The 112,293-nt window shown below is 45.0% G+C and carries 140 protein-coding genes, 5 tRNA genes and 15 pseudogenes (1 of these 160 cut by a window edge); 53 read left to right on the top strand and 107 right to left on the bottom strand.

What is annotated here, in order from left to right:
* The 19 genes and pseudogenes from RS881_RS01215 to RS881_RS01145 form a co-directional block, all read right to left on the bottom strand.
* Positions 1-563: the 5' portion of a hypothetical protein gene (locus RS881_RS01215; RefSeq protein ID WP_315819409.1), read on the bottom strand. 52 nt of this gene lie to the left of the window's left edge; the window shows 563 of its 615 coding nt (coding positions 1-563); its start codon is at positions 561-563; its stop codon lies beyond the left edge, outside the window.
* 161 nt (positions 564-724) lie between these two features.
* Positions 725-1,252: a relaxase/mobilization nuclease domain-containing protein gene (locus RS881_RS58855; protein ID WP_350340365.1), complete on the bottom strand. Its 528-nt coding sequence runs from the start codon at positions 1,250-1,252 to the stop codon at positions 725-727.
* Positions 1,147-1,635 (bottom strand): relaxase/mobilization nuclease domain-containing protein, encoded by a 489-nt coding sequence (locus RS881_RS01205; protein WP_315819407.1) that lies wholly within the window; start codon positions 1,633-1,635, stop codon positions 1,147-1,149. Before RS881_RS01205 ends, RS881_RS58855 begins: the two co-directional genes overlap by 106 nt.
* A complete protein-coding gene (locus tag RS881_RS01200) occupies positions 1,632-2,033 on the bottom strand; it encodes a plasmid mobilization protein (RefSeq protein WP_315819406.1) in 402 nt (133 codons plus the stop codon). The genes RS881_RS01205 and RS881_RS01200 overlap by 4 nt, the downstream gene beginning before the upstream one ends.
* A 477-nt stretch (positions 2,034-2,510) precedes the next feature.
* Complete coding sequence (locus RS881_RS01195; RefSeq protein ID WP_315819405.1) at positions 2,511-2,792, bottom strand: hypothetical protein; 282 nt, start codon at positions 2,790-2,792, stop codon at positions 2,511-2,513.
* Between the two features lie 57 nt (positions 2,793-2,849).
* Positions 2,850-3,689, bottom strand: coding sequence for a DUF8464 domain-containing protein (locus RS881_RS01190; RefSeq protein ID WP_315819404.1), 840 nt, complete (start codon positions 3,687-3,689; stop codon positions 2,850-2,852).
* Positions 3,686-3,841, bottom strand: a complete 156-nt coding sequence (locus RS881_RS01185) for a hypothetical protein (RefSeq protein WP_315819403.1) — start codon at positions 3,839-3,841, stop codon at positions 3,686-3,688. The genes RS881_RS01190 and RS881_RS01185 overlap by 4 nt, the downstream gene beginning before the upstream one ends.
* Positions 3,838-4,140, bottom strand: coding sequence for a helix-turn-helix domain-containing protein (locus RS881_RS01180; RefSeq protein WP_315819402.1), 303 nt, complete (start codon positions 4,138-4,140; stop codon positions 3,838-3,840). The genes RS881_RS01185 and RS881_RS01180 overlap by 4 nt, the downstream gene beginning before the upstream one ends.
* Before the next feature lie 522 nt (positions 4,141-4,662).
* Complete coding sequence (locus tag RS881_RS01175) at positions 4,663-5,547, bottom strand: hypothetical protein (protein ID WP_315819401.1); 885 nt, start codon at positions 5,545-5,547, stop codon at positions 4,663-4,665.
* A gap of 425 nt (positions 5,548-5,972) precedes the next feature.
* Positions 5,973-6,338, bottom strand: a complete 366-nt coding sequence (locus RS881_RS01170; protein ID WP_315819400.1) for a hypothetical protein — start codon at positions 6,336-6,338, stop codon at positions 5,973-5,975.
* A 669-nt stretch (positions 6,339-7,007) separates the two neighbouring features.
* Positions 7,008-7,325 (bottom strand): group II intron maturase-specific domain-containing protein, encoded by a 318-nt coding sequence (locus RS881_RS58850; protein ID WP_350340074.1) that lies wholly within the window; start codon positions 7,323-7,325, stop codon positions 7,008-7,010.
* Positions 7,326-7,330: 5 nt separating this feature from the next.
* Positions 7,331-7,594 (bottom strand): reverse transcriptase domain-containing protein, encoded by a 264-nt coding sequence (locus RS881_RS58845; RefSeq protein ID WP_350340073.1) that lies wholly within the window; start codon positions 7,592-7,594, stop codon positions 7,331-7,333.
* A complete protein-coding gene (locus RS881_RS01165) occupies positions 7,587-8,117 on the bottom strand; it encodes a hypothetical protein (RefSeq protein WP_315819399.1) in 531 nt (176 codons plus the stop codon). The genes RS881_RS58845 and RS881_RS01165 overlap by 8 nt, the downstream gene beginning before the upstream one ends.
* Complete coding sequence (locus RS881_RS58840; protein WP_350340072.1) at positions 8,003-8,554, bottom strand: recombinase family protein; 552 nt, start codon at positions 8,552-8,554, stop codon at positions 8,003-8,005. The genes RS881_RS01165 and RS881_RS58840 overlap by 115 nt, the downstream gene beginning before the upstream one ends.
* Positions 8,544-9,236, bottom strand: a complete 693-nt coding sequence (locus tag RS881_RS01160; RefSeq protein ID WP_315819398.1) for a recombinase family protein — start codon at positions 9,234-9,236, stop codon at positions 8,544-8,546. The genes RS881_RS58840 and RS881_RS01160 overlap by 11 nt, the downstream gene beginning before the upstream one ends.
* Positions 9,237-9,253: 17 nt before the next feature.
* The gene (locus tag RS881_RS01155) at positions 9,254-10,531 is read right to left on the bottom strand and encodes a group II intron reverse transcriptase/maturase (protein WP_315819397.1); all 1,278 of its coding nucleotides are present in this window, start codon (positions 10,529-10,531) and stop codon (positions 9,254-9,256) included.
* A gap of 671 nt (positions 10,532-11,202) precedes the next feature.
* A pseudogene (locus tag RS881_RS61455) lies at positions 11,203-11,649 on the bottom strand (DUF6934 family protein).
* A gap of 10 nt (positions 11,650-11,659) precedes the next feature.
* The gene (locus RS881_RS01150) at positions 11,660-12,082 is read right to left on the bottom strand and encodes a tyrosine-type recombinase/integrase (RefSeq protein ID WP_315824987.1); all 423 of its coding nucleotides are present in this window, start codon (positions 12,080-12,082) and stop codon (positions 11,660-11,662) included.
* Between the two features lie 199 nt (positions 12,083-12,281).
* A complete protein-coding gene (locus tag RS881_RS01145; RefSeq protein ID WP_315819396.1) occupies positions 12,282-13,004 on the bottom strand; it encodes a phage integrase SAM-like domain-containing protein in 723 nt (240 codons plus the stop codon).
* 474 nt (positions 13,005-13,478) lie between these two features.
* Here RS881_RS01145 and RS881_RS01135 point away from each other — a divergent pair.
* A pseudogene (locus RS881_RS01135) lies at positions 13,479-14,637 on the top strand (cysteine desulfurase family protein).
* A gap of 16 nt (positions 14,638-14,653) precedes the next feature.
* Here RS881_RS01135 and RS881_RS01130 read toward each other — a convergent pair.
* The 22 genes from RS881_RS01130 to RS881_RS01030 form a co-directional block, all read right to left on the bottom strand.
* Positions 14,654-15,013 (bottom strand): hypothetical protein, encoded by a 360-nt coding sequence (locus RS881_RS01130; RefSeq protein WP_315819393.1) that lies wholly within the window; start codon positions 15,011-15,013, stop codon positions 14,654-14,656.
* A gap of 448 nt (positions 15,014-15,461) precedes the next feature.
* Positions 15,462-15,809, bottom strand: coding sequence for a ParB N-terminal domain-containing protein (locus tag RS881_RS01125; RefSeq protein WP_315819392.1), 348 nt, complete (start codon positions 15,807-15,809; stop codon positions 15,462-15,464).
* Complete coding sequence (locus RS881_RS01120; protein WP_315819391.1) at positions 15,802-16,275, bottom strand: hypothetical protein; 474 nt, start codon at positions 16,273-16,275, stop codon at positions 15,802-15,804. Before RS881_RS01120 ends, RS881_RS01125 begins: the two co-directional genes overlap by 8 nt.
* Positions 16,263-17,621 (bottom strand): RelA/SpoT-related domain-containing protein, encoded by a 1,359-nt coding sequence (locus RS881_RS01115; protein WP_315819390.1) that lies wholly within the window; start codon positions 17,619-17,621, stop codon positions 16,263-16,265. Before RS881_RS01115 ends, RS881_RS01120 begins: the two co-directional genes overlap by 13 nt.
* A gap of 209 nt (positions 17,622-17,830) precedes the next feature.
* Positions 17,831-18,895, bottom strand: a complete 1,065-nt coding sequence (locus RS881_RS01110; RefSeq protein ID WP_315819389.1) for an ATP-binding protein — start codon at positions 18,893-18,895, stop codon at positions 17,831-17,833.
* Positions 18,896-19,070: 175 nt separating this feature from the next.
* Complete coding sequence (locus tag RS881_RS62515; RefSeq protein ID WP_527250374.1) at positions 19,071-19,295, bottom strand: DNA phosphorothioation-associated 4-like protein; 225 nt, start codon at positions 19,293-19,295, stop codon at positions 19,071-19,073.
* 125 nt (positions 19,296-19,420) lie between these two features.
* Positions 19,421-20,197: a hypothetical protein gene (locus tag RS881_RS01105; protein WP_315819388.1), complete on the bottom strand. Its 777-nt coding sequence runs from the start codon at positions 20,195-20,197 to the stop codon at positions 19,421-19,423.
* 59 nt (positions 20,198-20,256) lie between these two features.
* The gene (locus RS881_RS01100; RefSeq protein WP_315819387.1) at positions 20,257-20,412 is read right to left on the bottom strand and encodes a hypothetical protein; all 156 of its coding nucleotides are present in this window, start codon (positions 20,410-20,412) and stop codon (positions 20,257-20,259) included.
* A 33-nt stretch (positions 20,413-20,445) separates the two neighbouring features.
* Positions 20,446-20,961, bottom strand: coding sequence for a hypothetical protein (locus RS881_RS01095; protein WP_315819386.1), 516 nt, complete (start codon positions 20,959-20,961; stop codon positions 20,446-20,448).
* 73 nt (positions 20,962-21,034) lie between these two features.
* A complete protein-coding gene (locus RS881_RS01090; RefSeq protein WP_315819385.1) occupies positions 21,035-21,313 on the bottom strand; it encodes an AAA family ATPase in 279 nt (92 codons plus the stop codon).
* Positions 21,314-21,323: 10 nt separating this feature from the next.
* On the bottom strand, positions 21,324-21,518 hold the full coding sequence (locus RS881_RS01085) for a hypothetical protein (RefSeq protein ID WP_315819384.1): 195 nt from the start codon (positions 21,516-21,518) through the stop codon (positions 21,324-21,326).
* A 4-nt stretch (positions 21,519-21,522) separates the two neighbouring features.
* Positions 21,523-21,765 carry a hypothetical protein gene (locus RS881_RS01080; protein ID WP_315819383.1) on the bottom strand — a complete coding sequence of 81 codons (243 nt, stop codon included), beginning with the start codon at positions 21,763-21,765 and terminating at the stop codon, positions 21,523-21,525.
* 29 nt (positions 21,766-21,794) lie between these two features.
* The gene (locus tag RS881_RS01075) at positions 21,795-22,898 is read right to left on the bottom strand and encodes a DEAD/DEAH box helicase (RefSeq protein WP_315819382.1); all 1,104 of its coding nucleotides are present in this window, start codon (positions 22,896-22,898) and stop codon (positions 21,795-21,797) included.
* A complete protein-coding gene (locus RS881_RS01070; protein ID WP_315819381.1) occupies positions 22,865-23,425 on the bottom strand; it encodes a phospholipase D-like domain-containing protein in 561 nt (186 codons plus the stop codon). The genes RS881_RS01075 and RS881_RS01070 overlap by 34 nt, the downstream gene beginning before the upstream one ends.
* A gap of 240 nt (positions 23,426-23,665) precedes the next feature.
* Positions 23,666-23,914: a winged helix-turn-helix domain-containing protein gene (locus RS881_RS01065; RefSeq protein WP_315819380.1), complete on the bottom strand. Its 249-nt coding sequence runs from the start codon at positions 23,912-23,914 to the stop codon at positions 23,666-23,668.
* Entirely contained in the window at positions 23,914-24,309 is a 396-nt protein-coding gene (locus RS881_RS01060; protein WP_315819379.1) for a DndE family protein, read from the bottom strand. The genes RS881_RS01065 and RS881_RS01060 overlap by 1 nt, the downstream gene beginning before the upstream one ends.
* The gene (locus RS881_RS01055) at positions 24,293-24,604 is read right to left on the bottom strand and encodes a hypothetical protein (protein ID WP_315819378.1); all 312 of its coding nucleotides are present in this window, start codon (positions 24,602-24,604) and stop codon (positions 24,293-24,295) included. The genes RS881_RS01060 and RS881_RS01055 overlap by 17 nt, the downstream gene beginning before the upstream one ends.
* Complete coding sequence (locus RS881_RS01050) at positions 24,601-25,170, bottom strand: hypothetical protein (protein ID WP_315819377.1); 570 nt, start codon at positions 25,168-25,170, stop codon at positions 24,601-24,603. The genes RS881_RS01055 and RS881_RS01050 overlap by 4 nt, the downstream gene beginning before the upstream one ends.
* Before the next feature lie 82 nt (positions 25,171-25,252).
* Complete coding sequence (locus RS881_RS01045; protein ID WP_315819376.1) at positions 25,253-25,672, bottom strand: hypothetical protein; 420 nt, start codon at positions 25,670-25,672, stop codon at positions 25,253-25,255.
* A gap of 90 nt (positions 25,673-25,762) precedes the next feature.
* Complete coding sequence (locus RS881_RS01040; RefSeq protein WP_315819375.1) at positions 25,763-26,446, bottom strand: AAA family ATPase; 684 nt, start codon at positions 26,444-26,446, stop codon at positions 25,763-25,765.
* Entirely contained in the window at positions 26,446-27,759 is a 1,314-nt protein-coding gene (dndC, locus tag RS881_RS01035; RefSeq protein ID WP_315819374.1) for a DNA phosphorothioation system sulfurtransferase DndC, read from the bottom strand. Before dndC ends, RS881_RS01040 begins: the two co-directional genes overlap by 1 nt.
* 179 nt (positions 27,760-27,938) lie before the next feature.
* A complete protein-coding gene (locus RS881_RS01030; RefSeq protein ID WP_315819373.1) occupies positions 27,939-28,313 on the bottom strand; it encodes a helix-turn-helix domain-containing protein in 375 nt (124 codons plus the stop codon).
* A gap of 375 nt (positions 28,314-28,688) precedes the next feature.
* On the opposite strand from RS881_RS01030, the gene RS881_RS01025 reads away from it, so the two are divergent.
* Genes RS881_RS01025 through RS881_RS01010 form a run of 4 tightly spaced genes read left to right on the top strand, consistent with a single transcriptional unit; the run spans position 28,689 to position 30,584 of the window.
* A complete protein-coding gene (locus tag RS881_RS01025) occupies positions 28,689-29,150 on the top strand; it encodes an RNA polymerase sigma factor (RefSeq protein WP_315819372.1) in 462 nt (153 codons plus the stop codon).
* Positions 29,147-29,491, top strand: a complete 345-nt coding sequence (locus tag RS881_RS01020; protein WP_315819371.1) for a hypothetical protein — start codon at positions 29,147-29,149, stop codon at positions 29,489-29,491. The genes RS881_RS01025 and RS881_RS01020 overlap by 4 nt, the downstream gene beginning before the upstream one ends.
* A complete protein-coding gene (locus RS881_RS01015; RefSeq protein ID WP_315819370.1) occupies positions 29,488-29,793 on the top strand; it encodes a hypothetical protein in 306 nt (101 codons plus the stop codon). The genes RS881_RS01020 and RS881_RS01015 overlap by 4 nt, the downstream gene beginning before the upstream one ends.
* Positions 29,790-30,584: a hypothetical protein gene (locus tag RS881_RS01010; protein ID WP_315819369.1), complete on the top strand. Its 795-nt coding sequence runs from the start codon at positions 29,790-29,792 to the stop codon at positions 30,582-30,584. Before RS881_RS01015 ends, RS881_RS01010 begins: the two co-directional genes overlap by 4 nt.
* A gap of 146 nt (positions 30,585-30,730) precedes the next feature.
* Here RS881_RS01010 and RS881_RS01005 read toward each other — a convergent pair whose 3' ends face one another.
* From RS881_RS01005 to RS881_RS00930, 17 genes and pseudogenes are all read right to left on the bottom strand, one after another.
* A complete protein-coding gene (locus RS881_RS01005) occupies positions 30,731-31,012 on the bottom strand; it encodes a hypothetical protein (RefSeq protein WP_315819368.1) in 282 nt (93 codons plus the stop codon).
* Complete coding sequence (locus tag RS881_RS01000) at positions 30,994-31,326, bottom strand: hypothetical protein (protein WP_315819367.1); 333 nt, start codon at positions 31,324-31,326, stop codon at positions 30,994-30,996. Before RS881_RS01000 ends, RS881_RS01005 begins: the two co-directional genes overlap by 19 nt.
* A gap of 38 nt (positions 31,327-31,364) precedes the next feature.
* The gene (locus RS881_RS00995; protein ID WP_315819366.1) at positions 31,365-31,772 is read right to left on the bottom strand and encodes a hypothetical protein; all 408 of its coding nucleotides are present in this window, start codon (positions 31,770-31,772) and stop codon (positions 31,365-31,367) included.
* Complete coding sequence (locus RS881_RS00990) at positions 31,757-32,326, bottom strand: relaxase/mobilization nuclease domain-containing protein (RefSeq protein WP_315819365.1); 570 nt, start codon at positions 32,324-32,326, stop codon at positions 31,757-31,759. Before RS881_RS00990 ends, RS881_RS00995 begins: the two co-directional genes overlap by 16 nt.
* Positions 32,316-32,606 (bottom strand): annotated as a pseudogene (locus RS881_RS00985) (plasmid mobilization protein); the annotation flags it as partial. The gene RS881_RS00990 and the pseudogene RS881_RS00985, both read right to left, overlap by 11 nt.
* A gap of 259 nt (positions 32,607-32,865) precedes the next feature.
* Positions 32,866-33,009, bottom strand: a complete 144-nt coding sequence (locus RS881_RS00980) for a hypothetical protein (RefSeq protein WP_315819363.1) — start codon at positions 33,007-33,009, stop codon at positions 32,866-32,868.
* A gap of 23 nt (positions 33,010-33,032) precedes the next feature.
* Positions 33,033-33,173 (bottom strand): hypothetical protein, encoded by a 141-nt coding sequence (locus RS881_RS00975; RefSeq protein ID WP_315819362.1) that lies wholly within the window; start codon positions 33,171-33,173, stop codon positions 33,033-33,035.
* A 198-nt stretch (positions 33,174-33,371) separates the two neighbouring features.
* Complete coding sequence (locus tag RS881_RS00970; RefSeq protein WP_315819361.1) at positions 33,372-33,701, bottom strand: toprim domain-containing protein; 330 nt, start codon at positions 33,699-33,701, stop codon at positions 33,372-33,374.
* 65 nt (positions 33,702-33,766) lie between these two features.
* Positions 33,767-34,228 (bottom strand): CHC2 zinc finger domain-containing protein, encoded by a 462-nt coding sequence (locus RS881_RS00965; RefSeq protein ID WP_315819360.1) that lies wholly within the window; start codon positions 34,226-34,228, stop codon positions 33,767-33,769.
* Entirely contained in the window at positions 34,221-34,526 is a 306-nt protein-coding gene (locus tag RS881_RS00960; protein ID WP_315819359.1) for a helix-turn-helix domain-containing protein, read from the bottom strand. Before RS881_RS00960 ends, RS881_RS00965 begins: the two co-directional genes overlap by 8 nt.
* A 146-nt stretch (positions 34,527-34,672) precedes the next feature.
* The gene (locus RS881_RS00955; RefSeq protein WP_315819358.1) at positions 34,673-35,164 is read right to left on the bottom strand and encodes a hypothetical protein; all 492 of its coding nucleotides are present in this window, start codon (positions 35,162-35,164) and stop codon (positions 34,673-34,675) included.
* A 652-nt stretch (positions 35,165-35,816) separates the two neighbouring features.
* Positions 35,817-36,602 (bottom strand): nucleotidyl transferase AbiEii/AbiGii toxin family protein, encoded by a 786-nt coding sequence (locus RS881_RS00950; RefSeq protein WP_315819357.1) that lies wholly within the window; start codon positions 36,600-36,602, stop codon positions 35,817-35,819.
* Positions 36,592-36,681, bottom strand: coding sequence for a hypothetical protein (locus RS881_RS58835; RefSeq protein ID WP_350340071.1), 90 nt, complete (start codon positions 36,679-36,681; stop codon positions 36,592-36,594). The genes RS881_RS00950 and RS881_RS58835 overlap by 11 nt, the downstream gene beginning before the upstream one ends.
* Positions 36,656-37,003 (bottom strand): type IV toxin-antitoxin system AbiEi family antitoxin, encoded by a 348-nt coding sequence (locus RS881_RS00945; protein ID WP_315819356.1) that lies wholly within the window; start codon positions 37,001-37,003, stop codon positions 36,656-36,658. Before RS881_RS00945 ends, RS881_RS58835 begins: the two co-directional genes overlap by 26 nt.
* An 80-nt stretch (positions 37,004-37,083) precedes the next feature.
* Positions 37,084-37,632: a hypothetical protein gene (locus tag RS881_RS00940; protein WP_315819355.1), complete on the bottom strand. Its 549-nt coding sequence runs from the start codon at positions 37,630-37,632 to the stop codon at positions 37,084-37,086.
* An 87-nt stretch (positions 37,633-37,719) separates the two neighbouring features.
* Positions 37,720-38,898: a tyrosine-type recombinase/integrase gene (locus RS881_RS00935; protein ID WP_315819354.1), complete on the bottom strand. Its 1,179-nt coding sequence runs from the start codon at positions 38,896-38,898 to the stop codon at positions 37,720-37,722.
* Between the two features lie 674 nt (positions 38,899-39,572).
* Positions 39,573-40,740, bottom strand: a pseudogene (locus RS881_RS00930) (IS110 family RNA-guided transposase).
* Positions 40,741-41,141: 401 nt separating this feature from the next.
* Between RS881_RS00930 and RS881_RS00925 the strand changes: the two are divergent.
* On the top strand, positions 41,142-41,399 hold the full coding sequence (locus RS881_RS00925; RefSeq protein ID WP_315819353.1) for a DUF4172 domain-containing protein: 258 nt from the start codon (positions 41,142-41,144) through the stop codon (positions 41,397-41,399).
* Positions 41,396-41,950 carry a Fic family protein gene (locus RS881_RS00920; RefSeq protein WP_315819352.1) on the top strand — a complete coding sequence of 185 codons (555 nt, stop codon included), beginning with the start codon at positions 41,396-41,398 and terminating at the stop codon, positions 41,948-41,950. Before RS881_RS00925 ends, RS881_RS00920 begins: the two co-directional genes overlap by 4 nt.
* Before the next feature lie 721 nt (positions 41,951-42,671).
* Here RS881_RS00920 and RS881_RS00915 read toward each other — a convergent pair.
* Positions 42,672-43,019: a hypothetical protein gene (locus tag RS881_RS00915; RefSeq protein WP_315819351.1), complete on the bottom strand. Its 348-nt coding sequence runs from the start codon at positions 43,017-43,019 to the stop codon at positions 42,672-42,674.
* A gap of 553 nt (positions 43,020-43,572) precedes the next feature.
* Here RS881_RS00915 and RS881_RS00910 point away from each other — a divergent pair.
* Positions 43,573-44,927 (top strand): annotated as a pseudogene (locus RS881_RS00910) (PQQ-dependent sugar dehydrogenase).
* Positions 44,928-45,005: 78 nt separating this feature from the next.
* Here the strand turns inward: RS881_RS00910 and RS881_RS61450 are convergent.
* Positions 45,006-45,215: an SRPBCC domain-containing protein gene (locus RS881_RS61450; RefSeq protein WP_425476339.1), complete on the bottom strand. Its 210-nt coding sequence runs from the start codon at positions 45,213-45,215 to the stop codon at positions 45,006-45,008.
* Positions 45,212-45,451 carry an SRPBCC domain-containing protein gene (locus tag RS881_RS61445; protein ID WP_425476338.1) on the bottom strand — a complete coding sequence of 80 codons (240 nt, stop codon included), beginning with the start codon at positions 45,449-45,451 and terminating at the stop codon, positions 45,212-45,214. Before RS881_RS61445 ends, RS881_RS61450 begins: the two co-directional genes overlap by 4 nt.
* A 229-nt stretch (positions 45,452-45,680) precedes the next feature.
* On the opposite strand from RS881_RS61445, the gene RS881_RS00900 reads away from it, so the two are divergent.
* On the top strand, positions 45,681-47,378 hold the full coding sequence (locus RS881_RS00900; protein ID WP_315819350.1) for a right-handed parallel beta-helix repeat-containing protein: 1,698 nt from the start codon (positions 45,681-45,683) through the stop codon (positions 47,376-47,378).
* 29 nt (positions 47,379-47,407) lie between these two features.
* Here RS881_RS00900 and RS881_RS00895 read toward each other — a convergent pair whose 3' ends face one another.
* The 15 genes and pseudogenes from RS881_RS00895 to RS881_RS62500 form a co-directional block, all read right to left on the bottom strand.
* Positions 47,408-47,899 (bottom strand): SRPBCC family protein, encoded by a 492-nt coding sequence (locus RS881_RS00895; RefSeq protein ID WP_315819349.1) that lies wholly within the window; start codon positions 47,897-47,899, stop codon positions 47,408-47,410.
* Positions 47,900-48,070: 171 nt separating this feature from the next.
* The gene (locus RS881_RS00890) at positions 48,071-49,129 is read right to left on the bottom strand and encodes a starch-binding protein (protein ID WP_315819348.1); all 1,059 of its coding nucleotides are present in this window, start codon (positions 49,127-49,129) and stop codon (positions 48,071-48,073) included.
* Between the two features lie 12 nt (positions 49,130-49,141).
* Positions 49,142-49,327, bottom strand: a pseudogene (locus RS881_RS58830) (Ig-like domain-containing protein); the annotation flags it as partial.
* 919 nt (positions 49,328-50,246) lie between these two features.
* Positions 50,247-50,543: pseudogene (locus RS881_RS58825) on the bottom strand (alpha-amylase family glycosyl hydrolase); the annotation flags it as partial.
* A 186-nt stretch (positions 50,544-50,729) separates the two neighbouring features.
* A complete protein-coding gene (locus RS881_RS00880; protein ID WP_315819346.1) occupies positions 50,730-52,094 on the bottom strand; it encodes an alpha-amylase family glycosyl hydrolase in 1,365 nt (454 codons plus the stop codon).
* A 32-nt stretch (positions 52,095-52,126) separates the two neighbouring features.
* Entirely contained in the window at positions 52,127-52,852 is a 726-nt protein-coding gene (locus tag RS881_RS00875) for a cadherin repeat domain-containing protein (protein WP_315819345.1), read from the bottom strand.
* The gene (locus tag RS881_RS00870; RefSeq protein WP_484557651.1) at positions 52,831-53,136 is read right to left on the bottom strand and encodes a SusE domain-containing protein; all 306 of its coding nucleotides are present in this window, start codon (positions 53,134-53,136) and stop codon (positions 52,831-52,833) included. Before RS881_RS00870 ends, RS881_RS00875 begins: the two co-directional genes overlap by 22 nt.
* 234 nt (positions 53,137-53,370) lie before the next feature.
* Positions 53,371-54,213 (bottom strand): RagB/SusD family nutrient uptake outer membrane protein, encoded by an 843-nt coding sequence (locus tag RS881_RS00865; RefSeq protein WP_315819343.1) that lies wholly within the window; start codon positions 54,211-54,213, stop codon positions 53,371-53,373.
* A gap of 116 nt (positions 54,214-54,329) precedes the next feature.
* A complete protein-coding gene (locus RS881_RS00860) occupies positions 54,330-54,986 on the bottom strand; it encodes a RagB/SusD family nutrient uptake outer membrane protein (protein WP_315819342.1) in 657 nt (218 codons plus the stop codon).
* A gap of 58 nt (positions 54,987-55,044) precedes the next feature.
* Positions 55,045-57,171: pseudogene (locus RS881_RS00855) on the bottom strand (SusC/RagA family TonB-linked outer membrane protein); the annotation flags it as partial.
* Positions 57,123-57,452, bottom strand: a complete 330-nt coding sequence (locus RS881_RS00850; protein WP_315819341.1) for a TonB-dependent receptor plug domain-containing protein — start codon at positions 57,450-57,452, stop codon at positions 57,123-57,125. The pseudogene RS881_RS00855 and the gene RS881_RS00850, both read right to left, overlap by 49 nt.
* On the bottom strand, positions 57,449-57,946 hold the full coding sequence (locus RS881_RS00845) for a carboxypeptidase-like regulatory domain-containing protein (protein WP_315819340.1): 498 nt from the start codon (positions 57,944-57,946) through the stop codon (positions 57,449-57,451). The genes RS881_RS00850 and RS881_RS00845 overlap by 4 nt, the downstream gene beginning before the upstream one ends.
* A gap of 462 nt (positions 57,947-58,408) precedes the next feature.
* The gene (locus RS881_RS62510) at positions 58,409-59,014 is read right to left on the bottom strand and encodes a DUF6377 domain-containing protein (RefSeq protein WP_315819339.1); all 606 of its coding nucleotides are present in this window, start codon (positions 59,012-59,014) and stop codon (positions 58,409-58,411) included.
* Positions 58,984-59,972, bottom strand: a pseudogene (locus RS881_RS62505) (SusR-related protein). The gene RS881_RS62510 and the pseudogene RS881_RS62505 overlap by 31 nt, the downstream one beginning before the upstream one ends.
* Before the next feature lie 686 nt (positions 59,973-60,658).
* Complete coding sequence (locus RS881_RS62500; RefSeq protein WP_527250454.1) at positions 60,659-60,733, bottom strand: hypothetical protein; 75 nt, start codon at positions 60,731-60,733, stop codon at positions 60,659-60,661.
* Positions 60,734-61,325: 592 nt separating this feature from the next.
* Here RS881_RS62500 and RS881_RS00820 point away from each other — a divergent pair.
* Positions 61,326-61,652, top strand: coding sequence for a type 1 glutamine amidotransferase family protein (locus RS881_RS00820; RefSeq protein WP_315819335.1), 327 nt, complete (start codon positions 61,326-61,328; stop codon positions 61,650-61,652).
* 79 nt (positions 61,653-61,731) lie between these two features.
* Entirely contained in the window at positions 61,732-62,304 is a 573-nt protein-coding gene (locus tag RS881_RS00815) for a GlxA family transcriptional regulator (RefSeq protein ID WP_315819334.1), read from the top strand.
* 1,056 nt (positions 62,305-63,360) lie between these two features.
* Here RS881_RS00815 and RS881_RS00810 read toward each other — a convergent pair.
* The 6 genes from RS881_RS00810 to RS881_RS00785 all read right to left on the bottom strand — a co-directional run bounded on the left by RS881_RS00810 (position 63,361) and on the right by RS881_RS00785 (position 66,947).
* On the bottom strand, positions 63,361-63,510 hold the full coding sequence (locus tag RS881_RS00810) for a hypothetical protein (protein ID WP_315819333.1): 150 nt from the start codon (positions 63,508-63,510) through the stop codon (positions 63,361-63,363).
* A gap of 103 nt (positions 63,511-63,613) precedes the next feature.
* Complete coding sequence (locus RS881_RS00805; protein ID WP_315819332.1) at positions 63,614-64,330, bottom strand: ABC transporter permease; 717 nt, start codon at positions 64,328-64,330, stop codon at positions 63,614-63,616.
* Complete coding sequence (locus tag RS881_RS00800) at positions 64,330-64,854, bottom strand: hypothetical protein (RefSeq protein WP_315819331.1); 525 nt, start codon at positions 64,852-64,854, stop codon at positions 64,330-64,332. The genes RS881_RS00805 and RS881_RS00800 overlap by 1 nt, the downstream gene beginning before the upstream one ends.
* Positions 64,855-64,859: 5 nt before the next feature.
* Positions 64,860-65,654, bottom strand: a complete 795-nt coding sequence (locus RS881_RS00795; RefSeq protein ID WP_315819330.1) for an FtsX-like permease family protein — start codon at positions 65,652-65,654, stop codon at positions 64,860-64,862.
* Positions 65,655-65,716: 62 nt separating this feature from the next.
* Positions 65,717-66,169, bottom strand: a complete 453-nt coding sequence (locus tag RS881_RS00790) for an ABC transporter permease (RefSeq protein ID WP_315819329.1) — start codon at positions 66,167-66,169, stop codon at positions 65,717-65,719.
* Positions 66,170-66,266: 97 nt separating this feature from the next.
* Positions 66,267-66,947 carry an ABC transporter ATP-binding protein gene (locus RS881_RS00785; protein WP_315819328.1) on the bottom strand — a complete coding sequence of 227 codons (681 nt, stop codon included), beginning with the start codon at positions 66,945-66,947 and terminating at the stop codon, positions 66,267-66,269.
* A gap of 202 nt (positions 66,948-67,149) precedes the next feature.
* Between RS881_RS00785 and RS881_RS00780 the strand changes: the two genes are divergently transcribed.
* Together RS881_RS00780 and RS881_RS00775 are read left to right on the top strand one after the other, a co-directional pair.
* Complete coding sequence (locus RS881_RS00780; protein ID WP_315819327.1) at positions 67,150-67,323, top strand: hypothetical protein; 174 nt, start codon at positions 67,150-67,152, stop codon at positions 67,321-67,323.
* Positions 67,324-67,480: 157 nt separating this feature from the next.
* A complete protein-coding gene (locus RS881_RS00775; RefSeq protein ID WP_315819326.1) occupies positions 67,481-67,837 on the top strand; it encodes a GDSL-type esterase/lipase family protein in 357 nt (118 codons plus the stop codon).
* A gap of 235 nt (positions 67,838-68,072) precedes the next feature.
* Here the strand turns inward: RS881_RS00775 and RS881_RS00770 are convergent, their stop codons facing one another.
* Both RS881_RS00770 and RS881_RS00765 read right to left on the bottom strand, forming a co-directional pair.
* Positions 68,073-68,510 carry an SRPBCC family protein gene (locus tag RS881_RS00770; protein ID WP_315819325.1) on the bottom strand — a complete coding sequence of 146 codons (438 nt, stop codon included), beginning with the start codon at positions 68,508-68,510 and terminating at the stop codon, positions 68,073-68,075.
* A gap of 86 nt (positions 68,511-68,596) precedes the next feature.
* Positions 68,597-69,634, bottom strand: coding sequence for an SRPBCC domain-containing protein (locus tag RS881_RS00765; protein ID WP_315819324.1), 1,038 nt, complete (start codon positions 69,632-69,634; stop codon positions 68,597-68,599).
* A gap of 469 nt (positions 69,635-70,103) precedes the next feature.
* On the opposite strand from RS881_RS00765, the gene RS881_RS00760 reads away from it, so the two are divergent.
* The 8 genes from RS881_RS00760 (at position 70,104) to RS881_RS00725 (ending at position 76,396) form a co-directional block, all read left to right on the top strand.
* Positions 70,104-71,498, top strand: coding sequence for a DUF3375 domain-containing protein (locus tag RS881_RS00760; RefSeq protein ID WP_425476415.1), 1,395 nt, complete (start codon positions 70,104-70,106; stop codon positions 71,496-71,498).
* Between the two features lie 32 nt (positions 71,499-71,530).
* Entirely contained in the window at positions 71,531-72,076 is a 546-nt protein-coding gene (locus tag RS881_RS00755) for a DUF4194 domain-containing protein (RefSeq protein ID WP_315819322.1), read from the top strand.
* Positions 72,060-73,136 carry an ATP-binding protein gene (locus RS881_RS00750; protein ID WP_315819321.1) on the top strand — a complete coding sequence of 359 codons (1,077 nt, stop codon included), beginning with the start codon at positions 72,060-72,062 and terminating at the stop codon, positions 73,134-73,136. The genes RS881_RS00755 and RS881_RS00750 overlap by 17 nt, the downstream gene beginning before the upstream one ends.
* Positions 73,121-73,441: a hypothetical protein gene (locus RS881_RS00745; RefSeq protein ID WP_315819320.1), complete on the top strand. Its 321-nt coding sequence runs from the start codon at positions 73,121-73,123 to the stop codon at positions 73,439-73,441. Before RS881_RS00750 ends, RS881_RS00745 begins: the two co-directional genes overlap by 16 nt.
* Positions 73,442-73,517: 76 nt before the next feature.
* The gene (locus tag RS881_RS00740) at positions 73,518-73,997 is read left to right on the top strand and encodes a hypothetical protein (protein WP_315819319.1); all 480 of its coding nucleotides are present in this window, start codon (positions 73,518-73,520) and stop codon (positions 73,995-73,997) included.
* Between the two features lie 65 nt (positions 73,998-74,062).
* Positions 74,063-75,484 (top strand): SbcC/MukB-like Walker B domain-containing protein, encoded by a 1,422-nt coding sequence (locus tag RS881_RS00735; protein ID WP_315819318.1) that lies wholly within the window; start codon positions 74,063-74,065, stop codon positions 75,482-75,484.
* Positions 75,485-75,629: 145 nt separating this feature from the next.
* The gene (locus RS881_RS00730) at positions 75,630-75,887 is read left to right on the top strand and encodes a hypothetical protein (protein ID WP_315819317.1); all 258 of its coding nucleotides are present in this window, start codon (positions 75,630-75,632) and stop codon (positions 75,885-75,887) included.
* Positions 75,875-76,396 carry a DUF3108 domain-containing protein gene (locus tag RS881_RS00725; RefSeq protein WP_315819316.1) on the top strand — a complete coding sequence of 174 codons (522 nt, stop codon included), beginning with the start codon at positions 75,875-75,877 and terminating at the stop codon, positions 76,394-76,396. The genes RS881_RS00730 and RS881_RS00725 overlap by 13 nt, the downstream gene beginning before the upstream one ends.
* Positions 76,397-76,404: 8 nt before the next feature.
* Here RS881_RS00725 and RS881_RS00720 read toward each other — a convergent pair whose 3' ends face one another.
* From RS881_RS00720 to RS881_RS00710, 3 genes are read right to left on the bottom strand one after another with little or no spacing between them, the layout of a single operon-like run.
* Positions 76,405-76,545 carry a hypothetical protein gene (locus RS881_RS00720; protein ID WP_315819315.1) on the bottom strand — a complete coding sequence of 47 codons (141 nt, stop codon included), beginning with the start codon at positions 76,543-76,545 and terminating at the stop codon, positions 76,405-76,407.
* Positions 76,542-77,537, bottom strand: a complete 996-nt coding sequence (locus RS881_RS00715) for a DNA recombination protein RmuC (RefSeq protein ID WP_315819314.1) — start codon at positions 77,535-77,537, stop codon at positions 76,542-76,544. Before RS881_RS00715 ends, RS881_RS00720 begins: the two co-directional genes overlap by 4 nt.
* Before the next feature lie 8 nt (positions 77,538-77,545).
* Positions 77,546-77,809 (bottom strand): hypothetical protein, encoded by a 264-nt coding sequence (locus RS881_RS00710; protein ID WP_315819313.1) that lies wholly within the window; start codon positions 77,807-77,809, stop codon positions 77,546-77,548.
* Positions 77,810-78,341: 532 nt separating this feature from the next.
* Here RS881_RS00710 and RS881_RS00705 point away from each other — a divergent pair.
* The 5 genes from RS881_RS00705 to RS881_RS00685 all read left to right on the top strand — a co-directional run bounded on the left by RS881_RS00705 (position 78,342) and on the right by RS881_RS00685 (position 78,872).
* Positions 78,342-78,414, top strand: a tRNA-Leu gene (locus RS881_RS00705).
* A 73-nt stretch (positions 78,415-78,487) separates the two neighbouring features.
* Positions 78,488-78,561 (top strand) — tRNA-Leu (locus tag RS881_RS00700).
* Positions 78,562-78,566: 5 nt separating this feature from the next.
* Positions 78,567-78,642 (top strand) — tRNA-Cys (locus RS881_RS00695).
* A gap of 4 nt (positions 78,643-78,646) precedes the next feature.
* Positions 78,647-78,732, top strand: a tRNA-Ser gene (locus RS881_RS00690).
* A gap of 46 nt (positions 78,733-78,778) precedes the next feature.
* Positions 78,779-78,872 (top strand) — tRNA-Ser (locus RS881_RS00685).
* 131 nt (positions 78,873-79,003) lie between these two features.
* Here the strand turns inward: RS881_RS00685 and RS881_RS00680 are convergent.
* Both RS881_RS00680 and RS881_RS00675 read right to left on the bottom strand, forming a co-directional pair.
* On the bottom strand, positions 79,004-79,435 hold the full coding sequence (locus RS881_RS00680; protein ID WP_315819312.1) for an arginase family protein: 432 nt from the start codon (positions 79,433-79,435) through the stop codon (positions 79,004-79,006).
* Positions 79,338-79,814, bottom strand: a complete 477-nt coding sequence (locus tag RS881_RS00675; protein ID WP_315819311.1) for an arginase family protein — start codon at positions 79,812-79,814, stop codon at positions 79,338-79,340. The genes RS881_RS00680 and RS881_RS00675 overlap by 98 nt, the downstream gene beginning before the upstream one ends.
* A gap of 236 nt (positions 79,815-80,050) precedes the next feature.
* On the opposite strand from RS881_RS00675, the gene RS881_RS00670 reads away from it, so the two are divergent.
* A complete protein-coding gene (locus RS881_RS00670) occupies positions 80,051-80,554 on the top strand; it encodes a PQQ-binding-like beta-propeller repeat protein (RefSeq protein WP_315819310.1) in 504 nt (167 codons plus the stop codon).
* Positions 80,512-81,243 carry a BamB-related PQQ repeat family beta-propellar protein gene (locus RS881_RS00665; RefSeq protein ID WP_315819309.1) on the top strand — a complete coding sequence of 244 codons (732 nt, stop codon included), beginning with the start codon at positions 80,512-80,514 and terminating at the stop codon, positions 81,241-81,243. The genes RS881_RS00670 and RS881_RS00665 overlap by 43 nt, the downstream gene beginning before the upstream one ends.
* Here RS881_RS00665 and RS881_RS00660 read toward each other — a convergent pair.
* On the bottom strand, positions 81,236-81,721 hold the full coding sequence (locus tag RS881_RS00660) for an RNase H family protein (protein WP_315819308.1): 486 nt from the start codon (positions 81,719-81,721) through the stop codon (positions 81,236-81,238). The two genes, RS881_RS00665 and RS881_RS00660, sit on opposite strands and share 8 nt — an antisense overlap.
* Before the next feature lie 376 nt (positions 81,722-82,097).
* On the bottom strand, positions 82,098-82,592 hold the full coding sequence (locus RS881_RS00655; protein WP_315819307.1) for a DUF6934 family protein: 495 nt from the start codon (positions 82,590-82,592) through the stop codon (positions 82,098-82,100).
* 125 nt (positions 82,593-82,717) lie between these two features.
* Between RS881_RS00655 and RS881_RS00650 the strand changes: the two genes are divergently transcribed.
* From RS881_RS00650 to RS881_RS00590, 11 genes and pseudogenes are all read left to right on the top strand, one after another.
* The gene (locus tag RS881_RS00650; protein WP_315819306.1) at positions 82,718-83,734 is read left to right on the top strand and encodes an SWIM zinc finger family protein; all 1,017 of its coding nucleotides are present in this window, start codon (positions 82,718-82,720) and stop codon (positions 83,732-83,734) included.
* Positions 83,673-84,020: a hypothetical protein gene (locus tag RS881_RS00645; protein WP_315819305.1), complete on the top strand. Its 348-nt coding sequence runs from the start codon at positions 83,673-83,675 to the stop codon at positions 84,018-84,020. Before RS881_RS00650 ends, RS881_RS00645 begins: the two co-directional genes overlap by 62 nt.
* A gap of 6 nt (positions 84,021-84,026) precedes the next feature.
* Positions 84,027-84,224, top strand: a complete 198-nt coding sequence (locus tag RS881_RS00640) for a hypothetical protein (protein WP_315819304.1) — start codon at positions 84,027-84,029, stop codon at positions 84,222-84,224.
* Positions 84,205-84,588, top strand: coding sequence for a DUF5691 domain-containing protein (locus RS881_RS62185; RefSeq protein ID WP_484557613.1), 384 nt, complete (start codon positions 84,205-84,207; stop codon positions 84,586-84,588). The genes RS881_RS00640 and RS881_RS62185 overlap by 20 nt, the downstream gene beginning before the upstream one ends.
* Positions 84,477-85,362 (top strand): annotated as a pseudogene (locus RS881_RS58815) (DUF5691 domain-containing protein). Before RS881_RS62185 ends, RS881_RS58815 begins: the two are co-directional and overlap by 112 nt.
* 156 nt (positions 85,363-85,518) lie before the next feature.
* A pseudogene (locus RS881_RS62495) lies at positions 85,519-86,105 on the top strand (AAA family ATPase); the annotation flags it as partial.
* Between the two features lie 144 nt (positions 86,106-86,249).
* The gene (locus RS881_RS62490; protein WP_527250453.1) at positions 86,250-86,594 is read left to right on the top strand and encodes a hypothetical protein; all 345 of its coding nucleotides are present in this window, start codon (positions 86,250-86,252) and stop codon (positions 86,592-86,594) included.
* Positions 86,595-86,755: 161 nt separating this feature from the next.
* Positions 86,756-87,243 (top strand): annotated as a pseudogene (locus tag RS881_RS00605) (DUF5682 family protein).
* Positions 87,158-88,153, top strand: a pseudogene (locus RS881_RS00600) (DUF5682 family protein); the annotation flags it as partial. The pseudogenes RS881_RS00605 and RS881_RS00600, both read left to right, overlap by 86 nt.
* A 37-nt stretch (positions 88,154-88,190) precedes the next feature.
* Entirely contained in the window at positions 88,191-89,048 is an 858-nt protein-coding gene (locus tag RS881_RS00595) for a DUF5682 family protein (RefSeq protein ID WP_315819296.1), read from the top strand.
* On the top strand, positions 89,045-90,184 hold the full coding sequence (locus RS881_RS00590) for a VWA domain-containing protein (protein WP_315819295.1): 1,140 nt from the start codon (positions 89,045-89,047) through the stop codon (positions 90,182-90,184). The genes RS881_RS00595 and RS881_RS00590 overlap by 4 nt, the downstream gene beginning before the upstream one ends.
* A 271-nt stretch (positions 90,185-90,455) precedes the next feature.
* Here RS881_RS00590 and RS881_RS00585 read toward each other — a convergent pair whose 3' ends face one another.
* The 8 genes and pseudogenes from RS881_RS00585 to RS881_RS00550 all read right to left on the bottom strand — a co-directional run bounded on the left by RS881_RS00585 (position 90,456) and on the right by RS881_RS00550 (position 96,411).
* A complete protein-coding gene (locus RS881_RS00585; protein WP_315819294.1) occupies positions 90,456-90,737 on the bottom strand; it encodes a hypothetical protein in 282 nt (93 codons plus the stop codon).
* Positions 90,734-91,006: a hypothetical protein gene (locus tag RS881_RS00580; RefSeq protein ID WP_315819293.1), complete on the bottom strand. Its 273-nt coding sequence runs from the start codon at positions 91,004-91,006 to the stop codon at positions 90,734-90,736. Before RS881_RS00580 ends, RS881_RS00585 begins: the two co-directional genes overlap by 4 nt.
* A gap of 229 nt (positions 91,007-91,235) precedes the next feature.
* On the bottom strand, positions 91,236-91,607 hold the full coding sequence (locus RS881_RS00575) for a hypothetical protein (RefSeq protein ID WP_315819292.1): 372 nt from the start codon (positions 91,605-91,607) through the stop codon (positions 91,236-91,238).
* 726 nt (positions 91,608-92,333) lie between these two features.
* Complete coding sequence (locus tag RS881_RS00570) at positions 92,334-92,918, bottom strand: hypothetical protein (RefSeq protein ID WP_315819291.1); 585 nt, start codon at positions 92,916-92,918, stop codon at positions 92,334-92,336.
* On the bottom strand, positions 92,915-93,391 hold the full coding sequence (locus RS881_RS00565) for a DNA polymerase beta superfamily protein (RefSeq protein WP_315819290.1): 477 nt from the start codon (positions 93,389-93,391) through the stop codon (positions 92,915-92,917). Before RS881_RS00565 ends, RS881_RS00570 begins: the two co-directional genes overlap by 4 nt.
* Positions 93,381-93,671 (bottom strand): DNA polymerase beta superfamily protein, encoded by a 291-nt coding sequence (locus tag RS881_RS00560; RefSeq protein WP_315824986.1) that lies wholly within the window; start codon positions 93,669-93,671, stop codon positions 93,381-93,383. The genes RS881_RS00565 and RS881_RS00560 overlap by 11 nt, the downstream gene beginning before the upstream one ends.
* Positions 93,623-94,140: pseudogene (locus RS881_RS00555) on the bottom strand (nucleotidyltransferase domain-containing protein). The gene RS881_RS00560 and the pseudogene RS881_RS00555 overlap by 49 nt, the downstream one beginning before the upstream one ends.
* A 48-nt stretch (positions 94,141-94,188) precedes the next feature.
* A complete protein-coding gene (locus tag RS881_RS00550; protein ID WP_315819288.1) occupies positions 94,189-96,411 on the bottom strand; it encodes a TerD family protein in 2,223 nt (740 codons plus the stop codon).
* A 283-nt stretch (positions 96,412-96,694) separates the two neighbouring features.
* Here RS881_RS00550 and RS881_RS00545 point away from each other — a divergent pair, with 283 nt between their 5' ends.
* The gene (locus tag RS881_RS00545; RefSeq protein WP_315819287.1) at positions 96,695-96,997 is read left to right on the top strand and encodes a hypothetical protein; all 303 of its coding nucleotides are present in this window, start codon (positions 96,695-96,697) and stop codon (positions 96,995-96,997) included.
* On the top strand, positions 96,994-97,704 hold the full coding sequence (locus RS881_RS00540) for a helix-turn-helix transcriptional regulator (protein WP_315824985.1): 711 nt from the start codon (positions 96,994-96,996) through the stop codon (positions 97,702-97,704). Before RS881_RS00545 ends, RS881_RS00540 begins: the two co-directional genes overlap by 4 nt.
* 165 nt (positions 97,705-97,869) lie before the next feature.
* Here the strand turns inward: RS881_RS00540 and RS881_RS00535 are convergent, their stop codons facing one another.
* Together RS881_RS00535 and RS881_RS00530 are read right to left on the bottom strand one after the other, a co-directional pair.
* Positions 97,870-98,283, bottom strand: coding sequence for a hypothetical protein (locus tag RS881_RS00535; protein ID WP_315819286.1), 414 nt, complete (start codon positions 98,281-98,283; stop codon positions 97,870-97,872).
* Positions 98,284-98,372: 89 nt separating this feature from the next.
* A complete protein-coding gene (locus RS881_RS00530) occupies positions 98,373-98,654 on the bottom strand; it encodes a DUF3127 domain-containing protein (protein WP_315819285.1) in 282 nt (93 codons plus the stop codon).
* Positions 98,655-98,771: 117 nt separating this feature from the next.
* Here RS881_RS00530 and RS881_RS00525 point away from each other — a divergent pair, with 117 nt between their 5' ends.
* A complete protein-coding gene (locus RS881_RS00525; protein ID WP_315819284.1) occupies positions 98,772-98,948 on the top strand; it encodes a hypothetical protein in 177 nt (58 codons plus the stop codon).
* A 112-nt stretch (positions 98,949-99,060) separates the two neighbouring features.
* On the opposite strand, the gene RS881_RS00520 is transcribed toward RS881_RS00525, so the two are convergent.
* From RS881_RS00520 to RS881_RS58805, 3 genes are all read right to left on the bottom strand, one after another.
* Positions 99,061-99,207, bottom strand: a complete 147-nt coding sequence (locus tag RS881_RS00520) for a hypothetical protein (RefSeq protein WP_315819283.1) — start codon at positions 99,205-99,207, stop codon at positions 99,061-99,063.
* Between the two features lie 744 nt (positions 99,208-99,951).
* Positions 99,952-100,329 carry a peptidylprolyl isomerase gene (locus RS881_RS00515; RefSeq protein WP_350340070.1) on the bottom strand — a complete coding sequence of 126 codons (378 nt, stop codon included), beginning with the start codon at positions 100,327-100,329 and terminating at the stop codon, positions 99,952-99,954.
* Positions 100,323-100,532 (bottom strand): peptidylprolyl isomerase, encoded by a 210-nt coding sequence (locus tag RS881_RS58805; RefSeq protein WP_350340069.1) that lies wholly within the window; start codon positions 100,530-100,532, stop codon positions 100,323-100,325. The genes RS881_RS00515 and RS881_RS58805 overlap by 7 nt, the downstream gene beginning before the upstream one ends.
* Before the next feature lie 133 nt (positions 100,533-100,665).
* On the opposite strand from RS881_RS58805, the gene RS881_RS00510 reads away from it, so the two are divergent.
* Together RS881_RS00510 and RS881_RS00505 are read left to right on the top strand one after the other, a co-directional pair.
* Positions 100,666-101,442, top strand: a complete 777-nt coding sequence (locus RS881_RS00510; RefSeq protein WP_315819282.1) for a L,D-transpeptidase scaffold domain-containing protein — start codon at positions 100,666-100,668, stop codon at positions 101,440-101,442.
* A 4-nt stretch (positions 101,443-101,446) separates the two neighbouring features.
* On the top strand, positions 101,447-102,256 hold the full coding sequence (locus RS881_RS00505) for a L,D-transpeptidase family protein (protein WP_315819281.1): 810 nt from the start codon (positions 101,447-101,449) through the stop codon (positions 102,254-102,256).
* 54 nt (positions 102,257-102,310) lie between these two features.
* Here RS881_RS00505 and RS881_RS00500 read toward each other — a convergent pair whose 3' ends face one another.
* Positions 102,311-103,081 carry a murein L,D-transpeptidase catalytic domain family protein gene (locus RS881_RS00500; RefSeq protein WP_315819280.1) on the bottom strand — a complete coding sequence of 257 codons (771 nt, stop codon included), beginning with the start codon at positions 103,079-103,081 and terminating at the stop codon, positions 102,311-102,313.
* A gap of 775 nt (positions 103,082-103,856) precedes the next feature.
* On the opposite strand from RS881_RS00500, the gene RS881_RS00495 reads away from it, so the two are divergent.
* The 8 genes and pseudogenes from RS881_RS00495 to RS881_RS00460 all read left to right on the top strand — a co-directional run bounded on the left by RS881_RS00495 (position 103,857) and on the right by RS881_RS00460 (position 110,040).
* Positions 103,857-104,441: a patatin-like phospholipase family protein gene (locus tag RS881_RS00495; RefSeq protein WP_315819279.1), complete on the top strand. Its 585-nt coding sequence runs from the start codon at positions 103,857-103,859 to the stop codon at positions 104,439-104,441.
* Entirely contained in the window at positions 104,429-105,043 is a 615-nt protein-coding gene (locus RS881_RS00490; protein WP_315819278.1) for a hypothetical protein, read from the top strand. Before RS881_RS00495 ends, RS881_RS00490 begins: the two co-directional genes overlap by 13 nt.
* Positions 105,040-105,558, top strand: coding sequence for a gluzincin family metallopeptidase (locus RS881_RS00485; RefSeq protein WP_315819277.1), 519 nt, complete (start codon positions 105,040-105,042; stop codon positions 105,556-105,558). Before RS881_RS00490 ends, RS881_RS00485 begins: the two co-directional genes overlap by 4 nt.
* Complete coding sequence (locus tag RS881_RS00480) at positions 105,513-106,535, top strand: gluzincin family metallopeptidase (protein WP_315819276.1); 1,023 nt, start codon at positions 105,513-105,515, stop codon at positions 106,533-106,535. Before RS881_RS00485 ends, RS881_RS00480 begins: the two co-directional genes overlap by 46 nt.
* A gap of 296 nt (positions 106,536-106,831) precedes the next feature.
* Positions 106,832-107,227: a hypothetical protein gene (locus RS881_RS00475; RefSeq protein WP_315819275.1), complete on the top strand. Its 396-nt coding sequence runs from the start codon at positions 106,832-106,834 to the stop codon at positions 107,225-107,227.
* Complete coding sequence (locus RS881_RS00470) at positions 107,224-107,385, top strand: hypothetical protein (RefSeq protein ID WP_315819274.1); 162 nt, start codon at positions 107,224-107,226, stop codon at positions 107,383-107,385. The genes RS881_RS00475 and RS881_RS00470 overlap by 4 nt, the downstream gene beginning before the upstream one ends.
* Positions 107,386-107,569: 184 nt before the next feature.
* On the top strand, positions 107,570-108,820 hold the full coding sequence (locus tag RS881_RS00465; protein ID WP_315819273.1) for a hypothetical protein: 1,251 nt from the start codon (positions 107,570-107,572) through the stop codon (positions 108,818-108,820).
* 152 nt (positions 108,821-108,972) lie between these two features.
* Positions 108,973-110,040, top strand: a pseudogene (locus RS881_RS00460) (DUF4421 family protein).
* A 78-nt stretch (positions 110,041-110,118) separates the two neighbouring features.
* On the opposite strand, the gene RS881_RS00455 reads toward RS881_RS00460, so the two are convergent.
* Together RS881_RS00455 and RS881_RS00450 are read right to left on the bottom strand one after the other, a co-directional pair.
* Positions 110,119-110,472, bottom strand: coding sequence for a hypothetical protein (locus tag RS881_RS00455; protein WP_315819272.1), 354 nt, complete (start codon positions 110,470-110,472; stop codon positions 110,119-110,121).
* Between the two features lie 339 nt (positions 110,473-110,811).
* Entirely contained in the window at positions 110,812-111,411 is a 600-nt protein-coding gene (locus tag RS881_RS00450) for a hypothetical protein (protein ID WP_315819271.1), read from the bottom strand.
* A 253-nt stretch (positions 111,412-111,664) separates the two neighbouring features.
* On the opposite strand from RS881_RS00450, the gene RS881_RS00445 reads away from it, so the two are divergent.
* Positions 111,665-112,261: a transposase gene (locus RS881_RS00445; RefSeq protein ID WP_315819270.1), complete on the top strand. Its 597-nt coding sequence runs from the start codon at positions 111,665-111,667 to the stop codon at positions 112,259-112,261.
* The last annotated feature ends 32 nt before the right edge of the window (positions 112,262-112,293 follow it).

The following is a 112,293-nucleotide window of genomic DNA, read 5'->3' as shown; positions in this document are numbered from 1 at the left end:
TCAGGCACAAAGGCCCCTGCATGTTTGGCCGCATGGACCAGGATAGAATCCATTTCTTGCCGAAGTTCCTTACCCGAATTGTTGTACAGGTTCTGCCAGCCCTTGATGACGGGATCTTTTTCAAGCCGGAGTATTTCCAGGGAGGTTTGGTTGTTCTGCCAATTTACACAATACTGATACAGGTACATAATCCCGATCACAACCGCTAGCCACATTAGCCACCGCCCGAAAACAATCTTATAAAACAGTTTCGCATCCTGGGGAGGGAACAGCAGGATTTCAACCTTTCGCACAATGCTTTGGGGCTTCTGGGAGATCGCGTGGATCATCTTATATATACCACGGTTGACCTCAGCCTTTAACGGCGCCAGGTCCACTGCCGGCACTTCCACCTTAAGCGCCGCCACACGTTCTTTGAAAGTGGCTACTTCCTGGTGTAGCTGCCCAACCTTACCAGCCATATTATTCAACACACCTGAAATGATTTCCTGTTGCTCGATGACCTGGGATATCAGCAATTCCAGGTTCTCAATCTTGCTTTGTTCTTGATTATTTGTACTCATAGTTTTACGTTTTTAGTAGTTATTAAGGACGTGGTTTCTTTATCTTCTTTTTTTCTGGATTAGTCGGAATTCCGGATCGATGGATTGGGAACCATGTACCGGCTCAAACAGACCCTGAAGGAGATTGCCTATCGAAATAGACAGCTCCTCTATTTCCTGGCTTACCTTGTATGCTGACGAAGATTTGTACTTGTGTTCCGCCCTTGCCTTGGCAAGAAGTTGTTGAGTAGCGGTGATTGGTCTTGGCATTGGGGGCTCGGCGACAGCCTGTTTTTGCAGCCGTTCCAGTTCGGCCACCTTTTCGAATAACCGGGTATTGAGAGCAAGGGCTTTCTCGATGGTCGCCAGGGAGAACCCGACTTCACTACCTTTTGTCCTAACTTTCTTATCATCGATGAAGGTGATCCCCGGCCTTTCAATACCTGATAGCCGAGGTCTTTCATCCCCTGCTCAAAACCCTGGTAGGTGGAATGGCGAGAGAGGGTTTGGGCGATGTCTACCCGCAATTTTTCTTTTCGGGAATCATGTCTCTGCTGCTGTCGCTGTTCCTGGGTCTGGAACTGCCGGGGACTTTGCACTTCTCTCAAGCGGTATTCCTGTTCCATCCGCCGGCAGAACTCGGCCGTTCTACGGAAGTTGTTTCTGTCGCTGGCAACCTTGCCGTCAAAGCCAACCCTGTTGGCAACAATATGTATATGTTGTTCAGGGTGTTATTGTGCAGGATCACTATGTATTGGTTATCCTGGAAGTTGAATTCACGAGCTAACTTCTGGGCGATGTCTACCCATTGTTCTTTTGAAAGGCTATCACCGGGAGCCAGGCGCAGGGAAAAGTGAAAGACTGGATTTTCTACCCGGTCGTTTTGCTTAGCGACCCGCATGCATTCTTTTGAAAGTTGCGCGGCATTACCGTAGCACCTATTATAATACAGCACCTCCGCCCTGTCTTTATGCTGCAGCCCGTCCTCCTTCATCATCCGTTCCTTCTCCTCCTCGGACAACTCTCGTTTGTCGTTCAGATTGTAGCTGATACAACCGTAGAACCCTTTTCCTACTTTGGAGCGGCCGATCATTGCAGGTAATCTTGAAGTTGTTTGACGATCTTCCAAAGACCCTCGGCGAGGTCACGGACCTTGTTGCGGTCTTCGGAAGTGAACACTTGTGCCCTGGTATGCCAGTATCTTACCAGTTGGTTCAGGTTATTGCCGATGGGACCCAGGTGGCCGTTTAGTTCCAATAGCACACTTTGCGGTACCCTCAACTGTTTGGTTGCCGGACTGTCAACCTGTCTATTCATGGCAATTGTTACCAGGAACTTTGAGACGGAATACCCTAATGCATTCGCTTTCCCTTGTATTACCTGCTTTTCATAGACTGAGCATTTGATGGTGATGATCTTCGTTTTTCGCTTTCGGCTGTCTTTCTTTGGTCGACCGCCCTTGCCTTTATCGGCCTGTTTTTGTGGTTCCATGTCTTTGAATTTTTGAATGCGATAGCATGAGAAAAAATCGTCCCCGAATGCGCCAGCATGAGGGGCCAGCAGTTTTGGTATTACCAAAACATAGCTGGCTACTCCAGCTTCGAAAAACGCTCCTATCACAAGGCAGGAAACCTGCTACTGGCAACGAAGTCTGTACACCGCCTACGCGGCCCGTATTATACCGCTTGTCTTAAGGGCTAAGCGGTAGCACACCGGCGATAAGATCGCGGTACCTGTGGTGCGCTTAGGCTACCACGCGTTATGGTATTGCTGGTGTTTGGAAGGGCCTGCCGTGCAGGATTTCAGGTGGCATTGCAGGCAGCACGTACCCCAAATATAGAGCGGACTTTCTGGCAGCGTGGCAATTTTGCCAGGGGTGAACTTTCGGTTATCCGTTGGTATCGCTGTTAAACAATTTGTGTGTTAACCCATTTCTGCGCAGGCTGTCTTTGAACTCAACCCAGATCCTTATCTGAAAATCTGCCAATTCAAAAGGTCTTCTTCGGTTAAACCGTAGGGATTGAACACGGTCGTACGGGTCTTCTTGGGTGGTGCTTTCGCCGGTGCTTCGGCTCCCTCTGCAGGAATTTCTTTTGCTTTGACTTCTACCTGCTGTTCGGTGAAGGAAAGAATATTGGGTGTGCCTCCTTCACCGATCTGAAAGGATTTGTTGATGGCCAGGCTGTTTCCGAAAAGTTTGATCTCTTTACCTTTCAGGAAAAGCAGCGAACGTCTTTTGATGTCTGCCATAATCTTGTTTTTTATTGGTGATAAATTTGTCCGGCTATGTTTTTTGTGCCGGGAGGTTTACAAATGTTGCCTGCGAGAGTGGCCGTTTTGTTGGCGGGCCTGGTCGATCTGCAGGGCGATCTTTCGGGCATGGGCGAGCGACTGGCTTTCCTGGTGCAGGTGAATAAGCCAGTGGTTCAGGTCTTTGTACCCTTGATAAATTGTACTTCGGCCCTTGTAGAGGAGGCTACTATTTAATAATTGCTGTGTACGTTTCCGGCCTGCATCGTCCTGATCGAGGTACAGGTTTACCTGCCGGTGGCGTTCCATCAGTGGTTTACTGGTTTCAACGAAGGAGAGAGAGTTTAAGACCAGGTAATTGATCTCGGAATGTTGCCAGATCAGGTTGAGGGTTTGGTAGGATAGGAAACTAAAGAATCCCTCAAAAACGGCGACTTCCTTCGCTTGGTGGTCAAAGAAAGTGGTCGCTTTGGGCGACCAACTTCCTTTGAAATAGGGATTTCTAAGTTCATAGCCTCCCTGGTCGTTTGGAAATCCGATAGCGTAATACTGCCGGTCTCCCCGTTCGTACCTCACTTCTTGGCAAAACTGCCGGACGAGGTCAAGTGACACGCATCGCTCGTCCACGTACCGCAGGAGCGCGGCGGCCGACAGGGGCAGGGCCGACACCACTCGGATCTTTTTCTTTTCACCGGCCACCGCGCTTGCTGCTTGCGTAGGCTGGCCGGGGAAAAGTCGGTCGCCGGACTGGGAAATGCGGGGAACTTGCTGGTGAAGAGAAAGATAGTTTTCCAGCCGGACCACGGCCTGGTTAAAGGTTTCACTGAAGGACATCATGCAGAAATCGATAATCGTTCCTCCTTTTCCCGTTCCATGGTCGAACCAGAGGTTTTTCACCCGATCAACTTTAAAGGAGGGGTATTTTCTTCCCTACCGGGAGCAAAATACCAGGCATCATTACCGCTCAACCTTACCGGATTGATCGCATGGGAGGCCATAAACTCCGTCTGCTCGATCGCCTTGACCTTTTGCCAAAGTTCCTTTTTCATAGTCCTGGATTTTTGAAGGGGTTTTTGGACTTCTGTTTCACGTATTCCAGCACCTCGGAATACAGGAAGTAAACCCGGCCACCTTGTTTGTGGAATGGTAGACCCTTATTCATCCAGTCATGAAGGGTTACGAGGGAAACCCGGAATTTTCCAGCGATCTCCTTTCGGGACAAGAGTTTCTCGGGTTCGTCGTCGGTTGGCTCGGCACTTTTCAGCGTGTTGTTCTCTAGGTATTCCTTCAGTGCCTCCCTGATCCACCGCCTGAAGTCGTTTTCATTTGGAATAAAGAAAGTGTCCATAAAAAAAGTTTTATAGACACAAATCTGGATTAGCGGAATACAAAAACAATGAGGGATTAATCAGGTACGGCGTACCATTAGATTAAACTCGACTAAAGTCGATTATAGATAGCAAATAGAACTTATACCCAGGAGTACATGATCAATTTTGAATATCGGATACACTCAATTGGAAGATCATTGATTGAGATTGGCGCGTTAACCAGCCAAAATTCAAACTGGCTGACCTTAAAAGGGGGTGGGATATGAGGTCAATCTCCCTAAACGAGCTAAAACTGTTGCGCCCGGCCCTGCAGGTTTCACTAGCGGGTGTTTATCCCATAAACCTATATCGGTCATACCGAAGGGTATTAAAAAGATACGGTAAATGGTCCGTCGCCACTTCTGCGGATGATAGAGGCAGAGAAGCAGCCCTCAGCGCTATTAGTGGTGCCGCGATCATGCTCGGCAGGCTTGCCCTTGCCTGTACTCGCATGGCAGAAAATAATAGGCTAACGGCTGGTATTATCCTAGATGTTCAATTCAAATGGCAGCTCGGCGTGCAACCTGGACACGTTCGGAAATAAACTGGGCCATTTGCTTAGGAGTGAAGCTTTGAACATTGATGTACCCATCGGTCGGCAATATTCCTTTAACAGGCTTATCGTCAACCTTAAAATACATGATTCGGTCATATTCCTTGTTGAAATGGAGCGCCTGAATTGCCCTAAATTCCAGTCCACACCACTTTTTAATATCATAGTGCCCCGATAAAAATACCACCAGCAACCTTGCTCTGTTACCATAGAGGTCTAAAAGAAGTTGATCTAGGGCGGGTCGGGCCAAAGCAGACTGGTAATCGAAGTCATAGAAAATCTTACCAGCGGGTAGTATCTTCTTTAACTCGGACAAAACGTCCTCTACTAAAGTCCGTGATTCACCAGGAAAAGAAAAGGCAACTTCAAAAATACCCTTAACAACGTCCATCGTATCTACTGGGCCATGACCAACCGGGACCTTGATCCCAAGCGCCTCCATCTCCTCACGCAAATCGACATCCTTTACAGCCCAATGGGATCTGTTAAATTCATACCGTTGAATATCCAAGGCCGACTGAAGATCTTTGAGTTGGTTCTCATCAATCCAAGGGTGTAGTTGATGAATTTCATAGTCCAGCAAGATCTCTTTGGATCGTACCCTCACCTTAGTCAACCACCCGAATAATGGTGGCTGCTTCAAAAAGGATTCAAATGCAAAAATGCAGGGTATTGACTTGAGTTCGTCAATTGATTTGGCGGAAAAGTCTCCTAACCGGGAGACGATCGATGCGTCAGTATATTCCTTCGTAGTAACGCACCTCTCCCTTTCAATGGTAAAGGTCTTACCATTCCAGGCATCATCTTGCGCCGTGATGATCAAGTTGTACATGGCAATGCAACGGTTGTTTAGTTTTGATGAGTAGTTTTTGTCTATTCAGCTTGCTGAATAGACAAAGTTATGGATAAGGGTAATATACCCAAATCACTTTTAACCACCACCCACCACCGCTTTCTCGTGAAATTAGCGAAGACGCATATCCATTTTTGCACAGGACTATGTATCACGAATTGAAATCATGATTATTGAAAGTCACAATACATCTGATGATAGGCGAAGAAGCCAAAAGCTATCGAACCTTCAATTACATTAACTAATATCGTCCTCACCATAAAAAAATTCTCTCAATGCAATTTCAAGCTTTTTCAGTCTTCTATCGCCAGTTTTGGTTGCAGCCTCTGTTTCTGTTACAAGCTTGTTAACCGTGTTAAATCTCCGAAGCTGCTGATCCTCAAAATGAAGTCGCAAAATAGAGGTCACATCTGTTTGGGAAAACTGAGTAAAAGCTTCACGCCAACTTTACCTTTCCCTTGAACGCTTCTTAGCTCCCGTAAAGTAAACAATAGTTGAATGAAAGATTCGATGTGAGTAGTGTTGGTGATTTTTATCTTTCCCACCAGATAGTCTTCCTGCAACACCTTGATCGTAGCCGTCAATTGATTCTTAACCTCCTCTATTTGAACTGCGGTTAGTGGACCTGTAGAGTCAACAAGAGTGGTAGCAGGTGACACGCTAACTGCAGGAGTAATAGAGAGCTTATCTAAAGCAACCCGTTCATTGTTAACCCAATCCAGGGCAGCCTGCAGCCTTTTGGCTCTCTCATAACCATTCTTCAGATTCAAGCGGGCGTTCAGCTCCGTTTTCAAGAAGGTCAGAAAAGCGCCTTTATCGGAATACTCGTTATAGTGAAATCTAAGGTATTTAGTTCCTTCCGGCGGGCTGAACTCGTATAGCTGGTTGAACGCCTCATTGTAATAAAGTGCAGCAAACGGCTCCTTATCGAAATACAGATAGAAGTCTTCTTCATAGCCACCAATCTTATATTGAAAGTAAGGTGTGAATCCCGACCTTTTGCGAAAACCAAGGTCGCCGAGGATATTACGAAGCAGGTTTTTGCGGAAGAAAATCTTTTTAAGCTCATGACACTTCAGGTTTAAATTTTATGTCATCAGCCATAAGTAATATAAGTAAAATTTCGGAAACACTTTCACAGTATTGCCTACCTACCTAAGAATAAAGTTAGCCAGGCTAAAGTAAACAGGACTTATTTTAGTTCAACTTCATCTCTTTAATGCTTTTTTAACAGAATCTAAAGAGATAACCGTTCGCGCTCGGCCAAGACAGGTACTACGGTGTCAATCGAGTAGGAAGTAGGGGATTATTTCCCCTACTGTCCTCTCACACCACCGTACGTACCGTTCGGTATACGGCGGTTCCTTAATTTAGTTGTTGAGCCACCAGATAAGAGTCCGTCAGCATTGTATACCCAGCTGCCCTCAGACGTTCGTTAGTTAGGGTCGTTGACAACACCCAACTGTTCGCCAGATGCCAGTAACCTTTACGCGAGTTCGCGTATTCTCGGCCTTGGCCTTGTTGACGCCTAATCTCACAAGATTCGCCATTCTGGTCTTGATCTGTTTCCATTGTTTCCACACAACCATCCTGATTCTCCTGCGATACCATTCGTCAGCTTTTAGCATCAGTTTGCGCATATCTGCCAGCCGGAAGTAATTCACCCATCCAACTATAAATTGTTTGAGTGCTTCCTTCCTTCTCGCATTTCCCCAGCCGTTACTTCTTGAAGTTAACTCCCTGATCCGACTACGCATCTTTCCTATACTCTTTGGGTGGATTCGCAGGCGGCCTTCACCTTTATTTGATAAAAGGAGTGGCCAAGGAACTTAACTCCTGTGATGGAGGCAACGGTACTCTTCTCAACGTTTACTTTCAGATACAGTCTTTGCTCAATGTACCTTATGATGCTTCCCATTGTCCGACTTGCTCCTCGTTTGCTTTTGCATAAAATGAGTAGATCGTCTGCATAGCGAACAAAGCAGTGGCCCCGGGTCTCCAGTTCCCTGTCCAACTCATTAAGCATGATATTGCTCAATAGCGGGCTCAACACTCCGCTTACACAATTGGTAACTTTTATTATTTTGCTCATTTTGGGCCTCTTTTAGGGGTATGGAGTGCCTGATATCTATGATATCATCCCCTACTATAACCTCCTTTACAAGCAGCCTTAAAATCTTCTTTTTCTCTTTTATGTCCAGTTGATTAACATTTAGACCTAACTGACTGGTAAAACTCCCTGCATCCAATAATTGAAGTCGCTGATCCAGTGCGAGCTCATGATTTTTTAAGTTCTCTAGCTCTTTCTCAGTCATATTTATCCGCTTCTGCAACTCAGGCATTCTTTTTCTTAACTGCACTATAGTAATAAGGCCTTCCTGATATGCATCTAACAATTTATCCATTGATTGAGATAATTTTGTTTTCTGCTTTTCTATTGCAACCTTTTGCTGTACCACGGGACTTGCCTTCCTGGTTTCTTCAACTCTTTTTCTACTTCTCTTTGGATAAGCATAGGTTCTTCCAGCAACTGCACTATTTGCTGCCATACAATGCTGTCCAGGTAATCCTGCCTTAGGGGTTTACAATTACACTTTCTCACTCCTTCGAAGCGATAAGGATCGGAACCAAAACAACGGTAATAATAAATCCTATTCTTTGCCGAGGTTTCCGTATACGTCCTGTACAATGAATAACCACATTCGCTACACACCATCATTCCTTGTAGTAAGGTTTCCACTTTCGTGTTCCTCTGGGAATGAAGCTTATTGGTCTTTAATCTTTCCTGAGCAATATCAAAAGTCTCCTGGCTGACTATTGCCGGCACAGGGATCTCTATCCATTCTTCTCTGGGCTTTTCTCTGTTACAACCATTCTGTACTACATATCCACCTTTTGCCCTTAAAGGCTTGGTTATTCTTTGACGCTCTGCATGTTCAGTCTTTCCGTAACATGCTTTACCACAGTAGGCAGGATTACGCAGCATTGCCCAGATTACTGATCGTTCCCATTTTCCTATATTTTTTTCTTGTCGGTATCTTTTCTGCAGTAAACTTTTTGGCAACAGCACCTATGCCACAAAAGTCTTCCGCATACATACGGAACATCTCTTTTACAACTAAAGCTTCCTGCTCATTTATTTCATAGCATGCTGCCACATCATCTGTCTTCTTAATATAATTATAGCCATACGGAGCGCCACATAATACACTCACTACTCCCGACTTTGCTTTAAAACGTTTACCTCGGCGTGACCGCTCTTTAATAATGGCCCGCTCATATTCAGAGATCATTCCCTGGAACTGTAACAACAATGCTTCTTCGGGCGTGTCTGCTTTCGGTGAGTTAATAAATAATACTTCTGTACCGCAAGATGCAAATTCATCCAGTAAAACGACTTGGTATGCATAATTTCGGCTTAACCGGTCAGGGCTATAAATTAATACTGCCTGTATCTGACCCTCAGCGCTCAAATCCCTTACTTTTTCAAGCCCAGGACGAACCAGTATGGCACCACTGTACCCTTCGTCTCTAAATATGTATTCTTCCGGAATCAGGTAACCCTGCTCTTGTGCAAAATGCAACAACTCATCCACCTGACTGCCGATAGTCTTATTTTCCTTCTGCTGACCCGAGGACACTCTCGTATAAATCGCTCCTGTTTTCATATACTGACATTTTTCTATTAATTGAGTAGAAACTTGTTCAGTGAAAACAACTGGCCTGTTGGAGGGAATGAGGAGATGATATACCTGCGAGAGCTTTTGCTCCCACAACCTGTCATAGGTAAATGATATCTTAACTTGTTTCTCCTTTTTGGGCATGATCCGACTTTGCTAAAAATTCTTCCAGCGCAGTATGGACCACCTTGCTGATCGATAACCCTCTGGATCCCGATAGCTTCTTTATCCGCCTGATCAGTGTAGGTGGCAACTTGACGGTAAACACGACAGAACTTTCCGGTATCGACATCTTTTCGTTGATTTCCCTGGCTAATTGGATATAACGATAGGCCTGGATTTGAGATACCCCATACTTCTGCATCAACCGCTCTACAATCTGCGGCTGAGGTTTGCCCTTTTGCAGCAGAGCAAAAGCCTGGTTGATGCGTTTGGCTAATTCCGAATTCTGTGATCTTTCCATTTATCATAAATGTACTACTTTTTATGGTATTATAAAAATTTACCCCTTTTAACCGATGCCCGCCTGGAAAACTCAATGTTTGTGGGTGTGTACGTAAAGCTAGTGGGCCGCCCTGGGGTACGCCAGTTACCGTAGTTTCAAACTTATTAGCTGTAATCACTCCCGCCTGAAGATATCTGTGGATCAGGGATATCACCCGTCCATCTTTGATTGTTCCGCATAACACCTCAACCAGTTTACTTTGATTGACTGTATCGAAGAACTTCTCCAGATCAAGGTCCACGGCATAGTTGTAGCCCTCCGTAATATAACGCTGGCATTGTCGTAGAGCCTGATGGGCGCTGCGTTTAGGTCTGAACCCGTAACTGTGTGATGAAAACTGTTTCTCGTAAACCGGTGACAGCACTTGTGTAATTGCCTGTTGTATCACCCGGTCAACAACGGTCGGGATGCCAAGCTGTCTTTGCCTGCCATCTTCTTTGGGTATCAATACCCGACGTACTGGATTGGGCCGGTAAGTTCCCGCCAGTATGGATGTTATCAGCGCTTCCTTTTGTTCAATGAGATAGTCCTTCAAAGACCCGACTTCCATCTCGTCTACGCCCCCGGCTCCTTTGTTTTGTATCACCCTTTTATAGGCTGCATTCAGGTTCGCTGGTGACAGGATTTGTTCTAACATTCCATACCCTGTTTGCTCAACACTTGTAAGGTTGTTTTCAGTTATCCACATGGAAGTCTGCACTCCTACATAGTCTTCGGATGCTGTCCTGTTTTTCTGTAGGAAGTTATCTTGCGATATTTTCTGCTTTCTACCTTTCATGCGGTAACATTCATTTACTACTTACTTCTTAAGGTTTGACCCTTCTGCGCAAGAGTCGTTCTGCCATACTATGGTCTCGGCTGACTTCTCACAGCAAATCTTATTTCAACCGCGTTTCTTACGCCGTTTCCACGCGTCTGTGAGATCTCCCATGGTAAGACGATAAACCTTCGCTCCATATACCCGCACTATTTACAGCGCTGCGTCCGTGTAATCTTAGGACTTCGCTTTGTCATGCAAGCTCATCCACACAGCGTCTGCCTCATAATGTTCGTGTTCCTCGGGCCGGAACTTTGCCGCCAGCTTCCTTCAGATTCCACCTCGCGATGGACACCCTTGCTCTTGGCTAATGGTTGGCGATTACATACCCCCATAACGGACTTACACCGTCAAGTTTATCGCCATGCATGGCGCACATGAAAAAGCCCGCAGTCGTTAAGGCTGCGGGCTACATATTTCAATAATAGGACTACTCCTTACCTTTTTGTAACACTTTTCGGCAGGCCGTGCTTCTTAAAGAAGCGGTCAGCCTCTTCCAATTTCTTTAAAAAAAACGGCTCCTTACTATAGTCCCGCATGTGCTTAACTATAGTGATACCATTGGAGAGGTTATTATCATTTTTCTTATTGGTTACTCGGGCCATAATACGTCTTTTTTGTACTAATCAAATTTACGGCTTTTGTTTATTATAGACAAGGAATCCATTATAGTTAGTATTTGGCTTAAACGGCTCCCAATCATTATTGATAAAGCCCTCTACTATATATAACTTGGATAGTTCAGGCCAGTGTCTGTTTATCCCGCCTTGGTAAAGTCGCGTTCTGGCTGCCGTACTTCCACGAGCACGTACGAAAGCTCCAGGATAATGTGTCAAAAATTCTGTGACGGTAAAGGCTACAGTGGCAACCACCTTGTCGCGATCATTATTGTTGCTTCTTGCTAAATCATTGATTTTTTTGGCTCATTTCATCCCAATCACCGAAGGCAATGTTGTAAATTCAAGTTGGTAATCCTGGAAATACACCACCTTCTTGACGGTACCCTGTGGGCCTTCGCTTAAAAATTCAAAACTGCGAAACTGATCTGTCGCAGTGACCGGATATCTTTCAAGGTTCATGCGGCAGTATTTATTTTATGGATGAAATATTGGGTTGAACAGTATCGACCACCTTTTTAAATGGCATCAACTTTTGGGCGAATTCCCTTTTTGCCTCTTTCTCAAAGCTATCCAGATAGTTTTGCGTCGTTTTCATATCGGTATGGCCCAGCGCTTCCTGTATATACTCGGTGCTGGCCCCGGATCTTTTCATGATCGTAGAGAAGGTATGTCTGGCCACATAAGTAGTGACCTTCTTCTCAATACCAAGGCTAAGCCTGATCTTCAGCATCCAGTCGTTTATCGACCTCACAAACAATTCACTCAACTCGTACCTCCGCATTGGCGTTAAGCCAGGAGAAAGGACTGGGAAAATGTAGTTTGTGGGTGATTTGTCTGGATTTCCCCAACGATCTATGACTTGTTTGAGGTCGTCGGAAAGATAGACGGTGATCTGTCTTGGGTCAGATCGATTGGTCTTGCTGGTCTTGGCTCTTTCAAAAACCAGGTAATCCCCTGAATATCCCGGTATTTTAGCAGGACAATATCCTGGGCATTGATGCCATTTGCCAGGTAGGAGAAAAACCAGAAATCCTTAGCCCAATGTTCCTGCTTGCATTTGGGAACGTAGTTATACAGGGATTCTACATCCCTTATCGTAAGGGACTTTTAATATTTCTGCTTGTGGGAGGCTGATACCGACGACGTCCGAAGGGGTAGCATTTCTCCTTCCTGATAATACCTTTTTCTATTGCTTCGTTAAAAAGTGTACGCAGTTGTCGTACATTGATCCCCACAGTAGTTTTGGAGTAGTCCTTTTCAAGCATCCATTTTTCGTACTGTACGAGGTAGGATACGGTTACATCCGTGAATCGCATATTACCCCTGAAGCGGGCGAAAGAATAATAAGAGGTTTGGTAGGATACAGCCGTCCTGATCCTATGCTCCTGCAGGAGTTGGTCGATATAGACCAATGTGGCCGATAATATCGTATTGGGTGCTGGCTCTTTTTCTTTAAATATGGGAAACCTGTGCTCGTACAGCGTGCGATCAAAGAGGTATTCAGCGGGCAAAATGGATTTCTGAATGGTTTTGCGTTGAAGAAAAAAGGGATGATTTAGGATGTAATCTTTTTGAAATTCTTCGAAAGTAAACGGGTCGAGCTTTTTGGCGACCTGACCGGCCTCGTACTCGATGTCTTTTAGTTTTCCCCTTATTTCGAGTAACTTGCCGCCTCCACGCGGGTTGGCCAATTTCTTATAATCTTCCTCAGAAAGATCAAAGATTGTCTGGTACTCCTGGGGCTTTCGATCATAGGTTACTCGGACCTTGATCGGGTAGGTACCTGTTCTTTGCTTAATGCGCCTAGTGTCCAAAAAGACATTTACTGTGACTAACATAGACCGAAAATTTTGCAGGTTAATGATTCCCTGCCTCAGAAATTTTCAAACAATTTTCAAACAAACGCCTGCCAAACCGGCATAAATTGCGTTCAAGTAAAATTATCGAAATCTATGTATTTGTCTGAAATATAAACAGTTAAGATAAAATCAGTAAGCCCTAGTTAGCCCAAATTAAGCCAAAATGGCGGCTGTTAATCAGAGGGTCGCTGGTTCAAGTCCAGCAGGGGAGCTTGGTAATCAATCATTTAAGAGGTCGCGCAAGCGGCCTTTTTCGTTTTTTGCCAACAATTTGCCAACGCAGGGTTGGTGGAGGATGTAAAAAGCTGAATACGTACTAAAGTTAAGTATTTAATACGATTGATTAGGATAGGAATGGAGTATTAGTAGCTTCCTGTTAAATTTGTAGTACCATTTTAACGTATTATAGAACCAGAGTAAATTGTAGGCATGAATGAAAATCTAATATACTTGGATAATAATGCCACTACTAAAATTGATCCTCGCGTTTTAGAGGCCATGATGCCCTTTCTCACTAACGAATATGGAAATGCTGCCAGTAATCACAACTTTGGTGTTTCTATCAATCGAAAAGTCAAGGAGGCCAGGGCTAGTATCGCCGAGCTAATTGGATGTGATGATAATGAAGTGGTATTTACTTCTGGTGCGACTGAGGCAATCAATTTGGCAATTAAAGGAGTCGCTGAAAGCTATAGCGAGAAAGGGAAGCACATTGTAACAGTTTCTTCTGAGCACCCAGCGGTACTAGATACTTGTAAACATTTGGAGAAAAAAAGGCTATGAAGTAAGCTATTTGCCTGTTGGGAATGATGGAATATTGGATCTCAATGTAGTAAAGCAAAGTATAAGGCAAGATACTATTCTGGTAAGTGTAATGTTAGTAAACAATGAAACCGGTGTAATTCAATCTATAAAAGACATAGCCAAAATGGTTCATGATAAAGGCGCACTATTTATGACAGATGCAACTCAGGCTATAGGCAAAATATCTGTACAAGTAGATGAAATGGGAATTGATCTGATGAGTTTTTCAGGACATAAATTTTATGGGCCTAAGGGAATAGGTGTCTTATATGTAAGAAGTAAGCGACCCAACAAGGTGAAGTTAACACCTATTTTACACGGTGGTGGACATGAAAACGGTTTTAGAAGTGGGACCTCGAACGTACCAGGGATAATAGGGATCGGGAAAGCTGCTGAATTTGCCAATAAGGAAATGAAGATGAATATTGAAAATGTGAGGCAACTACGCGACTACCTCGAATGCAAGCTAATGAAGATTGGTAATACTTTTATAAATGGAAATAAGCAAAAACGCATTTATAATGTAAGCAATATTTGTTTTAAAGGGGTCGATGCTGACGCAATGATTATTGATCTGCAACGAATAATAGTTTCTAATGGATCTGCCTGTTCTTCTACCCGGGTAGAACCTTCACATGTATTAATGGCCATGGGGTTAAGCCCAACTGACTGCTATTCATCTCTTCGACTAAGTTTGGGGAAGTTTAATACGCAACCCGAAATAGATATCACAGTAGAATCAATTAAAGAAATCGCTTTAAGCTTGAGGCTGATGAATACATGACTTGATTTATATTTATTTATTCCTGCGGGACAGGTAAATTGTTTTGTATCATTTGTCTAATTTTACCAAAACCAGATTCAGAATTGAAACCAGAAAACGGGCCTCCATTTCGCCAGTCATCAATTTTCACTTTGCTTTCAAACATTATTTTCTGTATTTCTTGAAAAGCATTATCATTAATTCCCGATTGCTTTACTTTATCACCAATGATCGGGTTAATTGATTTTATTCCTATTCCCTTTTGTATGTAATAATCCTTATCGTAAAATACTTTAACAACTTCACCTTCATCGTTTTTGACTATATCTCCTTTAAATGCCCTCTCCCATTTAATCTTTACTATTTGATTCCAAACTTTGTATAAGAAATCGCCCACTTCCTTTGCTCCATTATTACAATATTCAATTAAATCATCTCCATCTAGTAATACCCCATTCTTTGTGTATAACTGCTCACTAATGTATTTGTCAATAACACTGCTAATAGATTCACAGAAGATGCTAACCCCAATAATACCTAGTGTAACTTCCGAGTGTATATCAAATTTTATTGCGTTTAGCCAAACATTATCTTCTCCCGCACTTTTTAAATAGTAAGCAGTTTTAATAGCGATATGTCTGTTGATCTCATTTTCTCGAATTCGCTTTTCCTTTATCTGATAGTCATGCTTAGCTAGCTCAGCTAAATCAGTGTTTATTCGCTTGCCTTTTGAATTGATATCTGTAAATACATCTAATTCTATCGAACGTTCATTTGCTTTAGATATAAGAATAATAATATTCAGTAAAAACTTGAAAGGTCAGCTTTTTCCTTAACAGCTTCCTTTAAACCATATATGCGATGTTGACCATCAACAATTCTAAAATTCTTTTTGAAGTTTCAATATTAATGTAATCTCGCCCGTCTTGGTCTGTTTCTACTAGTGGTTGAATAGTATTTTCGTCTACACCCAATATGATAGACGTTGGCAATCTAAAATTTTGGTCATAGAGAGCATCCCTTTTTATTTTATTGTAGTGAATCTTGTTTGGCTTTCTTTGGTAACCATCAGGATCAATGCCATATATTAACACATGACTGATTGCGTCCACCACTTCAAAAGGTAGAACTAAACTAATATATGATAAGCCATTTTGTCGATAACGTATAATTGGATATTTCTTGTTACTCATCTATTTTCATTTTTCTGACGATTTCTAAAATTTCGGATGAAATAATATATATCTTTCTATCAAGATTGTTTCGACTGTCTTTTACCAGATCTCTTACTTTGAATAAACCATCTTCTATCTTTTTTGTTTCTAACACAGGCTTTAAATATTCTTCAATGCTTCCATTAAACATACTTATTTGAAAACAAGATTTCAATTCTTCTAAATTTGATTTAATATCATCCTCTTCAGTAGACATCGAACCCAATCTATTTGTCACCTCTTTTATTTGTTGGTGCTTAAATGTTGAAAGGAAGAGTTCGGGAGATGTAGAGTATGTTAATAGATTTTTTAGGTATATTAAAAAAGCTTCGGGAGGATCTTTTAATGCTTTCGAAATAAATTCTGAAAATAATGAGAGGAACTCATTAAGATACTCCTCATAATTTGCTTGTAATATTTCAGTTTTCCCAATTAGTTTTTCCAATTTAGATAAAGGGTTTCTATTAGTAATAAATCGAAATTAGAGTTTCTAATTTTAATATATGAGTTGGTAAAAGTTGATGCGCCCGCCCATTCTAAATGATTATATCCTATACTATCCAGTCTTACTTCTCCTACTCCGAGTTTATCTCTAAAATATTTTAGATAGTGTGCAATTTCTTTCAATCTGTATGGAGTTTCGAACTTTTCTTTAAGAAGTACCGAAATTTCATGCTCTAGTTCTTCCTGAAATTTCAAGTGTTCCGCATTTTCAATATAATTTGACCCCGACTCTCTTAAATCATACAGTAAATACTCAATTCTATCAAGAAGCTCACCAACATTATTCATGGTAACCTGTACTGTGTCTTTAATAGGAGAGATACTATAATCCTTATAAAATAAAGTATGATCCAGCTCACCCCAGGCTTCATCTATTTTACTTTTTATTTGTAATTCGAAACCAAAAATTCCTTGAAATATGCCTTTAATTCTATAAATATCCAACCCATTTTTCATTTTTTGGGGTTGGCCTTTCAAGTCTTTAAATTTAATTTGCTTCTCCTGAAAGAAATCCCCGCTATTTTCAAGCAATTCATATACGTTTACGCAATCTTTCTTTAATTCAGTAACAATTCTCAATCCAATAATATCATCTAAGTTTTGAATATCCGTTATTATTTCCCCTTTTTTTAGGTTAAGGTTCTCCTCATTTTGAATCAAATCATATTTATTAGTGAGGGTCAAGCCGATGTTTTTTCGTATTAATTTCTCATAAAAATTATCGGTAGCTTTAATTCGACTTTTTACATGGTAGTATTTTGCTGCATATACAGAGTTGTTCTTTTGTAAAGCATACTCTTGCCCTTTATTATCCAACAACGCAATAAATATTCCCTCTAGTTTCGCCCTTGGCTCTTTAAGACTATCATATATAGTATCATTGTAAATTATAGATAATGCTTTATACCTTGAAATATTTTCACTAATAATATCTGACATCTCTTTAGGCATTTTTGATATTTTACTGTTATCAAAAGGATTAATCCTTTTAAAAGAAAGGTTAAACATTTTCGCAAGAACATATTCCACCGTTTTTCTAAAATTTATTAGGTCATCATCCGTTATAGTAACTGTGGCTCTTTTATGTACCAATTCACATCTGAGCTTGTAGTAGTATTCTATTTTCTTCCAGTGTTTTATGGTGAGGGGAATTGTGTTTTTTACTTCATTATGAACATCCGTACGATTTTTCATAATATTTTCTAATCGTGCGGCACTATAACTTATTCCCGAATCATTAACTAAATACTCTTTAAAAGCAATTTCAAGCATGCTATCTAAAGTCAATAGACTTATTCGGTTTTTTGATTGAGTTTTAACTTGCATATTTCGTCAACAGCAATTACTGTTTCATATAAACCGATTACCCAAGGCTTGTCATGAGCAATTGCCCGGTTATTAACTTTGATAACGTCGGCATATTTTTTTGCTCGGTCTTGGAATTGGTGGAAGATACAATCGTGATTGGGATGAAATGTTTGCGACAACCTCAGATTTTATTTCTCCTTTCTCATATTGAAATATATTTTCCTCCCACCCCCCGCTGTACTCCATTTTTTTGACAATACAGAGTAGTGCGTAAGAACCCGGTCAATATGCTCCTGAATTTCCTTAAAGGTTGGATGTTTGGGGTTTATTTCTGATTTACTACTATTCCAAGGCATAAGTTGCGCAGGGCCACTTATTTTGATTATAACTCTAGCCAAAGAGACAGAAGGATGTGGGTTGCCAATCTTCAAAGGTCTATAGCCAACTTCTGCTCCTTTATATGCTCTAGTAATTAAGCGGTCATTACAATAAAAGTAGGCACCATACTCTCCACCAGATGGTTCTCCGGACTTCGTCAGCCCACCTAATATTTCGAGCTTTATCATGCCACTGGAATCAAAAGAAATATCTCCAGTAAAGCTCTTAGGTTCGAAATTTGGAGGGAAAGACCATTTATCAAAAGTAATAGGCTCAATACGAGTACCATTAACTTTAAGTTCAAAGTTACCCTTATTTAGGAATAGCGCATAAGTCGCACCAAGATGAGTTCTCAATTCTTCTTCAAGCTCTACCTTTATTAGATCTCTCAGTTTGACTAATTCAATCTTTGTGCTATTTTCTTGAATGTCGTCCACAATATATACAGGAAGGTCCCATGTGTTATCGTCTTTTATCCAAGCATCGTTTATTTCAACTAAAAGTGTATTCTCTCTTTTATGGCGGGTGTAAATTTTTATATCTTCTGCTAACGCTACTACTGCTCGCTTTGATCCTACTCCAAAAATTCCAATAGTTGGGTCTTCAGCAATATTTCTGCTATGTCCTGGACTAACTATTAAATTGATTTCTGACTCTTTAACTCCACCACTATTGTCGGAAACTTGGATAAGTTGCCTTTGGTAGTCCAAGTCTACTAAAACAGTGAGTTTATTTCTTTTCCTATCGTACGTCCAGTTATCGATGGCGTTATCTATGAGTTCACATAATGCTGCTTTAAGGTGATAATCTGCTATGATGGAAAGATAAATTCTTTTCGATGGCAGAGCTTCAATATCTTTATGCAGTCTTTTCATAACTATTGAATAATCAATTCTATTAGATTATTCAATGGCCTTCCCGGAATATTAATCACTTCGTCTACTACGAAATGTATTCCGCCATTAGCATACCCTTGAACAACATCTAACACTTTTCTTTCATCGGTGAGAATGGAAAGGTTTAGCTCTTTCTGGTAAGCTAAGGCAGACATCACAGGAATATCTGTTTTTCATCGAAAACATCCGAGTTAAAGATATCTTTTGACGACTGCAATGGCTCATATGAATTGTTTTTAGCTCCCAAGCAGGCCGCCAGCATGAACAAATCCTTCATAGTCTGAAAAGGAAAATGGTCGGAGTTATCCGAGCCTCGTTTTACTAGCTTTTCATATATGTCGTGCTTATCTTTATCAATATATACCCTCAGATTCTTCATACAAGTTAGTTAATGGTTTGTATAGTAGTGTGCCGTACTTTTTTCATCAAAATTCATTTCATATAAGTGACTGGCGTATTTGGTTAGATTATTCCGGGTGGTATTGTTCCACTCCACATCTGGAATCAAGAATAAGATTGTTTGCTGTGCCAGTTCGGGGAGCCGTTTGAGATAGCCTCGTGAACCTTTGGGTCTAAACGACTAAACGGCATATCAATTACCAGAGGCGGGTGTTTCTTTGAAACCCTAGATATTGCTGTAATAAATGCAAGGCTCAGGCATTGCGATTGCCCCATTGATAATCGTTGTAAGGCGCGGTTGCCGTTAGAGTCCAACACTTCTAAGGAATAATCCTGACTAAGGGCTACTTTATAACCCGACGAAGAAAGCACGAATTTTTTAAATTCTTCAATAGTCAACTGCTCCACTGCCTGCCTGCTTTGTTCAGCGAATGAATCGTACAAGTCATTTAATTGGTCGGCCGCTTTCTTGGCTAATTCGCTCCGTAAATGTAGGGCTCCGGCCTCTTCCTGCTTTTTCCCCAACTCCTTCCGTTGTTCATCAAGGTCCTTTAGTTTTTTCTCGGATGTAGTTAATTGTTCTTGTTTGGTAGTAAATTCTGCCACGAGTTGTTTGTCTTCTTCATCACGCTTTTTGCGAAGGCCTACAAGTTTATTTACATCTTCAATGGGGAGCTCGCCCAATTGCTTGTCAATTTCCTGTCGTTGATAGATCAAGCTTCTTTCTTCCTTTTCCAGGTCAGCCATGGTATTATCATCTTCTTCCACATTTTTCTTCGCTTCTTTGATCAGGTCTTCTGCCTGCTTTAGCGAATGATATAGATCTATCAACTGATCCTCTTCATTGGATCGGCTTTTTTCTTGCTCCAGCCGCTTTTTCAATGTTTCATAAACCGGGTCTCCATCTTGTGCAAGAAAACATGTTCCGCAAATGCATTCTTCTAAATGGAACAGGTCATTAAAAAAGTTTCGCGGATATGTTTGGGTATTTCCCCTTTTTGCTCTTTTTCATGCAACAAATCCCGCAATTGCTTCAGACTGTTCATGGTAATGCCTAAAGAAGCTTTCGCTGCCTTCTCTCGCAAGCGATTCTTCACTTCTTTTGAAGTTGCTCATTCTGTTGAAGCTCTTTAGTGATATGATTCCTTTTTTTCTTGTAAGGCCCTTGTTTCTGGCAAATCTTTGAGCTTATCATCAATCAGCTCTAGCTGATCTTTAATAGCTTGCCTTTCTTTCTTAATATCGGTAATACGACTTTTAACAGTATTCTGATGTTTTAGCTCATCGTTATATTGCTCTTCCACTTGTACCAATTCGCCAATAGCAGATTTTGCCGCCCGTTTACCAAACTCTATGGCTGTATCAGTTAAATGTTCGGCCGCATTTCGGATAATTTCCAAATCCACTACCCGATAAATGGCGGCCTGCACTTCCTGGCTGTTACCGGGTTTAGCCAGGTTATGAATCCGGTCGCCATCGAAAAGGAAGTAGGATTTTACATTGTTGGGAAGAATTTCGTCCAAAAATGTACGTGTATATGGAATTTCTACATGATCACCTCCATGCTGGATTTCACGCAGATGTGTAGAGCGATCAACTAGCTCTGGTTTTATACTACCATCTTTATCTCTTGAAGGTTTTACCACAATGGTTTGAGTAATATAAAATTCGCTAGGTCCATTGCTTTTTCATTCTCACTTTCGTGCTCAAAATACAGGGTTACGGACATCTGGACACGCTCTCCTTTTTCACGGCTTCTTGCAATGCTGTTTCATTCACGTAATCCGAAATACCCCGTTCTTTATTGATTCTCACGTCTTTTTCATACTCTTCCCCATACAAAGCCCAGTTAATGGCATCAAACAATGAAGTTTTTCCATGACCGGTGCCTCCTATGAAGATTACCAAGGGCTTACCCTGATGTGTATCAAGATATATAGGATGCTGCTTACCGTAATATGAAGCGAAGTTTTCTATTTCAATTCTTTGAATCTTCATCGAGTGATCATTACTTGGTTTTACTTTCAATAGTACGGGCTACTCCATCAATAATGTCCCTGATTTTCTGTCGAGGGAAATTAATCCGTTCGGCTGAACGGTAGCTAATCTCCACTTTAAATACCCCGTTGAGAATTTCCTTAATATTGGGGTCTTTTACTTGGTTGAGCATTTCCTGCAAACGCCCGATGTTTTTATTTTTCATGGGTTTAATCTTTCGTTATATCAAGCAAATCCAGTTGATCAGCCATCGTAAAAAGTTCGTTCATGGAATCAAATTTGTTGGTGGCCATTTCTGAAAACTCCTGCACCCTTTTGTATTCTTTTACAAAGGCGCTTTTCACTGCATAGAATATGTTGCTTTTTCTTCCTTCTTCAATAAACTTTTTTGGGGGAATAGAAATCAGGTCATATATTAAGGCATGCTCCTTACTGGGATATTTACGAAGCACGCGCCCCTGCGCTGCACAAATTCTCTTGATTACTGGAGCTTGCCAGAAAAAAAGGCTACGCGTGTGGGAGGAACATCCACCCCTTCATCCAGGCATTTCATGGCAATAAGCGATTGGATTTTTTGTTGGGAAAACTCTTTTAATAATTTCTTCCGTTCAGCCCGGCTTTGCCTGGAGGTGAATTCGTGCACTTTAAGTCTCAGTTCTTTTCCAAGTAATTGTTTTACCTCGTCAAATATCTGATCACCTACATAAAATAGACTATACTCTAAGGGTAAGGTTTCTATATTTTGCCTTATCCAATTAAGCTTATTAATGGAATTGTTTTGAATACGAGCTCTTTTGATTGAAAGTTTTTCCAACCTGTCACGGCTTAATGCATCCGTTTTTCCAACTAAACATATAATCTGATTTGTCAACAGGCAATATTCTTCAAACTCTTCATTTGTTAACTCAACGGGTATGGCATGGTAATAATAAGGGGTAAGAAATACGCCAATAGCTTTTTCAATTGGGAAACTAAAAACCACGGAATCAAAATAATCAAACAAAGCTTTTGTTCCTTCTTCATCTCCATGCCGCTCAGGTGTGGCACTTAAGCCTAATCTATATTTGCAGTTTTGTGGTAATAATTTGCGAATTGTATAAGCCCCGGCATAATGTACCTCGTCTATAATCAATAGAGTTTCTTCCAAGCAGGGGGCAATAATACTCTGAAATGATTTAGAAGTAAAAGAGGCATTGGTAGTAATTAATATAACCCGGTCAATTTTTCCTCGGTTGAATAATTGTGCTTGTCGGGCAGTATCTTCTTCCCATAAAGCCTTTGATTCCCCTACTAATATGCTGTCCAACGAAAATTTTTCAGCCTCATCCTGCCATTGCTCTGCAAGGTGAATAAATGGGCAAGAAATTATTACAAATAAGCGTTCCCTTTCCCTTAACAACTCCCATATAGCTGATAGGGCAGTATATGTTTTTCCTGTGCCCGTAGCCATTTCAAAAATTCCACAGTAATCGTTTTCCTTCCAGTTTTTAATTGCTTCTTCCTGGTATTCACGTAAAGAAGGTAAATCTTCTGCTTGCTTAACCTTTAAGGTTACCGGCTGTAAGCGTATAGAAAGCTGCTCCACCTTTTAAGGTAGGATTTAGGTAGATCATAGCTATTTATTTCATCTCTAACCAATTCCAATTCCTCGTCAACCAATTCCTTGACATGTTCAACAGGGAAGCTTTCTTGAATGACGGTTTTTACCTTTTCTATCGGTATAATTTCTACTACATCTGAAAAGCCTGTCCACGTTTTATGAAATAAGTGCTCAAAATACTTTATACGACCCGTGCCAATATCATTGTTTTGCCAAGAAAAATCGCAGGAGATAGCTTCTACATTGTTAAACAAAGCATTGGCAGAGAAATTAACCGATCCCGTAAAGGCAACTGTCTCATTGGAAATATCTTTAAATAACCCAAATTTTTGGTGGACAATGCCCACTTTGTTTTTTTTTGGTACACTAGCTTTTATTTCCAATTTTTTAGTGGCTATTAGCCAGGAAAGGCATTTGAAAAAATGTTTATCCTTTTGGGAAAGCACATTTTTTAGTTCAACAATATTATTGATGATCGTTTGTTCAATTAGTTTGTGTGGAGCTGTTTCCAAACCTTCCTCAATAGCCTTTTATCTTCCTCTTGGAGCACATTATTGATAATTATACGCATTTTACCTCCTCGCTTGATAAAAAGGCAAAACCAATGGATAATGCTCGGAAGCCGCTAGAACTAAAATAGCCTAAGCCTAGATCCAGGGTATTACTGTTTATCAACGCATCAAGAAAAACTCAGAGGGTTCGTTTTCGCCGGTAGCATAGACAGGTTTAAAGTCGACTTCTCTTAACATAAGTTATAATTTTCTTAATCCATATGTCCCGTCTACCATACGGGTGAAATATTTGATGGAAGAACCAACTTTTAACTCAAGATTATCGCAATGTCTCCTGAGTTGGTTGCGTACTACGTGTTCGGGATTGGAAGATTTAAAAGCATACAGGTTAGATTGAACTATCTTTTCATGAATTTCTTTAATGTCAAGCATTTTGTTCTCGCGTTTTAGCACTTCAATAATAGCTTCAGTAATAGTTTTGGTAGGCATCAGGCTAAATGTTTAAGTCCTTTTTCAATTGCATTTATTAAAAATTCATCGCCGGTAAGGGTGCTCTTTTTTGCCACCTCCTGGTCAATTAATTCTAAACCATCATCAATATGCATTTTCACATAACGGGCAATATCTTTATCTGTTTTATATAAGTTATAATGAACACAAATCAACGCCACATAAAAGTCTGTATACTCTCCAAACAATACTTTAGTGCTATACTCTTTCCCTTGCGCATCTTGGATGGTTGTTAAATCCATTTTACGATCACGAGCCAGGGAATAAGCAAAAGCAATTCGAGCAATAACATTCTCTGCTCCTAGGTTAAGTCTCCGGGTGAGCTGTGTTACAACCTCTTTGTTGTATTTTGATGTTTTAATGCTGGTAAACATATTCGTAGATTTTGCGATAGTTGCTGAAAAGTTCTTCAGGCAACACCTCGGTAAATTTAGAATGATATTGGTCTACATGGATGATTAAGTAAGTACAGCCCACACGCGGCAAAAGCCATTTGTATTCCTCTTCATTCAACTCCTTTTCTAATAACGGAAATAAAATCACCTGCCCTGAAACGTTGGGATAAAAATCTATGATTATATTTCGCGCATGTTCCTTATCGAATTTTTGAAGCGGGCTATCAATAAAGACGGGAAAACGAATGTTGGATTCATCTACCAAAGCTTTCAATATAGCTGTAGCATAAAGCTGTTGTTCCCTTTGGATAAACTGTCTTTATTGATTACTCGGTTTTTCCGGTCATACAACTCAATATCAATCAAATCCCCATTGATAATTACTTCTACTTTGCCCACAAAGGTGGATTTGTGCATAAGGCGGTTGAGTTCACGCAGGATGTTTTTCTCCAGAGATGCCTTCTTTCTTATTTTAAGTGTTTGAATAAAGTCATCCAATTCAGCAATCAATCTTTCTGCCAGCTCATCTTTTGCTTTGTTAATCCCTTCAACATTTACTTTTTTAGTTAACTCTGAAACCTGGCTAGACAGATTAGTTGTTTCAGTGTGCAGACTTAGACGCTTGGCTTTTAGCTCAACTAAATCATGTTCCAGCGTTTTAATTTCTATATCCAACAGCGTTTTATCATTACGGATGGCTTTAATTACCGGATCGTTTTCTTTTGATTCAGCATCCTGCAACCTTCTTGAAACAATATTGTAAGCACTTTGCTGCTTTTTTAAATCAGCAATTAGCTGGCGAAAATTCTTACTATATGCATTTTGCAGATTCTCAAACACCGCAAGCAATTTGTTATGCTGATCCGTAGAGAAATTGAAAAGAGGCTTAAAGTTTTTACTCTGTCAGGAATGAGGGCGTTTTTTATAATGGCCAACAACTTTTCTTCTTTTTGGGCATTAAGTGCAAATTCTCTTCTGCTTTTTCTATGGCCTTTTTAATTACCGAGACTCGTTTGTTTAGAAAAGCATCTGACACGTCTTTTTTGCTGTTTTCTTCTTCGGCTTCCAATTGCTGAACAGCATCCCGTAATTTATTACCCGCAATAGCAAATGGAGCCAGCTCCATCATTTCTTTTAAGCGGTTCTTAATACGTGCTCCATCTTCGCTTAAATGCTCCCGCATTTGCTTGAAATCCTTTAACTCTTCAAGCGTAATGGCCGTACCTTCCCGTATCAATTGCTCCTGAAGTCTGTCGGAAGCAAGTTTCTTTAATACTAGTTCTTCTTCCTTCTCCTTAATCATCTCATCACTGTGGGATATTAATTTCTTATTTTGATCCAACTGCTTCCTGAGTTTGTCCAGCTTTTGCTTATCACCAGTCTCTGCTGTTTTTTTTTCTTAACCGCAAGCGCAGATTCTCCAGGTTGTCTTTTAAATCCAGATACTTTTTAATACCCAAAACTTCTGCATAGGCCAGGCTAAGATTTCTTTTTCCTCAATTGACCGTATTTCAGCAAGGGAAACGATTTTCTCCGCATCAAAAAAGAAAAACTTAGCAATCTCTTTAGGTAAAATGAAATCATTGATAAAGATTTCATGTCCAACTTCCTTGGTCAGCTCATTGGCCCGTCCATCAATGAGGATCTCTACCGTTTCTTCCTTTAAATAAACGTTGTATGTTCGAGTAATTTGTACATATTCGCACGGTATAGAGGGGATAAAGATTTTAGTAAGCCGTATAGAAACACTGAATGAATTAAGGTCAGTTATTTTTCGATTAATCTCATTTTTTTCAATGGCAGTGGCCTGTACTAACGATTTTAAAAGATGCTCCATATCTTCTTCGCTCTCCAACGCGGTGACACGATTCATGATTTTATCGCAGAATCTTTTATATCCGCCTGATTCGTATATTTCTTTACGATAGCGTTCATCTACATCAGCCATTAGCTTTCCGTACAAGCACCAAACAAGCGAGGTTAGCAAAGAAGTCTTTCCGTATCCATTGTTCCCAGAAACAACAGAAACATTCAGGTCGTGATTAACGGAAAGGTTAATTTCGTTGATACCTTTATATACTCGGAAATTATTCAATATCACTTTTTCTATAAACATTATGCGTGTTGATTTTTAAGATAATGCTCTAGGTGATTTTCTATATCGTTCTGTAACCCGTAATTATTCACCAGAATGAATTTCGATTTTTGCAATTCAAGTAACTCTGTAATTAATTTAAAATCGCCATTTTGTTTGCAGGATTCAATTAAAATGTCCTTTTCAAAAATGGCTTGATCGCTAAAGTCAGAACCCTTTAAATCTGTCTGATATACTTTATTGTAAATATCCGCTACGCTCAGGTTAAAAATGGAATCGCGATGCCAGGTTACTTGTATGGCTACCAATTCCTGATAGTTAATAAGCGTGGTTTCAGGTTCCTGTTCCAATATTTCTTTTTGGGCTCGTAATAACATCTCCAGCATATAAGCCCTCTTCTCTGGCTTATATGGACCAAGAATACCCTCTCCTTCCGTTCCGTCTCTTCTTCTTGCTTCACGCCATTCAGGATCGTTTCGGTGATTTACCAAAATGTCCCGGAACTCAATAAGCGGTTCCATCCATACTTCACCATTTGTAATTAGTGCCTCCATAGATTTATCTCGCTTTACCACGGTACAAACCCAGCAACCAAAACGACTATTACCACAAGATGGTGTAGTGTCATCAATTACGAGTGGACAATCACCTCCATTCGCATTCCTATATAGGGCATTTAATTGTTTATTGTCAGCTCCCCAGGGAGAAACTACTTGGTTTAAGTATTTCCATACTTCGGGTGTTTCTACATCTTTAATAGGAGCAAACACATTTGCGTTGGGGAGTACATGTTTTCTCAAACGCTCACCTGAGATATGACTTTTATTTTTTTCAATGCTCTTGGCTCTGGTAGAACTTTCGTCACTACGCGTACCTAGCAGAATAATAGCCTCTCCCACTTCGCTAATTTTGCGTTTAATAAAATCGGTTGTAGGATTAATTTTTAATCGCTCTGTACACCATCTGAAAGCATTGTTTGGGGCGGGGTAACCTTTACCAAGCAGATTTACCCAAAAGGTGTCTTCCAGCTTTGGAGTAGTTCTAACGACAAAGATCGGCATTGATTGCTCCATGGCCGCCCTTTCAATTTTATCAAGTACTTTATCTGTGTATTGAATAATTTTAGGGTTTTCTACAAGCGTATTGTTACATACAACATAAACCGGCCTTGTTCTAAGTAGTTCTGGTATCCCTTTCAAAGCATACCATGCTAATTGAAGCAGCATAGTAGAATCCTTTCCACCACTAAAACCGACAATCCATGGTATCTTGCCATCTTCAGCAAAATACTGATCTGCTATTTCTTCCTGTATCCACTTTACATCTAATGCCATATAGAATATTTTTATCTCGAAAGGTATTCTTAATCATTTATTTACAAACTTCATAAACGTTTGGGTACTATTTTCTAAAATAAGAATTAGTTCCTATATTTCCCTAATAACTTTGATTTAGGAATCTCAGTGTTAGAACGTACGAGTAAGAGGTAGCAACACGCTTGTTAATTTTGGAATCAACCTTTCCATTTCCCTGTCCGCTTTCCTTTTTCTGCAACAATAGCGAGTTCTTTCATAAGTATCTTCTTCTCATCTAACCCAATTTCCTTAGTAGAAATAAATAAATCTTTCAAATCACGATTTATAGTCAATGCAATTCTTAAGAATGTTGAAAGCGGCGGCTGAATAGTATTTGTAGCCCATTTTGAAACTGTTGCCGGCTCATAGCCTAGGGTTTTAGCAAGATCTTTATTAGACACACGTTCTTCCTTTAATACAGCAGCAAGCCTGTTGATAATTAATTGTTCTGATTTCTTTTTAGGCTTCATTAATTTACTCATCAGGTAAACAAATTGTTCTTGTAGCCCACAATTTAAAAACTTATAAATCATTGATTTTTAATTCGAATTGCTTCTGAAAGAAAATAAATTGTTATTGTATAACAATTATGTAATATTGTATAGCTATTCTCAAATTTTAATAAATAAAATTAATGGAGATATGACATAAGAGTTAATAAAAATATTAAAAGCGTATTTGCTTTGATTCTCGTGCTGAAAACTGCGACCTTTTCAACAATCCGAGAGTAAGGTAAATCGCTCACGTTTTCCTTTATATCTTTAAAGGCAAAGGCGTGGGCGTTCTTATTCGGGTTCGGGGTGTCGCAGCCCTTCAGCACGGTAAGGACTAACCCACGTCTTCCTTTTGCGTTGGGCAGCTTCGGTCCTTACCAAGCCTTTTCTATCACTTCTCAAGCTGCCGACGCCATGAGCTACTACATTACGGCTAATACTCCAGAGAATAATACATACTTCCTACTCTTCAAGAAAGGCGAAGAGTCAGGGCTCAACTATGTGTATGAGCACCTTTACAAGCCGGTGCTGTGTTATGCGAATCGCATTACAGGTGATGAATTCGCCAACCATACCATCGTCCAGGAAGCATTCCTCCGCGCCTGGCAGTTCCGGGAACGGATGACAAGTATGCTACATCTATTTCGCTTTATTCGTCTGTGTACCCGTTGGGGCTGCTACGACTACTTTCGGCAACCGGTAAATCGGTTTTACCGCCAACTTATCCACCCGGAATACCTGGAAGATTTTAAGGGAGCAGCTTATGATCCAGAGATCGAAAATGAACAAGCAGCTTTTTCCGCTATGGAGTTGGAACGCATCAATCTCGTAAAGATGCCATTCCCTATTTACCCGGCAACCAGCAAACGATCATGACGCTGTATTTCCGGTACGGACTTAGCCTCAAAGAAATTGCTAGCCGCTTCGCTGCACCCTATCAGCATATCAGCCAGGAAGTGCAGGAAAGCATCAGCTCCTTAAAGAATATGATCCTACGAATCAAAATGCAAGAACCAGACAGCCAGGTTGCTTCAGACAGTTCACCTCCTGCCCAATGGAAGCACCTATTAAGTGATCAGCAGATCAAAATCTCCCAGTTAAGACTGGAACAACAATACAGCTTTGACAGAATTGCCCAGGAATTGAATATTCCCATGTGGCAAGCCCTAAAAGAATACGTTTCAGCCCATGAAATCCTCAAAAGTGCCAAGCGATGAAAGAAAGGAAAGTGGCTCTTACACGGAAAATTCAACTGTTGATCCATACGGAAGATCCTGCGGTAAAGCGGCAAACACGGGAAACCTTCTGGAAATGGCAGCGCATGTGCCACCGGGCGGCCAATTATATCTATACACATCAGTTTATCCAGGAGCAGATAAAGGACCTGTTTTATTTCACGGATGAGGTGCGGGTAAGGCTGGCCAATATTCAAAAGATAAGGACGGCATTCTTACCACGTCACAACTCAACACCACTTATCAATTACTCAGCAGGCATTTCAAAGGAGAGATGCCCATGAGTATCCTGGGTTGCCTTAATAAAATACTGGTGTACAGCTTCAGCAAGGAACGGGACAGGTTATGGAAAGGAGAGCGATCATTACGGAGTTTCCGGCGGGATATTCCCATACCGATAGCCGCCCATGATCTGCGGCAGATAAAACTGGAAGGAGGAGGAAAGTTTTATACCTGCCAGGTCTTTGGCCATACCTTCCGCCTATATTTCGGGCGGAAAGGCGGTGACAAGCGTGCTATATGGGAAGCCGCCCTGCGGGAAGAGTATAAGCTGTGCACCAGTTCTATCCAAGTCAAGGAACATAAGATCTTCCTGCTGGCCACCTTTGAGGTTTCCAAAGAAGATCATGCCCTTCAACCGGAGATAGTGGCCGAAGCCACGCTGTCTATCGAAATCCCGATCCGGGTAAAGATCGGGCGGCGCAGTTATTCCATTGGCACGAAAGAAGATTTCCTGTACCGGCGGCTGGCTATCCAGCAAGCGCTGCACCGGTGCCAGCAGTCGGCAACTTATAACCGGTCAAAGAACGGCTTAACCCGGAAGCTGCAAAACCTGGAGAACTTCCGAGGAGCAGAAAAGCGTTATGTGAATTATAAGCTGCACGTATACAGCCATCGGCTGATCAACCTGTGCATCAAACACCGGGTGGCCACTTTACTGCTTACCGGGCAACAGCATAAGGAAACGGCAGCTAAGGAGGAAGAGTTTCTATTGCGGAACTGGAGTTATTATAGCCTGAAGGATAAAATTGCCTACAAAGCCAACAAAGCGGGGATTGCGCTGGTAGTGGAATAGTGGCGTAGGAAAAATATTATTGAGGGTGCTTGTACACCCGCAGCGTGAGGCCATGGTGCACTCACGGAGTATCATTGTAAACAAAGTTTACGAATGGTGCATACAATGCGTGGGTTCTCTTATTAATAGAGGAGCCTTTTAAAGAATTACTGTTTGGCCTTTTGGCGTAGCTGTCGGGCCTCTGTTTCTTTGCGGATTGCTTCATCCAGCATTTCCAGGCTGCGCTGTTTTTCTTTTTCGGCTGTAAGCACGCTGTCCCGGAAAAAGTCCGGCCGTGCTTGTTGCAAGCTGTCTGCATAATGAAGCAGGCGGCTCACCTGGCTATTATCGAGAAGTTGCAAGTAGCGGTATTTGGTATCATTGTCCCGGAAGTTGTCCAGCCGGGAGGCGGTGGTATACCAGCCGGTAATTACAAGGCACAATACCACAAAAGCCCGGCTGTTGCCCAGGCAATTTTAGGGAAATGATGGTAGTGCTTTTGCTCCTGTGGCCGCGAAAGGGTGGTTATGGTTTCCTGCAATGTTCCGCGCAGAAGTTGGCTTTCTTTTGCCTGTCCGGGCAATTGGACCAACAGCTTATTCATTATGCCGTCACTTTGGGTGAGCTGGTTGAGTGTCGCTTTCCAATCGGTCAACTGGTGAAGTGTTTCCTGCAAGGCGCCAATTTGGTCATCGTGCTGCTGAAGTTTTTTCGTATGGTCGTCGCTGATCTCTGTAATGGTAGTTAGAAGATTTTCATTCATGGTTCAACTTTTTAGCGGTTAAAAAATGGAACGCTTTGTTACCGTATCCTTTTACGCTTTTTCTTTTTCCGGGCTTCACGCAGCAATTCAGGAGAAATACCCTGGGGTACATATTCAGGTTTGAGTAATTCATCCAGGATACCAGCAGCCGAATGCAGTGCTTTATTGCCCAGTTCTTCGGCCAGTTGACCAGCGAGGTTGTTGGATTCCTGTGAAATCGTGCGCCCAGGTTGTTGGTGGTTGACAGTTGTGGATGCTTGGGTAAGTACCTGCCGCTGGCTTTGAGCCAGTGACTTCTCCAGGTTGCCTAAAGAGAATTTCCGGTCCACCTTACTGCCTTTGAAAACATCTTTGCCCAGTTGAAAACTGATGCCCTGGCGCTCCTGGGTTTGACCTTTGTACTTGTACAGCACCCCGATGCCGTATGTTTTCAGTCGGGCTTCCAATTCTTCCAGGTTCCGGCATTGGGGAGTGTTTCCATAATGGCCGTGTAGATTTTATACCGGTTCGCTTCCGACTGGTCGAGGGCTTCCAGGTGGGTAAGCGCCAGGTTTTTCTTTTCAGCTACAATGAGCCCGTGCTTTAAAGTTAGTTTCTGGGCAACCTTTTTTCCTCTTAACCCGATATAATTGTCTTTGATGCTCCGGGCTTCATTATTCACCATATTGGCAATGAGGTGAACATGAAGATGGGCCTTGTCCGTATGTTTGGTGATGGCAAACTGGGTATTGGTGATGCCGATTTCCTGCAGGTACTCTTTGGCGATTGCTATGATCCTGGTATCGTCCGGCTTTTCATGGGGATGAAAACTGAGTACCGCATGGAAGCAAGCCTGCTTTTTAGTGGGACGTTGTGCCGCCTGGGCGATAAAATCCTCCGCCATCAATTTGTAATTGTAGCCCCGTACCCCTTCGGTTGCCAACACATCTGCTCCCTGCTTATTACACATATACCGGCAGGCGTGGTAAAAACTATGTCCATCAAAAGCTTTACTTATCATTCCTCAATAGTTTTAAAAGTTCATCCACTTGCTCCCGTAGCGTTTCTATATGTGCAGCCGTTTTGAATATACCCGCCTGTTTGAACTCTTTCACCAACTGGTTCAGGTTATTGGCCATGCCTACCAGCTTACGGATAAAGTCTCTTTCTTCCGGGGTAAGCCGGGCTTTAATGAGTACGTTTTCTGCCGCCTGACGGAGGTAGGCGGAGAAGTTCAACCCGGCTTTTTCCGCTTTATGCCGCAGGATAAAGTACCCGCTCTTGTCGAACCGTACCCGGACAACCGTTTCTTTTTAGCGGTTGCTGCCGGTCGCCCTCCTGCTTTCTTCTTCGTTTTCATTACTGTCATAGCTTCCACATTTAGCTGTAACGCAGTTCGTTTTTTTCATGCGACCAACGGGAGCAGGGGGCAAGCGTTTTTGTCCTACAAAAACACCGCTTGCCTTAAACCGCAGGTTTAAAAGTGGCTGGTAAGCCACTGCATTTTTAGCAGCGGCAAAGCCGCTTTGTCTTTAAATATTAACGGTGACTTGCTGGTCACTATTTGCTGGTTTCCTGGTTAAATACCTTCGGGCTATCAATGCCATATTTGCGGAGGTTGGCTTTCAGGTTCATCCAAAGCTGGATGTTGAAGTCGGCCAGTTCCATCAGATCTTCCCGGTCCAGTTTGTAGGTATTCGTCACTTTACCGGGTTCATTCCCGCCTGTTAGGTCTTCGGTGAAGGAAAAATATTGGGCGCATAGCCTTCTCCGATCTCCAGGCTTTTGGAAATGGCAATACTGTTGCCGTATAATTTGAGGAGCTTCCCACTGCTGAGTGAAAGGGGTTTTCTTTTTAAGTCTGCCATTGTCTACCTTTTTGATTGTTTAAAAATGAATTGCTGCGGTTAGGTGGGGAGGAAGTCTGTAAGCTTACAGGCGGTTTCTTTTGTTCCCTTGCCTAATCTCAGGCGGAGACTGCTGGCTGTCCCGAAAGATTTTCCGGGCCTGGTGGAGTGAGGAATGTTCCTGCTCCACTACAAGAAAGTGTTTCACCAGCCAATCATTCAAATCTTTACTACCTGCATAAAGGGGCTACCGTCCTGGTATTGTGGGCCGTGCTTCAAAGCCTGTTGGGTGCAATGTGAACCGGCGGCGTCTGTATCCAGGTAGAGGGTAATGCCGGCATGTTGTTCCATGAGGGGTCTGCTCTTGTCAAAGAAGGCAAGGGAGTTTAAGACCAGGAAATTACCGGCAGGTAGGGGCCGGTATTGGTTCAGGGTAAGAAAGGACAGGAAATTGAAGAAGCCTTCAAATACAGCCAGCTCTTTGCAGCCCTGATCCAGAAAGGTGGAAGTCTTGGGAGCGCTGCTGCCCTTAAAATGAGCATTGCGCAATTCAAAACCACCCTGATCATTTTTAAAGCCGATGGCAAAGAAGCGCCTGCCGGATAACTCAAAAGTTACTTCCTGACAATAAGCGGTAGCGAGTGAAAGGGGATTTTACGGTCGGCCAGGTAACCAATGAGGGCAGGCGATACCAACGGACCCGCCGACAGGACAGCAATCTTTTTCTTTTCACCAGCCGGGGTAACCGATGGTTGACCGGCTGCCGAAGTGGATGGAACGGTTGACTGTATGGGACGGTGAAAAGAAAAATCCTGATCCAGCCGCCTTAAGAATTCCCGGAGATCACACCTGAAATAAGCCATCCCAAAATCAAGGATGGTCCCTCCCTGCCCGGTTCCGTGGTCATACCACAATCGCCTGGCCCGGTCCACTTTAAAGGAAGCCGTCTTTTCCTGCCGTAAAGGAGAGTGGTACCAGTAATCATGACCACGTACCTTTTCCGGGTTGAATCCCAGGGACGCAAGGTAATCCACCAGGTCGAGCTGTTTGGCTGCTATGATGGTTAGCCTATTCATGTCCGGGAAGTTTAGCCTGCGGTTTACGTTTCTGTTTGAGGTATTCCAGCACTTCGGAGCGCAGGAAGTACACCCGGCCACCTTGTTTGTGAAACGGCAATCCCTGTTTCATCCACTCATGGAGGGTAACCAGGGATATGCGGAAGATGCCGGCAATTTCTTTGCGACTGAGTAATGGCTCCTGCTGCGGATTGGTGGACGGCCCTTCTTTTACCGGGATATTTTCCAGGCATTCTTTCAGCGCCTCCCTGATCCACCGCCGGAAATCGTTCTCATTCGGAATAAATAAAGTGTCCATACAAATTCAGTGTTATGGACGCAAGATGGGTTAAGCAGGAAGGGAAGTCAATGATGGATTGGTCATGGATTTTTATCTGTTGAAAGACAGGGAGTTTGGGAAAGGTTCAGCAGCGTAAACCTGATTGATTAAGATAGGTAAAGGGGTTATGAGTAGAAGAATTCTTCCATTGCCTGGGTCAGTTTTTGAACTTTGGGATCGGTCTGCCTTAGTTTATCAATGCTTGCCTTGGCGTTTTTCTCGACCGTGTTGGGCTTTTTGTCGGCAAACTCCCGGAAATGAAGCCGGAGGATAATTGCCAAGTCTATATGGTTGAAGCCGTTTAATAACTGTTCAGTCCTATTGTTTGGATTCTGGAGGTTTTGTATCAGGTAAAAGACCTGTACCAGTTTATCCAGGTGATTCTGGTTGTTCAGACTGATCTTGGCAGCGGGAAGGAGAGCTGTTGAGTTTTCCAGCCGGTCTATGGCATCAGCAAATTTTTGCTCCAATTTACTGGCCAGGCTCTCCAATCGTTCCTGGGCCTCCTGGGGTTTACCCGCTGCTTTGCTGTCGATGACAAGCTGAAGATCCCGGGAAATGTCCTCCCTGGTGATTTTGGCCTGATCTTTAAGCGCCAGCTTTTTTCTACCACCCAATCGGCGGCAGATTCCAGTTTTATCCGGTGCTCTTTGCTATAGCTTTTCTTTAACCGTTCCGTTAGCTGCCTGTCCAGGAACAAGACAAAGGCGTTTTTTTCAGGGAATGTATCGAAATGGAAATCCAGGTATTTAAAAATATCATCAGCGGCGTACTCGAAAAGTTTATTGAACACCTCGTTATGGTACCGGACGTTATAAGGCTCTTTTGGGAAATATAGGTAATAGTCACGCTGGTACGGGCCTATCTTGTATTGGAAATAAGCTATAAAACCTCCTGGCTCCCCGGAATAAGCAGACCGGGTACCGAGGTCGGCCAATATGTTACGGAATATCATATTGGAGGAAAGCCAGTCTCTAAATTTTCCCATTACCTAATAATTTGTTCTACTGAAATTTAAGAAATAACGTCCAAAGGAAATCACAGGTAGGGGTATATGTGTAACTTTTACATAGTTATAATATTTGCAAAGGTTTCCAGCTAAAGTAACTGAATAGGTCAAAAGCTTCCTTTCTGTTATAAGGGTTCAGGTTCTTTATAATGTTTGAAATATTAAACAGACGGTGTGATTTTGTTTGTTATTTTAAACACTATCATCCTACGAAGAATATTTGCTTCTTGTGAAGAAAGACTGACTACAAAACGTAGTGCTTACTGTGGATGTATATCCCTTATGCCCGCTGCAATCTCGGGCCAGTGTAAACCGGTAGTTTTTCGATCAAGAATGACCAACAGCCGCTCACGCAGATCATCGGAGCCATCAAGCATGTTAGCTATTTTTCGGCCTATTACTCTTGCACTAATAACTCGTAGGTAATCTGGTTGGTAAACGCCATAATTATCCATTACATCGAGGTATTCTTCATAAATCTCAGTTTCCTTTAGGTCAAAATATACAGAGATGATGTGTTCTATGTCTGTAATGTCTTTTGTTCGACTGGGTTCGTTGTCGTTGGCGATAAGCTTCAATAAGATGAGGCCTTCCAATGGACATACCTTCAAGCTTATTCCATTATTGAGTGTATACTGTTCAACATCGGGAAATACTTCCTGGAAGCCCGGCACATCTATCACAAATAATCTTGGTTTTGCAAGTTTAATTTCCCTGCCTTCATTTTCGATATCTCCGAATGGCAATAAATCCAGTTCGACAGCATTCTTGTAGAACAATTTTATGGGCTCCGTTTCATGTGCTGTGAAATTGCCTGTTTCAAGCAAAGCCTGCTTTACCTGGTAAAATTGCTGTTCACTTGCAAGAAGTATTGCAATATCAACATCTTTAGTTGCTCTTTTGGAAGCAAAGCTTGGGTTAGCCCAAAGGCCAATATCTCTTGCCAACGCACCCACCAGGTAAAAATCAATTTCCAACTTTTTCAGTACCTCTTCAAATGCGGCCAGCATTTCCAGCGCAACTCCATTTATAATATTATTTGTCATTTAAGTATGTTTCTTTCATTCTTTCAGCCATTTCTTTATTACGACTGTCCAGATCATTGGCCAGATCTGCATATATCAATAACGCGGGGCTGGGATCGCTTTTTCATCATGTTCGGTATTGGCATTATCTCCTGGTAATTCCCCCAAAATTTTTCTAGTATCGTGATGTTACCGTTATTGTCGGGGACAATGCCAAGCATTTTTGACAACTCATTTCCTGATTTTTCTGAGTAAATGGTAAAATGTTCAGGAACCAAGTGGCCTGTAAGTAACGCCGCGCCGGGTTCACCTCCCCAATAAATCCCTGGATACTTTACATTTTGCCACTCTTTAGTGCTTTCTGGCCGCAGAAATCGAAACTTTCCTCTTAATTGCTTTGGTCGCAATGTGACATCGAACATTTCAGTCCAGCGAGTGATTAGCTTTCCGCGATTGGCAAGTTTTTCAGTATTCCCTGTCTTAAATGTGTAACCTCCTTCCTTTAACTCCCCAATAATGGCCCGATATTACCTAAGGCGATCCCGGCGGCAGAAGCAATTTCTCGGTAAGATGCCTCTAATAAATCAGGATCGTTAATAATAGCCATTAGGAACTTTAAACCTGTGGATTTCCAAAGTTTTCCCCTGGCTACTTCCCGGATAGATGTCACCTTCTGATCGGCCACATATATGAATATGCCTTTGACGTTTATATAACAATTACCTGATAACTCCAGATAGTTTATACCAAAACCTTTAAAATAGTCCTTCAGCGGCAGGGGAATATACCTGGCTATCAATAACCATTGATTTTTATTCTTCCCAAACTGTTCAATTATCCGCAATGCCTGGCTTTGTCTTACTTCCCCTTTTAGCTCTACATTGAAAGTGTGCTCTACTCCAGCAAATCTAATCGTAATCCGTGCATCTATCTCTCGATTTTCTTCCGGCAGGGGAATCTCCTTTATCTTACTGCCAGTCAGGCCATTAAGTACTTTAATGGCTGTTTGCAGAAGCTGTTTTTCAGCATGTATTTCTTTAAATGTGTTCATTTTTTATTTTGTTCATGATTCATGAACGCTCCAAAATTAATGAACATTTTTGATTTCTGATCAATTTTGTTCAAATTATAACAATGTTCATGATTCATGAACATTGTTATAATTTGAACTGCCCGATTTAAAAGCCACCAACTTCAGCGAATATTCCTTCTTTACCGACTTCTCGAAGCTGTCAAGATAGCTTTCAGTGGTCTTCATGCTGGTATGGCCCAGTGATTCCTGAATGAACTCAGTACTTACACCCGACCTCTTCAGGATGGTGGAGAAGGTATGCCTGGCTACATAGGTGGTCACTTTCTTTTCAATGCCCAGCTTCTTTCTGATCTTACGCATCCAGTCGTTGATAGCCTGGACAAACAGCTCGCACAATTCCACTTGACGCAAAGGAGTGATATTATGCTCCATCCAAGGAAAGATGTAATTCTCCGGGTTTTTATCCTTGTTACCCCAATAGTCAATGATCTTCTGCAAATCATCTGATACAAAGACTGTTATTGGCCGGGGATCCAGCCGGGTGGAGTTTACTGTCTTTGCACGCTCAAATACCAAGTACTCGCCCTCGATATTTTTGTATTTAAGATGCATTATATCTGTAGGGTTGATTCCATTAGCCAGGTAAGAAAACAACCAAAAGTCCTTGGCCTTCCGCTCCCGTTCTGATTGTGGCTGGTAATAATAGATCTTACTTACATCTTCCAGGGTAAGCGCCTTTTGATGTTCCTCGAAGTAGGGGTTGGTAAAGCCGGCGGCCGAAGGGGTAGCAGCTTTCCCTTTGATAATGCCCTGGAATATTGCTTCGTTGAATAAAGCACGTAGACAGCGGGTGTAGATGCCCACAGTAGTTTTGGAATATTTGTGCTCCAGCATCCAGGCTTCAAAACGCTTAAGATAGATGACATTGATATCAACGAAACGAACATTGCCGCTAAAGCGGGCAAGGACATTGTAAGTTGTTTGATAATGGGCGGCTGTACGGATGCGGTGCTCGTTCAAAAGTTTGCTAATATAAAATAGAAATACCGCCAGGATCGTGTCCGGCTCCGGCTTGGGCAACCGGAAAATAGGGAACCGGTTATCATACATGACCTGGTTGAAGGGATGATTTTCGAGTTCAGCTATTTCCTTGATGGTTTTCCGCTGGTGAAAAGAAGGATTGTTTAGTATAAACACCTTCTCGAATCCCGCGAACGTGAATGGGTGAAGATCTGCTGCCGCTTCCTCGGCTTTTCGCTGCAATTGTTTGAAGCATTCCTGCATCTTTTTCAGGCACTCTGATTTTTGCTTAGAGGGCAAAGCCTTGAATTCTGCCTCACTTAAGTCATAAATCGTCTGATAACGCTGTGACTTGCGGTTAAAAATTGCCAACAACTTTACCGGAAACTTCCCTGTTTTTTTTTGGCCCGGCGCGTGTCCAGGCTGATCGAAATACTAAATGACATTTGACTAAATTTTTCGTGTTCACAAATGGCTCTCCGACCTCCAAAATTTGCCAACAATTTGCCAGCAAAGTCCCGTTAAATGGCCTTCAGAAGGCTTTGATCAAATTAGTCAAAAACATTAAATGGTTGATATTTAAATAGTTAAGTTAATCCAAGTAAGCCCCGGCAAGCCCTGATTAAGCCATTTTCGTGGCTGTTAATCAGAGGGTCGTTGGTTCAAGTCCAACAGGGGGAGCGAAAGAATCAAATGGAGCCTGTAAACGTAATGTTTACGGGCTTTTTCTGAAAAGCCTTCAAGAAGTTCCTTATCAACCTATCAAGGGATCAAATTTTTTTCTACGTGCTCTGAGGCACAGCTGCGGATGCTTGATAGGTGAAGCCAGTTTTTGTGCCGGTTTATATACCAGTAAAGCCTCGGCCTTTAAGGTTGCAATACAGCTTCATATCCGAGTTGTTTGATCTTCTGCAGATATGCATTAAGCTGTTTGGTTTTTATTTTTGTTGTAATACAATTGGATCGGGTTGTGTAAAAGGTTGCTTGTCTTTAATCATATGCCAGACTGCACACAGGATCTTATGCCCTATAGCGATGAGCGCCTTTTTAGCGCCTATTCGTACCGCGAGGCTATAATATTTGTTACGTAGGTAGTCCTTTCCCTCGCCCTTGCAATGTGTAGCAGCCCAGGCACATTCTACTAGAACGGTTTTGAGTTGGGGGTTGCCTTTTGTTATTCGGCCGCTTTTTTTTACCAGCACTTTCATTATTGCCAGGACTAATACCAGCCCACGATGCAAGGTGATGTGAAGATGGGAAAGCCTCCATATTGTCACCAATTTCACTAATGATAGTAGCGGCACTATCTTTCCCAACTCCTGGTATGGTTTGCAGCAGATCAACAGACAGTTGGTGACTTTGCAGATGTTCGTCGATCGCCTGGTCAACGTCTGCGATAACTGCCTGTATTTGGGCTATAGACTTTTTGATTGTCTTGAGCATGAAGCGATGATGAGCAGTGATACGCCCCTGCAGGGATTTATGCAAGGTGTCTTTGGATGCTTTTACCCGACCAAGGGCCAGGGAGGTCAAAACAGCAGGATCTGTTTGGCCGCCAATGATGGCATCGATCACAGCTGACCCACTTTTGCCAAACACATCACTGATGACACTGCCGAGCTTGATGTTAGCGTCTTCCAGTATCTTTTGAAGGCGGTTCTTCTCGGCAGCAATCTGACCGGTGAGTTTCTTTTTATAGCGGAACAAGTCTCGCATTTCTCTTATGTCTGAAGGTGGAATGAAGCTGCCGCTCAATAATCCACTGAGCAATAATTTGGTCAGCCAACGGCTATCGGCCTTGTCCGTTTTGCGGCCAGGCACATTTTTTACATGCCGGGCGTTAACCAGCAGGATCTCGAAGTCTTCTTCCAGGATATTATAGACAGGCTTCCAGTAAACACTGGTGCTCTCCATGGCTACGTGGGTAATACCAGTTTGCTTTAACCAATGGCGCAACTGCTCTAAAGAAGCAGTAAAAGTCTCAAAACTTCGGGTTTCTTCCACTATCCCTTGACCTCCAATACTGGCTACCACACTGTTCTTATGAACGTCCAGACCGCAGCCTGCAGCTACTACCTGGTCAAACTCAATTGTTGACTTTACCATAGTAACCTCCTTGTTTTGTATATAGGAAAGTTACCATTTTTCAACGGCTCACACTTTTCATGGGCGCGGGTGCTCAAAAGGAATCAATGTTTTTGTGTATGCTTACAACCAATTTTATAGCATGGGGTCACTTTACAGGTGTCCTATGGGTGTACAGCCTTAAAATTTTGACGCAGTAGAAAACTCCTTCGGGAAACAGTATGCTTTGGATGTATGATCATACCCATATTTCAGATTTTGTGAGGAACGGGGCGTAAACCTCTACGGCGTTTTACCGAATGGTTCCGAGACCTCGACCAGCCATTAAAGTCATTGTTCTCAAAACTCCATGAGCCGAATATTTATTCCAATCGGCTCACTTTTTTAATACATTTGAGCCGAATAAACGCTATAATCGGCTCATGATACATTATAATTGGCAACTAAGAGACTGGCCCGGGTTTTCCTACAACCTTAAAGGAGTTGAGGACGACTTATTTATGTTTGCAGAAAAGACAGGGCACATCACGGGTATATTAAAAGCATTGCCGGAAGAAATACAGATGGAAGCCATCATTGACATGATGGTGACCGAAGCTATCAAAACATCCGAAATAGAAGGCGAATACCTAAGCCGCAAAGATGTTCTTTCTTCCATAAGAAAAATTTGGGCTTGGTGAGCAGCCCTGAACATATCAAGGATAAAAAGGCTGTAGGAATCGGCGAACTTATGATTGATGTGCGTAATACCTATAAGGAAGAGCTCACACAAGAAAAGCTATTTGCCTGGCACCGAATGTTATTGCCCGCAAGTGAAGGAATTGAAGTCGGTGCATGGCGTATTCATGAAGAGCCTATGCAAGTTATTTCAGGAGCGATGGGTAAGCAAAAAGTTCACTATGAAGCACCGCCCTCGGCACGGGTGCCAAAGGAAATGGAACAATTTATCTCCTGGTTCAATGAAACCGCACCGGGCAGCAGGAAAGAAATCAAAAAAGCACCCGTCCGTTCAGCTATTGCACATTTGTATTTTGAAACCATTCATCCATTTGAAGATGGCAATGGCCGTATAGGCCGAGCGATTGTGGAAAAGGCTTTATCACAAGGAATAGACCGTCCAGTTCTTCTCAGCTTGTCCCGCACGATAGAAGCAAACAAAAGGCTTATTACGATGCCCTTCAGGAAGCGCAAAGGTCTAATGAGATCACACCTTGGATACATTACTTCATAAAGACCACGCTGGATGCGCAGATAGAGGCAGAAGAGCAAATTGATTTCACGCTGAAAAAGTGAAATTTTTGATCGCTTCAGAGATCGGCTTAATAACCGACAGCTTACGGTCATCAAAAAGATGCTGGAAGAAGGGCCAAAAGGTTTTGAGGGCGGCATGAACGCCGGTAAATACAGTTCTATCTCAAAAGCGTCCAAAGCTACGGCTACGAGGGATTTGCAAGAGCTACTTGAAATAAGCGCATTCATTCTTTTCGGTGAAGGCGGGGGCGCAGTACGAAATATAAGGTCAACCTTTAATTTCACCCAACCAGTCTTCGTTACCGCACGCTAAAGAGCTGATGAATCATTCCGTCGACTATCAAGAAATCCTTGATGGTTCAATCTTTAGGGAGCGCTTCTTTCAATACATTTTCGATGGATATTTCCGTCACTCTGTCATGTCGGGTAAATTCGCAAAAGCCTCTAAATCATCGACCAATTCATTCAAGGCTTGTCTGCTTGGGGGAGCGAGCAAACATAGGAACTCAAAAGTATATACACCCTCTTTTATTCGGGTCCCTGTCGGAGACTTGAGGCCGTTTAAGCGATTCTCAAGCCCTAATTTTATTTTTGATACTTCCTCATTGTTATTTTTAGCAATTTTCAAACAGTCGGGAAGGCGGTGGTTTAAATGAGTTTTTATAACTAACATTATCCCCTATTTAAGATGCAAGCTGACATCAGTAATCTTTGATCTTGAGAAAGTCCTTCATGGCATCAACATAATAATTTCCTAAAGGTGCTGATGAAGTCTTTTTGTATGGTCGTTCTTCTTTGAGCATAAGGTCTGTACGCTTGATATTGAACCATATCCATTCGTCCATTACCCTTGAAATAAAATGATGAGTTACTGTGTCTGAACCCTGGTATAAAAGCCAACCGTGCCAAGTTGGATAAGTCTTATTATTTTCTGCCCATTCTTTAACTTCTGAAACAGTCCAGTTTGTTTTGCGCTGTAACACTGATTGCCCAAAAACTAACTGCGTCATTATAAGAAAAGAAGTCGTAAAAATGATTTTTGCCCACATAGATTTTAAGTGTTTGTTTACAAAGACCGCCAACGTTCGTGGGCTTTGCTTTCGTGTAAGCATTATGGAATGTCAACCCTACTTAAAAATAAGCAACATAATCGAAAAAAAATTTAGTGTTGCCCTTGTTCTTCAGTCGGTTGACGCAAACCCATGTAGCAATCAATACAATCACAACCAAATGGTCAATTAAGTGTCTTCCACTGAAATAGGTTGACCTGATCTTCAACTGTTCAACCACCCCAAGGGCGTCCCGTCCGGCATTTAACCCCCATCCCCTCGTCCGGATTTATAAAACCGTACGCCGGAATCTGTTTTCCAGGACCTCCCCTGTAGCAGTATAACTGACTTTTGAGGGCGAACGGCCAATAGCCCGTTCTGCTCATCCAAAATACTTTACAATGAAGAAATTGATCCTGGTAACCTGTTTAGCAGTTAGTCTAATCCCTGCCTTTTCCCAAAATCCACCTACCGAAAGACAACAGATAGAAGGCATGATCCAGCTCTATTTTGATGGCTGGGCAACGGGGATACGGCGCAACTGGGCAAAGCCATGCATGCCTCCTGTCGCCTCAAGAACTACGGCAACGGAAAATTTGTCGAATATTCCAGAAGCCAGTACCTGGGTTTGTTCAAGCCACGCCCCCGGCCCCAAAACCTGAGTACCCGTATTGTTTCTGTTGATATTACCAATAATATGGGCAGCGCCAAAGTAGAGATCAGCACAGCGCGCGACTTGTTTACGGACTATTTCAACCTCATGAAGACGGATGAAGGTTGGGTAATTGCCGATAAGGTATCCACCCGCACACCCCACAAAACATTTGATATAAATGTCATACGGCTCGAAAAAGAAACAATCCTGGATGGATTGAAACGCCCCTGGAGCATTGCTTTTATTGCGGAAGAAGAGGCCCTGGTGTCGGAAAAAGAGGGCGATCTCGTAAAGATCAATCTAGTGAAGAAAGAAAAGACCAGGATCACCGGGTTCCCGGCAGATATGGAAGACAGTCTCAGTGGCCCAGGCGATAATACTGGCAAATTTGAGGTACTACTTGACCCCGATTTTAGCAACAACAAATACATCTACCTATCATACGCCGCCAAAAAGGTACTGCAAGAACCACCAAGATCATCAGGGCTGTACTGGAGGATAACTCTTTACAACATATAAAAGTGCTTTTTGTAGCAGAACCCTATACGCATGAACGTTTTCATTATGGTGGCGGGATGGTATTTGGTAAAGATGGCAAGTTGTATTTTACGATCGGCGAACGCCTGTTCACGGAAAAAGATCAACCCGCTGTTCCAATAGCTCAGGACATACAGGACAGGCGGGGCAAGATCTATCGGATCAACCCTGACGGAACCATCCCGTCCGACAATCCTGATTTTGGAGGGAAAGCCACACCTGGCCTCTATGCAACCGGCATCAGGGCCGCACAAGGGCTCACGCTTGATACGGTGACAGGCAAAATATGGTTCAGCGAGCATGGTACGCATCAGGGAGATGAGATCAATGTGCTGAAAGCAAAGGCCAATTATGGCTGGCCGGTAAAAACAACGGGCAAATACCGTTATGCCGAATATGCACCTCAACCTGTTGCGGGGAGTATCTATACCGATCCTGCCTACTACTGGCTGCAAACCGTAGCCCCCACAGGCCTGCATTTTTATTCAGGGAAAGAGTTTGCCGTCTGGAACCGGAACCTACTCGTTGGCGGTCTATCCAGGGGTAGCTTATGGCGCCTGGTAATAGAAGGGGAAACTATTAAAGGCGCCGAGGAACTTTTTACAGATAGCCGGCTAAGGATTCGGAAAGTGGCACAAAGTCCCGCCGGCAAATTGTATATACTTTCTGATGAGATCAATGGCAAACTGATCCGAATAAAAAATGGGGCATTATAAATAATCAAGCACCTGGCATGGGATGGCCAGGTGCCTTTTTCCTAACAATAATTTGTGGGCGTAAAACATCTTTCCCGCTTAAGCATCCGGGATTTCAGGTTCTACCAGCTTAGCCAGCTTTTCCAGTGATTCCTGCCAGCCTAAATAACACATTTCAGCAGGTATAACGGCAGGAATTCCTTCCTGAGTAATTTTTATTTCAGTTCCCACGATGGTTTTCCGAAGCCATACGGAGGTAACCATTTCTCCTGGCAGGTTGGGGTCGTCAAACTTATCGGTATATTTCAAAAACTCGTTAGGTTTGATCTCCAGGTAAACGCCCCGAATGAATGGCTGTTGCCAGTTGAGAAATTATGGAATGACATTTTAAAGGAGCCGCCGGGTACTGCTTCCATATTGTGGACAGTACAAAGGAATCCATAAGGTGGTAACCAGGAAGCGATGGCGGTAGCTTCTGTAAATGCGCGGAATACTTTTTCGGGAGAAGCTTTAAGTACTCTGTGTAGTGAAACATTATTTGACATACAATGAATTTTTATTGCACAACAAAGATGGAAGTAAAATGGGGTTTCGATAGAGGTTGAATGGGACAAACTAAAGGGTCAATGCGACATTGGCTGTTGAACAGGCAGGTTTCCGCAGATGGCATGGGAACATTCCCTGAAGATGGGAACATTCCCACTAAAAATAGGAGTTATTTTCAAGGGTAGGCAATGGCTTTTTGCTGTTACTTGTTATCATAAGCATTGCCGTATGAAAAAAATCACCCCCTTTATCTTATTGTTATTATTGGTATCCAATTACTTTGTGCAGGCATTTGTTGGGGATACGACTTCAGTGCCAACGCAACAACTACCCGGGTTAAAGCCCATCCTGGATGCACAAAAGAACAATCCGGTTATTACTATTCCACCGGGCACCTACCTGCTCAACAATTTAACGCATGGCGCGTATCAGTTTAGCAACCTCAATAATGTAACGATCAATGGCTATGGCGCCTCTATCATTTGCAATTCGCAAGAGTTGGCATTTAAGTTTTATAACTGTACCAATATAACGGTATCTGGTTTTTCCATTGATTACGATCCGCTTTGTTTTACGCAAGGAACGATTGTGGCTAAAGATGCTGTGAAAAATTTATGGTTTGAGGTGGAGATAGACGAAGGGTACGCGGTTGATCAGGTAAAAAATACCCGGGTGCAATTTTATGATCCGGCCACCAGGCAACTTAAAAACAGCATCACCACCGGCGAAGGGCATTATGCAGCTTTTGAAAAGATTGGCACCAATAGGTTCAAATTAACCAAGCAGGCTGCCTGGGTTGCCAATGAAGCAGTAGGCGACCTGGTAGTGCTGGATGTAGTATCTACCAAGGTCAATCCTGCCGCCCATGCCTTTCAACTTGAAAAATGTCAAAATGCTACGGTACAGGATATCACGATCTACGGGTCAAATAGCTTTTCTTTCTTTGAAAGAAACTGCAGCGCCTCGCATTACAATCGTTGCAAAGTTTTGAGAGGGCCAGTGCCAGCTGGTATCAAAGCCCGGTTGCGCTCAGGAAATGCAGATGGCATCCATAGCAGCCTGGCCAGTATTGGCCCATTGGTAGAAAACTGTGAGGTAAAACACAATGGGGATGATTGTATCATTGTATGCGGACGTTCATTTCCCGTTTGCAAAATTGATAGCGCGACGCAAACGATCTATGTTTTAAGCAGGGAAGCCAATCCGGTGTTCTACGTAGGCGATACGCTACAACAGGTATTGTATGCAGGTGTTAAGGGTGGTCAAATGAAAATCCAATCGGTGGACCCCTACGTTCCTACGGCCGCAGAGCAACAGGCCATCGTAGCGCTATATCCGGATCTGCTGTTTAAAACCAGTTATACAAAAGGGGCTCGTATAAAACTGGATAGCTTGCCAGGCATGGGCATTGGCGATGTTGTTTACAATGAAAACCATACGGGCAAAGGGTTTGTCATCCGCAACAACAAAGTGGGGTATAACCGGTCACGCGGTATTCTCATCAAAAGCGGCAATGGCCTGGTGCACAACAATGAAATTACGGGAACAGCTATGAATGGTATTTTAGTAGGGCCCGAAATTCACTGGATGGGTGGAGGTTTTGCGTACCATGTGGAGATCAAATACAACCGCCTTTCTGAATGCATGTTTGAAAAAACCAACCAGGGCATGCCGCCAGGTGTGCTGTCGGTATTTTGTGCCAATGGACTAGCACAGGTTCCCCTGGCTGGCGCTTTTAGCCAAATCAATGTTCATCACAATACGATCCAAAAATCGCCCTACCCGGGCATTGTATGCACCTCGGTTTTGGAGTTACAACTTGCGGACAATGAGGTAATACCCTATCCCTGCAATAGCCGGGAACATGGAAAGCGGTTTGGCGTAACTTTTAGCGCACCCATCTGGGAGAAAAACAACACGCATTAAAATAAGAAGACATGAGCTTACACAAACCATCATGATCCCTGGGCAAGTTGCCCAATACCTGGTTGGGTGGGACTGACAGGCGCCCCTGCCTGGGCTTCTACAAATAATCTGATCTTTTCAAGGGTTGTTCGCCAGTAAAAGTTCAGGTGCTGATAGATCACCGCTGTAGGGAAATTATCAATGGTGAGGGTTAATGCAGTGCCTGTTTCTACTGGCGCCAGTTCAAATTTGAACCAGGTATAATGTTCTGGCTTATCAGACAGCCGGGATATGGAACTCAGGTGGGTATACTGAAGGGTTTTATGAAGATCATATTGGAGTAAGGTTCCCTTATTAATAAACCGCACATGGTGAAATCCGCTGATCAGGAAGGGGCTACCTACCTGCCAACTGGTTTCGACCTCCAAGTCCATTTCCGGTTCACCCATCCATTGTTTCATTTGCTCCGGATCGGTTAAGGCCATCCAGATAGCGGCGGGTTGGGCATTGATATGAACAGTTTTATTAAATTGATCACTCATATTCCTGACTAATTTTTATTAAAATACAGGTTGGCGAAATATATCCCTTACTACAATCAATATATAGTAAGTGTTCATGCACGCTGCCAGCGCAGTATTAAAAAGATGGCCACCAGTGAACCAGTGGCCATCAAGGTAATCGGATGTTTTGCAGATACCCATTATTACCTCTTACTGAACGATCAGCTTCCTGCTCTCATTTAGCTGACCAGAAAGTATATTGATAAAATACACACCGGCAGGGAGGTGGTGCTGCACCTTGGATGAGCCGGTGATATTTTGCTGCATCATGAGTTTACCCCTGATATTGCGGACGGCAATGGTTGTGCGGCTGCCGTGCTGTAATGGGGGCAGGTCGATAAAGAAATACCCACTGGTGGATGGGTTGGGGAATAGCTTTACAGTGGGGGTATTCGCTATTTCATCGCCTGTTAAGGAAGCAGTCAATGTGGAAGTGGAGACACTGGCCATCAGACCGGTAATAGGGTTCACGAACTTCCACATCGCACTATGCCAGCCTGCCTGTGCGCCGCTGTATTGTGCATATCCCAGAAGGCCTTCTATGTTGATCCACTGGGAAGTTTGCCACCTGTTCTGGATATAGTTCCAACCATCGGGCGCGGCAGCAATGGACCACATGGCGCTATACCAGCCCGGGGTGATGGTACTGCATTGTACTGACCCATTCTGGTTTTCTATATGAATGTATTTGCCGCTGCTGCGGTTCTTTAATAATACATAACCACTGCCGGCATCCTCCTGTAACCATTGGTAGGCCTGATTGGTACCGGGGTTGGCGCCATACTTTACCTGTCCATTGCCACCATCATACAAAAAGTAGGTAGGTTGCCAGCGGTTCTGGATCTGGTAGTAAGTAATGGTACCAGGATTGCCGGGATTGGTATCATACCAGGCGCCGTTGAGGTACCAGCCAGTTTTATCCCTGTTGAGATCGGCGGTTTGGTTGGCGCCATCATTGAAGATGAGGTTGGTGGAGGTAATGTTGGTGAAAGTATAGCTATACCAACCGTTCCCGGCATTTGTCATATTCACGCCCGGCCAGGTACCATTGGGTAATGAGCCCGCAGGTAGCGCATCCCACCAATATATCATTATTGCGGTACCCCAGCTGGTGGGTTTGTAGAAATTAACGGTGAAGGTGTTTGCCGGTGTGACGGTAATGGTAGATGTGGCTGTTTTGCCCTGGTCTACCGTGGTGGCGGTGATCACGGCAGTACCGGCTGCAATGGCGGTTACCAGACCGCTGGCACTTACTGTAGCAACAGCCGTATTGCCAGATGACCAGTTGACTGATTGGTTGGTAGCATTGGCTGGCGCTACGGTAGCAGTAAGCTGTGTAGTAGTGGCTGCTTTGATGCTGGTGCTGGTGGGCGATACGCTTACACCTGTTACGGGTACAGTGGGCACGTTGGCATTGGTCAATACGCGGTATTGAAAATTGGTCAGTGATTGGGTTGCTCGAAGTCAATGTTACGGATGCGCCGGAATAAGCATCCACATAGCTGCCTGCCAATGCAGCAGGGATCACAAAGGTCTGTGTGTTGTTGCGCAGGTTGGCCATGACGACCACTTTTTCACTGCCGGATATTTTGGTGAAGGCGCATACGTTGGTATTGGAATAGTTGGTCATGGCGCCGCGACGGATGGCTGTGCTGGTGGTCCTGAAGTTGAGGACTGTGGTAAAATCGGCTGCAATTGTAGGGTTGGCGCTCCAGTTTATTTTTACGGAGGTATAAGGCCAGGGAATGGTTTGGTTGTGGCCTACCTCCTGCCCACTGGTTAAGAATGGAACACCTCTCATATAGGCAGATACCAGGAAGTTGACGACCACGCCTGCATGGTTCTGGAAAACACTGAAGGGTGTGGCATCGCCTTCAGTATCGTGGTTGGCGGTATATCTTACCACCTGTTGGCTGGCGCCGGCGAAAGTGTATTCGGTGTTGGTGGTGGTCTGAATTTGGGCTACGGAAGCACCACCGGCAATTTGCCTGATGGCATCATAATACCATTGATCGCCAAAGTTCATATCGAAGCCGGCATTGAAATTCTCTAAGCGATCGCCTTCGGCAAACATCAAGAGTTTATGGGTGGTGATTCCTCTTAGGTTGTTGATGGCCTGTGTCCAGAAATCAAGGGGAGCATTGTTGGCATAATCACACCGGAAACCATCTACATTGGCAGCGAATACCCAATAGCGCATGGAGTTGATCATTTCGGTGCGCATGGCGCTGCTGCTGAAGTTGAGTGCTGCTACATCAGGGAAAGGGTTGAGAGGTTGGATGACGCCGTTGCCATCGCGTACATACCAATCGGGATGCTGGGTGATCCAGGGATGGTCCCAGGAAGTTTGGTTGGCCACCCAGTCGAGGATCACGGCCATGCCCCTGCTGTGAGCACCATCTACCAAGGCCCGCAGGTTGGTAAGGTTGCCGTATTCTGCACCCACCCCTTTGAAGTCTTTGATGCAATAAGGTGAGATGGAGCTGCGAGAGTCTGTGCCATTGGGATAATGGGGCATTAAATAAATGACATTGGTACCAAGGGCCCTGATGGCATCGAGGCGGGCAGTAACGCCGGCCAGGTTGCCTGCGGCACTATAAGGACGAATATGCACCTGGTACATGTTCACATCGCGGGGATCGGGCACACCAGCATAGGGCGTACCGTATTGAGGCGGATCCTGGGCATGCGCAGGACAACCCTGCAACAGAAGCAAACTAAAGGTGACGTAGATACAATAGAAGGCCTTTTTGCTCCATGCAGGAGCAAGCAATGTTAGTGTTCTTTCATATTTGTAAAGTTTAAATAGCTATGGGCTTTGCAGTACCCTGTATTCATAGGGCTGCAGAGATAGCTGGCCGGTCATGTTAACACTGGCTCCGCCAAAAGCATTCTTCCAGTTACCGGCTATGGCCGCAGGCACGCTGTAGCTCATCGTTGTATTTCTCAGGTTTACTATGACCAATACTTTTTCACCGTTGAGTACTTTGGTGAAAGCGCAAACATCTGCATTGCTGTAGGGGGTCAACTGGCCACGCCTGGTAGCTGCGCTGCTGTTCCTGAATGCAATAAGCCTTTTATGTTCTGCCGTGATATCCTGGTTCTTTGTCCAGTCGATCTTTACGCTGGTGAAGGGAAAAGGTATCCTGTCGGCCATGCCTACTTCCTGTCCGTTGTAGATCATGGGTACGCTCTTCATGCAGGTAGCGATGGTGAAAGCAGCCATAGATCCTTTGACCCCACCAAACAATTCGAGTGGCGTGCCTTCTGCGCCATTTACATCATGGTTAGAAATATACCGGATGATCTGCTGGCCACTGGTGGCGTTTATGTATTCAGCCTGGTTGAGGCTGTCGATGGTGAGGGCCGACCGGTTGTTGTTATAGATAGCTTTCAGCTGGCCGAAGAAGCCAAAGCCAAAGTTGTAATCAAAGCCCACCGTATAGTTGGTATTGCGTGATCCTTCGGCCATCAGGAGCAGCTTATGGGACTTAATATTCCGGAGGGTATCAATCGTCTGTTTCCAGAAGTCGAGGGGCGGGCCATCGGTATAGTCGCAGCGGAAGCCATCTACATTGGCGTTGTATACCCAGGATTTCATGGCCTTGATCATTTCCAGGCGCATGGCGGCATTGCCAAAGTTGAGTTGGGCCACATCATTCCATCCCATATTGGGCGGGCTTATGACATTACCGCCTGCATCCTGCATGTACCATTCTTTGTGGGCAGTGATCCAGGGATTGTCCCAGGCGGTATGATTGGCCACCCAATCCAATATGACACACATGTTCCTGTTGTGGGCGCCATCTACGAGGGCACGGAGATCGGTGAGGGTACCAAATTCACTGTTGACTGCTGTATAGTCCTTAATGCAATAAGGTGAGTTAACGGCCTTGACACTGCCGATCGGGTAAATGGGCATCAGGTAGAGAACGTTAACGCCGAGGGCTTTGATAGAATCGAGCCGGGCAATAACACCCAGGAAATTCCCTTGCTGACTAAAGGCCCGGATGTTGACCTGGTAAATAACAGCATCTGCCGGGGCGGGCACCTGGGCAAAGGGTGTGCCGTATTGAACGGGTGTATTATCGGGTGGCGGTAGGGGGTGGAGCTTCAGGCGTATCGTCTTTTTGCTACAGGCAATTAGTAGCCAGGATAGTAATATGGTGAACATAGTCATTTTCATAATTGGGTTATCTGATCTCTTTAATTCTTATGTAGTATATAGGTATAGTTACCGGCGGTATGCAGATCGAGGGTAATAGTGTAATTACCATCTGCGGGAACGCCCAGGTTGTTGAGGCCGGCCGTATAGCCCAGGAAGGGATTGTCGGCATATTGGAGTTTGCCGGCAGCATCAATACCAAAGTCGAGGGCCCAGGCATTGTTGGCCCTGAACTTAAAGGAACCATTCTGTTTCATGTTGGCTGTTACCTTCCATACCTGTGCGCTGGCATCGTAACTGAGCTGCGTGTCGGTGGTCCAGCCGCCGGGAGAGGCATCGCCTAAAATACCCCAGGTGGTTTTGGTGGCTGTCCAGGTATTGTTGTTGAGGTTGGCCGTTAAATAATAATAGCCCGGGCCTGGTACGGATAAGCCGGCCGCTGCACCATCGGTACTGAAGGTACCGCTGCCACCATCGCCATAGTTGGTGTGGTTCCAATCTGGCGAGTTGGTGTATTTAAAGTATTGCACGCCGCTGCCTGTTATGTTCACATATCCTTCATACAATCCGGCACGGCCGGTTACGGGCGCCAGTTGTGGCGCAGTGCCGGGATTCCATCCCTGGTAATCGCCGGGCACATACAAGCTAAGGCCATAGGAGGTGATCTGCTGTGTGAGTGTGTTGGAATATACGGGAGGCACGGTGGATTCCGCACCATTGTATTGGTTCACATTGGCCTTGATCCTTACGGCAATGGTATTGGCCAAACCGGGGTGAGTCCCATTCCATTCAAGAGGTTGTTGAGGTCTTTCACTATGAAAGCATAGCGCAGTGTTTTGACATCTACCGTGAAGACTTTTGCCTTCGCCCAGTTATTGGCTGTATCGGCTGGTACGGCCAATTGCAGGATGTAGCTGACGGCTGCTTGTTTGCCAAAGGCAGCAGCAGACCATTGAAAGGTAATAGCGGTATCGTTTTCTTTAGCGGGTGTTAATACCACTGCGGTAGCAGAAGCCTTTAAGGCATTGGTGGTAAAAGTGCCTGGCTGCAGGTCGAATTGCTCTGCATCTTTTTGCAGGAGAACAAGGAGAGTGCTGCTGCGAGGATAAGTATATAGTTAACTATTGTGCGCATACAATCGTGTTTTAAATTTAGAGTCGGAAAGACCGGAAGTCCGAAAGAAAAACCTTTAGATAAACTGCTTTATACTACGTTGTCAAGCTGGGTTTTTCGAAGACATCATTGACCAGGGTGAGCCGTTCCCGAAAGGGCGACCCACCTTTCCTTAGTATCCGGTATTTTGTTTCAGGTTGGGGTTGGCAATGGTCTCGGCGGCGGGGATCGGGAACAAGGCAAAATGTGCATCTACACCTGTACCATTTTTCACGCCTCCCTTCCAGGGCCAGAGATAAGTGCTGCCGGTAAATTGTCCATATCGGATAAGATCGGTTCTACGAGATCCTTCCCAATACAATTCGCGCATCCGCTCATTCAAAATATCATTCATGGTAATAGCCCCCAGGTTGCCATTGGCATTTCCATAAGCCCTTGTGCGCAGGAGGTTGAAATATTCCAATGCCCTGGCTGTAGTACCACCGGTACCGCCACGCAGGACTGCTTCGGCATAGATGAGGTACATTTCGCCCAGGCGGAATAAAGGAAAGTCGATGCTGCACAATACGCCATTGGGGGAAGGAGGAATGACGCCACCGGAAGTGATGTTGTTGAATTTATAAACACTGAGGCCATCATTGAAGACGATAACATCGTTCACTTCCAGGTTGCCGGGACCAAATAAGGCGCGTTTATCTGCATTACCGCTATAGTCGCCAAAAACAGTGGGCAGGTTTTTGGTGCTGCGGTTGCCTAGCCATCCTCCACCGGGAATACCATGGGCCTGGTTATCGGCAGGATTGGTGCCATGGGAGGAACATGTGAGGAAGGTAGTACCACCATAGTTTTGAGAATTGGTCGCATCAAAGGCAATGGGCAAAATGACTTCGGGATTGTTCTTGTCATTATCGCTCATGAAGAGTGTTTTGTAGTTTGACTTTAAGGTGTAACCAGCCTCTATTACTTTGCTGGCCCAGGTAATGGCTTCGGTATTACGATCAGTTCCTGTATACACCTTAGCATTGAGGTAGAGGCGGGCGAGGAGGGCCCATGCTGCGCCACGATCGGCGCGGGCATATTCATTTTGGCGGGGCGCTACGAGATCGGGATCAATGGCCTTCAGTTCTGATTCTATATAGGTGAAGAGATCGGCCCTGGTGATCTGTTTTGGTATGTATTTGCCAATGGGGTCAGCTTCTGTAACGAAGGGGGATTACCAAAGAGGTCCATCAATACCCAATATTGAAAGGCCCTGAGGAAGCGGGCTTCGGCCCGGAAGTGACGGATCTCAGCTGCCTCATTTTCTTTGAAGCCCCGGGCTGTTAGTTTCTCGTCGGTCGACTCGCGGATGAATTCATTGGCAACTGTGATCTGGAAAAGACTCCTCGCATAAGCGGCATTGATGAATACATTGGAGGAGGTCCAGTTGATGTTGTGAAAACTGAGCAGGAGTGGATCGTTCCAGGCACAGAGGGCTTCATCGGTAGTAAGCTCCTGCAGGTTCCACCAGGCACGTATGAAATCGGTGGTACCGGCATCGCTGATACCGGCAATGTTCACATCAGACACGCCCACGCCGCTGCTGCTCACGAGGGAATAGGAGCCATATACTTTGGCCAGCACCTGCTTGTAGCCGGTGAAGTTGCTGTATTGCTTTTCGGAAGTGTTGGCATTTAAAGGTTGCAGGTCGAGATCCTTGTGGCAGGCAGACAGCAGCATGGTCGCCATGAACAGTGCTGCGGTGTATATATTGAAATGTTTTTCATAATCGCAATGTTTAATGATCACTAAAATTGAAGGCTTGTTCCGAGTAGGAAAGTGCGTGGTCGTGGATAGATGGTATTGTCTATTCCTCCGTAGATCTCGGGATCGAGGCCTTTGTATTTGGTGATGGTGAATACGTTCTGGCAATTGGCGGTGATGCGCAGTCCCACTTTGTTGTTAATAATTCTTCCCAGGTTGTAGGCCAGGCCGAGGTTGTCCATTTTGAGGAAGGAAGCATTCTGAATGTAGTAATCAGATTGATTCTGTCCGTTGGTGAAACCAGTGTTGTAAATATCATTGAGGCTATTGGCCAGGTAGCCGAGGGGTTGAGGACGTTTGATTTCACCGCGCCGGTAGTAATGCCATTGTACATATAGTTGCCAATATTCGCACGCAGTACGGTACTCACTGCCCATTTACCATAGGTGAACTGGCTGGAAAAGCCCAGTATGAATTTGGGGAAGGGCGACTTGTACCTGTAGAGGTCTTTCTGGTTGATGATGCCATCATCGTTGAGATCGGCATAAACTCCTTCCACGGGTCTTCCCTTCAGGTACTGCTGGTGGTATACATAGAAAGCGTTGGCCTGGTAGCCTACGGAGTTGATCTGTATGACGCCATTGCCTGTTAAGGTACCGGGATAAGTAGAGTCTTTGGTGGCGGTGAGGTTGGTGATCTCATTTTCATTGTAAGCGGCATTGAAGCTCACATCCCAACTGTAACGGGTGTTTTTGATCACCGTGGCATTAATGGCCAGCTCTACTCCCTTATTTTCCACATTACCCACATTGGTCAAAATGGTGCTGCTGAAATTGGACCCTGCAGGAATGGGTATAGTGTTGAGGAGGTCTTTTGTTTTCTTGAAGTACACATCCAGGCTACCATTGATGCGGTTGTTGAGGAAACCATAGTCGAGGCCTGCATTGTAACTGGCTGTTTGTTCCCATTTGATGCTGGCATCGTAAGCTGCGGGCGTGCCCATGCTGTACCAGTTGTTGCCAAACTGCACCACGGAACCGCTGCCGCTTAAAGAATAGATGGACTGGTAAGGATAGTTATAAATACCATCCTGGTTGCCGGTAACGCCATAACTCAGGCGCAGTTTCAGATCGGACAGGGCCTTTATATTTTGCAGGAAGGGTTCTCTGCTCATTTGCCAGGTGAGGGCCATGGAAGGGAAGGTGCCCCAACGTGTGTCGGGTGAAAAGCGGGAAGAACCATCTGTACGAATGGATGCTGCCAGGATATATTTGTTGTTGTAGGTGTAGATCAAACGACCATAATAAGAAATAAGGGTATTCTCCGGTTTGTCGAGGGGGAACAAGGGTTTGCTGCCGGGAATGGTATCGCCATTGGCCCTTAGGGCTGGGTAATTGTCGTTGGTAGACAAATTATTGTAATAGCCATAACCTGCGGTTGCATTGATATTGCTTTTGATCTCTTTCAGGTCTTTGGTGTAGTTGAGGTAGAACTCTCCTACTTTGTTGTTGATCTTATTGGAGTATTTGTTGCGCTGTCCGCCATCGAGGAAGTTCTGGGCGGCAAATGCGGGCACATCTGTTTGGCCATCTCCTTTGGCTATATCATAACCGAGGTTGAGGTTGGCATGGAGCTCGGGCAGGAAATGGAATTTGTAATCGAACTGGATATTGCCATAACTCCGGTACACGTTGCTGGTATTATTATACAGTTCCAGGAGGGCCACGGGATTGCGGGGAGCCAGTTTATTCAATGTAATGGCGCCGGAACCAGGATCTACAGAAGCCCATTCAAAATAGTTGCCGTAGGGAGAAGTGGCGTGAACGGGTTGTGTAGGATCGAAGTAGACGGCTGAGCTGATGGCTGCGCCGTTGGCAAAGCGGGCTTTGTTGTAAGCGCCTTTGAGGTTGATGTCTATTTTGAGGTGATCGTCCAACAGACGCGGGCTGATGGCGATGCCTCCTGAAAAACGCTGGAGGTGATCGGTCTTCAACAGGCCCTGCTGATCGAGGTAACCTACGGATATGCGGTAGGGCGTGTTTTTGTAGGCACCGGCTATGCTGAGGTTATTGTCGGTACTGATGGCTGTTTGAAAGATCTCATCCTGCCAATTGGTATTGGCGGTACCGAGTAAAGATTTATAAGTATGGAAATTGTCGTAGGTGCCGCCGCCGAGTGAGTCTACATATTTGCGGAAGGAGGCGGCAAACTGCACATCCATTTTCTTAGCGCGGGTGGCTGCGGATACCTGTGTGGTAAAATTGAATACGGGCGCTCCGCTGACGCCTTTTTAGTCGTAATGATGATGACACCATTGGACGCCCGGGAGCCATAGATGGCGGTGGCGGCGGCATCTTTCAACACGGTAAAGGAAGCAATATCATTGGGGTTGATGAGGCTAAGTGAATTGGAGGCGCCATAAATATTATTGCCGCTCAGGGGCACGCCATCGATCACGATGAGGGGATCGTTGCTGGCATTCAGGGAGGCGCCGCCGCGTATGCGGATCACACTGCCTGCGCCGGGGCACCACTGTTGGAGGTAACAGACACACCGGCCACCTTACCGGCAATCAATTGCTCGGGGGTGGTAATACTACCTTGCTGAAAATCTTTGGCGGTGACGGTAGCTACGGAGCCGGTGAGCTCTTTGCGCCGCTGGGTACCATAACCGATAACCACTACATCATTGAGGGCCCCGACTGAAGGGGTAAGGGTGATGGCCAGGTTGGCCTGGGCCTTTACCTGAAGGGTATCGTACCCTACGTAGGAGAATACCAAGAGGATATTGTCGGCCACGGTAAGGGTAAAATTTCCTTTGGGATCGGTGATGGTCCCTTTTTCTGTGCCAGCGATCTTAACGGAGACGGACGGGAGGGGTTCTCCTTTTTCGTTCTTTACGGAGCCGGACACTTGTCCGGAGGGTTGCTGCGCTTTTGCCTGGAACAGGGCCAAACTGCCGATGCACAGGAGCAAAAGCATTTTGGAGAGGCTGGATAGATTCATAATGACAAGTTGAATTGAACGTTTAAGCAATCAGTTAAAATGAGCAAGGAGAAAATTGAGATGATAAAGGAACAATGGCAGGAAAGCAACACCAAGTTTTATAAGCGCAATGGAAATAAAAATCAGGAAATGACGGGATTGGGGGAATCAAAACACTGACAGACAATGAATTAAAAACATTGTATTTTTTTATTATAGAATGATTTGAGACTGGAAAACAGCCATGAGCGACGAGCTACGAGCTGCGAGCCCTGAGCTTTTGAGCGGAAACCGTTTGATGTGGAGGGGGTAGAGGGCGGCCCCCATGGGGCCGAATACCCTGGTGTCGATCTTTGGCTACAAAGCGGCAGCCCCGATGGGGCTGAATACATTTGAGGTAGCCCACCTGAGGGTTCGACAGGCTCCTTTGGACCGGGTGAGCCGTCTTTGGAAGGCGACCTACCCTTTGACAAGCCTTACGGGTTATAATGTCTTTATCTGCATAATCCGGTCTTCAAATTCATCGCCGGGTATGAGGGCTTTGTTTTTGATCCGGGATTTGTAGGAGTAGATGGTTTTGACGGAGTATTCGAGGATACGGGCAATTTTCTCGGGATCGGCCACACCCATCCGCATCAGGGCAAAGATGCGGAGGTCGGTATTGAGGAGCTCGCCATCCCGGAGGCCGATCTTTTCTTCCTGCCTGAGAAGTTCATTGACCTCCTGCACAAAATTGGGAAAGAGTTTGAGAAAGATCTTGTCGAAGCTGAGGAGCAGCTCTTCTTTTTCTTTGCGGGCATCGATCTTATTGAGGAAGAATTTGATGTCTTCATACCTTCGTTCCTGGAGCTTTTGTTCGATGGTGGTCTTTATTTTATCGAGCTTGTTGTAAAACTCCGAGTCCATATTAAAGAAGTAGCCAATGTATTCTTCCTTGATCTTATTGGCTTCTTCGAGTTTTTCATTCACTTCTTCCAACCGGCTGTTCGAATCCTGCAGCTGTTGATTGATGAGCTGTTGTGTGGCATTTGCAGCGGTTAATGCCTGCTGGGTCAGCTTCAGCTTTTTACCTGCCGCAGGATGATCCAAGTAAGGACCACGAGGGCCAGTACCAGGATGGTTACCAGAACGGCGTATTTTACCAGCAGACCTTTCTGTGCTTCGATACCATTGATGCGTTCGCTTTCTATTAATGGCAGGATGGAACTAGCCTGTACTTTCCTTTGCCGGGCGCCATAAAATTCTGCATTGGCAATGGCGCTTTCAATACACATGGCAGCATGCCGCAGATCGCCCTTTTTGTACAATAGCTCCGCCAGGTGAAAGATGGCGACGGTTTCTTTGGTAGAGGTTTTAATGTCGGCCACGGTGGCTTGTACCAGGAGGTCAATGGCTTTGTCTATATCTCCGTTCTGCAGGTAAATGGCGCTTTGTGTAGAGGCTGTCAACGCCAACTGATGATGCCCGAGTGCGGGATTGGCCATGAGCTGATCAAAAAGACAGCGGCTTCCTTTTTCTTATTCTGTTTGAAGTTTTTCAAGCCGCTGTAATAAATGAATTCGAAAGAGCCGGACGGATAATAGGTCAAGGCAGAGTCAAGGTATTTATCGGCCTTTATATCATAGTCTACGGAATGGTAATGATCGTTGGCATATCCGGCGAGGTCATAATAATACCTTCCCCATAAAGTATAATATTCGCCTTTCAGGGAATCTGGTATGGGCTGGCTGGCCAGCGAAGAGAGTGAATCGTAGGTTTCTTTGTACAAGCCTGTAGACAGGAGGACGAAGCTCAGTTTCATCTGGGCAGCTACCCTGTAGGAGGCACTCCGCATTTCCCGGGCAATTTGTACGAGCTTGATGGCGTAGCTGTAGGCGGAGTCGTAATTAAATATCTTATAGGCTTCATAAATTTTCTCATGCCGGTCGAAGCGCACAGCAAATGGCTGACCGGGAGCATGTAAGGATTGCCTAAGCTGGTCAATCTCTTTCAGCCTGGCATCATCATAGCTGGCAGTTTGCCGGATGGCTTTGCTGAGTTCCGTCAATAAGCTATCGTTATTGGCTAAAGCCCCTGTAGGCAGGTGGCCAGCAATGCAAAGCTGAAAAGCAGTTGTTTCATAATGGTGTGGCTTACGTCCGGTTCATGCGGACACGAACCATGGCTTAGGGCAAATCTATCCAATAAATCCAGAAAACAGCTACGGGCTGTAGCCTGAAAGGTTCGTGAGGGCAGGAATCAGGACGATGGGTTGGCTGTTCACACAAATCGCACACCTTTTTAACTTGATCCCCATAAAGTGTATCTTAGCTTCCAACTATTTCTTTCCATGCCAGGCACCAGAACTTCAACAGCAAAAGATAAAAAGCTCATCAGGCAGCTCTAGAAACAGCAATCGGGTATCTCTCTGTTTTTAATCCTATAGTAAAGCATGCAGTGACTATCTCAAGAAAAAAATTGTAGTGGTGGAAGTAAAAAAGCATGTTCTGCTGCATCAATCCGGCGCTATCTGTCCTTATATGTATTTCGTAGTAAAAGGGATCCTGCGTGGATACATCGTTGATAACAGAAAAAGATCACCACCTGGATATCTTCAGAGAATGAGCTTATTTCCTCTATACGGTGATTTCTATTTGCGAAGCGGGGAGCAGGCGCTGATCTGAACCGCCTGGAAAAAAATAAAGCCACCCCTTTGTAGCGGGATGGCTTTTTATCTGTCGGAACCTCACTCTCTTATTGTTTCACCAACTGCAACACCTGTTTCTCATCACCACTTTGCAGGTACAGGAAATAGTTACCCGTCGCCAGGTCGCTGACCGGAATGGTTATTACCTGGCCGCTTGCCTGGCGGCACTTGTTTTCAAGGGAACCAATGCTGGTTTAATGTGAAAGGCAACCGGTTTGGCAAATGATTTGTCGACAGTTTCAACCAAAGTTGTTGCAACCGGCCATATCAGCGTAGCAGACAACAGGGAAACCATTTTTATCATAGCAGTCATAGTTTGGTTATGAAATCGGCAGGGAGCAATTACTCAATGCCATTTCACAGCGGTTAAGAAATAAGGAAAAGTCGTTCCTTGAATAGGGCTAAAAATTGCCCCCTGCCTCGTTTGTTTTATTTGACAGATATGTATCTGCCAGGATGGCAAAGGGTTTCAGCGGATGGGAGAAAGGAAAAGAGGGAGGTATTTTGAGAATAAAATCAATTATTTTCTTGACAAACGGCAAAAAATACGGGCAGGCGCCGGGTGGAATTTTCAAGGATGAGGCTCAAGCACATCGGTCAACCGGGATATTAAACTCAGGTGGAATACCAGGGGATCGATTTCAAGGAAGGGGGTAAAAGCGACTTTGTTATGAGAGATAGAGGCAACAAGGGCTTAAATCTTAATTTTAAGGAATGAAGCTCATTTCTGTATTGATCCCGGAAGGGGATTTCAGTGTTACGAATGTGGAAGGGATACACCATATCTTTTCGGAGGTAAACAAGGCATATCAACGGGCGGGGAAAGCCCCTGCTTTCCAGGTACACCTGGTAGGGCGTCAACGCAGTCATACGCTGAAAGAAAATTTCTTTAGCATACACCCCAATCACCTGATCACGGAAGATTTTACATCGGACCTGGTGATCATCCCAGGCCTGCACGGGGATGTAGTGAAAAGTACGGAGAACAACCAGGCGCTGGTACCCTGGATCGTGGATCAATACACCAGGGGGCCGAGGTGATGAGCTTGTGTACGGGGGCTTTTTACTGGCCTCGACAGGCTTGTTAAAAGGCAAGAGCTGCGCCACGCATTGGGCTCATTTGAATGAATTCCGGTCCTTGTACCCGGACGTATTGTTGGTAGCCGATAAGATCATGACAGATGAGAATGGCATTTATACGAGTGGGGCTGCTTTCTCCTACCTCAACCTGATCCTGTATGTAATTGAAAAATACACCAACCGCGATATTGCTATCCTGATAGCCAAGGTATTTGCTTTGGATATGGACCGTACCAGCCAGTCGCAGTTTATCATCTTCCAGGGTTATAAGCACCACAATGATGAAAGTGTACTGAAAGCCCAGGAGTATATTGAAACCAATTATCAGCAAAAGATCACGGTAGATGAGATTGCTACGCATGTATCGCTGGGCCGGCGAAATTTTGAACGGCGGTTTAAAACGGCTACTTCCAATTCGGTATTTGAGTACATGCAGCGGGTGAAGGTGGAGGCAGCCAAAAAGCAGTTGGAAAGCAGCAGGAAGACGGTGAATGAAGTGATGTATGATACGGGTTATACGGATGTAAAGGCTTTCCGGGATGTATTTAAGAAAGTAGTAGGCATGTCGCCGGGAGAATACCGGCACAAGTATAATGGAGATAAAACATTATAACGATAGAGGGCCCGGGAGGCCCTTTTTTTTTTAGGAGGAGGATATCAATAGTTGTGGCAGGGGCGCCAGGTGCCTGCACAGTCTTTGTGAAAAGTGGCTGTTTTTGTGTTTGGTGCTATTAGGATACTCTATCCATAGGGAAGGTATACTGAAGCTATGGAGAAGGCATACTGCAGGGATGCCGGATTATTAATTACTGATCATTAATTATTGTGGTTAGCGGCTTGCTACTGTCAGGCTGTCTTCCCCTGGCTGCAGGCAAACATACAACACAGGGTATGCCAAATCCAAATATGCAATTGTCGATTCGGTTATTTTATGTCGAAAGCGCTATAAATCGACGTAATTGACGTCGATTTATAGCCGAAACGACATAAACCGGCAATGGGGTATTGGAAATGGGTATCTGGAAGTTGTATGTTTGTGTTGAACAGATCGACTGTGTGGATGGGGCCCCTAAGCACGGTTGATGATGATGAAGAAGTGTTGTGCAACACTGAATACAAGCTGTGAGTGGTGAGCTTCGAGCTGCCAGCTTTTAGTTGTAGGAGTTAGCGGTTAGCTTTTAGTGGTTAGCATTTAGGAGTTAGCTGTAAACAAATTGGCTGTTCGTGGTTAGTGGTGCTGTTGGTTATTAACTACAGCTGAGGGCTATTGCCACTGGTTATTCATTTTTCTGTACTGATGGACATCTCCGGTGAACGCCAGCCACCTATTAAAGTGGGATGGAGATCAGGAACGCAAGGGGAAATGATAACGAGGATTTGGCTGATAGTTTTAGCGATCAGCATAAACCAGTAACCTGGTTGAATAAATCAATTTTCTACCATTTTAACAATAAGGCTGTCTCCCACGGGGAGTCAGCCTTATTTCGTTTTATAGTGGTTTATGTATTGCAGTTAAGGGTAATGGCGGTATCCTTTTGTAAACCGCCAAAGTTGGCAACTGGCATAAATAACAAATGGAGTCATAAAGACTCCACTTGTTTGTTTTTATCTAAGAAGCCGACGATAAAATCATTATAGTAAAACAGGGAATGCCTGTTGTTGCTGTACTTTAATCAGTTGGGCCCGGGATGAATAAAAAGTTTTTGGCAAAACCCTGCAGTTCAGACATGGTATCATCACGGCCCTCTACGATGTCCTTCTGGTGTTCATCGACCGGTAAGAGATACTTTTGAAAGATATCTTCATTGCGGTTGATCATATTTTGCAGGCTTTACACATTAATAACGCTATTGGGGCCTGATTGTTCGCTATATTGCTGGTAGCGTTTTTTGAATATGCTGATTGTTACCCCATTACAATTGTTAAACTTCTCTTCTCAACACTTCCAGTGGCGGCCGGTTCACCACACTGCGGCTGTTAAAAATGCCAATTAGAATAGTCAGCAGTGAGATGGCTGCAAACAGGATAACAATAGGCCACCAACTGGGCGAGAAAGGCGTTTTGAAACTATACGTGGCCAGTGCCCAGCTACCTACCAATGACAACAGGATGCCGGTAGCTGCTGCCAATGCACCCAGGAAAAAATATTCGAGGGCTGTAATGATGAGTATTTGCTTTCTGCTGGCGCCCAATGTACGCAGGAGTACGCTTTCTTGCATGCGCTGGTATTTACTAATGAGAACGGAAGCAATCAGTACGATCAATCCGGTGATGATGCTAAAGCCCGCCATGAAGCGGATGACAAAACCAATTTGGCTAAGCACATCATCCAATACTTTTAGGATAAGGTGGAGATCAATGATGGAAATATTGGGATAATGAAGTACCACGGCTTGCTGAAAGCGGGCAGATACTTCGGGTGATGGTACGCGGGTAATAAGTACATGGAATTGGGGTGCAGGCTCCAGAACGCCTGGAGGAAACACGACGCGGAAATTGGTTTGCACGCGCTGCCAATCTACCTGGCGCATGCTTGTTATGACGGTAGGTACCAGGGCGCCTTGCACATTGAACAGGATGCTATCGCCCATTTTTACATTGATGCGTTTGGCATATTGTTCTTCCATGGAAATGGGCACTACTGCACCAGGGTATTTGACGGGTTTGGAAAGTTTGCCCGCAGTAAGTTTCTCCGAATCGGTGAGGGAATCGCGGTAAGTAACGCGAAACTCCCATTCAAAGGCGTGTTCGGATATTTTGGAGGTGGTATCTTTTTTACATCGGCCGCTGTTTTTCCGTTGATGGCTTCAATGCGCATGGTAACAATGGGCACCTGTTGCAATACGGGCAACTGGTATTGTTTGGCCAGGGCGGCTACGGAATCCTTCTGGCTGCTTTGTATATCAAACAGTACCATATTGGGCTGGCTACCGCTGCCGGTTAAACTTACGCGGTTGATGAGCATGGTTTGAATAAAGTACAGGGTACTGATGAATAACGCGCCCAGGCCAATGGTGGTAATGAGGATGAGGGTTTGGTTATTGGGGCGGTAAAGGTTGGCAAATCCCTGCCGCCACAAGTAGCTCCAGGAGGAAGGAAAGAAACGACGCACGAGCCACATCAGCAATTGTGCAATGCCGGCCAATACGAGGAAGGCAGTCAATATGCTTATGGTAAATACAATGGCCTGTACCCAACTGTGTACCTGCCACCAGGTAAACAGGACGATGAAAGCAAGGATGAGGAGGTACACGAGCCATTTGAGGGGATCGCGGAAAAAGCGGGTGGGCTCGAAAGATAAACGCAAAGTATACAGGGGGATACATTGCGTACGGAAAGTAAAGGCAACAAACCAAAGAGGGCAGCAATGACAGCACCCAGGGCAATGCCTTTACCCACAGAGGGCCAGGAGATGCCGGCATTTATTTGGATGGGCAAAAAGTCTTTCAATACGGTTGGCAATACCTGCTGAATAAGGGTACCAACAAGGGCGCCCAATATAGAGCCGATAATACCAATACCAATGATCTGGATCAGGTAGATGAGGAATGCCTGAGAGGAATTAACACCCAGGCAACGCAGGATGGCAATGGAGCTGATCTTCTCCCTCATGTAAATATGAATGGCGCTGGCTACTCCAATACAGCCAAGCAGGAGGGCAATAAAACTGATGAGGGTAAGAAACTCGTTGACATCATCAAAGGAGCGCCCGGTATTTCTTTTACGTTCTTCTACGGTATCGTAATCCAGTCCGGCTTTTTCCAGTCGCGGCTCCAGGGTGGTTACCACTTTATTTACCTGCGTGGGATCTTTGTATTTATAATAGAAATTAACGGCTACGCGGCTGCCTCTTTGTACCAGGCCTGTTTTTCGAGGTATTGGAGGGGTATATATACGGGTGGAGCCACGGTAGTGGAAAGACCTGTACGACCGGGGCCTTGTTGAGTACGCCTGCAATGGCAAAGGCTACATCGCCTATTTGTATGGAATCGCCTACCTGGGCATTGAATTGCAGCATGAGGGTTTTATCTACCAGGGCCTGTTTTTGTAAACGGAAGGCTTTGCCAGCCTTGACAGGGTGGTTTCAAGGCGCCGTAATAAGGGAAATCGCCTTGCAGGGCACGTACCTGTACCAAGCGGGTGCCCTGGCTTTTGGTGAAATAGATCATGGAAGCAAACATGCGTTCTTCGGACCGTTGATCGCCCAGTGAATCGAGCAGGGGACGGATGCTTTTAGCTATGGGCTTATTGCTCTCGATCACCAGATCGGCACCCACCAGGGTTTGGGCTTGTGCATCTATATCCTTGCGCACATTATCGCCCAGGGAAAAAGTGGCTACCAGGGCCGCAATGCCCAATATAATAGACGAGATAAAAAGCAGGAGACGGGAGCGGTTGCGCCGGCTATCGCGCCAGGCCATGAGCAATAGCCACCTTAGGTTCAGCTTCTTTTTATAGATGAATCTTTCTCTATCCATTATGCGGGTTTCAAAATTTAATAATGTCTAAGGACGGTTGCTTTTGTGTAGGGTTGTTATAAAGCAGAAAGGCTCGATTGCCTGTTGGCCAGGACTATTAATTATGTTCATCCCCTACCAGGTGGCCGCCTTTGATCTTAATGATACGTTTTGTTTGGGCGGCCAATTCCAGGTTGTGGGTTACAATAACCAGGGTAGTGCCTGCTTCCTGGTTCAGGCCGAAGAGTAGTTTGATCACCTTATCGCTCGTTTCGGCATCGAGGTTGCCGGTAGGTTCATCGGCAAACAATATGCGGGGATTGTTGGAAAAGGCACGTGCCAGGGATACCCGTTGTTGTTCTCCACCCGACAATTGGGATGGGTAATGATGTACGCGGTCGGCCAGGCCCACTTTGTCCAGCAGCTCCAGGGCACGGGGGCGGATATTCTTTTCTCCCCTTAATTCCAGGGGCACCATTACATTTTCCAATGCGGTAAGGGTAGGCAATAGCTGGAAGTTTTGGAAGATGAACCCTACATAGCGGTTGCGCACCTGGGCCCGCTCATCCTCACTCAATTCATTGAGCCGGATATTATTAAGCTCCACGGCGCCATTGCTGGCACGGTCGAGCCCGGCGCATAGGCCCAGCAGGGTGGTTTTGCCACTGCCCGAAGGGCCTACAATGGAAATAGTGGAACCCGCCTCTACAGAAAAGTTAATGTCATTGAGTACATGCAGGGTATGGCCACCACCTTCGTAAGTTTTGCTTAAATTCCGGATATTCAGAATAGTCTCCATAAGTTTGTTTATAGGTAGTGGAACGGCATACCGGCCACCACTGGAATGATGTTGATTTATATAGTCGGGCGGGTCGTTCTTTTATTACTGTTGGCCATCTTTTTAATATGGGCTGCTACCCTCCTGAAAATACGCCTATAAAACGAACATAAAAACGCGCTACATGTTTAATGGAATCATAATTCGGACCATAAAATATTATATGCTGAAAATATTGCTGATAAGTGGTGTGGCAGGGATGCTGGCACTGGCAGGCTGTAAGGACAAGCCGGCTACGCAAGAGAACAGTGAAACCCCGGCGGCCAAAACAACAGCGGCCAGTCAGTCTGCTGCGAAGGATTCGGCCAGGCATCTTGTATTTTTGGCAATAGCCTGACGGCCGGTTATGGCCTCGATCCAACAGAGGCATTCCCGGCGGTAATACAGGGAATGGTAGATTCTTTACGATTGCCTTATAAAGTGGTGAATGCAGGGCTAAGTGGTGAAACCACGGCTGGGGGAAGGGCCGGATTGACTGGTTATTGCAGCAGCCGGTGGATGTATTTGTACTGGAGCTGGGCGGTAATGACGGACTGCGGGGTATACCGGTGAGTGAAACAGGTAAGAACCTACAAGCGATCATCGACCGGGTAAAGGCCAAATACCCCACTGCCAAAATATTACTGGCAGGCATGCAGGTGCCGCCGAATATGGGCAGCAAGTATGCGGGCGAGTTTAGGGCGGTATTCAAGACACTGGCCGAAAAGAATAATATTCCACTGATCCCCTTTCTCCTGGAAGGAGTGGGTGGCGTACCAGAATTAAACCAACCCGATGGCATACACCCTACGGCCAAGGGCGCCATTATAGTAGCCGGAAATGTGTGGAAAGAGTTAAAGAAGCTGTTGTAAGGTGAACAGGTAATAGAGAATCAACGTCCACAATCTCCAGCAAGGTGAGCCGCTCCGCCACCCGGCGGATGCAGTGCTGCAGAGCGACCCACCTTTGTTTACCGCTTGTCGAAGGGTTTCAAGGGAAAAGTGAACAGTCTCTACAGACGGCTTCAACAAGTAACGACAGGCAAAGGGTGAGCCGTGCCTGAAGTGCGACCAACCTTTTGATAGGTGAATGGTGAAACGTTTGCTACTAAGCTGGCTGTTTGGCCAGGTACTCCTTGAGGAAAGTACCCAGAATTTGGGTCCAACCTTCGCGGTGGCTATTGGCTGATACAGAGGCAGGGTATTGCGCCGGCATCTTATCCAGTCCCTCGTGAGTTAAACGCAGCAAGGTTTGATCACCCTGCGGGAATAACTCAAAGGTTACAATGGTTTCATGGGGAAACTCATCAAAGCTCCAGGTATGGACCAGTTTACGTCCGGGTACGACATCTAATATCTTGCACGAGGTAGGGTATTTCTTACCTTGGTCTTCTCCAATGTATTTGAATTCAAATCCTACTTCCAGTTTAAATTCCGGTACTTCAAAATACCATTGTTTCATTTTGTCTTTATCGGTGATGGCTGACCATACGGCTTCGGCAGGAGCGTTGAGTTTGGTTTCAATGATAACAGGTGAAGATGTCATGGTGTTGGATGTTTTTTTGCCACAATGGGCAAGGATAAATAAAGTGCTTAGTGGTATCAGATTGTGCTGTTATAACCATTAAATTTTTAGCTATTGAGAGCGGGTTCCTGATGTGTTGCTGATACATCGGGATTGTGATCGGACACCAGGTTCAGGCGGATGCCGTATTCCAAAAAGGCTTTCAGTCCCGATAATACGAAGGTCCAGCCTTCTGTTTGTCCAACTACATATTCTACCAGTTTTTTATCGCCTGCATCCCAGCCTTTTTCTTCAACGCTCACATAGGTAGCCTCCTTTCCCTTTGGGGTAAATGTAAGGTCAACGGTCGTCACCAGTCCCCCAGGCCCGGGCCAGGTGAAAAAGATCAATTTGTTTTTCAGGATGGCATGTGGGGAAACTTCTGTACTAACCCCATAATCGTCCCAATACCAGGTAACGGGTTTGCCGGCGTCGAGCCGGTCCGAACCACGGCTATACCAGAATTGGGAGGTGATGGCCGGATCAATAAAAGCTTCAAATACTTCGGCTACGGGTTTGCGGATAAGCAGGGAAGCTTTGGCCACCGGCGGGGCTGCCAGGCTTTTACCATCCTTCGTTTCGGCCAGGATGGCTTTGTATTTTTCCCGGGCCTGTTCTGCCACCTGTTGCCAGGCTATTTCGGACCAGGGAGGGACCGGTTTGCCATCCAGCGCCATAGACAAGGTATCGAGGATATAATGCCAGCCAGGGCCAGCACCAGTAAGATAAACAGGAGCAACAAGGCGCTCAGTAAATCGTAGCCGGCAGGTGTTATCGGTTTCCTGGAACAATTCCCAGCGAACCACGGAAATATCATTGGGAAAGGACTTACTGGTCCAGGTATATTCCAGCAGGCTTTGTTCTTTTAACTGGTGGATCTTGCCATTGATCACCATACCCTGCATAAGGATGGTAATATCGCCTTGTTCTCTAAGGTCGATGGTAGTAGCGCCCAGCCATTGGCTCATTTTATTGGGATGGGTAATGGCTTCCCATACTTCATGGATGGGATGATTGAAGTAACGCTCGAAAATGATATCATAGATCTCCCCGGTTTTGTGGAAAGTGCCGAAATGGCTGGAGAGGATTATTTTAGGATCGGCCATAAGGATGGTGTTTAATTAGCATTTTTATATAAATATCAGGCCTAATGGCCTGGATGCATTATTGTTTTTATCAAGCCGGAGGCTTGAAAATAGGCGTCACTAGCCGGAGGCTAGCGACTGTAGCGGAAACCAGGCGTCATCCCGATATGTGGCGGGAAGGCTAGCGACTGTAGCAATATCAGGCCCCGCCCTAAAGGGCGGGGCAGTAGGCCTGGCTGCAGTCCTCATCATGCAATATCCGAAACCCTTCGGTTACAAATATAGGGAAACCGGTTGGTTACCCAATTATTTTTTATTTCCCCACCGCGCATAGCATAAAATCCACATTTGGGGCAAACTGATTGCTGAGCCCAATACATGCTTAGATTTGCCACTATACCATTTGGGAATGACGCATCCGTTTTTTACTTATCAGAAGTTTATAAAGGATACTGTGGCGCTGAAATTGTTGCGAACGGGCAATGCGTCATTGATCCTCAGCTTCTTACACACAGCCTTCCGGGATACGGATCGAATCTACATTAGCAGCGCCGACCTGATCCAGCACCTGGCCAATTACCTGCAGGAGATCGATTACACGGATGCCGACCAGGAAACGGCGGTGCGGGAGTTGGGATATTCGTACGAAGACAAGGCGCGTAACTACATCAACCGTTGGACGGATGAAGCCTATCTGCACAATTTTATAGATGATGGCAGCAAGCAGGTCATGTACCAACTGAGCCGTCATACGGCCAAAGCGTTCCAGGTATATGAATTGTTGCAGGAGCGGGAATTTGTAGGTACAGAAAGTAAGTTTGAAGACCTGTTCCAGAAATTGCAGGCGCTGGTAACGAATAGCAATAGTAATCCTGATGAGCGCATATTGCAACTGGAAAAAGAAAAGAAAGAACTGCAGCAGCAGATCAATGAGATCAAACGCAGCAATACAGCTACCACTTTTGAAGGGTACCAGGTAAAGAGCCGCTGGGAAGAGATCGTTCGCCTGAGCAATGAACTGACAGGCGATTTCAAGGAAGTAGAAGACAATTTCAAAGATATATACCGGCAGATCAGCCTGGAGCATGCGGATGCCAAACTAACAAAGGGTCAGTTACTGAAACTAACCTTTGATGCGTTGGATGAATTGAGGAATAATGACCAGGGCAAGAGTTTTTATGCTTTCTGGATGTTCCTGATGAATGATGAGAAGCAGGAAGAGCTGAACCAGCTAACTGATGCGGTATACCGGGTATTGGAAATGCACCAGGTGACTACAGAGCATCAAAGTCTACGCAAGCTGAAGACGCGCTTGCACTACGCCGCCAAAAAGGTATTGGATACCAATGAGCTGCTGGGGTATAAGCTTAGTCGCATTGTAGCGGAAAAGGAACAGGCTGACCGGAGGGCTTTGAAGGAAACCCTGCAGCAGGTATTCCAGGTGGCCATTCAGCGGCTGGAAAAGCCGGTAACCGAAAGGGCTTTCTATATTACGGTAGATGAAAGGCCGGATATCAAAATGCCGCTGGAAAGGAAGCCGGGAGAAAAGCCTGTGGAGAGTAAGTTTGATGCTACGCCGAAGGAAGCCACGCTGCAACTGGATGCGGCGGCAGCACTGAATGGACTGTATGGGGATGAAATGATCGATAAAGGTTTATTGCTGAAGAATATACAGAGCCTGCTCAACAAGCAAACGCAGGTAAGCCTGAAGCAAGTGGTGGAAGCCTATCCTTTGAAGAAAGGGCTGGCCGAGTTGCTGGCTTATATTACGTTGATACAGCAGTATGAAAAACATGCGGTGAGTGAAGCCGCAACAGAAGACATACTGTTCGACGCACTGCAAAAGAAGCATTTACGTTTACCGCAAATTATATTCAATAAATGAGTGTGACATTGTTGCCATACGCAAAAGCCATTGTGCAATTGCTCCGAGGCCCGGTATACTTTGATGACCAGGAGTATTGGAACCAGTTGCTAAAATACCAGGTGGAGATCACTCAGCATTTTAGCGGGCTGGGGTTGGATACGGTGATCCAAAAAGAAGACGGGTACGCTTTTATACGGCAGACGGAGCTGGATGACCGAGGCACCACAATTGGCCTGATCAGCAGGAGGCCATTGACCTATGAGGTAAGCTTATTGTGTGTGTTGCTGCGCAAATTGCTCGATGATTTTGAGATCAGTAATACGGAGAATAAACGTTTTTACCTGAAGCGCAAACAGCTACGCGCCGAGCTGGAAACCTTCTTCAAGGAGAAGAGTAATAAGGTAAAACTATTGAAAGACCTGGATAGTTATATTAACCAGGTGTTGGACCTGGGTTATATTAAGGTAACGGAAAGTGATGAGCAATACCGGGATGAAGACACGTTTGAGGTGCGCACGATCATTAAGGCGCGGTTCAGCAATGATGTATGCCTGGATTTTCTAAATCAACTGAAAGAAGATGTTAAGCCTGTTTAGTACAGATAGCAGTAAGGCTGGTTTTCGTTTACATAAGATGCAGTTGTACAACTGGGGTACTTTTGATGGCTCCATTTATACGATCAATCCGGAAAGTGAGAACAGCTTATTAACGGGGGCGAATGGTAGTGGTAAAACGACGCTGGTGCATGCCATGCTGACGTTACTGGCGGCAGAGCGGCGGATGCGTTCTTTTAACCAGAGTGCAGAAGGGAAGACGAAGAATGAGCGGAGTGAGGAAAGTTATGTACTGGGTGAATATGGTGAAGAGACGGATAGTGATACGGGTATACAAACTGCCCAGCGGTTGCGCAATGACAAAACGAAGACGTATTCCATTGTACTGGGCACCTTCAAAAATGAGGACCGCTTTGTAACCCTGGTGCAATGCCGCTGGTTCAGCGGGGCGGAGTTGAAAAAGAGTTTTATTATCGCGCATGCCGAGTTGAATATACAGGAACATTTCAGGCATTTTGATGCGCAAGGGAATTGGAAGAAGGTATTGCGGCAGCAGTTTCCCAAGCGGGGCAGCAAGGACTTGATCGAGTTCTTTGATGGCCCCAAGGAGTATGGCCAGAAGGTGCGTCATTATTTTGGGATGCGGAGTGAGAAGGCGCAGATGCTGTTTAACCAAACGATCAGTTTGAAGATACTGGGTAGCCTGGACGATTTTATCCGCAACCAGATGCTGGAAGAGAATGATATGGAGCAGGAGTTCATTAACCTGAAGGAACAATTCAAAACGCTGAGTGATACGCATACAGCGATTGAGAAAACGGTTAAGCAAATTGAGCTGTTGCAACCAGTACAGGTACTGCACCTGAAAGAACAGGAGTTAAAGAAGCAATCTGATTATTACGAGAACCTGCAACAAATACAACCTTATTATTTTGCGGCCCTGGAGGGTAAGCTGCTGACAGATGTAATAGAAGAAGCCAATCAGCAGTTAGGCACGGCCAAAAAGAAAAACAGGAGCTGGAAAACCATATTGCCGGAACGGATGAGCGGGAGCGGAAGATTGACAGTGATATCCGCAATAGTGATATGGGCCGGCAGATAGCCGATATGGAAAGAGAGCTGCGCTTGTTGGAAGTAAAGAAGGTACAACAGCAGGAGCAAAGTGACGCGCTCAATGAATGGCTGCGCACGGCAGGGTTTGGCGTCAACCCTTCCAAGCTGGAACTGGAAAGATATAAGGAGAAGGCTGGGCAGCAACAGTCTTCCTTAGACAATGAGCTGGCCATTGCCCGGCGAAAATTGTACAGTTCGGAAGATGTGTTGGCGGTGCAGCAACGGGAGTATGATCAGCTGGACAGGAGATCGCCTTATTGCGACAGCAGAAGAATAACATTACGGGCCGGGTAGCTCAGATCCGGGCCGAGATATTGAGCATTGTGGGGCATCGGCTAATGAGATCCCCTTTATTGGGGAGCTGATACAAGTGTTACCCGAAGAAAGTAAGTGGGAGCCTGCGCTTGAAAATCTATTGCATGGCTTTGCCTTGCGCATGATCATTCCTACCAAGTATTACCAGCAGGCTACCAGCTTCATTAATGACAATGACCTGCGGGGCCGTATCGTATACCACCATTACCACAAAGATGAGGGGCTGGGCCGTATGATGAAAGCGGACCGGGATAGTATCCTACACAAACTGGAAATAAAGGAAGACTCGCCCTACGGCAATTGGGTGTATGAGCAATTGTTACAATCTTATAATTATGCGGCCGTACAGAATGTAAAGCAACTGCAGCAATATGACCGGGCCATCACCATGCAGGGACTTACGAAGAACAAGCACCGGCATGAGAAGAATGATAGTCCGGATGCCAAACGGCGCCAGCAATATGTACTGGGATGGGATAATATGGCCAAGATCAAATCGCTGGTGAAGGATCTAGCTGACCTGGAAAAACGATAGACGAAACGAAGCGACAGGGGAAAAAGCTGGAAGGTCACATCAGGGAGCTGGAGCAGAAGCAAGGGGTGTTACGACAAATTATCAGTATCAAGGAGTTTGAAGTCATCGACTGGAAAAGTACCAGCAATACTATACAGCAGCAAACCAAGCAACTGCAGGATTTGCAGAAAGGGAATAAAACGCTGGATGCTTTGCGTAAGCAACAATCTTTATTGCGGGAAGAGTTGCGGCAATTGAAGCAGGAAAATGAAGCGCTGGCCGAGAAAATGGGAGGCTTAAAGAATAAGGTGGAAGCCTGGAACCTGGCGGTGCAAAGGTCGGAAGACATTCAGCGGCGCTATGGAGCTTCGGATGTACAAGCTCACCTGCCCTTGATAGAAAGCTATGTAAAAGAAGAAATTGATTATACGATTGATCTGGATGTATTGGAGAAAGTGCAGAACCAGATCCGGACAGCTATTCGCAATAAGGCCAGGGTATATACGGATGATGTGCAAAATACCACCCGCCAATTGGAACAGGCGATGCGTAAGTTCAAGAATCCTGACGATGCCAGTTTGCACCAACAGTTTCCTGACTGGAAGAACAGCACGTTTACCCTGAGTGACAGTGCCGAGTTTGTAGGGGAGTATATTGTACTGCTGCGCAAACTGCAACAGGAAGAACTGAAGGAGCAGCAACAGCGGTTTAAGAAGTACCTGAATGAGGAAATGATCAACCGCATGAGTAGCTTCAAGGAAAACCTGGATGCGGAGGCTGCCAGGATCAAGGACAATATTGGCAAGCTGAACCAGGCATTGAAGAATATTACCTACCGGCAAAATCCACAAACCTTTATACAGCTGGACTGCAAGGAAGAATTGAATCAACAGATCAAGGATTTCAAGTACCAGCTCAATAACTGGAAGCCTAACCTGGCAGAGTATCAACGGACACAGGATGACAGCATCCTGGAGAACAGTTTTGTAAAGATCAAAACACTACTGGATGATCTTACCAAACAGGAAAGCTGGCGCCGGGAAGTATTGGATGTGCGTAACTGGCTGAAGTTTACGGCCAAGGAGATCAAAGCGGAAGACAAGCAAACGGTACACCGCAGTTATACGGGCACTGAAAAGCTGAGTGGTGGGGAACAGGCGCAGTTAACGTATACCATTCTGGGTTCGGCCATTGCCCACCAGTTTGGTATTCATAGTGATGGGTATGAGACGCGTTCTTTCCGGTTTATTTGTGTGGATGAGGCATTCAGCCGGCAGGATGAGGAAAAAGCGCGTTACCTGATGGACCTGTGCCGGCAGTTGCACCTGCAGTTGATGGTGGTATCGCCTGCCAAAGCCGATGAGGTGAAAATTGTAGAACCTTATATTTCCAAAGTGCATTTTGTGTACCGGCGTAATCACCGGGACAGTGTGGTGTACGATATGAGTATTATGCAGTTCCAGGAAAACAGGTCGAAGTTTTTGAGCAAAAAGAAAGTGGAGGCATAGGAGGTAAGCGGTGAGACGCCAACAGTGATTTGTCACTTCAGACCAAGAATATAACAGTTTGTACAGGCTGACAGGCTTGTATTTGTCTTAAGCATTATCTTGGTATTACACCCGGCATCCCGCTTATCTTAAAAACTTCGCTGTTATGAAAACAGTTATTGCATTAAGCATTGCCTTGCTGGTTGTATTCACTGGCCCATCCGCTTTTTCCCAACAGACCGATACGGTACTGCTTACACCCGGGCACCGGCTATTAAAAGGCAAGCCCCTGAATGAGGGAGCTACGGCATTTATTTTCTTACTCACCAAAAACGGACAGCAACAAAAAGTAGGCGGCCTTAAAGAGGAATTGCGCATTGTAACGCATGGGGAGAGAAAAGCTATCTGCGGGTGTGCCAGATAAACTTTGGCACCAATAACATCCTCGATAGTGGTCTTGCGGAGTTCAAATCCTTACAGCCTATTTATCACCGATCGTACCAAAGCAATAAGGTGATGCGGTTTGACTTTACGGATGCCCTGGTGTCGGGCAGCATTACCTATAAGGATTCTGCAAATCAGCGTATGGAACCTGTACGGCATACCACCACAGGGCCTTTGTTCGATTCTTACTATGAGGATATCATTGCCAGGCGCCTTGCCTTTAAAAAGGGGCTTGCTTTTAAGTTCTCCGAATACATTTATGAAAGGGGTGGCCAGGTTTGGGCAACGGGTGAAGTGGTGGGACTGCAATTGAAACAGGAAGGAAAGGGGCGCTCCGTAAAAGCCTGGGAAATCAGGTTTTATGAAAAAAATCCCACAGGCTCAACGGTGCGGGAAACCACTTACTTAATTGATGCCAGGGACCGGCATATTATTTCACGGGAATACAAAATGGGAGCTACCATTTTGCTTATGCAGGTGGATGTCTAAGCTCTCACTTACCCAACTTCCTGCTCATCGGCAAAGGAAGCATCCATGATATCATCCAGCATATTGGCCGATTCCTCTTTGGGCAGTTCCTGTACATTACGCAACTTCTTTTCAATAGCGCGTGAGCGTACGCCGGCCTGCTCGATCACATTGCTGGCTTCCTGCAGTTTCTTTTGTGTTTTTCCAGGATGCCGCCAAAGTTGCCAAACTCTGTTTTCACAGCGCCCAGCAATTGCCATACTTCACTGGAACGTTTTTCAATAGCCAGTGTGCGGAAGCCCATCTGGAAGCTATTCAACAGGGCCGATAAAGTTGTGGGGCCGGTAATAATGATCTTATAATCTCTTCGCAGTGTCTCAAACAAGCCGGGCATGCGCAATACTTCAGCATAAAGGCTCTCAAAGGGAAGGAACAGGATAGCAAAGTCGGTGGTATTGGGCGGGTCGATGTATTTGGAGGAGATATCGAAAGCGCATTTCCGGATTCCTTTGATAAAGCTCTTGCGAAACTCCTCTACCAGTTCGGGAGCCGCTTTGTCATAAGCATCCATCAGCAGCTCAAAGTCTTCTTTGGGAAATTTGGAGTCGACGGGTAACCATATATGTTTGTCCCTGCCATCCCTGCCCGGCAATTTAACGGCAAACTCCACCAGGGCATTCGACCCTTCCCGGGTTCTTACATTCTTTCCGTACTGCTCAGGCGTAAGGATTTCGTCGAGGATACTTTCTAATTGGTATTCGCCCAGGATACCACGGGATTTTACATTGGTTAGTACGCGTTTAAGATCGCCCACACCGGTAGCCAGCTGCTGCATATCACCCAGGCCTTTGTGTACAGCTTCCAGGCGTTCACTCACCTGTTTAAAGGATTCACCCAGGCGGCTTTCAAGGGTTTTCTGCAATTTCTCATCTACTGTTGCCCGCATCTCTTCCAGTTTCTTTTCATTACCTGTTTGCATATCGGCGATCTTCTTTTCCAATGTTTCTCTCAACTGGTCAAGCCGTTGGGTTGTGGTGGTATTTTGTTCAGTCTGTTTGTTCAGCAGTGCCAGGAAATTTTCTTTCTGGGAAGTGTTGAATTCACCCAGGGATTTAGAGAAGGCTTCCAGTTGTTCTTTCTGGCGGGTGGCATTATCTTTCATGGCAATGCTCAATTGTTCGCCAAAGCGTTGCAGGCTTTGGTCAATTCTTCCCGGGCGTCGCGGTTGGTCGTACTGGCTTCTACCCTATTGACGCTGATCTCGGTTTTTACGGCCGCTTCTATGCGGCCCACTTCACCAGCAAGGGTTGTCATATTAAAGCGGATATCAGCCAGCTGACTATTTTCATTTTTGCCAGCCATCTTCACGAGGATCGCTACTACGACAAGCAGCAGTAGGAGGGCTGCCGCCAGCAGCATATACAGAATAGTCATGGGTTAGTAATTTAGTTTGGATACTACGATATTACGTTTTTTTCGCGGCAGGGGATGTAATTTTTATAACCGCGATGTGCGTAACTCCTATCCTACCCGGTGCAATATTATTGGCCCGGATTCAAAAATCATTCCGGTTTCCCGTAGCCCTGGTGAAGAAATACCTTAAAACGGGTATCTGGCAGATGAGGATATTATTGAGGGATTCCTAACAGGATAGAGCAATTGTTTTTAAATCTTTTTCAATATCTGTTTTGCCAATTGATTTGTTTTCTTATTTTTGTAGCATGATTCGCAACAATACATATCTACTGTCTTTATCACTCAGTTGCTATAGTAGCAACCTGAAGGGCAGTTACATGTATGCGTATCAAATACTTAGCCAATAAGATACACTTTATAAATGCATGAAAAGCCCTTCAGGTCCAGTACTTGAAGGGTTTTTTGTTTTTATCCTTTGGGATATCCGGTTGTGGTAGTATAGCGCTACTCAATATACCGGATAACCGAAGTGGGGATGTTTTGTCCAGTCAGCCCTTTAGCCCAACGGAAGAGGCGCCTGTTTTAGAAACAGATCAGTGTGGGTTCGAATCCCACAGGGGCTACACGTAAAATGTGAATCGGCAGTCTTGATTCGGCAGTCGGCAGTCGTTTACTTTGGTTGATATGTAAAATTCAAGTCGTATAGTCCAACTGGAAGAGACAACAGATTTAAAACCTGTACAGTCCGGGTTCAAATCCCGGCACGACTACTCAAGAGCAAGTACCCAATGCTGGCAGCGGGGTTGGTCTGCAAAACCAATTCAACAGGGGTTCGATTCCCTTCTTGCTCTCACGGGAAGGTTAGCATAATTGGTAATGCAGCAGTCTTGAAAACTGCCGTACGTGTAATGCGTTTGCAGGTTCGAGTCCTGCACCTTCCGCTTGTTCATTAATACACAGTTTGTGTAGGATGGGATTTAAAAATACGGAGAGCAGGCAGATATTGGTTTGCTGCGGCATCCTGCTAAGATGTTCCATGCCGAAAGGTGTGGTGAAGGTTCGATCCCTTCGTTCTCCGCCAGTTAAATTTATTCCAGGGGCGTCGGTAACGATGGAGGCGTTACGACAGACTGTAAATCTGTTACATTAGAAACACAGAGCGTTCGAATCGCTCACGCCCCACAAAACTTTAGGCATCTCATGGCCGTTGGGTCAACCATTTTGATCTTGGTTGTTTAAATCAATTTGGTCTATGATTGATTTTATTGTATTCAACTGTTCTACTGCTGTAGCTGTTGATTCTGTAATACAAAACCCAACGACATTATAATTTGCTTTGATTTTTCTTATAAGTTCAGCAACGTCCGCCACTGAAGAACCATTGTTTGTCGGAAACATTGAAAACTCATATTCGGACTTATCCAAAACGTCTAAGTCAAGATGAATGTAAACGTTTTTAAAACGCTTCATTTTATCTTGAATGTGTTCAAATTGACATTCTGCAATGGTTGTAATATTCTGTTGTATGATATATTCCCTTTCAGGCTCATCTAAGTCCCTCAATCCAACAAAACATATTTGTTGTGGGTTCAGTCTTGAAAACAGTAAGCCAATAAATTCCGGGTTTCCCTCTCCCAATAGCATTCGTAATGGCATTCCATGAAATGTTTTGCTTGGGAGCTTTCCGAGTATTCAGATCTGCGTGTGCATCTATATAAATGACACCTATATCTTCCTGGTATATCTTATTTAGATAGGAAATAGGTATGACCTCAATTCCACAGTCGCCTCCAATAACTGATAATTTATCCAGTTTACTGTTACTAATTATTTCTTTGAAAAGCTTTGTCTGTTCAAGTATTGGTTCAAAGCACTTAATGTTGTTGATTGTTGTTAAAGGCTTGGTTGAAAGTGGGATAATAGTGGTCTCACTATCCTTGAAATAAGAAATGAAAGTCTCAGCTCCTACTTTTAAATCATCCGTGAAACCTGAACCTTGCCACTGTGGATTAATGAAAATCATAATTCTATTATTTAGTGTTTTATATAATCAGTGAAAGTGCTTAACAGGCTCTCTAAATGTACTACCAATATTGTATTTCCGCTATTTTACGTTTCTTTTGACAGGCGCCATTTATACAAATTATTATTTTCAAGCTGCCCAGCCAAATATTTAAAGTTATCATAGGGTCAAGAAAACTTGTTATCCGGCAATGCAACATGCGCTATATTTACAAATACTCCTAACAGATGCTGCTTATGAAAAAAGGAACCTTATTGCTTTGCCTATTGACCGCTATCTATTGTCAGGCTCAGGTAAAAACCGGAACCTTAGTTTGGAAGTATCCTACCCAAAACAAGATCGCAACCACTCCCTTTGTAGACAGTGCACATATTTATTACGGCAATGATGACGGAAATTTTTACTGTCATGCCATCAGCGATGGGCGCTTGTTGTGGAAGTACGCTGCAGGCAAACCCATCAGGTCGTCGGCTACGGTAGCGGAAGGCAAGGTGTATTTTGGCTGTGAGGACGGGCAGGTGTATGCCCTGCATGCACACACAGGGGCTTTACAATGGAAGTTTGCCACGAAGGGAGAGCGCAATTATGACTTGTGGGATTATTACCGGTCATCGCCTGTAGCCCATAAAGGCCGGGTGATCATTGGCAGTGGTGATGGCAATGTATATGCTATTGATGCGAAAAATGGCCAGGAGCTTTGGCATTTTACAACAGGGGTATTGTCCATGCCGACCCGGTAGTAAGTAATGATACGGTTTTTATCGGCAGTTTTGATGGCTATTTCTATGCCTTGCACAGCACAACAGGAGCGCTGCTCTGGAAGTTCAAAACCATTGGCGACCGGAATTTCCCCAAGGGGGAGGTGCAGAAAGCAGCGCTGGTAACCAAGGAGGCTGTTTACTTTGGCAGCCGGGACTATAATATTTATGCGCTGAATAGATCTACAGGTATTGGCCTTTGGAATATGAAAGAACAGGGCAGCTGGATCATTTCCACTCCACTGGAAAAGAATGGCAAGCTGTTTTTCGGTACTTCGGATTCTCATGCCTTTTATTCCCTCAATAGCTTTTATGGTGAATTGCAATGGAAAGCGCCACTGCCCTTACGTACTTACAATACACCGGTAGCTTATGACACGCTCATCTTAGCAGGCTGCTTTGATGGATCCCTCTATGGATTTGGAGAAAAGAAAGGGCAGGTGGCCTGGAAGTTCCAGACTGATGGCAGCAAAAGGAACTACAGTACTGTGTACAATGAAACAGGCCATTTCAGAAAGGACTTCACCATGTATGGCAATGATCCGGTGACGCTGGCCTCTGAGCAAAAGATCATGAGCCTGGGCAGCATTTTGTCGACCCCTGTGATCAGGGCTGGTGTAGCGTATTTTGGAAGTGCTGATGGGCATTTGTATGCGGTCAGCATCAATTAGAAGTGATCTTCCCGGTCTCTTTTACGGCATCTCTTACCAGCTTCCGGGCGAGGGTATCGGCCTGGATATTGTATTGGTTGTGTTCGTTTACTTTCTGGTGTGCTTTTATTTTAACAAATTCCAGTTCGAAAGACAAGGACTGTTGCAGTAGTTGTTTTACCAATGTAGCATTGGGCAGTGGCGCTCCTTTTTGATTGCAGTAATCAAATCTTATTAATTTTTCCCGACGGGCTATCAGGCCCACCACATACTGACTGTCGGAAATAATCTTTATGTTGTTGATGGCGGTATATTGGTCATTTACATATTCGATGGCCTTGATAACAGCGGTTAACTCCATGGCATTGTTGGTAGTAGTGCTGGCTGTTCCGCTGAGCAGGTGCTTTTCTGTTCCTACCAATACAATGGCTACCCAGGCGCCTATTTTGGCCAGGGTGTGACAACTACCATCTGTATATATCTCGGCAATACTGATCATCGGCTATGGGGTGGAAAGTTCTGTTAAGTCTGCCTTATTTATGAGCATTAAAAAGCCCGCCTTTACAAGCGGGCTACTATAATAAGTTGAATATAGATTGACTATGCTTCTTTCAATAATTTCATGAAAAGTGCGGCCTGCTCCTTGGTTTTAATAACCTGGTGCAGGGAAGAACTGGGCGCCAATTTAACTTCGGCTTTTTTGCCTGTTCCCTTAGCCTTTTGGTAAGGGCGGCCAACTTACGTTCTATTGTCTTGTTCATGTTCCCCAAATTTACGGTGTTTTTTTGAATTTAGAAACCCTGCTGCACGCTCCTATTTCAAGTTGAAAATGAAATAGTTATACATGTGATCCTGAGAAATCAGGGCGCCTTTCTCTATCCGGAAAGGGTAAGGCATGATGTCTTCAAAATCAAACGGGTTATCATACTGGGTTTTACCAAAGCGGGTAATGCGCACAAAGTACTTAACGCCAAACATGCGGAAGTGTTGGTTGAGGTAAGGAAAATTCCTTTGAGGGCCCGGTAATAAAAGTAGGCCCGCGCATTGTTTGAGCCGTCGATACCCAGGTAATGGCCAGGGTTGGTCTTTAAATAAGCCAGGGCAGAAAAGAGAATGGTAGAGAAGACTTTGGAATAATCGGAATGGGTCAACTCGGCCTTGTCGTCAATTTTGCCTTTGGCGTTCTGCGGCCCGAAGGAGAGGTTGTATACATTGGGCAACAGGGCATGTGACTGGTTGCTGATCTTGACGATTAACGGCAGGGCCTGGCCGTTGTTGAGTTTGGTATTGAAGGTACTCACCTTCAGGTCGTGGGAAATATTATCTATTTCGTACAGGTTATTGAAATCTATCTTTAAAGAGGCAGCCATTTATGGATGTATTTGGGTAAGGTAATGGTATCTGCAAAATATACATATATGGGGAACTTTTTATACTTCGGAGGTTTATTTAACTTACTGGCAGTTTTACTATTTTCCATTCAAATTATTACCCCTTGCACCTAACGGAAGAACAGGTATTGGCCTTGGCACCGGATGAACCGTCGAAGAAATCGGGGAAGGACCTTTGCAATCCCGCCAAATGGGTGAGCAAGGGGGCCAGCGAAACAGCACTCTGGGGCGAATGCCAGGGCAGTGGCAGCAAGCCTTACCAAACGCAGGTTGACCTGTTGAATATTGCCTTTAAGTGTTCCTGCCCCAGTAGAAAATTTCCTTGTAAACATGGTATCGGGTTGTTGTTGTTGCATGCACGGCATGGAGGCAGCTTTACTGTGGGTGAGCCGCCTGGCTGGGTTACAGAATGGCTGAGCAAGCGGATTGAAAAACAGGAGAAGCAGGCAGAGAAGAAAGACAAGCCGGTAGATGAGGCAGCGCAAGCAAAACGCCAACAGGCCAGGCAACAAAAAGTAGAGGATGGTGTGCAGGACTTGTTGTTGTGGATCAAAGATATTATCCGGAATGGGTTGGTAAATGTGCCGGAGAAGGAAGCTGTCTATTTTGAAAATATGTCGAAGCGGATGGTGGATGCGCAGGCGCCGGGCCTGGCCAATATGGTGAAAGGTCTGGGTGAAGTGAACTTTTATCAGGAGGGCTGGCAAACTGCCTTCCTGGACCAAATAGTACGCATTTACCTGGTATTAAGCGGCTTTATGCAGAGTGAGCAGCTTGGTGAGGGGTTGCAGCAAGATATTCGCCAGGCAATCGGTTTTACACAAAATCAGGAAGCGCTGAAAGAGCAACCAGGGATTACTGATACCTGGCTGATCATGGGCAAGCAAACATCGGAAGAAGACAATCTTGCGGTAGAACGAAACTGGCTATATGGCATTCATAGCAAGATGTATGCTTTGGTACTTCAGTTTTTGCGCGGGGCAAAGTATTACTTCTTTGCCATTGACCCCGGGCCTTTTCATCGAAGCGGAACTGGTGTACTATCCTTCTGTGATCCCGTTGCGGGCAATCATCAAAAAGCAAATCAATTCCAACGGTACAGCGGCCTTCAAGGGGTTTGAACATTGGGAGCAGGTAACGGAAGCTGAAACCAGCTTCAGCAGCCAGGTGCCCTTCAGGAATGAGCGGCCTTATATTATTGAACAACTGCGGCCGGTACTGTATAACCAGCAATGGTGGCTGCAGGATACAGCGCAGGCACTGATGCCGGTGAGTACAGGATTCAAGAATATATGGAAGTTATTGTCGCTAAGCGGGGGCGAGGCATTGAATATGGCGGTAATTGGTAAAGAAAAAACATTTACCCCTATTGGGGTATGGCATCATAATGAGTATAAACTTTTATAAGGTAGTATGGACCTGTGGCAAGAAATATTGAATACGGCGTTGTTGGGAACAGACAAACGTATGGCCTCTACAGAAGGGCTGCCCACTGATCTGCAAGGGGTGGCAGGGCTGATCGTGGAAGGCAAGGCTTCTGATAAAGAAGAGCAGTTTTACAACTGGCTGCACTGGCATTTAATTACCGGCAATGCGGCGTACTGGCCTTAAAAAAGAAACGATGGGAATAGATCTGGCCGGGGAGGAGGAAAGGGCATATTGTTCTCCGGCTTCCATGCAGGTATTGAAAGATATCCTGGATGCGGAAAACATTCCTTTACTCACCTTGTGGTTAGAAAAATGCAGGGAGCGGGAACTATTGATCCAACCAGATTTGTTACCCGTAGTTCTGTCGCTGGGTAGGCCATATAAAAACTGCAACCGCTGTTGGGAGCTTGCTGTGGCAAACGGGGAGCCTGGCTCATGCAATTTAACCCGGACTGGAATTTCTCTACCAGTACGACGCATGAAGAAATATGGCAAACGGGGACGCTGGAGCAAAGGAAATCTGTATTACAGGAGGTACGGGCAGTAAACGCGCTCCAGGCACGCGAATGGCTGCAGACCACCTGGGCGCAAGAGGACGCCAATACGAAAACGGAATTGCTGGGCATATTATCCAATAATATTGGCGAAGCAGATATGGCTTTCCTGGAAAGCCTATCAACCGAAAAAGCAAGAAGGTGAAAGAGCTGGCGGTACGGCTACTGAAACAAATACCCGGTTCGGCCATTGTGCAGCAATATCAAAGGATCATGGAGCAGGCAGTCACCTTACAAACAGAAAAGGGGCTACTGGGTTTATCGAAAAGGTCCTCGCTGGAGATTCAATTACCAGCCGTCCTGGATGAAGGCATCTTTAAAACAGGCATTGATAAGTTAAGTAATACCCATGCTTTTACGGACGATGAATTCATCATTTATCAGTTGACGCAGGTAACACCGCTTTCGTTCTGGGAACAACAGCTAGGCAAGGAGCCGGAGGGGGTGATTGAATTGCTGCAAAAGGACAAAACGGCCAAAAGTTACTGCCTGCCCTGGTTGATGCGTTGGTATTAAGAGCAGATAAACGCTGGGCATTGGCCTTTATGCAACAAAGTGATACGTTTTACCTGGACATCCTTCCCTTATTGCCGGTGGACAAACAAGAGTTTTACAGTCAGCAGTTCTTTAGTCAGCATGCCGACAGCATTATCAACTATGCGGTACAACGGACAGATGAATGGAGCCTGGCTTTTACAGAACTGGTAATACAGCATACTGTAAAAATCCCTATCAATACAACCGGCAATTCTATCATGAGCATATAGAACGGATCCCGGCAATCGTTGGCAGGGAGCTGCACAAATATGCCCCTTCAACAGAAAGTTATAAATCGATATGGAGCAATATAAGCGCCTACCTGGTAAAACTGGTGGGATTAAAAACACAATTATTTCAATCTTTTAACGCCATAAAATAATATCATGTCAGTCATTTTACGCCAGCATGCCGAAGAACTGTTTGCCCAGGAACTGGAGGAGCTACAAAAACAGGACGGTGGCAAGCGCCCTTCCAACTGGAAACTCACGCCTGCTTCGGTAGTTATCTACCTGATGGGCGGAAAACTTAAGAACGGCTTTGAAGTATCGCCCAAATACATTGGCAATAAAAGGCTGATGGAAATTGCCGTGGCTACGCTCACCACCGACAGGGCTTTGCTACTGTATGGCTTGCCAGGTACCGCCAAAAGCTGGGTAAGTGAGCACCTGGCAGCAGGCATTAGTGGCACCTCGGCCATGATCATCCAGGGAACGGCGGGTACTGGAGAAGAAGCCATCCGGTATGGCTGGAATTATGCACGATTGCTGGCGGAAGGGCCTTCGGAGAAAGCATTGGTAGAAACGCCCATGATGCGGGGCATGAAAGATGGAAAGATCGTACGTATTGAAGAGCTTACCCGTATTGGGGCCGATGTGCAGGATACCTTGATCACGATACTCTCTGAAAAACGTTGCCGGTACCAGAACTCAATACAGCAGTGCAGGCAGTAAAGGGATTCAATGTGATCGCTACGGCCAATAACCGCGACAAAGGGGTAAATGAATTGTCCAGCGCATTGAAGCGCCGTTTTAATACGGTGATCCTGCCTGTGCCGGATTCGATTGAAGAGGAAATTGACATTGTACGCCGCCGGGTAGAAAGTTTTGAAAAGGTGATGGAGCTGCCCGCTGAGCCGCCAGCCTTGCAGGAGATCAGGCGGATCGTAACGATCTTCCGGGAATTGCGGAATGGGGTAACGTTGGATGGCAAAACAAAGATCAAGGTACCCAGTGGTACTCTGAGTACAGCGGAAGCGATTTCTGTTGTAAATAGTGGGCTATCGATGGCTGCCTATTTTGGCGATGGACAATTGAAAGCGGCTGACCTGGCAGCAGGGATCATTGGCTCGGTAATAAAAGATCCGGTGCAGGATAAGCTGGTGTGGCAAGAGTACCTGGAAACGGTGGTGAAACCACGGGATGAGTGGAAGGATATTTATAGGGCGTGTAGGGAACTTTAATTTGAGGATTTGAAAATGTGATGATGTGGTAATGCGTTGACGAAGTGGGTGACGAGGGCGTGTTTGCTTCGATAGCTTTTGCGATTAGTCAATTTTGAATCGCATGCCTCGTTGGGAATGTTCAATTGAAATACAGGCAACCTTATTATTGATAATTAATTATGGCAATCCATATACTTGGGATACGGCATCATGGTCCGGGATCGGCGCGGAATGTAAAAGCCTTCCTGGAGGAAGTGAAGCCAGATATTGTGCTGGTGGAAGGTCCGCCGGAAGCGGATGGTTTATTGGAATGGGCCGACCACCCCGCGCTCAAGCCCCTGTAGCGATGTTGGTATACCAGCCGGATGATGCACAGCAGGCTTCTTTCTATCCCTTTGCAACATTTTCTCCGGAATGGCAGGCCATCCAATATGCACGGGCGCAAAAGATCCATGTACGTTTTATGGATTTGCCAGCCGCACACCAGTTTGCACTGGATAAAGAAAAGGCGGCGGGGGCAGGAAGTGAAACAGCCCTGGATGAAGAAGGGCAAAAAGCCAGTGATAGCTTGTCGGATATTAATGTGCCGGTGGAGGAAGAGGGGCCGGCAGTTATGCTCAAAAAAGGACCCGATCAGTTACCTGGCGGAAGCAGCAGGCTTTGCTGATGGAGAAAAATGGTGGGAACACATGTTTGAGCACAGGCAAAATAGTGAGCAGGTGTTTGAAGCGGTATCGGAAGCGATGCAGGTATTGCGGGAAACGATACCCCGGCAGGAAGATAAGCTGGAGCGGTACCGGGAAGCCTGGATGCGTAAATGTATACGGCAGGCAGAGAAGGAAATGTTCCACACCATTGCGGTGGTTTGTGGCGCCTGGCATGCGCCGGCCTTACAAACAATGCCTTCGCAAAAGGAGGACAATGAATTGTTGAAGGGCTTACCGAAAGTAAAGATCGAATGCACCTGGATACCCTGGACGTATGGCCGGCTAAGTTACAACAGTGGTTATGGGGCGGGGATCAATTCGCCGGGCTGGTATGACCATGTGTGGACGCATCCGGCAGATGATGGTACCCGGTGGATGGCCAAGGTAGCGCAATTGTTCAGGAAGGAGCAAATGGATACCTCGGTAGCGCATGTGATCGAAGCGATACGGCTGGCTGAATCGCTGGCATCGCTGCGCAATTTATCGAAAGCAGGGCTGGAAGAATTGAATGAAGCGACCTGGAGTGTGTTGTGTGGTGGTGAAAGTGTTTTGCTGCAACTGATCCATGATGAACTGATCGTCAGCAACCGGATAGGAGAAGTGCCGGAAGCCATACCCAAGCCGCCTTTGCAATTGGACATTGAAAAACTACAGAAGCGGCTGCGATTGCCAGCCACGGCCGACTGGAAGGATTATACGTTGGACCTTCGTAAAGAGAATGACCTGGAGCGCAGTGTTTTTCTGCACCGGCTGTTGTTACTGGAAATATATTGGGGAAAGCAGCAGGGGGTATCGGGTAAGGGAACCTTTAAGGAATCCTGGCGCTTACAATGGGAGCCTGAATTATCGATCCGTGTGATTGAAAAAGGCAATTGGGGCAATACGGTAGGAGAAGCGGCTGAAAAGTATGCGCTTCAAAAAAGGGCGGGAGGCGGATTCGCTGGCCACGGTTTGCGAACTATTACAAAAGGCCATACCGGCCGAAATACATGGGGCTACGGCAGGATTGATCGATCAGCTCAACAATATGGCCGCAGCCAGCGGCGATGTGATACAGTTGATGGAAGTGATACCGGCGCTGGTGAATGTAACGCGGTATGGCAATGTGCGTAAAACGGATACTGACCTGGTATTGGGTATTGTGGATAGTATGATCACACGGATCTGCGTGAGCCTGCCGGCAGCGACTACGGCTGTGAATGAAGAAGCCGCCCAGCAGTTGCTGGAGCTATTTTTCAAACTGAATGATGCGGTGAGCCTGTTGCAGAACACCAGCATCACAAAGCAATGGCAGGAAGCATTGCAACTAATATCAGCCTCCAACAATAGCGCCCCGGTGATCAGGGGTTATGCTACGCGGCTGCTGACAGATTATAAGATACTGGAAGGAGACAGGCTGATCAGGGCATTCAGTTATGCTATGAGTGCCGCTACCCCACCCGATACGGCAGCCGCCTGGCTGGAAGGCTTCTTAAAAGGCAGTGGAACGATCCTGCTAATTGACCAGGAACTTTGGAACCTGGTGAATAACTGGATAGCTACGATCCCGGCAGATGTGTTTACGCAGGTACTTCCTTTATTGCGCAGAACATTTGCCAACTATTCTCAGCCGGAACGAAGAAAGCTGGGAGAGAAAGTAAAATCGGGCAGTGGCGGTACGCTGGCACCAGTTGTAACAGACAATAGCATTGATCCGGAAAGGGGTAAACGAGGTATTCCTGTAGTGCTGCAATTATTAGGTATCACTCAAACTACAACAGCATGACGAATGAAGAGCATTTGCGTAAATGGCGCCTGATACTGGGTGGACAGCAAAATGATGGGACAGGTTTCTCCCTGCAGCAGCAAGACTTATTGATCGATAAAACGCTGGAAGCGTTGTATGACAATGACCGGAAAGGATCGCTGGGCGCTTCTTCGCCCAATGTGGCGCGGTGGCTGGGTGATATCCGTACGTTCTTTCCATCGAGTGTGGTACAGGTGATGCAGCAGGATGCGATGAAACGGTTGAACCTGACGCAAATGTTGTTTGAGAAGGAGATGCTGGAAAATGTAGAACCCGATGTTCACCTGGTAGCTACGCTGATGTCGCTAAGCCGGGTGATACCCGACAAAACAAAGGATACTGCCCGCCAGGTAGTGGGTAAGGTGGTAGAGGAGTTAATGCGTAAGCTGGCGCAACGGACGCAGCAGGCGATTGTGGGCAGTTTGAACAAAAGCGCCCGCAACCGGAGGCCACGACACAATGAAATTAACTGGCATGCTACGATCCTGAAGAACCTGAAACATTACCAACCTGATCATAAGACGATCATTCCTGAAACAAGGATTGGTTATGGCCGGAAACGGAGCTCGCTGAAGGATGTGGTTTTGTGTCTTGACCAAAGTGGGTCGATGGGTACTTCGGTCGTGTACTCAGGTATTTTTGGCTCTGTGATGGCTTCTATTCCCGCCATCAAAACCAAAATGGTGGTATTTGATACGGCGGTGGCCGACCTTACAGAAGAGCTGACAGACCCGGTGGAGCTGTTGTTTGGTGTGCAACTGGGCGGAGGTACGGATATCAATGCGGCGCTTACTTATTGCAAACAGATCATCACGAAACCACTGGATACGGTGCTGGTGCTCATCACCGACCTGTATGAAGGAGGCAATGAAGCGGATATGCGAAAAAGGGCGGTAGAGCTGGTAGCAGCCGGTGTTCAGGTAATCGTATTGCTGGCGCTCAATGATGAGGGGGCGCCTGCTTATGACCACCAAAATGCTCAATTCCTTTCCAACCTGGGCATTCCTGTATTTGCCTGTTCACCCGATAAATTTCCCGACCTGATGGCTGCTGCACTTAGCAAGCAGGATATCGGTATGTGGGCCGCGAAAGAGGACCTTGTCCTTAAAAAGTAACCGATCCAAGGTATTTAACACAGCCCATTTTCAATGACCTGCCGGGTTACCTGGATAGGCTTTTTCAGGGGTCAAAGACGGACCAAACAGGGACCAAACAGGGACCAAACTCGGACAAAAGAGGGGAGCTGGGCCTGTTTAATCCGTTTTCGTATCTATTTTATTTAAAAAATGATCCGCTAGTATATCGGTCCAAAAACGAATTAAACCTGCCCCTGTCCCGGGAGTACGCCCTATTTTCCGGCTAGTACTGGTTTTTCTGCTTCTTTACTTATGGCTGCTTTGTGAAGGAGTAGCTTTTCGCCAGCTGTATCGAAGGAAACCTCGATCCAACCGTTGTATCTTTTTTTTGGGCTACCCCCACCTGAAGGGCCAGGTATTTGTGGCTTACTTGTTTCCAGGCCCCTTCCCAATAGGGCAGGCTGTTTACAGGCGTATTTTTCAATGCCAATTCTACCAGTGATACGCGGTACCAGTCGTGATCTGGATAGTTGTTAACCGGAATAGTATCTCCCAGGTTAAAGGCGGGAGAGCCGTTGTCCTCATTGATCAATAGGCTACTTTGTTCGTAGGAGCTGGCAAAGAAGAGTGTCTCATCTTCTTTTTCAATGGGATCGCCAATAAACCAGGTGGCAAATCAATATCGGCCAGTTCATCATGGTTAAGATCTATGGATAAACCTTGCTGGTATTTCAGTTCCCGGTTATGCAGGTCGGTATAGATCATTTCGGGCTGCTGCGGGTTGTGGGGTAAGGGAGATTCATCTTTGCTGCACGAGGTCGCCAATGCGGTGACCAGGGCCAATGCATACACTTGTTTCATGGCTATATTTTATGCAAATAACAACCGGTTGAAGGGTGTTCGCTGTACGGGGTGTATAAGGTGGTAAAAGCCCTGTATGAGTTGAGAAGCGGGGTGTATAAGCGGGACGGGGATCAAGGGTTTTATACGCATGAGGAGGGGCTGTCGGCTGGAAATGAAACGGGGGCGGGAAAGCTGAAAACAATCACTGATTGCCATTTTCAGCTTTCCGCCCCGGATTGTCGAAGTACTAATCTTCGACTGAAGTATTTTCTTCCGGTTCCGCTGTGGGCAACGGTACGGGATTCTTGGTTTTATTGGTGAGCAGCAATACGAATTTGGTGGTTAGGGTTACCTCATAGGTATTGTGTTTGAAGAGGTATTTGGTATCATTGTTTTCCAATAATACAGTGGCCAGGTCGCGGGCTAGTTGGATACCACCAATGGTATTGGCAGCTTTACCGTCTTCAAAAATGATGGTGAACTTGTACCCAGCCTTGCGGGCGATGCCCAGCTTTTCAAAATCAATGCGGTTCAGAGGCAGTTCCTGATCTGCATTTATTGACTTTTTCAGCAGGATTTTTATAATAGGCAGGTACTTAGCCCAAACTTGTGTGTACATCTATATCGTTGTTTTTACTTGTTTCGTATGCTTGGCAGGCAGGCGTTTTGGTACGGTAATATGGTGAAAGAATTTTCAAAGATAAAGTGCAGCTACTGCAAAGGTGCGTATAAATACGGTGAAAAACGAATGGAACAGGAGAAATAAATATTTGTAAGTGCGCACAATACAAGATTTTACCTAGTGCAGCGGGGGCCATGGTTTCGTCGGGCAGCCTGATTTCCCCTATAAACGGCGGGAAAATAGCTGTAAAAGGCGGGTTGGGGGTTGTTTATTATTGATTACTAATTATTAGATTATTTCTTGGGGAAGGGGTGCGGCCTGAGGTTTGTTGGTGGATTGGGGTGTTACAAATGCGCCAGGTAGCTCCCAGGCCCCTGGAAAACTATCCCCAATGGACGAAGGGGAGGTGGAAAATAAGGAGGGGCTATATGATTCGCTCGTGCATAGAAGGGATAGGATGGGTTTGGATTGCACTCTATAAAATACTACTTTGTCCTGTATCCCAACCACTATATACTTCAATAGGAACCGACATGGTACGTAGAAGTAAAAACGTATGGAAATGTGGGATACTCACTGAAAACGATGCTATCCTGGGGTATCCCTGCCGGATTGCTCGGTGGGTTACTGGCAGGATGGTTTGTATTATGGATCAGTCGCGCGATATACAACTACTTCCTAGGTAAAGGGAATTGCAGGGTACTGCCTGAGGCAATATCCCTGCTATTGATACAATTCCCTTCTCATTTGCACCAGCACCTTTTCAATGCTGTCTCTGTCTGGCGCATCGGGCAGGGCACTGGTTTGTGCCGCTTTGTCAACTCGCTGCATTAAAATATTGGCCAAAGCCAGCAAATCATCATATTGATGATTGCCAGCTTTAATAGCCAATAGTTCTTCCCTATTGGGCCGCATTACTTGCAGGATACCCGCACTCAATATTTCCTCTGCTACTTGTAGTAACCGGATGGTATGCATCATGTTTTTGGCATCATATCCTTTACCATGATGCACATTGCCAAGGTATCGGTTTTCGTTACGTTTTTCCACCCAGTCCCAGTATTCACGGTATTCCCTGCAGTAGGCAGAATAGCCCTCCTGATTAAAATACAGGTACGCTATTTCTTTTTCACCCCTAGGGATCGAAGACAGTATCACCTCATTGGACAGTTCGCTGTTAATGATGCCCCTGTAACGAAGGGCATCGGTCGCATCATAAAACAGCGCAAACAAACCCTTTGTATGGGGTATGCTGCTCAGTCCACAACGCTTTAGCTCATAATTATTCTCCTGGAGCCAATGTTTCAAGGGCAGAGAGGCAACTCCCTGCAAAATGAAACAAAAATCGGGCACAGACTTCCTTTGCCCTTCCACCGGGTTAACGAACTTCTTTTTGTACCCCTGGCCTTACGCACCTGTGTAAGTGCATACCCGGCAAATGTGTCCTTACACAGCCGGGATGGAAACATGCCAGGACTTAGACGATCCATTATTGGGTGCCGGTACAATATGCAATGTGGAGGTGAGGCCATCAATTCCAGTATATTGGGATTGTTGCGCAACAGTAGTTCTACATAACGTCCCAATTCATAATATACTTCATCGTTTGTTTCATTGCTCACCTGGGGTATGTACTCCAATCCATAAAACTGTTCTTTGGGTAGGTAGTACACCCCCTTTAGATCGGTATCTGATTTTTCTGTATCAAGCCCATAGGCTTTACTGCCGCTGATACATTCCAGCAGCAATAGTCCTTGGTCTTTTATTTCTTCAATAGTCATACTGTTTGATGGTTTTTATAAAGAAATCATCCAGTTTGTCTACAGAAAAATGATCTCTTTCCAATTCCTTCGAATGGAGGTCTATGCCAAACAATTGTTGGGTGATATAGGTGATGAGCCTGGTGCTTATATTGATCACAAAACTTTCAGCCGCTGCAGCCTTAAGCGTGATCAGCCGGCTTACCTCCTTGTGTAAATCGGGCGGCAAAAGTTCCATCAGGGGGCCTATGGTCATTGGAGCAATGGTGTTTCTTTCCAGGCACCATTTGGCTGCCAGCAATGGGCGCAATACATAAAACAGTTTTTTATCCCGATCTCATTGCCGTTTCGCATGCTTTCGAGTGCTCCGTTCGCTATGCCCAGGTAATGATGAATATTAGAGCGGCGGCCAAAATACTGGTTACACAACGCCCACAACTCATCTCTGAATCCTTCTTGTTGCCGGTACACCATGGGCGATTGCAGCCATTCAAAAGGAGTAGTATTTGATTTACCCATTAGTTGCAGGACCTTGCGAATATCCCATCCATAAATATCCAATTCATCATTAATTGGAAAGCTACATTCATACTTCCTATTTAGGACAGAAAGATAATATTTATAGGGACGTACGTAAATAAATCGAACATCATAGTCGCTGTCGGGGAGGGGAATTGCCAGCCCCTGCTTCCCGATTCGCAAGCAAACAATATTTTTATGTTGTGCTCACGTTCTATGGCCTCCAGTTTGTTTATTATAGTTGTTTGCATCAGCTGTTTTTGAAAAGGTCCCGGCTAGTACTAGCAGGGCCTGGTGATTTAATTTATCAGGAGCTTTGTTACGGCTGCCGAATTCAATGCCCATTCTTTGGTGTACACTTCATCAGCTTGGGCCATATCGGCCAGTTCTAAACATTGCGCGTAGGCTTTGGCCTGTAACAATTGTCCAATGCTTATTTTGCTATTCAATTTACGCAAGAGCGTTTCTACATTGTTCGCACTTAGGTTCTGTACAACCTGTCCCTGGAATGGCATCTCCAGCCAAACTATTTCCCGCTTTTGCACATCCAATACCCCGAACAGCAGTCCTTTTGCTAAGCTATTGACAACCCGTACCTGGTGCTGTACGCAGGAAGGGTCATAGGCAACTCCTGTTCGTTCAGAGATCTTCATAGGGTATTTACTGTTCATCCACCCTATTACCAGGTTGGGTGTAATGCTTCCATTGCTATAAGCATTACAGGTGAAGGAAACGTATGCTGCTCCTGCTTTTTCTAAGGCTGGCAGATCGATTTCAATGTATTCTGCTGTTCCGGTCTTATGCGGAATGCTTCTGATATCGCCGCTATGCTTACATCCCGTAGTATGCAACCTGCTAAAAGAACAATAGTCTGTAGTTGATGCATACGCTATCAAACAACTAAGGTCCATATCCAAGTGCTGGGCAGGCAGTCCTGCACCCCATTGCATAAAAAGCCTCAGCTTATCGCCGTCAACGGGAAAACGGGTTCCCATCAAAGCACCAGGCAGGTCCTGGAGGGTATCGCTCCTATCGCCAATAGGTACAGGCATATTGAACAAAGCCGGGTCGATATAGATGGTTTTGTTGGCGTTCCCGATGGAAGCAAACCGTTTTTCAACTGCCAGGGTACAAAGTCTGGCTACTGCCGCATACATGGCCAGGAGCTGTTTTTCATCATACAGGGACAATAACTGGTTGGCCGGAATATTTCTGCTTTTCCCTCCCAAAGGTTTCACCGAACGATGGTTGAACGGATCGAAATAATCTGCGGCATACATTTCCAAGGTGAAAACCAGGCGTGCCGGTACCTTATCGATTATGGCAGCAAAGGCGGCAATGGCATCGTCCTTACCAAACCATAACATATTGGCGAATAGGGAACGTGCAAATAAGCCTGGCCTTTGTTGTAGCAACCTGAACGTACTGACCGCATCATACCGGAGGCGGTATTGATTAACCTGGCCTTGCCAAACGGTATATTCTTCTTTATAGAACAGATCCATCAATTGATGCAATTTTTCAAACCCCTTCCGTTTGCTGTATTCGGCCAGTCGCAATGCTCTAATAAAGCGGACCCAGATACCACGTTTTGCATGCATGGCCTCACCCATTTTACCGATATCCATAGCCAAGTTGTTAAGCCAGGCGGCAACCATTAAACACTCCTTTCGGTTGTATTTTAATTTCAAGCCGTTTTTAGTTGCTATTTTGGCTATAGGGCTGGTATCAAGCGGCTTTCTCAAATGACTATTGTTTTTTGTATGGGCACGGACAATGGTTCCTGGCTCTATTATTTGCAAAAATCCAGTATGCTTGTACCAGAGATAACGCAGGATATCGGCCGGTGAAGTGAATAATGCCTGGGCCTTTTGCGCCTGGCCCTCTTTGATAAACATATCAATGACGGTCATCAACGTTTCCTTCATTCCTATTTTGACTGCAGGCAATGGCCATACAGCCAGCAGGATCTTTAAGCTATCAATCTGTGTAGCATCGAGTGCTGTTTTGGATGAAAGCAGGTCTTCCAGAAACGCTGTAATATCTTTCTCTGTCCAAAGTTCTAATACCTTCTGGTGGCTTCCTTGCTTATAATGCTCTATTTGCGCTACAACAAAGGGGTACCACAAAAGGGCAGCCATTGTAACGATGGAGGGGAAGGTATTATCTGGTATGATATGCCCACAAGGCAAGGAGTGGCCTTTCGATTTAAAAATAGTAGCCCATGCAGTACAAATATGGTCAATGATGGATTCACCGGTAGGATGGTCCCATCCTTTTACCAGGGGCGCCCAATTATTTTTAACTCCCATTACCTGTTGGATGGTGTTCAAAATGCTGGCCTGGAAAGCAGGGCTTGTATTATTCAATGCCTTTAACAAGGATTCGGTAACCCCAAATCCTACTTTGGCCAGGTTGGCCACTAACAGGGCTGTTGTTTCTGTAAGCCCCTTATTAGCCTTGTCGGTTTCGGGAATATAGATGGCCTTTTGGCGAAGGCTGATTGTTAGTAATTGATCCATGATGGTCTGTTTTTATTATCAAAAAGGTAATTGAATAAGTGGATTCATTGACGATGAGTAAGGAGTAACTTATTCTTGACCTGTTTGTGATAACACAAATATGCATGCACTACTACGCAGCCCACTTGCGTAGTAATAAATAATTTAGGATATTTTTATCGCATTGATTTTTAATAATTTAAACTTATACAATAGTAATACACTGTCTTTCTCCGCTTTATTACGCAATTGTATTGCGTAGTTAAATGCAGGCGTATTATTTTTAACAGGGAAAACAAACTTTATGTCGATCAATAAGCTGGCCCTGATACGTTATAAGACCATTGATGAATGTCTTCGGAATAGGTATCGTAAATGGACTTTGGAGGACTTGATTGAAAAGGTTGCTGCTGTGTTGTATGAACAGGAGGGTATTGGATCGGGGGTGAGCAAAAGAACGATACAAGGAGATATTCAGGTAATGCGCAGTGATAAACTTGGATACAATGCCCCCATCACGGTTATTGATAAAAGTATTATGCCTATACGGATGCCGAATACAGTATTTCCCGGGCCCCCATCAATCCTGCTGATGTGGAAAAAATGAAGGAGATTGTAGGTATTCTAAAGCAATTCAACGGGTTCAGTTATTTTGAAGAGATGAGTGAGTTGATTGCCAAGCTGGAGAATAATTTGTATCGAAGTACTCATAAAGGTGGTAACTATATACAATTTGAGAATAACCATTTATTGAAGGGATTGGAACATATTACCCCGCTTTACCAGGCCATACTACATAAGCGGGCGCTATTGATTGACTATAAATCCTTCAAGGCAGCCCATGCACAGCAACACATTTATTTCCCTTACCTGTTGAAGGAATACCGGAACCGCTGGTTCCTGGTAGTAAAACCCAAAAAAGGTAAGCAGTTGCTAAGTCTGGCCCTGGATAGGATCATCGGATTCCAGGAACTTTTAAAAGAGCCTTTTGTAGCGTATGATGGCGTTGATTTTGACCAGTACTTTGCAGATGTACTGGGGGTAACTAAAACAGAGAAAGACAGGACACAGAAAGTAGTGTTGTTTATTGATAAGTACCATGCACCTTATGTGTTGACCAAACCCATACACCAGTCGCAACAGGTATTAAAGGAAGACGAGACAGGTATTATTATTAGTATTCATGTAGTGATCAATTTCGAGCTGGAACGGGAGCTATTGGGATTTGGAGAGTACCTGAAGATATTAGCTCCACAGGTGCTGGCTTCCCGGATCAGTAAAAGGCTACAAAAAGCCAGACAAGTGTACGAATAACACGACCCCATATTGATGTAACCATTATCTTTGGTTGATAAAGCCAAGGCTATAGGAAAGCGGCGATATATGGGGCGGCGTTCAGGAAACGCTGTCCCTTTTTTTATACTTTCAACTTCTCTACCGCCCTTTTATAATCATACTGTTCATCTTCATGCAATCCTTTCAGGGCGGTGTGGACCTTTTCAATTGTGCCTGATACAAGTTGAGCATGGCGGTACTTTTGGCCAGGTTAATACCGGCGTTCTGCAATAGACTACAGAAATGGATCAAGAGCTCTACCTCGGCCAGTTTGCTACCGGTAAACCGGATATGTTTATTGGCAATGCGCAGGGTTTTGCGGATGGTTTTTTTAGCCAGGAAGATCTGGGATGCATTGAGGGCTTCAAAAGCTTCGTCCATTTGCAGTTTCACATTGGTAATGTATGCCGGCAGGTCGTGGGCCTCAAATAGCAGGTAGGTGAGCAGCTCTTTATTCTCCTTCTTGAATTTAGAGAGTCGCAGGCAAAGCTCCACCAGCTGTTTGGCAGGCAGTTGCTGTAGTTCATCTTTGAGTTCGTGTACAGTGGCTGCTTTCATGATTGAGCGAATCTAAAATAAAAATACCGGCTATAACAAATTGCTGTTACAGCCGGCATGGTATGAGTTTCTACAGAAAGGATCAATGCTTAGAAAGGCAGGTCATCATCTCCACCGCTGGGAGGTATGTTCTGGAAAGACTGAACTGGTTCTGAAGCGCCACCGCCTGATTTATTACCTGCTACCACTTTCCAGGCTTTAACGTCAGTGTACCAGCGGCCATTGAACTCGCGGCTTTCTACATCAAATGACACGGTAACCTGTGCACCAGGTGTAACGCCACTCATATCAATTTTATCGCCCCATACAGCAATACATACTTTCTTAGGGTAGGTATCGGCTGTTTCCAGGATGAACTCTTGTTTTTCCACTGACCATTTTTGCCCTGACCCGTTTGCAAGGGCAGCATCTGTAAGATCTTTCCGCTGATATCCATAAGTGATTTTGGGCAAAAGTAAGGAAATGGTCTGTTATATCTTCCTTGGTTTATGCACTTTTATAACTCCATCATTCTCCGGGTTTACCACCAGCAGGCATTGCTGAATGGGACTGTTATACGCCGGTATGAAGGGTACACCTTCGGGGGCATTGCCCAGGATAGTAGTCATATTAAGGAGGCGCGGCAAAAGGCATGGAGGCAACGAGGGGGAGTAGATGCGGGTTGAGAAGCGGGGATAAAAACCCTTAAGGCTGCCGGGACTGCCAATTGGCAGACCTGGCAAGAGGCAAGCAGGAAAAGGGAAGCGCCTAACGAGATACGTGATCTTTGCTACTTGATTAAGCTTTTGTAGCAGCCATGTATTCGGCCAGGGTAATCCGGCCATCGAGCAGGGCACTATACAGCACAGCTTTGTTTGTTTTGGTTTGTTTAATGCGACCAACCAATTCTTTGTCGAAAAATAACTGCTTAATAATTGATTTCATGATGTAAGTATTTATAGTATTAATAAACCTTGTTGTGTACGGGCTTTAGGAGCCTATACCAGCTGTTAGCTATGGGCAGGGATAGATATGGAAAGCATGCAAAGCATTTGTAAGCAAATCATTGTCTGGAGCAGGCAATAGAAAAACCGGCGTATACAGGAAATTGGCTAATGGGAAGCAATGGGCAATTGGGCGTTTTGGCAGCTGGTGTGTTTGGATAATGGGCCAGGAGTTAAATAAAAAAAAATGGTCACCTGTAGAAACAGCTGACCTCTAACGATTGCTTGCCATATGAAAAAACGTAAAAATCTGTTTTATGTAGCAGCCTCTTTGCTGCCTTGCTTAAGCTTTCTGATCTCCTCTTTTCCTTTTTCCTCTTTGCTTACCTATCGTCTCTGTTTCTGATGTAAAAGTAGTGTGGAATTTTTACCTGTGTAAATCAAGTTTTGGGCTATTTAATGATCTCAAAGGTCTTAAAGAAAACACAAAATGCCTGACAGTAAAGGGTTTCAGCGTCATTTTGCCCTCATGCCCAACGATTTTTAGGCCTTAAATATTAATTGATTGTTATGTGTTTTAGTTAACTCCTGCCTTGGGGCCTTTTCATCCTACTGGCCTATTATAATTTCTTTAAATAGTTCCTAATTATATGAATTTTAACAAATTGCAGAAAAATGCCCTTTTAAGGGAGGTAGGAGTTAATTAAATTACAATTAAGTAACATTTAATTAAAACAGCCAAAAATCATCTTATAGTTTTTAATGTCATAAATAGGAACTGGGGGTCAAAGCGCTGATCATCCTCGGGCATATTGTAAATACGTCTTACGATATCCATTCCTTTTACTACCCTGCCAAAGGCTGCATAACCTTGTTTATCGGGGTTATTTTCTCCTCCAAAATCGAATCCGGGTTGATCACCCAGGCAAATAAAGAACTCGGTATTGGCTGACCCAGGCTCCAGGCGGGCCAGAGAAATGACGCCATCCTTGTGCAGGATCTTTGTTTGTTGGGTGGTTTCATGGGGTATGCCAGGTAATTCGGGTCTTTTTGAGCCATATAAGCCGCCCTGGATCAATTCGGCTTTGGGGGCATTGGAAGGCTGGTTATCGGCGTTCAGCACCCGGTAAAAGTTGGCATTTTATAATAGCCTGCCTCGATGTAAGACAAGAAAGCGGCTACTGTTTTGGGGGCCTGGCCGGGGTAAAGTTCAACTTCTATATCACCAATCCGGGTTTCGATCTCTATATGAGGGTTTTTGTTCTTATTGGAAGAACAAGCGGTGATCAATGCGGCTAATGCAATTAAGAGATATTTCGTTTTCATGATAAGCCATTTGCGGAGCTGCAAAATAGGAAAGTTCTGAATTATGTAGCAGGTATGCCCCAGGTGGAAATGCTGCAGACTGTTGTTAATCATAGGAGATATGCCAGGGGCATAGCTTTTGAAGACAGGGAGTATGCGCTACTTATTTGTTGTTACCAGCACTGTTTTATTGTTCGCAGCCTGTACTGATGCTTCCCGGCAAGCCAATGGTATTACCCCTGGAGATGATGAGCTGATTGCCCGCAATATTGGTATTACCAGGGCCAATAGTTATAGCGACTTGTTCATGGACAGTATGGCCATGGAAGGATTTATAGCCGCACAAAAGTTGAATGATACGGTTACTTCGGGCATGCGTAATTTTTACAATGCTCGCAATTACCAATATGCCTGGTTTGCCAGTGACGGGCTTACGGAGCAGGCCTTGGCTTTCCGTAATTTGTACGATTACACGAAAGACAGCGGTACAACGCAAAAAGCACTTGACAGAAAATTGGAGAACCTGATGGCTGAAGATAGCTTGCAGCTTTCGGCCTCGGATGGCGCTATCCTGAAAACGGAGTTCATGCTCACCTGGCGTTACGTAAACTATATATGGGATCATTACAACAGTAAAAATGCCCGCCTGGCTGCCTTGACGCAACTGGTGCCTGCCAGGAAATACCCCGTCAAGGAATTGGCCCAGGCCGAACTGGACAATAAGGAAGCGCCGAATAAGAATTACAAAGCGTTAAAGGAACAATTGGCCCGCTATATGGCCATTGAACAAAAAAGTGGATGGGGCAGCATCCCTTTGCCGCAAAAACAACTCAAAAAGGGAGCTATTGATACTGTTGTGGTATTGATCAAAAAAGAGGCTGCAGGCAACAGGACAACTAGACGCAGAAGACAGCAGCAGCCTATTCAATGATCCATTGGTAGAAGCGGTAAAAAGGGTACAACACGGTTATGGCCTTACAGCGGATGGCCATATCACCCCTGGATTGATCAAAGCGCTTAATGTACCGGTGGAACAGCGCATCGGGCAATTGCTGGTAAACCTGGAGCGCATGCGGTGGATGCCTGCCGAACCCTCGGGTAATCTGATCTGGGTAAATATTCCTGCCTTTACACTATACGTGCAGGATGGTAGTAAGCAGTTGTTTACTATGGATATTGTTGTAGGGAAAGAAGGACATAGTACGGTTATGTTTTCAGGGATGTTGAATCAAGTGGTTTTTAGTCCTTACTGGAACCTGCCTGAGAACATTGTAAAGCATGAAATATTACCAAAGCTGTCCACGAATAGTAACTACCTCGCCGAAAATAATATGGAGGTCACGGGAGAAAAGGATGGCATACCGGAGATACGGCAGCTGCCGGGTGCTAAAAACCAATTGGGCAAAATAAAATTCCTATTTCCCAATCGTTTCAATATCTATTTCCATGACACGCCTTTTAAAGAATTGTTTAACCGGGATAAGCGTGCTTTTAGTCATGGTTGCATCCGGCTTAAGGAACCTGTAAAGCTTGCTGAATACCTATTGGTAAACCAACCGCAGTGGACGCCGGCCAGTATAGACAGTGCAATGAACAGTGGTAAAGAGAAATACGTGCGTGTTAAAGATCCGGTTCCTGTATTGATCTATTATTATACGGCCTGGGTAGATGAAAACAATCAACTACAATTCAGGGATGATATCTACCAGCATGATGAAAGGCTGGCCAGGAAAATGTTTTATTAAAAGGCAACGAGCCATTCTAGCTACCCTATTCTGTATGAATACTGGTGGGGATCACTACCCCATGCTATCTGCCATCATGGTATCAGACAGCGAAGGAAGGCCTGGTTGTGACAACATTTTTGACATGGCCAGATAACTGGTATCATGACCATAGATGAACAGGCAACTGCCATTCCTGATTGTATTGATGATCACCTTGGCCAGTGCGGCAGGGATAGCCGGGCATCCCAGGCTGCGACCGATATAACCCTTTGCATGAACGATGCGGTCATTTACGTAGGCTGAACCGTGCATAACAATGGCGCGTTCGAGGGCATTGTCGTTGATGCCCTGCTCCATGCCATCGAGCCGTAAGGAATAACCATTCTTTCCATTATAGGTGTTGCCGGTAATATAAAAACCGAGGCTGCTTTGAAAGCTTTCGGGCCTATTGGAAAAACGGGTGGCCATATCGGTTCCAGAGTTCCTGCCATGGGATACATAGGTATTGTACAGCAATTTCTTACTTTCCATATCGATAATGAACAATCGCTTCCTGGAGGAGGGCAGGCTAAAATCGACAATGGTAAGCATTCTTGAGTTGGATAATTCACCAGCGTCCTGCATTTTTGTACCCCTGCATAGCAAATAGAAAAGCTTCGGGGAAAGGGACATGGTATCGAGCCGCAGGCTATCGTATAATGCCGTTTTACTTACTGGTGCGGGGGCAGGCGCGGTAGGTGTATGTTTAGCTACAGGTTCTGAAAGTACCGTCATTCCCAATACCGCAGTTACACATCCAAACAATACCAGTAAGAATATGAAAGGTTTTATAGTAGGCCGCATGGATTTTAATCTTGCTCTTTAATTGATAAAAATTGTGACGAACCATATAGACGATCATAGGCCCCAATTGGTTCGCCGGGAAGGGCTGTTAAAATAATTTTAACAGGTATTTCCTCTTGTGGCCAGGTAATAATGATTATTGAAAGCCGGACGGGGAGTAGATGTACCGGATACAGGGTGAGAGCGGCCGGATGCGGGCATTATTCTACAGAATGCTTTTTTAAGAGGTGTGAATTGACCCCATAAATTAAGTTATTCAATGACCCAAGAACTTAATTGACTGATATACAGAGATGGGTTCAGGAGTCGTGTGGTGGCACGGATTTTATGGTATTACCAGTATAATGAACGGTGGTTTCCTGGAAAGAAAAGTCAGCTATCTATAAGCGGATAGCAGATAAAATAAAAAGGAAAAAGCGTTCATGAAAAGTGTGTTCCCTACGGAGTGCACTTTTCGCTTTTAAGCCATTTCCCGGGGCATAAGTTGCCATACTGCTATTTTTTATGCCCCCACTAGCTCATTCAGGGGTATTTAGTAGTTTAAAGATTAAGTACTTATACTATTGGCGGTGTTTTAAAAAGCGTCAGTTTAGCATAACTGTTTGATTCCCTGTCGCTGCCTCTCATGTCATTATAACATAACTGTAAACAAAGATTATGGCTGTTGAAAAAAGCTGGGATTATCCTTGTCGGGTGGAGGATACAGGGCTGCTGCGTTTCACCTGGGCACGCTCCGGAAACTGCATGATATGGGGTTTTACAACAGGTAGATGTAGTGTCTACCATATCGGGCGGATCCATTACGGGGGCCTACTATTGTTTGAATAATAAAAATTTTGATGCCTTTGAAAAATACATGCTGGAGTCTCTAGGTAGCAAAAGTGTTATCAGGCAGGTTTTTCTTTCCTTCACTTTTATCAGGACCTTGTTGTTTTTCCTTGTATTCCTGGTACCTGCTGTATATATATTGTTTACCGCTTATGCCTGGTTATCTCTACCGCTGATCGTGTTGATGTTGTATTTGTTTATCCGTTTTCAGTTTAGCATTTTCCCGGTAAGTAAGGAAGTGGAGAAAGCCTATAATAAATTCTTTTATAAGCACGCAACCCTTTCCCAGTTAACGAACAGGCCATTACTGGCGGTCGGCTCTACCAACCTGCAAACCGCCAGGCCATTTACTTTCTCCCGGTTGAAGATGGAAGATTCTTCTTATGCCCATATGGACCCTCCTGTACGTTTCAAGAATGATGCATTTCCTGTAGCGCGGGCAGTAATGGCATCCTCCTGTGTTCCTTTCGCTTTTACGCCGGTACATATTGATAAGGATTTTTTGAAACGCCCACAGATATGCTTCGCGTAAATCCTCAACTGGTAGATGGAGGGGTATATGATAACCAGGGTATTCAGAAGCTCACGCAAACGGGCAGTATGTATGCCTGTGATATTGTGATCACCAGTGATGCAGGTAATAAATTACCTTTCCAGGGCTCCTTTAATAACCTGTTGGTATTGCTGATCCGAACGATGGATGTATTTATGGCGCGGATCAAAAACTTCCAGATCATCGAAGATATTTACAATAATGCGGCAAATGCCGGGCGGCAGATCGCGTACTTATCATTGGGCTGGAACCTGGAGCAGTGTATACCGGGCTTTATTGACAACCTGGTGAAAGGGAAGATCACGGAGGAGGTTATCGACGCGCATCAGTTTAAGCCCGAATGGGTGGCCGACCCCAACCGGTACCGTAAAGAACTTACGACCTACCTGGAAAATGAGGTAAATTATAAGGTTATATTGCAACGCAACCTGAAACCTCCCCAACTTACCATTGCACGTAACGTAGGAACGAATCTAACTCCTTTATCTAAGGAAGAACTTACTTATCTTGCTATACAAGCAGCTAACCTTACCGAATTACAGGTGCGGCTGTATTGTCCTACGCTAACGCAACCATCATGAAAGACTGTTTCAACATTACCTCTTTAAAGCCTGCCTTCCGAAAATTGCGGGCTTTTACTTTTGATCCCTCCCTGTCGCTCAAACTGGATACGAGTGTTATCAATAATATTGTCTATAAGGTGCCCTGGGAGGCTTTAAAGCCAGGGCCTGTGGGAGAATATATTGAAGTAGTGGATTTTGATCCGTCCAGTGGGTGCTTCTATAAGCCGGTCAACCTGGATGATCCTTATACGCTGGCACAGGATGGGCTTGATCCGGCAGAAAGTAATCCGCAGTTTCACCAGCAGATGGTATATGCGGTGGCTATGATCACCATTAAGAATTTTGAACGGGCCTTAGGACGTAAAATATTGTGGAGCCCTTACCGGGATAAAGATGGTTATGCAGCTGGCTATGTACAGCGTTTGCGCATCTATCCCCATGCCCTGAGGGAAGCCAATGCCTATTATAGTCCGCAAAAAAAGCATTGTTGTTTGGCTATTTCAGTGCAGCTCCAGACACGCCTAGTTTATTAATGCCCGGAGGAACGGTGTTTACCTGCTTAAGCCATGATATTGTTGCGCATGAAATTACCCATGCTTTGCTGGACGGTATGCACCGCCGCTATATTGAAGCGACGCATCCGGACTCGCTGGCGTTTCATGAAGCCTTTGCGGACATTGTAGCGTTGTTCCAACACTTTACTTTTCCTGAGGTATTGAAAGACCAGATAGCCCGTACGCGTGGTGACCTGGCCAGCCAAAACCTGTTGGGTCAGCTGGCGCAGGAATTTGGTAAAGCTATTGGTCATTATGGTAGCCTGCGGGATGCCTTGGGCACGATCAATGAGGAGACGGGTAAATGGCAACCACTGGTACCCGACCCTGCCAGTTATCAGAAAGTGATTGAGCCGCATGAGCGGGGCTCGATCCTGGTGGCTACGATCTTTGATATATTCAGCAATATTTATCGACGGCGCGTGGCCGACCTGCTACGGATCGCAACAGGGGGAACGGGTATGTTATCGCCAGGATCATTGCATCCCGACCTGGTAAACCGCATGGCACAGGAAGCCAGTAAAACAGCTGGCCAGATCCTGAAAATATGTATCCGGGCGCTGGATTACTGTCCACCAATGGATATCAATTTTGGGGATTACCTGCGGGCTATGATCACGGCCGATTATGACCTGGTGGAAGAAGACAATATGGATTATCGAATAGGGATCATAGAGGCATTTCAGCGCAGGGGCATATTCCCGGAGAATGTAAAGAATATGAGTGTTGAAAGCCTGTTGTGCAAGGTAGATGATGAGGTGGAGGAATTTGAGGACCAATTCACCAACCTGTTGGAGTTCTTTAAACTGTTCAAGGAGAAGATCAGTTATATCACGAACCGGGAGGATCTGTACCGCCTTACTAAGATCTTTATTACGGGGGCGACATTAGTACCCCCGATGGCAGGCAAGATGCAACGAAAAAAGGGAAGTCTGACCGGGGTACCAATCGGGTGATGGGCCTGCATCAGCGGCTCAATGTTAAGTTCATGGGAGAAAAGGCGGTGAAGCAATTCAGTAAGCTTACGGGGTTATTGCTGGATGAAAGCCTGATAGACCAGCAGGGTATAGGGCGATCTACGGCACAGAATACAAAAAGGGGCTCCCAAGTTGGAGGTACACAATTTAAAACTGGCCAGCCGGGTGGGCCCCAGTGGTAATGTAGTGAACCAGATATTGGTTACGCTTACGCAACGGCGGGGAGTGGTTTGTGAAACAGATGCTTATGGGAATGTGGAGGTAAAGGGGTTTTTGTGGCTGACTCGCCAGAGGATGGGTGGTATGGGCTTCCGGAAGGCGGAAAGCCTGGGAAGAAATACGCCTATCCCGAAAAAACGGAAGGTCTCACGGGAGAAGGGAGTGAAAAGGTATTACCCAAAGGTTGGTTTGTGTTCAGGGGTGGTTGTACGTTGATCTTTGACCTGAACTATGCCTTCAGCAAGGATAATGTGAAATTGAAATATATTATCCGTAAGGATATTAATGATAAAGAGCGGATGAAACGGCAATACCGCATGCTTTTCAACAACAATGATTTTTCGCTGAACGCTACTTATTTCGGAACGGCTTATGGCAACCTGGAAGCGGAGCCTTTGCCATTATCCATAAAATTCTATAATAGACCTATGGCTGCTGTAAAAAAATCGTGAAGAAAGCACCTACCAAAAAGCCGGCGGGTAAAGCAGTAAAAAAGGCTGCTAAGAAAACGACTGCTAACAAGGAAGCTATTCCAGCTGGCAAAGCAGATAGTGTATCTATACGCATGTATGCGCATGGATTTGGGGATTGCTTTCTGTTAACCTTTTAAGTAAATCGAAGCCGATCTACCGGATGTTGATCGACTGTGGCATGCTGACCGGTGATTCGGACCGGTTAAGGCAGGTTATTGACCATATCAAAAAAGAATGTGGGGGAAAGCTGAACCTGGTGGTTCAAACGCATGAACACAAGGATCATATTTCGGGGTTTAACCTGCGGGATAAAAAAAGCAATTGTTGTGGGATGAAATAGAAGTGGAAAGGGTTTGGCTAGCCTGGACAGAAAATATAGGTAGTGAAGGGGATGAACTGGCGATACAATTGAAGCAAAAGCAGGACAAGAAAAAGAAGGCCTTGGTAAAAGCCTTGCAGATATACAATGCTTCGATTCAGCAAGCGGACCACCGGACGATGATGGATAAGGAATACCAGGGGTCGGATTATTATGCGGCTCAGCAACGTTATGCTACGGCTGTACAGCAATTGCTGGGCTTTTATGATATTGGCCAAGGGGATGTGGCTGGTCTTGGGGCCAATGGTTCGGAATTGGGGCTTACGATGAAAGATGCGATGGGTTATTTTATTAATCGTAGCCGGTCTAAGGGGAGCCCTGATATTAATTTCTGGAATCCCGGCGAGTTGGCAGATGTTAAATCGACCGGATTGCCGGGTATAAATTTCTATTTCCTGGGGCCACCCAAGGATTATGATAAGCTGCGGGTGATGGAGGATTCGCAGCATATTGAAATGTATTTGACTGAGATGGGGCTTTCTGATAATTTTTTTATGGCATTGACGCATAATGAGGAGGAAGAGAATAAGGATACGTTATCGCCCTTTCACAAGCGTTACCAATGGGATGCATCAGGATCAACGGCTGAGCAACAAGGGGATAATGAGCATGTGTGGAATCTCTATTACGACAAGAAGCATAACTGGCGGAGTATTGGCACAGACTGGCTGCACAATGCGGGGGCGCTGGCGCTTAACCTGGATTCTTATACCAACAATACCAGTCTGGTAATTGCGATTGAGCTGGAAGATAGTGAGAAGGTATTGCTGTTCCCAGCGGATGCGCAGATTGGAAATTGGCTAAGCTGGACGGAAGGGGTGGATGAAAAAAGCACTGAACCCCGCTTAAAATGGCAGGTAACTAAAAAAGGAAAGAAGGAAACGGTAACCGCCGCCTCGCTGTTGGAGCGTACGGTATTTTATAAGGTAGGTCATCATGCCAGTCATAATGCTACGGCTCGCAAGCATGGTTTGGAATTAATGACGAGCGAGGAGTTGGTAGCCATGATACCCGTGGATGAAGCGGTAGCTAAAAAGCAAGGGAAAAAGGGCTGGAAGATGCCTGCAGATGACTTATACAAGCGCCTGCAGGAAAAACCAAGGGGCGTATTATACGGCTCGACAAGGGCAGCTTACTGGCCAAGGGTACGCAGGAATTGCCAGAAGGCGCCCGGCCGAATAAGCAGCAACTGAGTGATTTTAATAGTTGCTTCCGTGCATCAGATATTATTATTACGACCGACGATGGAACGCGCAGGCCCTTATTTTTGAATACATTGTTAAAGGATAGGCAGCATTATTGCATATACTTGTCATATTTCACTGAAATCAATGATATTGCAGGTATGCAAAGAAAGGCCGCAGACAAGGTAGCAAAATGTCCAAGGACCCTTCAATGGGCATTACTTACTACATTTTCCTGTATTTCCTTCTATACCAAAGCTTTTGCTCAAACAGACAGCTCTAAGAAGTTTAATAGAGCGTACTACGAATCGTACACAGACCTCATTACTTCCCGTGTATTCTTTTCGCAGAAATATTCGGCCTTCCGTATCCGGGCTTCGGAGCGGGGTAAGGACCTGGAATATCGTCCCAATACCACGCTCAATTTTGGAGTAGGCGCCACGTACGGATGGTTTACACTGAACCTGGCTTATGGGTTTGATTTTCTAAACCGGGAGGATAGGTCGAAGGGAAAACGCGCTACCTCGATCTGCAATCTCATATTTATACGCGCAAAATGAGTATTGACCTTTTGGTCAGCTATACCGCGGGTTCTATGCTTATCCCAAAAGATCGTATCCCAGGAAATTGATAGCTGGTATTACCGGCCCGATATTAAAGTGCGGCATTTTGGCGCTGCTGGGTATTATATATACAACTGGAAGAAGTTTTCGCTAAGAGCGGCCGCTTTACAGAATGAATGGCAGAAACGTTCGGCCGGTAGTTTATTACTAGGCGCTGAATTTTATTATGGTCAAAATAAGGGAGATAGTGCTTTTGTACCTGGTACTTTAGCCAGTGAATATAGTCAGGCAGGCGTAACCAAGATGCGTTATTTTGATATTGGCCCTGGTATTGGTTATGCGTATACTTATGTAAGAAGAGAGCATTTATATGCCACAGGGGGTATAACCATGAGTCTGCCGCTTAGTTTCCAAAAGCAGTTGCGGAATGATGAAAAGGAACACAAATTGTCTGTCAGCCCGGATATACTAACCCGCATGGGTATTGGTTACAACAGCGACCGCATGAATATTAGTTTATTGTGGGTGAATAGTACGGTACAAACAAAGGGTAAGACCGGTGAATATGCCATTCGCACCGGCAATGTACGGCTGAATGCTGCCTATCGTTTTGAGCCCGGTCCTTCACTGAAAAGGAAGATCAAAGTATTTGATGTAAAGCAATAGGTAAAAAGAACCCCTTCCGGAGAACAGGAAGGGGTAATGATAACATGCATATATGAGATTTGTCATCATTTTTGTTTCTTATCGAATGGCATTCACGACCCATCCTTCATTTTCTTTTACCTGAGGTTTCTTTTCCCAGGCCAGTACGGCAGCATCCAGTACACGCTTTAAATTCATTTTTACTTTTCGCTTCTCCAATTTTAAGGTTATACCCTGCACCTGCTCTTTGTACACCATTACCTGGTCGTTGTTATAAAACCTGATGGTGTATTGTTTGGGGTTATGCACATTGGATTCTACGACCCAATATCCTTTGGCCGAAACCCAACGTGGTGTAATTGGCACTGGGGTATCTTCCTCCTGTGCAAAGGCAGTGGCCTGGTCGATGAGTAAGAAGGCCAGCACGGTTAATGTTGTTAAATACTTTTTCATGGCTTATCATTTCATTTTGTGATGCTTTCCACAGGCCCCCTTTGGAAAGCGATGTGGGTATTAAAATAATAGTGGTCCTAACAAGCATAAAATTATAAGGCATGGCCGTGTAAAAACATAAAGTAGATCAACTATAGCAATGTTCTGCCGGATAGGTGAGAATGGCGACTTAAACTAGATATGGTCGACGAATGGCGTTGGTCGACGGAGGGATAGATGATTATTAATTACTAATTACTGGTTATTGAATGCCAAGCTCTGTAACCCTTAATAAAATACGAACGGGTGAGGCACTGTTACATGCTCACCCGTTTTTCTACACGCAAATTATCCTGTTGGTTATTGTAATTCTTTGAGCCATGCCTGTGCTTCTTCACGGGCTGCTGTAACTACTTCTTTACCGGCCCGATAGCACATTTTCCATTGGCCGCTTTTGGCTTCATATTCGGGATTGGCAAACATGGAGCCATTGAGACTGGCATCAAAATCGACGGTAGCAGCAATATCGAGGAATTCTTTTAGTCTTTGTTTGATGAGCTCATGCGCGTTGGCAGGGAATCTCTTTTCATCCTCAGCTTTGTTGAGTTGCTTGTCGATGGCATTGTCAATCATTTTCATCGGATTGGGAATGCCCAATTTCTTTTTCTTGTATCCAAGTCGTTCATTCCGCCATTTGGTATACTTTTTCTGGAACTCACTGGTCTTGGTATATTCCCTGGCAAATTTGATCAACTGACGGGTGCCAGCCACCTTGAGCTCTACCGGTAAGGACTTGGCTTTCCTGATCACTTCATAGGAAGTGGAGATGAACCCGCCACCAAAAGAAGCAATGACGTTCTCTTTCGCGTCGTCTTCTGTAAAGCTGAGGTCTTCAAAAATGTTGGTTAGGGTAGTGGCCATTAGCGCAAAGGCTAATACAAATAGGCTTACACTTTTCATGGCTAAAATGTTGTTACCAGGTTAAATGGTATTCGGGCCGGTTGTTAAATAATATGCAAACCTATTCTATAATGCGGGGTAGGGCAATCGCACAAATATGTGAAAATGTTGCACTGGCGCCCCAGTTCGGGGAGCTGGGTTAAGTATATGTTTTAAATGCTGCAAATGGATGTGGAACGGAATGGTATTTGTAATTTTAGGGTTGCAATTCTAGCCGGTTATCAAGGAGTGATTGTTGTAAAACCGCAGTGTTATGAAGCAGGAAAATAGCAGTGTAAGCAATCAGCATACATGCCACTATATTACCTTTAATACGGTGGACTGGGTAGATGTGTTTATCAAGCCGGTTTATAAACACATCATTGCCAATACGCTGAATGAATTTATAGCTACCAGGGGCTTAACGGTATATGCCTGGTGCCTGATGACCAATCACCTGCACCTTTTGTTACAGGCCAAGGATGGAACTGGCTTGTCGATGATAGAACGTGATTTCAAGCGAATAACTACCACTCATATATTGGACGCTATTACCATGGAGCCCGATTTACGGCGCGACTGGATACTGGGACGTTTTGAACATTTCAGTCAAAGTTTGAAGAAGATCGAGAAGTACCAGGTATGGCAAAGCTGCAGTAATCCTGAGTTTGTGGATTTTAAGCAGCCCCTGCGGGTAAAAGAGCACCTGGCCTATGTGCATGAAAATCCGGTTCGTGACAAGATTGTGTTTCTGGCCGAGGACTATGTATACAGTTCTGCCGGCGATTATTCAGGGCGAAGGGGATTGGTTCATGTAACGGTCATTGACATGGAAGGGCTGATCAGGGGCGTAGTGAAGGGGAGGCCGTGAACGTGAAACATCAATCGTGAAACGTGAAATCG

It is taken from the genome of Paraflavitalea speifideaquila, from assembly GCF_032395985.1.
Taxonomy (GTDB): domain Bacteria; phylum Bacteroidota; class Bacteroidia; order Chitinophagales; family Chitinophagaceae; genus Paraflavitalea; species Paraflavitalea speifideaquila.
This window is presented reverse-complemented; position numbering and strand designations above follow the sequence as displayed.

Coding starts and splice junctions, on each gene's coding strand:
- RS881_RS01205 (WP_315819407.1), bottom strand. CDS start 1,635: ATGATCGGCCGCTCCAAAGTAGGAAAAGGGTTCTACGGTTGTATCAGC.
- RS881_RS01200 (WP_315819406.1), bottom strand. CDS start 2,033: ATGGAACCACAAAAACAGGCCGATAAAGGCAAGGGCGGTCGACCAAAG.
- RS881_RS01195 (WP_315819405.1), bottom strand. CDS start 2,792: ATGGCAGACATCAAAAGACGTTCGCTGCTTTTCCTGAAAGGTAAAGAG.
- RS881_RS01185 (WP_315819403.1), bottom strand. CDS start 3,841: ATGAAAAAGGAACTTTGGCAAAAGGTCAAGGCGATCGAGCAGACGGAG.
- RS881_RS01180 (WP_315819402.1), bottom strand. CDS start 4,140: ATGGACACTTTCTTTATTCCAAATGAAAACGACTTCAGGCGGTGGATC.
- RS881_RS01175 (WP_315819401.1), bottom strand. CDS start 5,547: ATGTACAACTTGATCATCACGGCGCAAGATGATGCCTGGAATGGTAAG.
- RS881_RS58850 (WP_350340074.1), bottom strand. CDS start 7,325: ATGCGTAGTCGGATCAGGGAGTTAACTTCAAGAAGTAACGGCTGGGGA.
- RS881_RS58845 (WP_350340073.1), bottom strand. CDS start 7,594: ATGCTTAATGAGTTGGACAGGGAACTGGAGACCCGGGGCCACTGCTTT.
- RS881_RS01165 (WP_315819399.1), bottom strand. CDS start 8,117: ATGGCAGCAAATAGTGCAGTTGCTGGAAGAACCTATGCTTATCCAAAG.
- RS881_RS58840 (WP_350340072.1), bottom strand. CDS start 8,554: ATGCTGCGTAATCCTGCCTACTGTGGTAAAGCATGTTACGGAAAGACT.
- RS881_RS01160 (WP_315819398.1), bottom strand. CDS start 9,236: ATGAAAACAGGAGCGATTTATACGAGAGTGTCCTCGGGTCAGCAGAAG.
- RS881_RS01155 (WP_315819397.1), bottom strand. CDS start 10,531: ATGAAAGGTAGAAAGCAGAAAATATCGCAAGATAACTTCCTACAGAAA.
- RS881_RS01125 (WP_315819392.1), bottom strand. CDS start 15,809: ATGAGTAACAAGAAATATCCAATTATACGTTATCGACAAAATGGCTTA.
- RS881_RS01110 (WP_315819389.1), bottom strand. CDS start 18,895: ATGAAAAGACTGCATAAAGATATTGAAGCTCTGCCATCGAAAAGAATT.
- RS881_RS62515 (WP_527250374.1), bottom strand. CDS start 19,295: ATGAAGAATCTGAGGGTATATATTGATAAAGATAAGCACGACATATAT.
- RS881_RS01090 (WP_315819385.1), bottom strand. CDS start 21,313: ATGAAGATTCAAAGAATTGAAATAGAAAACTTCGCTTCATATTACGGT.
- RS881_RS01085 (WP_315819384.1), bottom strand. CDS start 21,518: ATGAAAAATAAAAACATCGGGCGTTTGCAGGAAATGCTCAACCAAGTA.
- RS881_RS01065 (WP_315819380.1), bottom strand. CDS start 23,914: ATGCCTACCAAAACTATTACTGAAGCTATTATTGAAGTGCTAAAACGC.
- RS881_RS01060 (WP_315819379.1), bottom strand. CDS start 24,309: ATGTTTACCAGCATTAAAACATCAAAATACAACAAAGAGGTTGTAACA.
- RS881_RS01040 (WP_315819375.1), bottom strand. CDS start 26,446: ATGTTTATAGAAAAAGTGATATTGAATAATTTCCGAGTATATAAAGGT.
- dndC (WP_315819374.1), bottom strand. CDS start 27,759: ATGGCATTAGATGTAAAGTGGATACAGGAAGAAATAGCAGATCAGTAT.
- RS881_RS01030 (WP_315819373.1), bottom strand. CDS start 28,313: ATGATTTATAAGTTTTTAAATTGTGGGCTACAAGAACAATTTGTTTAC.
- RS881_RS01025 (WP_315819372.1), top strand. CDS start 28,689: ATGAGCTACTACATTACGGCTAATACTCCAGAGAATAATACATACTTC.
- RS881_RS01020 (WP_315819371.1), top strand. CDS start 29,147: ATGACGCTGTATTTCCGGTACGGACTTAGCCTCAAAGAAATTGCTAGC.
- RS881_RS01015 (WP_315819370.1), top strand. CDS start 29,488: ATGAAAGAAAGGAAAGTGGCTCTTACACGGAAAATTCAACTGTTGATC.
- RS881_RS01010 (WP_315819369.1), top strand. CDS start 29,790: ATGAGTATCCTGGGTTGCCTTAATAAAATACTGGTGTACAGCTTCAGC.
- RS881_RS01000 (WP_315819367.1), bottom strand. CDS start 31,326: ATGAATGAAAATCTTCTAACTACCATTACAGAGATCAGCGACGACCAT.
- RS881_RS00990 (WP_315819365.1), bottom strand. CDS start 32,326: ATGATAAGTAAAGCTTTTGATGGACATAGTTTTTACCACGCCTGCCGG.
- RS881_RS00975 (WP_315819362.1), bottom strand. CDS start 33,173: ATGGCAGACTTAAAAAGAAAACCCCTTTCACTCAGCAGTGGGAAGCTC.
- RS881_RS00965 (WP_315819360.1), bottom strand. CDS start 34,228: ATGAATAGGCTAACCATCATAGCAGCCAAACAGCTCGACCTGGTGGAT.
- RS881_RS00960 (WP_315819359.1), bottom strand. CDS start 34,526: ATGGACACTTTATTTATTCCGAATGAGAACGATTTCCGGCGGTGGATC.
- RS881_RS00950 (WP_315819357.1), bottom strand. CDS start 36,602: ATGACAAATAATATTATAAATGGAGTTGCGCTGGAAATGCTGGCCGCA.
- RS881_RS00945 (WP_315819356.1), bottom strand. CDS start 37,003: ATGTTCGATGTCACATTGCGACCAAAGCAATTAAGAGGAAAGTTTCGA.
- RS881_RS00940 (WP_315819355.1), bottom strand. CDS start 37,632: ATGAACACATTTAAAGAAATACATGCTGAAAAACAGCTTCTGCAAACA.
- RS881_RS00935 (WP_315819354.1), bottom strand. CDS start 38,898: ATGCAGGAATGCTTCAAACAATTGCAGCGAAAAGCCGAGGAAGCGGCA.
- RS881_RS00925 (WP_315819353.1), top strand. CDS start 41,142: ATGATACATTATAATTGGCAACTAAGAGACTGGCCCGGGTTTTCCTAC.
- RS881_RS00915 (WP_315819351.1), bottom strand. CDS start 43,019: ATGTGGGCAAAAATCATTTTTACGACTTCTTTTCTTATAATGACGCAG.
- RS881_RS61445 (WP_425476338.1), bottom strand. CDS start 45,451: ATGTCAAATAATGTTTCACTACACAGAGTACTTAAAGCTTCTCCCGAA.
- RS881_RS00900 (WP_315819350.1), top strand. CDS start 45,681: ATGAAAAAAATCACCCCCTTTATCTTATTGTTATTATTGGTATCCAAT.
- RS881_RS00895 (WP_315819349.1), bottom strand. CDS start 47,899: ATGAGTGATCAATTTAATAAAACTGTTCATATCAATGCCCAACCCGCC.
- RS881_RS00880 (WP_315819346.1), bottom strand. CDS start 52,094: ATGTTCACCATATTACTATCCTGGCTACTAATTGCCTGTAGCAAAAAG.
- RS881_RS00845 (WP_315819340.1), bottom strand. CDS start 57,946: ATGAATCTATCCAGCCTCTCCAAAATGCTTTTGCTCCTGTGCATCGGC.
- RS881_RS00820 (WP_315819335.1), top strand. CDS start 61,326: ATGAAGCTCATTTCTGTATTGATCCCGGAAGGGGATTTCAGTGTTACG.
- RS881_RS00810 (WP_315819333.1), bottom strand. CDS start 63,510: ATGATCAACCGCAATGAAGATATCTTTCAAAAGTATCTCTTACCGGTC.
- RS881_RS00790 (WP_315819329.1), bottom strand. CDS start 66,169: ATGGATAGAGAAAGATTCATCTATAAAAAGAAGCTGAACCTAAGGTGG.
- RS881_RS00785 (WP_315819328.1), bottom strand. CDS start 66,947: ATGGAGACTATTCTGAATATCCGGAATTTAAGCAAAACTTACGAAGGT.
- RS881_RS00780 (WP_315819327.1), top strand. CDS start 67,150: ATGCTGAAAATATTGCTGATAAGTGGTGTGGCAGGGATGCTGGCACTG.
- RS881_RS00770 (WP_315819325.1), bottom strand. CDS start 68,510: ATGACATCTTCACCTGTTATCATTGAAACCAAACTCAACGCTCCTGCC.
- RS881_RS00765 (WP_315819324.1), bottom strand. CDS start 69,634: ATGGCCGATCCTAAAATAATCCTCTCCAGCCATTTCGGCACTTTCCAC.
- RS881_RS00750 (WP_315819321.1), top strand. CDS start 72,060: ATGTTAAGCCTGTTTAGTACAGATAGCAGTAAGGCTGGTTTTCGTTTA.
- RS881_RS00745 (WP_315819320.1), top strand. CDS start 73,121: ATGGGCCGGCAGATAGCCGATATGGAAAGAGAGCTGCGCTTGTTGGAA.
- RS881_RS00730 (WP_315819317.1), top strand. CDS start 75,630: ATGAAAACAGTTATTGCATTAAGCATTGCCTTGCTGGTTGTATTCACT.
- RS881_RS00715 (WP_315819314.1), bottom strand. CDS start 77,537: ATGAAAGATAATGCCACCCGCCAGAAAGAACAACTGGAAGCCTTCTCT.
- RS881_RS00710 (WP_315819313.1), bottom strand. CDS start 77,809: ATGACTATTCTGTATATGCTGCTGGCGGCAGCCCTCCTACTGCTGCTT.
- RS881_RS00680 (WP_315819312.1), bottom strand. CDS start 79,435: ATGCTATTGGGAGAGGGAAACCCGGAATTTATTGGCTTACTGTTTTCA.
- RS881_RS00675 (WP_315819311.1), bottom strand. CDS start 79,814: ATGATTTTCATTAATCCACAGTGGCAAGGTTCAGGTTTCACGGATGAT.
- RS881_RS00670 (WP_315819310.1), top strand. CDS start 80,051: ATGAAAAAAGGAACCTTATTGCTTTGCCTATTGACCGCTATCTATTGT.
- RS881_RS00660 (WP_315819308.1), bottom strand. CDS start 81,721: ATGATCAGTATTGCCGAGATATATACAGATGGTAGTTGTCACACCCTG.
- RS881_RS00655 (WP_315819307.1), bottom strand. CDS start 82,592: ATGGCTGCCTCTTTAAAGATAGATTTCAATAACCTGTACGAAATAGAT.
- RS881_RS00640 (WP_315819304.1), top strand. CDS start 84,027: ATGGACCTGTGGCAAGAAATATTGAATACGGCGTTGTTGGGAACAGAC.
- RS881_RS62185 (WP_484557613.1), top strand. CDS start 84,205: ATGCGGCGTACTGGCCTTAAAAAAGAAACGATGGGAATAGATCTGGCC.
- RS881_RS62490 (WP_527250453.1), top strand. CDS start 86,250: ATGGAGCTGCCCGCTGAGCCGCCAGCCTTGCAGGAGATCAGGCGGATC.
- RS881_RS00595 (WP_315819296.1), top strand. CDS start 88,191: ATGCGCTTCAAAAAAGGGCGGGAGGCGGATTCGCTGGCCACGGTTTGC.
- RS881_RS00590 (WP_315819295.1), top strand. CDS start 89,045: ATGACGAATGAAGAGCATTTGCGTAAATGGCGCCTGATACTGGGTGGA.
- RS881_RS00580 (WP_315819293.1), bottom strand. CDS start 91,006: ATGAAACAAGTGTATGCATTGGCCCTGGTCACCGCATTGGCGACCTCG.
- RS881_RS00575 (WP_315819292.1), bottom strand. CDS start 91,607: ATGTACACACAAGTTTGGGCTAAGTACCTGCCTATTATAAAAATCCTG.
- RS881_RS00565 (WP_315819290.1), bottom strand. CDS start 93,391: ATGACTATTGAAGAAATAAAAGACCAAGGACTATTGCTGCTGGAATGT.
- RS881_RS00550 (WP_315819288.1), bottom strand. CDS start 96,411: ATGGATCAATTACTAACAATCAGCCTTCGCCAAAAGGCCATCTATATT.
- RS881_RS00545 (WP_315819287.1), top strand. CDS start 96,695: ATGTCGATCAATAAGCTGGCCCTGATACGTTATAAGACCATTGATGAA.
- RS881_RS00540 (WP_315824985.1), top strand. CDS start 96,994: ATGAAGGAGATTGTAGGTATTCTAAAGCAATTCAACGGGTTCAGTTAT.
- RS881_RS00535 (WP_315819286.1), bottom strand. CDS start 98,283: ATGAAAGCAGCCACTGTACACGAACTCAAAGATGAACTACAGCAACTG.
- RS881_RS00525 (WP_315819284.1), top strand. CDS start 98,772: ATGCACTTTTATAACTCCATCATTCTCCGGGTTTACCACCAGCAGGCA.
- RS881_RS00520 (WP_315819283.1), bottom strand. CDS start 99,207: ATGAAATCAATTATTAAGCAGTTATTTTTCGACAAAGAATTGGTTGGT.
- RS881_RS58805 (WP_350340069.1), bottom strand. CDS start 100,532: ATGAAAACGAAATATCTCTTAATTGCATTAGCCGCATTGATCACCGCT.
- RS881_RS00510 (WP_315819282.1), top strand. CDS start 100,666: ATGCGCTACTTATTTGTTGTTACCAGCACTGTTTTATTGTTCGCAGCC.
- RS881_RS00500 (WP_315819280.1), bottom strand. CDS start 103,081: ATGCGGCCTACTATAAAACCTTTCATATTCTTACTGGTATTGTTTGGA.
- RS881_RS00490 (WP_315819278.1), top strand. CDS start 104,429: ATGCTTCGCGTAAATCCTCAACTGGTAGATGGAGGGGTATATGATAAC.
- RS881_RS00485 (WP_315819277.1), top strand. CDS start 105,040: ATGAAAGACTGTTTCAACATTACCTCTTTAAAGCCTGCCTTCCGAAAA.
- RS881_RS00455 (WP_315819272.1), bottom strand. CDS start 110,472: ATGAAAAAGTATTTAACAACATTAACCGTGCTGGCCTTCTTACTCATC.
- RS881_RS00450 (WP_315819271.1), bottom strand. CDS start 111,411: ATGAAAAGTGTAAGCCTATTTGTATTAGCCTTTGCGCTAATGGCCACT.
- RS881_RS00445 (WP_315819270.1), top strand. CDS start 111,665: ATGAAGCAGGAAAATAGCAGTGTAAGCAATCAGCATACATGCCACTAT.